This window comes from Bradyrhizobium australafricanum (genome assembly GCF_020329495.1).
Taxonomy (GTDB): Bacteria; Pseudomonadota; Alphaproteobacteria; order Rhizobiales; family Xanthobacteraceae; genus Bradyrhizobium; species Bradyrhizobium australafricanum.
The window spans coordinates 1-104,878 of record NZ_JAGKJL010000032.1 but is presented as its reverse complement, the minus strand read 5'-3'; the positions used below and the strand labels follow the sequence as shown (position 1 = coordinate 104,878).

General features: G+C 65.0%; 87 protein-coding genes and 2 pseudogenes. 44 read left to right on the top strand and 45 right to left on the bottom strand.

The window, feature by feature from the left end:
- Positions 1 to 304: pseudogene (locus tag J6525_RS26415) on the bottom strand (Fe-S cluster assembly protein SufB); the annotation flags it as partial.
- A 94-nt stretch (positions 305 to 398) separates the two neighbouring features.
- On the bottom strand, positions 399 to 1,556 hold the full coding sequence (locus J6525_RS26410; RefSeq protein WP_225646861.1) for a cysteine desulfurase family protein: 1,158 nt from the start codon (positions 1,554 to 1,556) through the stop codon (positions 399 to 401).
- 462 nt (positions 1,557 to 2,018) lie between these two features.
- Here J6525_RS26410 and J6525_RS26405 point away from each other — a divergent pair, with 462 nt between their 5' ends.
- Positions 2,019 to 2,666: an alpha/beta hydrolase gene (locus J6525_RS26405; protein ID WP_016843213.1), complete on the top strand. Its 648-nt coding sequence runs from the start codon at positions 2,019 to 2,021 to the stop codon at positions 2,664 to 2,666.
- Positions 2,667 to 2,859: 193 nt separating this feature from the next.
- Here the strand turns inward: J6525_RS26405 and J6525_RS26400 are convergent, their stop codons facing one another.
- From J6525_RS26400 to J6525_RS26390, 3 genes are all read right to left on the bottom strand, one after another.
- Positions 2,860 to 3,189 (bottom strand): DMT family transporter, encoded by a 330-nt coding sequence (locus J6525_RS26400; protein ID WP_028332217.1) that lies wholly within the window; start codon positions 3,187 to 3,189, stop codon positions 2,860 to 2,862.
- 3 nt (positions 3,190 to 3,192) lie between these two features.
- Entirely contained in the window at positions 3,193 to 3,870 is a 678-nt protein-coding gene (locus J6525_RS26395) for a glutathione S-transferase family protein (RefSeq protein ID WP_225646857.1), read from the bottom strand.
- Positions 3,871 to 3,952: 82 nt separating this feature from the next.
- Entirely contained in the window at positions 3,953 to 5,056 is a 1,104-nt protein-coding gene (locus J6525_RS26390; protein ID WP_225646856.1) for an anhydro-N-acetylmuramic acid kinase, read from the bottom strand.
- 152 nt (positions 5,057 to 5,208) lie between these two features.
- Here J6525_RS26390 and tyrS point away from each other — a divergent pair, with 152 nt between their 5' ends.
- The 5 genes from tyrS to J6525_RS26365 all read left to right on the top strand — a co-directional run bounded on the left by tyrS (position 5,209) and on the right by J6525_RS26365 (position 10,512).
- The gene (gene tyrS, locus J6525_RS26385) at positions 5,209 to 6,462 is read left to right on the top strand and encodes a tyrosine--tRNA ligase (protein ID WP_225646855.1); all 1,254 of its coding nucleotides are present in this window, start codon (positions 5,209 to 5,211) and stop codon (positions 6,460 to 6,462) included.
- Between the two features lie 56 nt (positions 6,463 to 6,518).
- Complete coding sequence (locus tag J6525_RS26380) at positions 6,519 to 7,769, top strand: MFS transporter (RefSeq protein WP_225646854.1); 1,251 nt, start codon at positions 6,519 to 6,521, stop codon at positions 7,767 to 7,769.
- Between the two features lie 799 nt (positions 7,770 to 8,568).
- Positions 8,569 to 9,375 carry a helix-turn-helix transcriptional regulator gene (locus J6525_RS26375; protein ID WP_225646853.1) on the top strand — a complete coding sequence of 269 codons (807 nt, stop codon included), beginning with the start codon at positions 8,569 to 8,571 and terminating at the stop codon, positions 9,373 to 9,375.
- Between the two features lie 146 nt (positions 9,376 to 9,521).
- Positions 9,522 to 9,929 (top strand): ester cyclase, encoded by a 408-nt coding sequence (locus J6525_RS26370; RefSeq protein WP_225646852.1) that lies wholly within the window; start codon positions 9,522 to 9,524, stop codon positions 9,927 to 9,929.
- Positions 9,930 to 9,987: 58 nt separating this feature from the next.
- Positions 9,988 to 10,512: a cupin domain-containing protein gene (locus tag J6525_RS26365; protein ID WP_225646851.1), complete on the top strand. Its 525-nt coding sequence runs from the start codon at positions 9,988 to 9,990 to the stop codon at positions 10,510 to 10,512.
- Positions 10,513 to 10,528: 16 nt separating this feature from the next.
- On the opposite strand, the gene J6525_RS26360 is transcribed toward J6525_RS26365, so the two are convergent.
- A complete protein-coding gene (locus J6525_RS26360; protein ID WP_225646850.1) occupies positions 10,529 to 14,233 on the bottom strand; it encodes a DUF3971 domain-containing protein in 3,705 nt (1,234 codons plus the stop codon).
- A 227-nt stretch (positions 14,234 to 14,460) separates the two neighbouring features.
- Here J6525_RS26360 and J6525_RS26355 point away from each other — a divergent pair, with 227 nt between their 5' ends.
- Both J6525_RS26355 and J6525_RS26350 read left to right on the top strand, forming a co-directional pair.
- On the top strand, positions 14,461 to 15,186 hold the full coding sequence (locus tag J6525_RS26355; RefSeq protein ID WP_225646849.1) for a peroxiredoxin: 726 nt from the start codon (positions 14,461 to 14,463) through the stop codon (positions 15,184 to 15,186).
- Positions 15,187 to 15,286: 100 nt separating this feature from the next.
- Positions 15,287 to 16,642, top strand: a complete 1,356-nt coding sequence (locus J6525_RS26350) for a M23 family metallopeptidase (RefSeq protein ID WP_225646848.1) — start codon at positions 15,287 to 15,289, stop codon at positions 16,640 to 16,642.
- A gap of 70 nt (positions 16,643 to 16,712) precedes the next feature.
- On the opposite strand, the gene J6525_RS26345 is transcribed toward J6525_RS26350, so the two are convergent.
- Positions 16,713 to 17,957, bottom strand: a complete 1,245-nt coding sequence (locus J6525_RS26345) for a DUF5666 domain-containing protein (protein ID WP_225646847.1) — start codon at positions 17,955 to 17,957, stop codon at positions 16,713 to 16,715.
- Positions 17,954 to 18,829 carry a DUF6502 family protein gene (locus J6525_RS26340; protein WP_225646846.1) on the bottom strand — a complete coding sequence of 292 codons (876 nt, stop codon included), beginning with the start codon at positions 18,827 to 18,829 and terminating at the stop codon, positions 17,954 to 17,956. The genes J6525_RS26345 and J6525_RS26340 overlap by 4 nt, the downstream gene beginning before the upstream one ends.
- A 175-nt stretch (positions 18,830 to 19,004) precedes the next feature.
- Between J6525_RS26340 and J6525_RS26335 the strand changes: the two genes are divergently transcribed.
- The 6 genes from J6525_RS26335 to J6525_RS26310 all read left to right on the top strand — a co-directional run bounded on the left by J6525_RS26335 (position 19,005) and on the right by J6525_RS26310 (position 25,399).
- Entirely contained in the window at positions 19,005 to 19,436 is a 432-nt protein-coding gene (locus J6525_RS26335; RefSeq protein ID WP_225646845.1) for a hypothetical protein, read from the top strand.
- Between the two features lie 293 nt (positions 19,437 to 19,729).
- Positions 19,730 to 19,942 carry a hypothetical protein gene (locus J6525_RS26330; RefSeq protein ID WP_225162541.1) on the top strand — a complete coding sequence of 71 codons (213 nt, stop codon included), beginning with the start codon at positions 19,730 to 19,732 and terminating at the stop codon, positions 19,940 to 19,942.
- Positions 19,943 to 19,959: 17 nt separating this feature from the next.
- Positions 19,960 to 21,900 (top strand): glycosyltransferase, encoded by a 1,941-nt coding sequence (locus J6525_RS26325; RefSeq protein WP_225646844.1) that lies wholly within the window; start codon positions 19,960 to 19,962, stop codon positions 21,898 to 21,900.
- A gap of 5 nt (positions 21,901 to 21,905) precedes the next feature.
- On the top strand, positions 21,906 to 22,646 hold the full coding sequence (locus J6525_RS26320; RefSeq protein WP_225646843.1) for an ABC transporter ATP-binding protein: 741 nt from the start codon (positions 21,906 to 21,908) through the stop codon (positions 22,644 to 22,646).
- On the top strand, positions 22,643 to 24,070 hold the full coding sequence (locus tag J6525_RS26315; RefSeq protein WP_225646842.1) for a glycosyltransferase family 4 protein: 1,428 nt from the start codon (positions 22,643 to 22,645) through the stop codon (positions 24,068 to 24,070). Before J6525_RS26320 ends, J6525_RS26315 begins: the two co-directional genes overlap by 4 nt.
- A gap of 6 nt (positions 24,071 to 24,076) precedes the next feature.
- On the top strand, positions 24,077 to 25,399 hold the full coding sequence (locus J6525_RS26310; protein ID WP_225646841.1) for an O-antigen ligase family protein: 1,323 nt from the start codon (positions 24,077 to 24,079) through the stop codon (positions 25,397 to 25,399).
- A gap of 221 nt (positions 25,400 to 25,620) precedes the next feature.
- Here J6525_RS26310 and J6525_RS26305 read toward each other — a convergent pair whose 3' ends face one another.
- Positions 25,621 to 26,856 carry an ABC transporter substrate-binding protein gene (locus tag J6525_RS26305; RefSeq protein ID WP_225646840.1) on the bottom strand — a complete coding sequence of 412 codons (1,236 nt, stop codon included), beginning with the start codon at positions 26,854 to 26,856 and terminating at the stop codon, positions 25,621 to 25,623.
- 160 nt (positions 26,857 to 27,016) lie between these two features.
- Here J6525_RS26305 and J6525_RS26300 point away from each other — a divergent pair, with 160 nt between their 5' ends.
- Complete coding sequence (locus J6525_RS26300) at positions 27,017 to 29,170, top strand: carbamoyltransferase C-terminal domain-containing protein (protein ID WP_225646839.1); 2,154 nt, start codon at positions 27,017 to 27,019, stop codon at positions 29,168 to 29,170.
- On the opposite strand, the gene J6525_RS26295 is transcribed toward J6525_RS26300, so the two are convergent.
- From J6525_RS26295 to J6525_RS47285, 6 genes are all read right to left on the bottom strand, one after another.
- Entirely contained in the window at positions 29,130 to 30,065 is a 936-nt protein-coding gene (locus J6525_RS26295; RefSeq protein ID WP_225646838.1) for a DMT family transporter, read from the bottom strand. The genes J6525_RS26300 and J6525_RS26295 overlap by 41 nt on opposite strands.
- A gap of 84 nt (positions 30,066 to 30,149) precedes the next feature.
- Positions 30,150 to 31,019, bottom strand: a complete 870-nt coding sequence (locus tag J6525_RS26290; RefSeq protein ID WP_225646837.1) for an NAD(P)-dependent oxidoreductase — start codon at positions 31,017 to 31,019, stop codon at positions 30,150 to 30,152.
- A gap of 3 nt (positions 31,020 to 31,022) precedes the next feature.
- Positions 31,023 to 32,154, bottom strand: a protein-coding gene (gene prfB / locus J6525_RS26285) for a peptide chain release factor 2 (protein WP_225646836.1) whose coding sequence is annotated in 2 segments (ribosomal slippage) — positions 31,023 to 32,084 and positions 32,086 to 32,154 — 1,131 coding nt in all. Because the reading frame shifts where the segments join, the coding sequence is not laid out codon by codon here.
- 106 nt (positions 32,155 to 32,260) lie between these two features.
- Positions 32,261 to 34,762 carry a penicillin-binding protein 1A gene (locus J6525_RS26280; RefSeq protein WP_225646835.1) on the bottom strand — a complete coding sequence of 834 codons (2,502 nt, stop codon included), beginning with the start codon at positions 34,760 to 34,762 and terminating at the stop codon, positions 32,261 to 32,263.
- A 237-nt stretch (positions 34,763 to 34,999) separates the two neighbouring features.
- Positions 35,000 to 36,310: an N-acetylmuramoyl-L-alanine amidase gene (locus tag J6525_RS26275; RefSeq protein WP_225646834.1), complete on the bottom strand. Its 1,311-nt coding sequence runs from the start codon at positions 36,308 to 36,310 to the stop codon at positions 35,000 to 35,002.
- A 615-nt stretch (positions 36,311 to 36,925) separates the two neighbouring features.
- Positions 36,926 to 37,672, bottom strand: a complete 747-nt coding sequence (locus tag J6525_RS47285) for a hypothetical protein (RefSeq protein WP_312009822.1) — start codon at positions 37,670 to 37,672, stop codon at positions 36,926 to 36,928.
- Between the two features lie 21 nt (positions 37,673 to 37,693).
- On the opposite strand from J6525_RS47285, the gene J6525_RS26270 reads away from it, so the two are divergent.
- Positions 37,694 to 40,219 (top strand): Rne/Rng family ribonuclease, encoded by a 2,526-nt coding sequence (locus tag J6525_RS26270; RefSeq protein WP_446471731.1) that lies wholly within the window; start codon positions 37,694 to 37,696, stop codon positions 40,217 to 40,219.
- A gap of 106 nt (positions 40,220 to 40,325) precedes the next feature.
- Positions 40,326 to 41,558 (top strand): NAD(P)/FAD-dependent oxidoreductase, encoded by a 1,233-nt coding sequence (locus tag J6525_RS26265; RefSeq protein ID WP_225646832.1) that lies wholly within the window; start codon positions 40,326 to 40,328, stop codon positions 41,556 to 41,558.
- Between the two features lie 14 nt (positions 41,559 to 41,572).
- Here the strand turns inward: J6525_RS26265 and J6525_RS26260 are convergent, their stop codons facing one another.
- Both J6525_RS26260 and J6525_RS26255 read right to left on the bottom strand, forming a co-directional pair.
- Complete coding sequence (locus J6525_RS26260; protein ID WP_057020000.1) at positions 41,573 to 42,907, bottom strand: dicarboxylate/amino acid:cation symporter; 1,335 nt, start codon at positions 42,905 to 42,907, stop codon at positions 41,573 to 41,575.
- Positions 42,908 to 43,126: 219 nt separating this feature from the next.
- The gene (locus J6525_RS26255; RefSeq protein ID WP_225646831.1) at positions 43,127 to 44,314 is read right to left on the bottom strand and encodes a pyridoxal phosphate-dependent aminotransferase; all 1,188 of its coding nucleotides are present in this window, start codon (positions 44,312 to 44,314) and stop codon (positions 43,127 to 43,129) included.
- 227 nt (positions 44,315 to 44,541) lie between these two features.
- Here J6525_RS26255 and J6525_RS26250 point away from each other — a divergent pair, with 227 nt between their 5' ends.
- From J6525_RS26250 to J6525_RS26205, 10 genes are all read left to right on the top strand, one after another.
- Positions 44,542 to 45,948, top strand: a complete 1,407-nt coding sequence (locus tag J6525_RS26250; protein ID WP_057019998.1) for a M48 family metalloprotease — start codon at positions 44,542 to 44,544, stop codon at positions 45,946 to 45,948.
- A gap of 86 nt (positions 45,949 to 46,034) precedes the next feature.
- Positions 46,035 to 46,802: a DsbA family protein gene (locus tag J6525_RS26245; protein WP_016840097.1), complete on the top strand. Its 768-nt coding sequence runs from the start codon at positions 46,035 to 46,037 to the stop codon at positions 46,800 to 46,802.
- Positions 46,803 to 47,193: 391 nt separating this feature from the next.
- The gene (locus tag J6525_RS26240) at positions 47,194 to 48,012 is read left to right on the top strand and encodes a DUF1236 domain-containing protein (protein ID WP_225646830.1); all 819 of its coding nucleotides are present in this window, start codon (positions 47,194 to 47,196) and stop codon (positions 48,010 to 48,012) included.
- A gap of 336 nt (positions 48,013 to 48,348) precedes the next feature.
- Positions 48,349 to 48,822 (top strand): type II 3-dehydroquinate dehydratase, encoded by a 474-nt coding sequence (aroQ, locus tag J6525_RS26235; protein WP_092084301.1) that lies wholly within the window; start codon positions 48,349 to 48,351, stop codon positions 48,820 to 48,822.
- 52 nt (positions 48,823 to 48,874) lie between these two features.
- Positions 48,875 to 49,372, top strand: coding sequence for an acetyl-CoA carboxylase biotin carboxyl carrier protein (gene accB / locus J6525_RS26230; protein WP_225646829.1), 498 nt, complete (start codon positions 48,875 to 48,877; stop codon positions 49,370 to 49,372).
- A gap of 24 nt (positions 49,373 to 49,396) precedes the next feature.
- The gene (accC, locus tag J6525_RS26225) at positions 49,397 to 50,755 is read left to right on the top strand and encodes an acetyl-CoA carboxylase biotin carboxylase subunit (RefSeq protein ID WP_028344933.1); all 1,359 of its coding nucleotides are present in this window, start codon (positions 49,397 to 49,399) and stop codon (positions 50,753 to 50,755) included.
- A 99-nt stretch (positions 50,756 to 50,854) separates the two neighbouring features.
- Positions 50,855 to 52,384: a sensor histidine kinase gene (locus J6525_RS26220; RefSeq protein ID WP_225646828.1), complete on the top strand. Its 1,530-nt coding sequence runs from the start codon at positions 50,855 to 50,857 to the stop codon at positions 52,382 to 52,384.
- Positions 52,381 to 52,821, top strand: coding sequence for a response regulator (locus J6525_RS26215; protein WP_092084305.1), 441 nt, complete (start codon positions 52,381 to 52,383; stop codon positions 52,819 to 52,821). Before J6525_RS26220 ends, J6525_RS26215 begins: the two co-directional genes overlap by 4 nt.
- A complete protein-coding gene (locus tag J6525_RS26210) occupies positions 52,818 to 53,909 on the top strand; it encodes a sensor histidine kinase (protein ID WP_092084307.1) in 1,092 nt (363 codons plus the stop codon). The genes J6525_RS26215 and J6525_RS26210 overlap by 4 nt, the downstream gene beginning before the upstream one ends.
- Positions 53,910 to 54,112: 203 nt before the next feature.
- Positions 54,113 to 54,748 (top strand): hypothetical protein, encoded by a 636-nt coding sequence (locus J6525_RS26205; RefSeq protein WP_225646827.1) that lies wholly within the window; start codon positions 54,113 to 54,115, stop codon positions 54,746 to 54,748.
- 25 nt (positions 54,749 to 54,773) lie between these two features.
- Here J6525_RS26205 and J6525_RS26200 read toward each other — a convergent pair whose 3' ends face one another.
- The 7 genes from J6525_RS26200 to J6525_RS26170 form a co-directional block, all read right to left on the bottom strand.
- Positions 54,774 to 55,100 (bottom strand): BA14K family protein, encoded by a 327-nt coding sequence (locus J6525_RS26200; protein WP_225646826.1) that lies wholly within the window; start codon positions 55,098 to 55,100, stop codon positions 54,774 to 54,776.
- Positions 55,101 to 55,108: 8 nt separating this feature from the next.
- Positions 55,109 to 55,417 carry a hypothetical protein gene (locus J6525_RS26195; protein ID WP_225646825.1) on the bottom strand — a complete coding sequence of 103 codons (309 nt, stop codon included), beginning with the start codon at positions 55,415 to 55,417 and terminating at the stop codon, positions 55,109 to 55,111.
- Positions 55,418 to 55,425: 8 nt separating this feature from the next.
- Positions 55,426 to 56,898, bottom strand: coding sequence for an efflux transporter outer membrane subunit (locus J6525_RS26190; RefSeq protein WP_225646824.1), 1,473 nt, complete (start codon positions 56,896 to 56,898; stop codon positions 55,426 to 55,428).
- Positions 56,899 to 60,177, bottom strand: a complete 3,279-nt coding sequence (locus tag J6525_RS26185) for an efflux RND transporter permease subunit (protein WP_225646823.1) — start codon at positions 60,175 to 60,177, stop codon at positions 56,899 to 56,901.
- A gap of 3 nt (positions 60,178 to 60,180) precedes the next feature.
- The gene (locus tag J6525_RS26180; RefSeq protein WP_092084319.1) at positions 60,181 to 63,288 is read right to left on the bottom strand and encodes an MdtB/MuxB family multidrug efflux RND transporter permease subunit; all 3,108 of its coding nucleotides are present in this window, start codon (positions 63,286 to 63,288) and stop codon (positions 60,181 to 60,183) included.
- Entirely contained in the window at positions 63,285 to 64,514 is a 1,230-nt protein-coding gene (locus tag J6525_RS26175) for an MdtA/MuxA family multidrug efflux RND transporter periplasmic adaptor subunit (RefSeq protein WP_225646822.1), read from the bottom strand. The genes J6525_RS26180 and J6525_RS26175 overlap by 4 nt, the downstream gene beginning before the upstream one ends.
- Before the next feature lie 268 nt (positions 64,515 to 64,782).
- Positions 64,783 to 66,228 (bottom strand): DASS family sodium-coupled anion symporter, encoded by a 1,446-nt coding sequence (locus tag J6525_RS26170; RefSeq protein ID WP_225162515.1) that lies wholly within the window; start codon positions 66,226 to 66,228, stop codon positions 64,783 to 64,785.
- A 223-nt stretch (positions 66,229 to 66,451) separates the two neighbouring features.
- Between J6525_RS26170 and aat the strand changes: the two genes are divergently transcribed.
- Positions 66,452 to 67,132 carry a leucyl/phenylalanyl-tRNA--protein transferase gene (gene aat, locus J6525_RS26165; protein WP_225646821.1) on the top strand — a complete coding sequence of 227 codons (681 nt, stop codon included), beginning with the start codon at positions 66,452 to 66,454 and terminating at the stop codon, positions 67,130 to 67,132.
- Between the two features lie 143 nt (positions 67,133 to 67,275).
- Here the strand turns inward: aat and J6525_RS26160 are convergent, their stop codons facing one another.
- Positions 67,276 to 68,277: a DUF2155 domain-containing protein gene (locus J6525_RS26160; protein WP_225646820.1), complete on the bottom strand. Its 1,002-nt coding sequence runs from the start codon at positions 68,275 to 68,277 to the stop codon at positions 67,276 to 67,278.
- 246 nt (positions 68,278 to 68,523) lie between these two features.
- Between J6525_RS26160 and J6525_RS26155 the strand changes: the two genes are divergently transcribed.
- From J6525_RS26155 to J6525_RS26140, 4 genes are all read left to right on the top strand, one after another.
- Positions 68,524 to 69,303: an SDR family NAD(P)-dependent oxidoreductase gene (locus tag J6525_RS26155; protein ID WP_225646819.1), complete on the top strand. Its 780-nt coding sequence runs from the start codon at positions 68,524 to 68,526 to the stop codon at positions 69,301 to 69,303.
- A gap of 111 nt (positions 69,304 to 69,414) precedes the next feature.
- Positions 69,415 to 70,356, top strand: a complete 942-nt coding sequence (lipP1, locus tag J6525_RS26150) for a LipP1 family hormone-sensitive lipase (RefSeq protein ID WP_225646818.1) — start codon at positions 69,415 to 69,417, stop codon at positions 70,354 to 70,356.
- A gap of 154 nt (positions 70,357 to 70,510) precedes the next feature.
- Positions 70,511 to 71,734, top strand: coding sequence for an SLC13 family permease (locus tag J6525_RS26145; RefSeq protein ID WP_028332265.1), 1,224 nt, complete (start codon positions 70,511 to 70,513; stop codon positions 71,732 to 71,734).
- A gap of 9 nt (positions 71,735 to 71,743) precedes the next feature.
- A complete protein-coding gene (locus J6525_RS26140; protein ID WP_225646817.1) occupies positions 71,744 to 72,283 on the top strand; it encodes a hypothetical protein in 540 nt (179 codons plus the stop codon).
- Between the two features lie 246 nt (positions 72,284 to 72,529).
- Here J6525_RS26140 and J6525_RS26135 read toward each other — a convergent pair whose 3' ends face one another.
- Positions 72,530 to 72,748, bottom strand: coding sequence for a hypothetical protein (locus J6525_RS26135; protein WP_016844520.1), 219 nt, complete (start codon positions 72,746 to 72,748; stop codon positions 72,530 to 72,532).
- Between the two features lie 122 nt (positions 72,749 to 72,870).
- Positions 72,871 to 73,809, bottom strand: coding sequence for a GlxA family transcriptional regulator (locus J6525_RS26130; protein WP_016844521.1), 939 nt, complete (start codon positions 73,807 to 73,809; stop codon positions 72,871 to 72,873).
- A gap of 173 nt (positions 73,810 to 73,982) precedes the next feature.
- Between J6525_RS26130 and J6525_RS26125 the strand changes: the two genes are divergently transcribed.
- Positions 73,983 to 74,669 (top strand): DJ-1/PfpI family protein, encoded by a 687-nt coding sequence (locus tag J6525_RS26125; protein WP_076832220.1) that lies wholly within the window; start codon positions 73,983 to 73,985, stop codon positions 74,667 to 74,669.
- A 371-nt stretch (positions 74,670 to 75,040) separates the two neighbouring features.
- Here the strand turns inward: J6525_RS26125 and J6525_RS26120 are convergent, their stop codons facing one another.
- Complete coding sequence (locus tag J6525_RS26120) at positions 75,041 to 75,451, bottom strand: NADH:ubiquinone oxidoreductase subunit NDUFA12 (protein WP_057019975.1); 411 nt, start codon at positions 75,449 to 75,451, stop codon at positions 75,041 to 75,043.
- Between the two features lie 268 nt (positions 75,452 to 75,719).
- Here J6525_RS26120 and J6525_RS26115 point away from each other — a divergent pair, with 268 nt between their 5' ends.
- Positions 75,720 to 76,274: a BA14K family protein gene (locus J6525_RS26115; protein WP_225646816.1), complete on the top strand. Its 555-nt coding sequence runs from the start codon at positions 75,720 to 75,722 to the stop codon at positions 76,272 to 76,274.
- 67 nt (positions 76,275 to 76,341) lie between these two features.
- Here the strand turns inward: J6525_RS26115 and J6525_RS26110 are convergent, their stop codons facing one another.
- Entirely contained in the window at positions 76,342 to 77,238 is an 897-nt protein-coding gene (locus tag J6525_RS26110; protein ID WP_225646815.1) for a DMT family transporter, read from the bottom strand.
- A 180-nt stretch (positions 77,239 to 77,418) separates the two neighbouring features.
- Here J6525_RS26110 and J6525_RS26105 point away from each other — a divergent pair, with 180 nt between their 5' ends.
- Together J6525_RS26105 and J6525_RS26100 are read left to right on the top strand one after the other, a co-directional pair.
- The gene (locus J6525_RS26105; RefSeq protein ID WP_028332273.1) at positions 77,419 to 77,823 is read left to right on the top strand and encodes a response regulator; all 405 of its coding nucleotides are present in this window, start codon (positions 77,419 to 77,421) and stop codon (positions 77,821 to 77,823) included.
- A 19-nt stretch (positions 77,824 to 77,842) separates the two neighbouring features.
- Positions 77,843 to 80,080 carry a CHASE3 domain-containing protein gene (locus tag J6525_RS26100; RefSeq protein WP_225646814.1) on the top strand — a complete coding sequence of 746 codons (2,238 nt, stop codon included), beginning with the start codon at positions 77,843 to 77,845 and terminating at the stop codon, positions 80,078 to 80,080.
- 213 nt (positions 80,081 to 80,293) lie between these two features.
- On the opposite strand, the gene J6525_RS26095 is transcribed toward J6525_RS26100, so the two are convergent.
- Positions 80,294 to 81,187, bottom strand: coding sequence for a DMT family transporter (locus J6525_RS26095; protein ID WP_225646813.1), 894 nt, complete (start codon positions 81,185 to 81,187; stop codon positions 80,294 to 80,296).
- An 817-nt stretch (positions 81,188 to 82,004) separates the two neighbouring features.
- Here J6525_RS26095 and J6525_RS26090 point away from each other — a divergent pair.
- Together J6525_RS26090 and J6525_RS26085 are read left to right on the top strand one after the other, a co-directional pair.
- Positions 82,005 to 85,778 (top strand): vitamin B12-dependent ribonucleotide reductase, encoded by a 3,774-nt coding sequence (locus J6525_RS26090; protein ID WP_225646812.1) that lies wholly within the window; start codon positions 82,005 to 82,007, stop codon positions 85,776 to 85,778.
- Positions 85,779 to 86,059: 281 nt separating this feature from the next.
- Positions 86,060 to 87,295, top strand: a complete 1,236-nt coding sequence (locus J6525_RS26085) for a hypothetical protein (RefSeq protein WP_225646811.1) — start codon at positions 86,060 to 86,062, stop codon at positions 87,293 to 87,295.
- Positions 87,296 to 87,427: 132 nt separating this feature from the next.
- Here the strand turns inward: J6525_RS26085 and J6525_RS26080 are convergent, their stop codons facing one another.
- Positions 87,428 to 87,772 (bottom strand): hypothetical protein, encoded by a 345-nt coding sequence (locus tag J6525_RS26080; protein WP_225646810.1) that lies wholly within the window; start codon positions 87,770 to 87,772, stop codon positions 87,428 to 87,430.
- Between the two features lie 79 nt (positions 87,773 to 87,851).
- Positions 87,852 to 88,337 (bottom strand): hypothetical protein, encoded by a 486-nt coding sequence (locus J6525_RS26075; protein WP_225646809.1) that lies wholly within the window; start codon positions 88,335 to 88,337, stop codon positions 87,852 to 87,854.
- A 168-nt stretch (positions 88,338 to 88,505) separates the two neighbouring features.
- Here J6525_RS26075 and J6525_RS26070 point away from each other — a divergent pair, with 168 nt between their 5' ends.
- Positions 88,506 to 89,354, top strand: coding sequence for an SDR family NAD(P)-dependent oxidoreductase (locus J6525_RS26070; RefSeq protein ID WP_225646808.1), 849 nt, complete (start codon positions 88,506 to 88,508; stop codon positions 89,352 to 89,354).
- 133 nt (positions 89,355 to 89,487) lie between these two features.
- Here J6525_RS26070 and J6525_RS26065 read toward each other — a convergent pair whose 3' ends face one another.
- Positions 89,488 to 89,883 carry a lysozyme inhibitor LprI family protein gene (locus tag J6525_RS26065; RefSeq protein ID WP_225646860.1) on the bottom strand — a complete coding sequence of 132 codons (396 nt, stop codon included), beginning with the start codon at positions 89,881 to 89,883 and terminating at the stop codon, positions 89,488 to 89,490.
- An 87-nt stretch (positions 89,884 to 89,970) separates the two neighbouring features.
- Positions 89,971 to 90,678 carry a L,D-transpeptidase gene (locus J6525_RS26060; RefSeq protein WP_225646859.1) on the bottom strand — a complete coding sequence of 236 codons (708 nt, stop codon included), beginning with the start codon at positions 90,676 to 90,678 and terminating at the stop codon, positions 89,971 to 89,973.
- Between the two features lie 352 nt (positions 90,679 to 91,030).
- Here J6525_RS26060 and J6525_RS26055 point away from each other — a divergent pair, with 352 nt between their 5' ends.
- The gene (locus J6525_RS26055) at positions 91,031 to 91,726 is read left to right on the top strand and encodes a hypothetical protein (protein ID WP_225646807.1); all 696 of its coding nucleotides are present in this window, start codon (positions 91,031 to 91,033) and stop codon (positions 91,724 to 91,726) included.
- Positions 91,727 to 92,009: 283 nt separating this feature from the next.
- On the top strand, positions 92,010 to 92,264 hold the full coding sequence (locus J6525_RS26050) for a hypothetical protein (protein WP_063790162.1): 255 nt from the start codon (positions 92,010 to 92,012) through the stop codon (positions 92,262 to 92,264).
- A 206-nt stretch (positions 92,265 to 92,470) separates the two neighbouring features.
- Here the strand turns inward: J6525_RS26050 and J6525_RS26045 are convergent, their stop codons facing one another.
- Positions 92,471 to 93,550 carry a metallophosphoesterase gene (locus J6525_RS26045; RefSeq protein WP_225646858.1) on the bottom strand — a complete coding sequence of 360 codons (1,080 nt, stop codon included), beginning with the start codon at positions 93,548 to 93,550 and terminating at the stop codon, positions 92,471 to 92,473.
- A 496-nt stretch (positions 93,551 to 94,046) separates the two neighbouring features.
- Here J6525_RS26045 and J6525_RS26040 point away from each other — a divergent pair, with 496 nt between their 5' ends.
- The gene (locus J6525_RS26040; protein WP_225646806.1) at positions 94,047 to 94,811 is read left to right on the top strand and encodes a hypothetical protein; all 765 of its coding nucleotides are present in this window, start codon (positions 94,047 to 94,049) and stop codon (positions 94,809 to 94,811) included.
- Between the two features lie 184 nt (positions 94,812 to 94,995).
- On the opposite strand, the gene J6525_RS26035 is transcribed toward J6525_RS26040, so the two are convergent.
- Complete coding sequence (locus J6525_RS26035) at positions 94,996 to 95,136, bottom strand: hypothetical protein (protein WP_176937047.1); 141 nt, start codon at positions 95,134 to 95,136, stop codon at positions 94,996 to 94,998.
- A gap of 85 nt (positions 95,137 to 95,221) precedes the next feature.
- On the opposite strand from J6525_RS26035, the gene J6525_RS26030 reads away from it, so the two are divergent.
- Positions 95,222 to 96,217: an LLM class flavin-dependent oxidoreductase gene (locus J6525_RS26030; RefSeq protein ID WP_225646805.1), complete on the top strand. Its 996-nt coding sequence runs from the start codon at positions 95,222 to 95,224 to the stop codon at positions 96,215 to 96,217.
- Between the two features lie 38 nt (positions 96,218 to 96,255).
- Here J6525_RS26030 and J6525_RS26025 read toward each other — a convergent pair whose 3' ends face one another.
- The gene (locus tag J6525_RS26025; RefSeq protein ID WP_225646804.1) at positions 96,256 to 97,488 is read right to left on the bottom strand and encodes a S1C family serine protease; all 1,233 of its coding nucleotides are present in this window, start codon (positions 97,486 to 97,488) and stop codon (positions 96,256 to 96,258) included.
- Positions 97,489 to 97,762: 274 nt separating this feature from the next.
- Between J6525_RS26025 and J6525_RS26020 the strand changes: the two genes are divergently transcribed.
- The gene (locus tag J6525_RS26020) at positions 97,763 to 98,113 is read left to right on the top strand and encodes a zinc ribbon domain-containing protein YjdM (protein WP_225646803.1); all 351 of its coding nucleotides are present in this window, start codon (positions 97,763 to 97,765) and stop codon (positions 98,111 to 98,113) included.
- An 11-nt stretch (positions 98,114 to 98,124) separates the two neighbouring features.
- Here the strand turns inward: J6525_RS26020 and panD are convergent, their stop codons facing one another.
- The 8 genes and pseudogenes from panD to J6525_RS25980 all read right to left on the bottom strand — a co-directional run.
- Positions 98,125 to 98,514 carry an aspartate 1-decarboxylase gene (gene panD / locus J6525_RS26015; RefSeq protein ID WP_157346549.1) on the bottom strand — a complete coding sequence of 130 codons (390 nt, stop codon included), beginning with the start codon at positions 98,512 to 98,514 and terminating at the stop codon, positions 98,125 to 98,127.
- 242 nt (positions 98,515 to 98,756) lie between these two features.
- A complete protein-coding gene (locus J6525_RS26010) occupies positions 98,757 to 99,059 on the bottom strand; it encodes a putative quinol monooxygenase (RefSeq protein WP_225646802.1) in 303 nt (100 codons plus the stop codon).
- Between the two features lie 113 nt (positions 99,060 to 99,172).
- Positions 99,173 to 100,456, bottom strand: a complete 1,284-nt coding sequence (locus J6525_RS26005; RefSeq protein WP_076832148.1) for a cystathionine gamma-synthase family protein — start codon at positions 100,454 to 100,456, stop codon at positions 99,173 to 99,175.
- 182 nt (positions 100,457 to 100,638) lie between these two features.
- Complete coding sequence (locus tag J6525_RS26000; protein WP_092086263.1) at positions 100,639 to 100,899, bottom strand: PepSY domain-containing protein; 261 nt, start codon at positions 100,897 to 100,899, stop codon at positions 100,639 to 100,641.
- A 128-nt stretch (positions 100,900 to 101,027) separates the two neighbouring features.
- Positions 101,028 to 101,765, bottom strand: coding sequence for an ROK family protein (locus tag J6525_RS25995; protein WP_225646801.1), 738 nt, complete (start codon positions 101,763 to 101,765; stop codon positions 101,028 to 101,030).
- A 228-nt stretch (positions 101,766 to 101,993) separates the two neighbouring features.
- Positions 101,994 to 102,731 (bottom strand): DUF6065 family protein, encoded by a 738-nt coding sequence (locus J6525_RS25990; RefSeq protein WP_225646800.1) that lies wholly within the window; start codon positions 102,729 to 102,731, stop codon positions 101,994 to 101,996.
- 9 nt (positions 102,732 to 102,740) lie between these two features.
- A complete protein-coding gene (locus J6525_RS25985) occupies positions 102,741 to 104,453 on the bottom strand; it encodes an outer membrane beta-barrel protein (protein WP_225646799.1) in 1,713 nt (570 codons plus the stop codon).
- Positions 104,454 to 104,621: 168 nt separating this feature from the next.
- Positions 104,622 to 104,878, bottom strand: a pseudogene (locus J6525_RS25980) (IS701 family transposase); the annotation flags it as partial.

Here is a 104,878-nt window from a genome sequence, read left to right as displayed (position 1 = left end):
CGATCGAGGACAGCGTCTTCTTCGGCTTCGGCGCCGCGTAGTAGTAGATGTCCTGGTAGTCGATCTTCGGATAGTCGACGCGCGCCCAGGTCGGCTCGGTCATGGTCAGCCAGCGGCGATACGCCTCCAGGCGCCATTCCAGCATCCAGGCCGGTTCATTCTTCTTTGCGGAGATGAAGCGGACGGTGTCTTCCGACAGCCCCTTCGGGGCCTTGTCGGACTCGATCAGCGTCTCAAACCCATATCGATACTGGTCGACGTCGATGCGCCGGACGCGCTCGACCGTCTCTTGTACAGCAGGCATTCAATCCTCCGCTCGCGGTTTCAAGGACCGCGGTGGATCTCAAGTTCCGAAAATCTCTTACGATGCTTTGATGACGAAATCCGCTTAGAACAGTTCAAGCTGTGTTTCGTCGTCCCCCCTTAACTAAGGTATCGGCGAGCTTTCGCCAAGCCTTGAGGGTCAAATCCACGTCTGTCTCCGTGGTAGACCAGCCAAGACTGAGCCGCACCGCTCCCTGGGACACCTCCGAACGGTATCCCATTGCCTCCAGCACGTGGGACGGCTGGACCTTGCCCGACGAGCAGGCGGAACCGGACGAGACCGCGATTCCCCCAAGGTCGAACCCGATGACCGCCGTCTCGGCCTTCATACCCGGCGCCGTGAACAGAACGGTATTAGATAACCGCTTGACGTCATCGGAGAACACCAGCACGTCCGGCGTCTGCCGCAGCCCGTGCTCGAGCCGGTCGCGCAATCCCCTGACGCGGGCCGCGTCGCCCTTCAGCGCCACCATCGCAGCCTTGGCGGCCGCACCGAACCCGGCGATGCCGGCGATGTTCTCGGTCCCTGCCCGCCGCCCGAGCTCCTGCCCGCCGCCGCGCAGAAACGCCTCCAGACCCTCGACGCCCTCGGCGAGCACCAGCGCGCCTGCGCCCTTCGGTCCGCCGATCTTGTGCGCCGACAGCGTCACCAGGTCGGCCTGTGTCGAGGCCAGATCGAACGGGATCTTGCCGAACGCCTGGATCGCGTCGACGTGCAGCAGCCCGCCGGCCGAATGGACGATTGCGGCGACATCAGCCACCGGCTGAATGGCACCGGTCTCGTTGTTTGCCAGCATCACCGAGACCAGAGCCGGCGGACCATCGGCCAGCAGTGGGCGCAGATGGTTGAGATCGATCACGCCGGCCCGCGTGACATGGATTGCGGAGGTCGCCTCCGTCGCAAACCGACCGCCCGCGAGCACGGACGCGTGCTCGATCGCCGACACCAGGAGCCGCTGCACCGGCGCGCCCGCAGCGCGGCGCAATCCCGGCGTCAGTGCGAGCGCATTGGCTTCGGTCCCGCCGGAGAGAAACACCACGTCCTGCGGCCGGCCGCCGACCGCCTTCGCCACGGCATTGCGGGCATCCTCAAGCAGCCGTCGCGCCCGCCGTCCCTCGCTGTGCACCGAGGACGGGTTGCCGATCAATTCCCACGTCGCAGCCATCGCCGCCTTCGCCTCCTGGCGAAGCGGCGTGGTGGCATTCCAGTCGAGATAGACGCGATCGGCCATGGAGCTATCCGCGGCAACCACCGTGGTTGCGGCCTTCACTGCGAGATAACGACAGTTGACGACCGAGACCAGATCAGACGTCACCGGCACGGGAGATTTTTCCCGCGCGGCGGGAGCCTCGTGCCGCTGCCAGACACGGCGCTCGCGATCCCCTGAGCGCGATAGCATTATGACAGACTGAAACTTCAGGTCGCCTTCGAAGCAATCCGGCCGTGTCGATCCGGATCGCCGCCGTCGCGTCGGCAACGTGCACAACGCGACGCGGATTCGCGACCGCGAAGCGGCACAATTTCCTTGATTTTTGCCCCTTGCGTCATGCTAGAAGGCCTCCAGCGTGCCGCGCGGCGGTGCCTGCGCCGATTTCATCACGAACTGCTCTGTTCGCGAACCGTCGCTGAAGATGGCTCCAACCGGTTGATTGATCGACGTCAATCAAGGGAACGCGGCAATCAAGGGAACACAATGCCTGAAGTCATTTTCACCGGCCCTGCTGGCCGCCTCGAGGGCCGCTACCACCCGGCCAAGCAGAAGAACGCGCCGATTGCGATGATCCTGCATCCGCATCCGCAGTTCCACGGCACGATGAACCACCAGATCGTCTATCAGTGCTACTACGCGTTCGCGCATCGCGGCTTCTCGGTGCTGCGCTTCAACTTCCGTGGCGTCGGCCGCAGCCAGGGCTCGTTCGATCACGGCACCGGCGAATTGTCTGACGCCGCGAGCGCGCTCGACTGGGCGCAGGCGATCAATCCGGAGGCGCGCGCCTGCTGGGTTGCGGGCTTCTCGTTCGGCGCTTGGATCGGCATGCAGCTTCTGATGCGCCGGCCGGAGGTCGAGGGATTCATCTCGATCGCGCCGCCCGCCAATCTCTACGACTTCTCGTTCCTCGCGCCCTGCCCGTCGTCGGGCCTGATCGTGCACGGCGACAAGGATGCCGTGGTGCCGCCCAAGGACGTCAACACGCTCGTCGAGAAGCTGAAGACGCAGAAGGGCATCGTGATCGACCAGCAGGTCATCCCCGGCGCCAACCACTTCTTCGACGGCAAGCTCGAGCCGCTGATGGAGACGGTGACTGGCTATCTCGACATGCGTCTCGCCAACGTGCGCTGATGCGATTTTGTAGCCCGGATGGAGCGCAGCGAAATCCGGGATCACTGCCTCAGCGGTTAGACCTGCCCCGGATTGCGCTCCGCTCCATCCGGGCTACGGATTCCACGTAGCCCGCATGAGCGAAGCGACATGCGGGTCGCGGCCGACAAGAACCCGGATATCGCTGCGCTCATCCGGGCTACGGTCCCTACTTTCATTCCGGCGCCAGCTTCAGCGCCGCAATCCCGACCAGCACCAGCGCAATCCCCGCGACCTTCATCGGGTTCAAGGCCTCGTTGAACAGCAGCACGCCCATGGCCAGCGTGCCGGCCGCGCCGATGCCGGTCCACACCGTGTAGGCGACGCCGACGCCGAGCACCTGTAGCGCGCGTCCGAGCAGGAACACGAACGCGGCGAGCAGCAGCAGCGAGACCAGCGTCCAGCCGAGCCGCGTATAGCCTTCGGCATATTTCATCGAAATCGCCCAGCCGACGTCCAGCAGGCCGGCGACGACGAGCGCGATCCAGGCAACCGAATGCGACATGGCTTACGCGGCGAGCTTCAGCATATGCGCGCGGTGGCCGACCAGGAAAGCGTGCAGCAGCGCCGGATAGTCAGGCGACACCGCACTGCGTACGCTCGGCCGCTGTGCCAGCGCGCTGCGCCAGGCGCGAAGTCTTGGCGTGTGCGTGAAAACAGCGAGATCGGTCAGCTGGTCGAACAGATCGAAATAGCGGAAGATCGGCGCGAACACCGCATCCACCAGACTGAAATTCTGGCCGGCGAAGAACGGACCGGCGCCGAGCGCAGCCTCGACGCGCGCGAATTTCGCCGCGACCGCCTGCCGCTTGCTCTCGAAGGCCGCGGCATCGGTGGCAGTCTCGAGCCCCCAGAGATCGCCGAGAATGGCCGAGCCGAACTCCATCCAGGCGCGATGCTCGGCGCGCGTCAGCGCGTTCTCTGGATGCAGCTTCGCCCCCGCCTGCGTCTCCTCGATGTACTCGCAGATCACATTGCTCTCGAACAGCGCGACCTCCTTGCCGTCGTCGCGCGTCACCACCAGCACCGGCACCTTGCCGAGCGGCGAGATCTTCAGGAACCAGTCCGGCTTGTTGGCGAGATCGATGTCGATCCGCTCGAACGGCACGCCCTTCTCACGCAGCGCGATCACCGCGCGTTGCACATAGGGGCAGAGCTTGTGGCTGATCAGTTTCAGGGCGGCCATGACGAACCTCGCGTTCAATGCAATTGCATGGAATTAAATGCAACGGCATGGAACTGTCAAGGTAGATGCATTTGCATCTAAATCACGGTCGCGCGATGATGCCCCCGGTCATCGGGATCGGCACCCCCGTTGTGGCGGGATAGCTCAGCGGCAGGCCCTTCATGCCGCGCGCGGCAAGGAAGCCGAACGCCTGCGCCTCGATCGCATCCGCCGCCCAGCCGAGCGCCTCGGCCGGCTCGACGGTCGCCGGCGCCAGTCGCTCGCGCAGCATCCGCATCATCGTGAGGTTGGAGGCGCCACCGCCGCAGATGATCCAGCTCTTCGGCCGTTTCGGCAGCAGCGGCACGACGCGGGCGATGGCCGCGGCAGTGAAGGCGGTCAGCGTCGCGGCGCCATCGGCCGGCGCCACGGCGCCGAGCTTGAGGCCGGCGAAGTCGTTGCGGTCGAGCGATTTCGGCGGCGGCAGCGCAAAGAACGGCAGCTTCAACGCCAGTGCGATCCAGGGCTCGTCCGGTTTGCCCAGCGCGGCGAACTTGCCGGCGATGTCGAACGGCTGGTGCATCTGACGGAACATGAAGTCGTCGAGCAGCGCATTGCCCGGCCCGGTGTCGCAGGCGATCAACGTGTCCGTGCCGTCGATATAGGTGATGTTGGAGACGCCGCCGATATTGACCACGACGATCGGCCCCTCGCGGTTCAGCGATTGCACCAGCGCGCGGTGGTAGACCGGCACGAACGGGGCGCCCTGCCCGCCGGCCTCGACGTCGGCGGCGCGGAAATCGTGCATCACCGGAATGTGGATCACCTTGGCGAGCGCCAGGGCATCGCCGATCTGCACCGTCAGCCTCCGCTCGGGACGATGCAGCACGGTCTGGCCATGGAACCCGACGATGTCGATATCCTGGGCGGAGATCCGGTGCTGCGCCGTGAAGCTGGCGACCGCCTCGGCATGGGCCGTGGTGACGGCCTGCTCGGCCTGCCGCAAAATCCCCGGCCGGGCGTCGCGCCGCGACAGATGGACCGCCTCCGTCAGCGCCTGGCGCAGCAGGCTGCGCTCGCCTTCGGTATAAGGCCGATAGCCCGAGGGGCCGAAGGCCTTGATCTGGCGGCCGTCGGTCTCGATCAATGCCACGTCGACCCCGTCGAGCGAGGTACCGCTCATCAGACCGAGTGCCGTTAACATCATGCTGGAAGCGCCCCAGCCGGGAACCCCCGGCTTGTCTCAAACAAGTACATCCTATAATGCCACTGCGCGTCCGCCTGCGGCAGCCTCAAGCATCAAGGTTCCGCAAATAGATGCAAGAACCGTAAAACAAGAATGATCTGGCTCGCCGACAAATGACTGCATTTAAATCGGATTTCTTGAACACTTTACAGGAACGCGGCTTCGTCCACCAGTGCTCCGATTTCGAGGGCCTCGACGCGCTTGCCGCGAAGGGCCAGGCGACCGCCTATGTCGGCTATGACTGCACCGCGCCGTCGCTGCACATCGGCAACTTCCTCACCATGATGATGCTGTACTGGCTGCAGCAGAGCGGCAACAAGCCGATCACGCTGATGGGCGGCGGCACCACGATGGTCGGCGACCCCTCCGGCAAGGACGAGACGCGCGCAATGCGCACGGTTGCGGAGATCGAAGCCAACAAGACCTCGATCCGCGGCGTGTTCGCCAAGGTGCTGCGCTACGGCAACGGGCCTTCCGACGCCATCATGCTCGACAATGCCGAGTGGCTGACCAAATTGAACTGGATCGAGATGCTGCGCGACATCGGCCGGCACTTCTCGGTCAACCGCATGCTGACCATGGACTCAGTGCGGCTCCGGCTCGAGCGCGAGCAGGAGATGAGCTTCATCGAGTTCAACTACATGGTCTGCCAGGCCTACGACTTCGTCGAGCTGTCGCGCCGCGCCGGCTGCCGGCTGCAGATGGGCGGCTCCGACCAGTGGGGCAATATCGTCAACGGCGTCGATCTCGGCCGCCGCATGGGCACGCCGCAACTGTTCGCGCTGACCACGCCGCTGCTCACCACCGCCTCCGGCGACAAGATGGGCAAGACCGCCAAGGGCGCGGTGTGGCTCAACGCCGACCAGTTCTCGCCCTACGATTTCTGGCAGTACTGGCGCAATGTCGAGGACGCCGACGTCGTCAAGTTCCTCAAGCTGTTCACCATCCTGCCGATGAGCGAGATCAGCAAGCTTGCGGCGCTGGCCGGCGGCGAGATCAACGAGGCCAAGAAGGTGCTGGCGACCGAGGCGACCGCCCTGCTCCATGGCCGCGATGCAGCGAACGAAGCCGCCGAGACCGCGCGCCGCACCTTCGAGGAAGGTGCGCTGGCCGAAACCTTGCCGACGGTGGAAATTCCGCGCGGCGAATTTGAAGCCGGCGTCGGCGTGCTGGTCGCCTTCGTCAAGGCCGAGCTCGTCGCTTCCAACGGCGAAGCGCGCCGGCAGATCAAGGGCGGCGGCCTTCGCGTCAACGACGCTGCCGTGACCGATGAGAAGATGCTGCTGACTTCGGCCAATCTCACGCCGGAAGGCGTGGTGAAACTGTCGCTCGGCAAGAAGCGCCACGTCCTGCTGAAGCCTGCATAGGCGCATTCGCATTTGTCGGTTGTCGGGAGTGCGGAAAGCGCGCTCCCATCTTTCCGATGGACCAGCAGACCACGCCTCCGAACGACACGCTTGCAACGCCGGCGAAGCAGTCCCGCGTCGCGCTGAACGTGCTCGCGCTCTGCTTCGTGCTGTCGGTGCTTGGGCGCGGCCTCAGCGACAGCTTCACCGTTTTCTTGAAACCGATCTCGGAAAATTTCGGCTGGGACCGCGCCTCTGTGGTGTCGGTCTACTCGCTGACCTGGCTCGCCAGCGGCCTGACCGCGCCACTGGTCGGACGCCTGTTCGACCGCTCGGGTCCGCGCCTGGTCTATGCGCTCGGCCTCTCGCTGCTCGGTTGCGCCTTCCTCGTCGCCTCGCGCGCGCAAGCGCTCTGGCAATTCCAGCTCAGCGTCGGCCTCTGCGTCGGTTTCGGCACCGCGCTGATCGGCAATGTGTCGAATTCGATCCTGCTCGGCCGCTGGTTCGGACCACGCCTGCCGACCGCGATGGCCGTGATGTATTCGGCGACCGGCGCCGGCCTGTTGCTGCTGTTGCCGCTGTCGCAGGTTCTGATCGACCGGATCGGCTGGCGCGAGGCCTATCAGGTGTTCGGCGTCGGCGCGCTCTGCCTGCTTGTTCCGCTGGTCTTTCTGCCGTGGCGGCTGCTCGCCGGCGGTTCGCCGCATATCGTCAGGAAGGCGGAGAGCAGCTTGGCCGACGAAGGCTGGACACTGCTCAGCGCGATGCGCCACCACGCCTTCTGGGCGCTGTTCTCCACCTTCTTCTTCACCGCGATCGCGATGTATGCGCTGACCGCGCAGATCGTCGCCTATTTGATCGATGTCGGCTTCCCGCCGCTGCAGGCGGCAACCGCCTGGGGCTTCTCCGGCGTCGCGCTGTTCGTCGGCATGCTCGGCGTGTCCACCCTCGACGGCATCATCGGCCGCCGGCCCTCGGTATTGTTCAGCTACGGCGTCTCGATCCTCGGCATCATTCTGCTCTGGCTGCTGCAGTGGTATCCGAACTACTGGCTGCTGACCGGCTTCATCATCTGCTTCGGCAGCATGATCGGCTCGCGCGGCCCGCTGATCACCGCGACCGCGCTGAAGATCTTCCGCGGCGAGCGCGTCGGCACGATCTACGGCACGATCATGATCGGCAGCGGCCTCGGCTCCGGCCTTGGCTCATGGGGCGGTGGCCTGATCCACGACTGGACCCACAGCTACAATCCACTGATCGTCTTCGCGCTGGTCAATGTGGTGCTCGGCCTGATCCCGTTCCTGGTGGTGCCGGCGCTGCGGCGGTAAGTTCGTTACCTGCGTCCGCTTGTCCCGCGAAGGCGACGCGGAATCCGGCATGAACGCATGCCGGCCTCGGGCCAACGCCTTGGGCCAGCGCCTTGGGCCAGCGCCTTGGGCCAACAGGCGGCATTCGCCAAATGAAACAGGCCGCCAACTGCAGCGGCCCAAGTCGATGGTTCCAATTCCTTGATTGCGAGAACCGGCTCGAGCGGTCTTGTAAGCCACGGAAGTCGATCCTCTGGTCCGGTACTGCTAGTCGCAGCGACGGACCCTCCGGACCGATCCGTCGTCACGCTCGATCGTGACGGTGCGGCATCCGCGATATCCGCGATCATATCCGTAGGCGCGATAAGCGGGTCGATCGTAGTCTCGGTAGTAACGGGGCTCCGGGCCCACTCTTACGCCGCCGAGCGGAGTATCAACGGCAACCTGAGCTGACGCGGGTGCAATGGAGATCGGCGTGGCCATCGCGAAGCCGGCTACCGCCAGTACACCAGCCAGTAACAGCGTTCTCATGAGAGTTCCTCCTGAGTCATTGAATTGCTCTCCAACATCCCAGATAGGGCAAGGTTCCTGCGCGAACTTCATCCGGACGGCGGGCCGCTCGGACTTAGGTGGCAGCCTCGGATGAATGCGGACAGAAACCCGCCACCGCGCGTGTTCCTGAACCAGGCAAATGCAACCGAGAAGTCGGTGGAGGGGCGAGAGCGGACTCGGCGCGGAGCAAATAACCCGGGGGGGCCGACAAGACAGATATTGTCGCATGTATCGGCTCGATCTAGGCTTCCGCCACCGAGGGGCCTCCATGGATATCAAGCGGGCATTACCCCACCCCCAACTTCGCGGCGTCTTACGCGCGTTCGAGGAGAGGCGCGTGGAGTTGGGTAGCGCGGTCCTGGCCTGGCCCGTCGCCGCACGGCCGCATCAAATCCTGATTGTCCACCTGGCCGATCCATATCGCGTCCGCATCGATGGTGGCCGGGCGAACGCTACGCCCGATACGAGCATTGTCGGTCCGCAAACCTATCGCAGAGCCCACGTTTGTCTGTCGGGCTCGATCCACGTTTTCAGCATTCTGTTTCAACCGGCCGGCCTGAACCGATTGGCCGGAATCGACATGGCGTCGTTGGTCAACCAGGACCCGGCAGCCTCCGATGTCCTCGGCAAATCCGCCACGGCCGTTGGCGACGCCGTACGCCTGGCGCCGGACTTCGATCTCCGCGTCGCCGCCGTCGAACGCTGGGTTGAGACGATGCTTGAGAAGCGCGGTCCCGACTGCGCGATTGGCGTCGCGTCACGCCGGATGATCGCCGTACGGGACCGTTCGCGGATCGGGGACCTCGTTGCAAATTCCGGCCTCAGCCCCAGTCAGTTCCAGCGCCGCTTTGCGACGCAGGTTGGAATGAAGCCCAAACTGTTTGCCCGAACGATCTGGTTCGACCGGGCGTTGATCGCCCGCCGCGATGCCCCGCACCGGACCTGGACCGACATTGCTCACGAACTCGGCTACTTCGATCAGGCCCATTTCATCCACGAATGCCGCGTTTTCGCCGGCCTGCCGCCTACCGGCCTCGTCGGCGACTGGGACAACATCTTTTTCCCCGGCGGATGACCGAAATTTACAAGCGTTCACGCGGGCTCCACGGCAACGTCTGCCCTCACCGGAGACTAGGATGACGGCGAGCATGACGCGACGCAAATTCGTGTCGTTGCTGCCAGCATCGCGGTCGGCGGTCCGAGAGAACCGGAGCGATGGGCATGTCGACAAACCTGGAGCACTTCAAGCCCATCGTCGAACGTGGCTTTTCTCAGGGCGATCTGACGGTCGCAGACGAAGTTTGCGCCGAGAAGCTGATCGAACATGAGTATCTATCGAAAACCGACCTTCCCGGCCCGCAAATCCTGAAGGCGCAGATCGAAGATGCGAGAGGCAGCATCAAGAAGCTGCGGCTCGCGATAGAGGCGATCGTGGAAGCTGGCGATACGGTATGGGCGCGCAGCAAGGCAACAGGCGTCGATCCGCGATCGGGAAAGCCAGTCGCCATCGATGTCATCGACATCTGTCGATTTTCCGGCGGTAAACTGATCGAACACTGGGGCGTGCCCGACCGATTTGCGCTTCTTCACCAGATCGGAGCGCTGCCACCTCCGCCCGGATCAACCTAGTGCTGGCGCGGGGCTGCGAACCACTGCGGCAACATTATCCCGGCACATGACTGGAGCGATGGACAGCATGGCATCACCGCGAATACTCGGCGCACATGATGGTCATCTCGCCGTTCTCGGCGGCATGAGCGCCCGGTTCATGGTCGAAGGGGCTGACGTCGGCAGGCGCTTTGCGCTCGTCGAGCATCCAATGCAGCCGCACGCTTTGGCAGCCCCCATGCACCGGCATCATCGCGAGGATGAGTACAGTTTCGTCCTTGAAGGCAGGATCGGCGCGCTGCTCGGCGAGTCCGTCGTGATCGGCAATCCGGGAGACCTGATTTTCAAGCCGCGCGAGCAGTGGCACACCTTTTGGAATGCAGGAGACACCCCTGCCCGCGTACTGGAAATCATATCGCCCGCCGGATTTGAGGCCTATTTCCGTGAGCTCGGAGCGGAGTTGATCAATGGTCCGCCCGATCCGCAGCGGCTGGCGGCGCTCTGCGCGCGCTATGCGCTCGACATGGATATGAGCAGCGTGCCCGGACTGATCCAGCGCTTCGGGGTTCGCTTTCCGGGAGCGCCACCGTCCACGCCACGCTGATTTTGCAATTGACGCCCTAATTGTTCGTCGTCGGCAGATCGTTCGGGCCGTACTGCTTGAACTCGAAGATCTTGCGCGTCAGGCCGGGGGCCAGCGCGGAGATCGGATTGACGCGCAGCACCGGCGCGCTCGGCGTTCCCACCACTTCATAGGTCACGCCGATCAGGCCTTCATTGCTGCCGGCGCCGAGGAAAATCCCGAAGAACGGGATCTGACCGAACATGTTGTTCAACCCGTACATCGGAATGAAGGTGCCGTTCATCCGCACCTGGTTGCCGATATAGTCGATGCTGCCTTCGATGGTCGCGCCGATGGTCGGTCCCTTGACCACACCATTGCGGATCGAAAGCTGGCCGCTCTGGCGGGTGAACTCGGCGCGCAGCGCGTCGAACCCGATGCCGTTCTGGGTGCTGACCGGCCCGCCGGCAACGGCGCGATCGAGCTGGGTTTCGCCCTTCACCGAGAAGCCGGTGATATTGATGAGCCCCTCCCTTGGACTCGGCTCAGGGATCGGCGGCTCCATCGCGAGCGTAAGCTGGCCGCCGACCACCTTCGAATAGGTGTCGATGAAGCGCAGGAACGCGCCGGCGTCGGCGGTCTGCAGATAAATCACCTCGCGGCCCTGCTGGCGTCCGCGCATATCGACCGTGACGGGGGTGTCGCGGCCGACCTTGCCGCTCAGCGTGAACGCCTTGAAGAACCCGTTGCGGCGCGAGACCTTGGCGTCGACGCTCCGCAGCGCTTCGCCGTTGAATCCTGCGACCGCGCCGAGTTTCAGGTCGACATCGAAATCGGTGGTCCTGGTCTTGCTCTTGGGATCGCTATCGCGGCCGGAGATCGCCGACTTCAGGAAGCCGCGGCCGTCGAACACGTCGCCGCGCATCGTGACCTTGATCACGCCGTCGGGACCGCGATCGGCCCGCAGCGAGGTCTTGTCGCCTTCCGACGGCGCGTAGGTCGGGAAGTACGCATTCATGAGATCGCCGTTCTGGTCGACCTCGAGCGCCCCCTTGATCGACGCGCCGGCGCCGTCGATCGAGATATCCTCGAACCGGGTCGATTGCCCCTTCGGCACCACGTTGAAGGTCGCCTTGCCGGCACGGCCCTGCGCCTTGACCCAGCCCGGCAGGATGTTGTCGAGCTTGAGCTGGGTCAGGTCGGCCTCGACGCCCATCTTGGTGGTGGGATTGTCGCCGCTGCCGATCTTGCCGCTCAGCTTGATCGGAATCGCGCCGGAGACCGCGGGGCCGAGATCAAGCCCGAGGCGCGCGCGGCTCGCATCGTCCAGCGTCGCCTGCAGCTTGACGTCGGCATCGCCCTCGGCTGGCTTGCGGTAGTCGAGTGAGGCTGCCTGCCCGTTGATCTTGACGTCGCCCTTGACCTGGAAGCCGGCATTGCTGGCGATCACTTTCAGCGCGTTGGCTTCGAGCTTCTGGTTCATCACCAGCTTGTCGACGGCAACGCCGGAGATGTCGGCGGTGACCGAGTAGAGCGTATCGGCCTTGGTCAGCTCGCCCTTCACGGGCATGCCGAGATTGATCGTCGCGGAGACGTTGCCCTTGCTGGCGTTGGGATCGATCGGCGGACCGGAGAGATCGCTGAGCCGGTCGGACGCGAGGATCTCGGCGGCGGCCGGCACCGGACAATCGACCCGGAACTTGACCTTGGACGGCGACGGCTTCGGCGCCATGTCCGGCACCTCGAAGGTGAAGTCCGACAGCGTGATCTTGCGGCCCGCCGGCGTGTCGGCAATGCCCTGGTTGATGGTCACGGTCGCGGTGCGGCCGGTCACCCTGGCCTTCAGATCCGCGTCATGCACCGCGGGCATCTGATCCACCGGACGCACCGTGACACCCGAGGCGACAATGTTGACCGAGAGGCCGTCATCCGGAATCGGCGGTCCCTTGCGCGACAGGTTGTGCACCGGCGAATTGACCCCGACATCGATACGCTGGAGCGTGCCGCGGTCGATCCGCTCGAGCACCCATTCGCGCACCTCGGGCACGATGATGACCGGCCACATCCGTTTCAGGGCCGAGGCCGACATCGGCGTGCCGGCGAATCCGAGCTGCAGCCGCGGCTCGCCGGAATAGTCGATACTGCCGGTTCCGGCGACGCCGATCTCGCCATTGGAGATGTCGGCCTGGGTCAGCAGCACGCGCTTCTTGTCGGTGTCGAACCGGAAGCCGATGTTGATGCGATTGAAGATCAACGGTGGTTCGTTCTTGTCGGCGCCGGCCAGCACGATGGTGCCGCCCGACAGGCCGGCCTGCCAGTCGGTGACGTTGTCGTTCGGCGGCTCGAGATGGCCGAGCAGCGTGATGCGGTTGGCGCCCGAGACGACCTTGATCGGCGCCAGCAGCACGCGCCGCCCCGAATCCCATTCGACGCTCATCTCGGCCGCATCGATCGGCATCGGATAGTCGGGCGTGTCGGTGTCGATGATGTTGCCGGCACCGACATTGATCTTGCCGCGGAAGTAGGTCGGCAGGCCGTCGCGGCCGAGTTCGCCCTTCATCTCGCCCGACAGCGGCAGGTCGGCGGTGTAGGTCAGATCCTTGGTCCGGAGCGCGAGCAGGATGTTCCGGGTGGAAACCTTGTCGGCCTTGATGTCGACCGAGCGCACGCCGTTCTGCTGTGGTCCGACCAGCACGCGCACCGACCAAGGCTTTGCGCCCTCCTCGCCGAAGCTGAGCGCGACGCCGCCGCCGCTCGGGCGCCGCAGGCTGAGGCTGATGTTCTCGAAGCTCCATTTGTTGCCGCGCTGCTGATCGTCGACGACGAGATTGCCGTTCTTCAGGCCGATCTCGTTGAGGTTCTGCCCGTCGAGGCCGGTCATGCTGAGGCTGTCGAGCCAGTCGAGACCGGCGAGCAGCCCGCTCTGGGCCGAATCGGATGCGCCCGCGGAGGGCTCGGCGGCAGCTGGCGGCGAGGCAACGGGCGGCGGCGGTGCTGCGGGTGTCGGCCGCGGGAATGTCGGCGGCATCCCCGCCTCCCGCTTGGAGGCAACGCCGGTGGCCAGCGGTTTTGCGGTGTCACCGGCGGACACGGTGACATTGCCGTCGGGTGTGATGCGCACCGACAGCTCCGCATCGACCAGATTGAGGCTCTCCGCCCGCAACTGGCCCATCAAGAGCGCGGTTCCCGACAGGCGCACCTCGGCCTTGGGCGCGCTCGCAACCACCGCATGGTCCCGATCGCGGACGATGATGTCGCGGATGCGCACCGCGATCCTGACGCGGCCGGCGCGCTCGATCTGCGTTCCGCCGACCTCGACCGTGTTGCCGTGGCCGATATTCTCCTCGATCGCCGCGGCAAGCCACGGCGTCGCCATGTCGAGATTGATCGGGCCGGCGCCGAGCCGCCACCACAGCCCGCCGAAGCAGGTCGCGAACATCGCGACCAGCACCACAAGGACCAGTCCGATGCGACGAATCCAGCGCTCGCCGTTCAGCCAACGCTGCATGCCGGAGCAGAAATCGGTGAAGCGATGCAGGTTGGTGTGGGAACGCGCCAGCAATTGCCGCGCACGGTTGCCCGCCGCCTCATCCTGCTCGTCCCACGCGGCGTCGTCCTCCCATTGCGAGAGGTCAGCCCCGGCGCGCGGATTTGGACCCTGCGGCGACGTGTTCCTTGCCATTGCTTCTCGGTGCTGACGGCGAAGCTGATCGCCGCCATCGGGGCGCCCGTCGATTCGTATCGAGCGCTCCTGTGCCGGCATCGCCGCCTATCCTCGCCTAATCGTGTTACTCGCCGATGGCCCCCAGAGCGGACCAAACCAACCAATCAAAAGCCAATTCAGCAAGCGGACGGGTCACGCGTCGAATTCCTTGTCACCATACTCCGTGGCCATCAAACTTGCCCAGCGGCCGGTGCGAATCCGGCCGCCGCCAATAAGACCGCAATACCCCAATGGTTGAGCTTCGGAAAGCGACGAAAGGAAGGCGTATGTCCAAGAAAACGCGCAAGAAATCCTCCAACACAACCGGGAAGCTGGTCGCAACAAAGGTTGCGCGCGCCGCAAGCGCAAGCACTGGGAAGTCCGCGACGAAAACCCGCACAGCGGTTGCGAAGAAGGCAGCGGCCAAGAAAACAACTAAGAAAACGACCAAGGCGACCGCAGCGGGTGTTCGAAGCAAAGCCTCGCACAAGGCGGCATCGAAACCGTTAAAGCGAGAGCCGACCGCAACCGTGACCAACTCGTCCGCCGTCACACTTGCCGAGGGCGCCACGGCGCCTGGCTTCAACCTGCCGCGCGACGGCGGGGGCAGCGTTTCGCTGAAGGATTTTGCCGGCAAGAAACTGGTGCTGTTCTTCTACCCCCGCGCCGACACCCCCGGCTGCACCAGGGAGGCGATCGATTTCACCCGGCTCAAAAGCGAGTTCGTAGCGGCAGGGACCGAAGTGGTCGGCATTTCCGCCGACACGGTTAAGGCGCAGGAGTCATTTCGAAACAAACACCAGCTGTCGGTGCCGCTGGTCTCGGACCCAGCCCACCAGATGCTGGAGGCATATGGCGCCTGGGGCGAAAAATCCATGTATGGCAGGACCTTCATGGGAATTATTCGCACGACGGTTCTGGTCGATTCCAGTGGAAGAATCGCCCGGATCTGGCGCCATGTGAAGGTCGACGGCCACGCCGAAGCGGTATTGGAGGCGGCCCGGGCGCTCTGACGGGACGGGTTCCGTTTCCTGAAAATTAACCATGACGGGCTCAAATCGGCCCCGCAAATTAGCCGTACGGAGCTTGGTCCGACCGGCCGCGGGAGTACCGATGTCGAGCCGGTCCGGTCACCACAAACACCATCATCCGCAGGACCATGGCCGGACGCCGGCGCGCCGTCCGGCAGCCCATCACCCCGCACCTGCTGCCGCGGCGGTGGCGGCCTCCGGCGAGGGCTATACGCTGGTCCATGCCGGCAAGCAGGTCCGGTTCGGGCCGGTGGTGTTCTGGATCATCGTCGGCACCGTGGTTCTGCTCGGCATGTGGTCGGCGGCGACCGCGACCTATTTCGCGTTCCGCGACGACGTGCTGACCCGGCTGATCGCGCGCCAGGCCGAGATGCAATACGCCTATGAGGACCGCATCTCGGAGCTGCGCGCCAAGGTCGACCGCACCACCAGCCGCCAGCTGCTCGACCAGGAGCAGTTCGACCAGAAGCTCGACCAGATCATGAAGCGGCAGTCGACGCTGGAGTCGCGCGCCACCGCGCTCGGCGCGATGCCTGACGTCACCAGCACCGGATCGATCAAGCCGCAGGGCCGCGCCGAGGCGGCGCCGTCCTCAGGCGCGCTGAAACCCTCGCCGATCAGCGACACCGTGATCTTCGTGGCGCCGCCGGATCGCGAGGCACGGCTGGAATCGCGCGCGCCACTGATCGCCAAGACGCAGCCGAACCAGTTCGCCAAGGCCCAGGGCGTCGACAACGTGCTGGTCCGCCTGCAAACCTCGCTTGACCAGGTCGAGCGGCGCCAGGTTGCCGCGCTCGCCTCGGTCGAGGACAGCATCGATTCCAAGGTGCGCCGGATGCGCGGCGTGATCTCCGATCTCGGCCTCAACATGGCGCAGCTCGAGGCGGCGACGCCGCGCTCCGGCATGGGCGGGCCCTTTGTCCCTGTGAAACTCTCTGCCGACGCCGGCGCGTTCGAACGCCAGCTCTATCGCATCAACATCAACCGGGCACAGATGCAGCGACTGAACCAGACGCTGGCGCTGGTGCCTTACCGCAAGCCCGTGGTCGGTGAAGTCGAATTCACCAGCGGCTTCGGCGTGCGCTCCGACCCCTTCCTCGGCCGGCCGGCAATGCACACCGGCCTCGACTTCCGCGCCGCGCAAGGCGATCCAGTGCGTGTCACCGCCAACGGCAAGGTGGTGTCGGCGGGCTGGGCCGGCGGCTATGGCCGCATGGTCGAGGTCGATCACGGCAACGGGCTCGCCACCCGCTACGGCCATCTCTCCGAGATCGGCGTCAAGGTCGGTGAATACGTCAAGATCGGCCAGGTGATCGGCGCCGTCGGCTCGACCGGCCGCTCCACCGGTCCGCATCTGCACTATGAAACCCGCATCGACGGCGAAGCTGTCGATCCGCAGAAATTCCTCCGCGCCGGCGTCCGGCTCAGCGCGGGCTAGCTCAATCTCACGACGATCGATCTGAATATCGGCGCAAGCGGTCTCGCTTGCGCCGACCTTGTTTGTGGTTTCAGCGGCGGCCGCCGCCGCCCATGCCACCGGGCGGTCCGCCACCGCCGAATCCGCCGCCGGGCCCGAACGGACCACCACCGCCGCCAGGACCGAACGGTCCGCCGGGCGGGCCGAAGCCACCGGGACCGGGGCCGGTCGGTCCACCACTCAGCGGATCAGGCGCAGGCCCGCCGCCTGGCGGGCTGCCGCCCGGCATGCCGGACGGCGCCCCACCGGGGCCGCCACCTGGACCGCCGCCGCCTGGCGCGCCGCGGCCGCCCGGTCCCGATCCATGACCCGGCCCGGATCCGCCGCCGCCGGGGCCACGGCCCGGCGTGCCCGGGCTCTTCACCGACGAGCCCGGGAACTTGCCGACCGACTGCACCGATTCGACGCGCAGCTCGCGCGGGCCCGACAGCTGCGCGTTGACGACAACGCGCGTATCGGCCGCCGGCGAAAACCGCGAATGATCGCGCGCGACAAAGCCGGAGCCGAGCTGCAGGTCGTTGCCGACCCGCCGCACATAGGCCTCGATCAGCAGCCGGTTCGCGCCGGCGAGATCGGAGAAGTCGTCGGCCCGGCTGCGCGACACCTGCATCACGCCCTGCACGACGTGTCCCTCGGCCTGCACGCGCTGACCGGCCAGCGCCGCATCGACGCCGGCGAGCTTAAGCTCGCCGATCCGCAAGACGCCGGCACGGTCGCGCTCGAGCGGCCCTGCGACACGGGCGGCGGCGTCGTGGCGCTCCTGCACCAGACTTGCGACGACGACGCCGTCGGTGCGACGCAGCCCGAACACGGCGACATGCGCGCCCACCTTCAGCCAGCTCTCGCGCCCGGTCCAGGCGACCGTCTGGCCGAGCACCGTCAGCCCGCCCGGCTTCATTTGCTCGATCGGCCCGGTCACCTCGCTGGTCACATCGATGCGTTTGGTCGACAGCGTGCCGCCGGCGTCGCGCTGCGCCACCACACGCGCGAGCTGTCCGATCCGCAGCGCCTTGGCGCTCGCCGCCTCGCCGTCGATTCGGACCGGCACGTCGGGTGCGTAGGCGACGCGCTCGCCATTGACATAGATCGAGCCGAACCGCTGGATCACCCCGACGATGCCGGTGCCACCGATGCCCTGATCGGAACCGGTGATGCCGGTGCCGCCGATGCCCTGATCGTTGCCGCGCTTCTTGACCTGCGCGCCCGCGAGCGACGTTCCGGCAAGCCAGAAGCCGACAAGCAGCGCGCGGCGCGAAATGACCGGCGGGCGCTTCACGCTGCACCGCCTTCGTCGGCATCGTCATCGACCGGACCATCCGGCCCCTCGCGGTAGATGTAGATGCCGAAATTCCAGCGATAGTCGCCGCCCTTGTCTTTTGCGAGCGCGCGGTTGGCCTCGCGGTTGGCGACCTTGAGCGCCTCCATCGCCAGCTCGCGCGAGCGGCCCTCGAGCCGTTTCGCCAGCTTCGCCGACAGGCCGTCGTAATGCACCGCGCGTTCGAGGAAGCGCGGCGCGGCCGACGACACGTTCATCTCGGCGGCCGCCACGTGATCATGCAGGTTGCGGCCGAGATAGTGCCATTTGCGGTCGTCGTCGCCATGCGGCACGAAGGCCTCCTCGACCAGCATGATCTCGTCGTCGTCATTGATGGTGACGAGCTTGCGGTCGAGCCATTCGTCCAGCACGGCGCGCGGCCGCACATCCTTGGTGATCGATTCGACCAGCGTCTCGAACGACGGCGCGCCTCCGTCCGCGGTGCGCGGCAACGGCAGCGGATCGCCCTTGGCATCGGTGAACTCGGGCGCGGCCAGCCAGCGCGCGATGATCGCGCTGGTGCGCGACAGCGTCGCCGGCACCGCATTGACCGGCGTGCCGGCGCCGCGCAGTCGCGCCACCTCCTTGCGGTGGATGCCGGTCAGCAGGCTGACGCGGCTGTCGGTCTGCTCCTTGCCCTCGAGCGCGAAGTCGTGCTCGGCGACGTTGACATAGAGCTCGCGCAGCAGCTGGGTCAGCGCCGGAAACGTCATGCCGCCGCGGATGCAAAGCCGCACCAGCGGGCGCAGCATCCGCGCCAGCGGCGCATGCAGCTTCGCTGCGGCGATCGGCGCGGACGATCCCACCTTCGACTTCGGGGCCTTGGCATTCATGCCTAACTTTTAGCCGTCCGCGCCGTGGGACACAATCCCACCGCTCTTGCCCACCTCATTTGACGTGTGACATTTTCCCACTTATGGGAAACAAAATCATCTCCGGACAAGGTTCGCGCGCTCGCCAGCGGGTGTCACGGAGTCCGGCACTGCCGCCATCGCCACGGACCGCTCCATGACGTCTGCCCGATTCGACCTTGCGATCGCGGAAGCCTGCCGGATCGCCCAGGTTCCCTTTGAGGAGTTCGTGTCGACGGTGATGGCGGGCGGCTATCCCTGCCTGCCGGGCGTTGCGCCCGGATCGCCGCGCCGCTTCGACGAAACCGACCTGCTCGCGCTCTACATCTACGGCCGCCTGCTCGCCTTCGGCTTCGGCGGCCTGCGCGCCGGCGAATATGCCTGCCGCGCGCATGCGGGCCTCCGTGCCGAGCCACGCGCGCAATCGATCTCGATTGCGCTGACCTCCGACGGCGGCAAGCGCGTCGTGATCGAGCAGGATTTGCAGCGCCTGGCAGCGGCAATGCTGCCCGAGCGGATTCATTTCGACATCGCCGCGATCAGGCGCCAGTTGCAGCCGGTCGAACGCAGCACCGCCGAGCCGGCCTGACGCTTCGCTAGAGCACGCATCTGACGATGCGTTCCGACCTCTCCCCGCACGCGGGGCGAGGTGAAGCGGCGGCTGTTGCTCGACCCACAAGTAGGCTCATGGCGCTTTAGAAACGCCCGCATTCGCTCGCCCGCGCCGTCGCGGCGCGATCGCACCGTCATGCGTTCCGCCGCCGTCCGCAAAAAGTTGTCCACCGCCATACGTGGGACATAATCCCACATTTTAGTCCGCCGCCATTGACGTGTGAAATTTTCCCACGTATCCAGAATTCATCCAAAAGGGAATCCGACCCAATGTCTCTTCGTTCGGCCCGCGAAACCTGTTCGTTTCACGAACCCGGTCGGTTCGCCGCCACCGCACTCCGTTTCACGCCGCAGGCGCCATTCTGTTTCACGCCGCAGGTGCCTTGCGGCCCGATCGAGCCGGTGTTTCCGGCGCTGCTGCGCTCGCTGGTGTTCGCCGCCGCGCTGGCGCTGCCGTTCATCGTCGCCCTGTTCGTCGCATGATCCGGATCGAGCCGCCCATGATCGTCGTCAACGAGCCGGCCCGGCGTCCGTCGGTGCTCCACATCTTCAAGGTCTACTATCCCGACCTGTTCGGCGGCACGCTGACGGTGATCCGCGATATCTGCGCCGGACTGAAGGACACGTTCAACGCCGCCGTACTGGTCTGCTCGCGCTCCGGCGGCGAGCAAAAGATCGTGGTCAACGACGTTGCGGTCGAGCGCGTGCACTCGTTCGGCGACGTGCTGTCGCTGCCGGCCGCGCCGACCTATCCGTGGCGGCTGTGGCGCCGCATCGCCGAGCACGACCTGCTGGCGCTGCACGCCCCGTTCCCGCTCGCCGACCTCGTCTTCGCATTCGGGTTCGGCCGCACCCGCCCGCTGGTCGTGCACTGGCACGCCGACATCGTCTCGCACGCGGCCTTGCGCTTCCTCGTCGAGCCGATGATGCGGCGAACGCTGCGCCGGGCCGCCGCGATCATCGTCTCCGATCCGGTGCTGATCGAAACCACGCCGCTGCTGCAGGAATTTTCCGACAAGTGCCACGCCGTTCCGTTCGGCGTCGATGTCGCGAAATATGACCGGCCGGCCGCACAGGCCGACGACGTCAATGCCCGCGGCCGTCTCGTGCTCGCCTGCGGACGGCTGGTGCCCTACAAGGGTTTTGACGTGCTGGTGCGCGCCGCCCATGCCCGCAATTTCGAGGTCTGGATCGTCGGCGAGGGCCGCGAGCGCGACCACCTCGAGCAGCTGATCCGCGACTACGGCTTGCAGGACCGCGTCCGCCTGCTCGGCTCGGTGTCCGAGAGCGAGCGCGTCAAGCTGATGCGCATCGCCGACGTGTTCGTGATGCCGTCGGTGACCAATGCGGAGACCTTCGGGCTGGCGCAGCTCGAGGCGATGGCCGCAAGCCGGCCCGTCGTCAACACCGCGCTCGACACCGGCGTTCCGCATGTCGCCCGCGACGGCCTCGAGGCCATCACGGTGCCGCCCGGCGATCCCGCCGCGCTCGCCGACGCCATTGAAACGCTGATCAACGATCCCGAGCGGCGCCGCCGCATGGGTCAGGCCGCGCGCCATCGCGCGCTGACGAAATACTCAACCGCAGCCTTCAAGGAGGGAGTCGAGACGGTGTATCGCAAGGTCGTTACCGAGGAGGCCGCCGCAAGGGACGCGGGGTCGTCAGCCCCAGCCCCGCGTCCCCGAACGGCAGGTTTCGTCGGCGCGATCCAGATCGCGGCAACACTGGCCTGGTCCGACGTGCGCCATCGCTACGTCCGCTCCCTCCTTGGACCCTTCTGGATGTCGATCCAGATGGCGATCATGGTGGCCGTGCTCGGCTCGGTCATCGGCCATCTTTCCAACGTCAGCGCGGTGGCGCGGCTGCCGATGCTGGCGGCGAGCCTCACCGCCTGGACCTTCCTCAACAGCGTGGTGCTCGACGCCACCACCGCGCTGCAGGGCTCGGCCAGCCTGATCAAGGATCGCGCGCTGCCGCCGGTGATCTTCCTGCTGCAATGTACCTTCCGGCAGGCGCTGTTCGCCGCCCATAACGCGGTCGTGCCGCTGCTCCTGTGGCTCGTGCTGACGCCGCGCGATGTCGGCGGCGCCATCGCCGCCCTCCCCGGCCTCGCCCTGTTCGTGATCTGCACGCTGGGCCTGAGCCTCGTGCTCGGCGCGCTGGCGACGCGTTACCGCGACATCAAGCCGATCATCGAGTCCTCGCTGACGCTGGCCTTCCTGGCCTCGCCGATCATCTGGACATCCGAGATGATCGATCGCGGCTCGACCGTGATGCGGCTCAATCCGCTGACGCATCTGTTCGCGATCTGGCGCGACCCGCTGGCGACCGGTCATGTCGCAACGGCAAGCGTGATCTACGTGCTGGCGTGCCTGGCCGCGCTCGCGGTCGCCGCCATCGTCACCATCAGGCATCTGCGCAAAGCGGCATTCTGGATCTAGAGCATATGGCAAGCATCCACCTCCGCGACGTCTGCCTCGATTATCCGCTGTACGGCGCCTACGACTTCTCGCTGAAGCGCCGCCTGCTCGGCCGCCTGTTCCGCCAGACCAGCGAGATGCGGACCATCCGCGCGGTCGACAGCATCTCGATCGAGGCGAACGCCGGCGCACGCATCGGCCTCGCCGGCCCGAACGGCTCCGGCAAGTCCACCCTGCTGCGGCTGATCGCCGGCGTGTTCCCGGCGACCAGCGGCCGCGTCGAGATATCAGGCAATATCGTGCCGCTGCTCGGCCTTGGCGCCGGCGTCAATCTCGATTTCGTCGCCGCCGACAATATCAGCCTGCTGCTGCGGATCTCGGGACACAGGCCGACGCCGGCGATCCTGGACGAGATCTGGGCGTTCACCGAACTGGAGCAGCGCATGCAGCGGCTGCCGCTGCGCATGTTCTCGTCGGGCATGCTGATGCGCGTGCTGTTCGCGACCGCGACCGCGTTTCCCGCCGATATCCTGCTGCTGGACGAGTGGCTCAGTGTGGTCGACGAGAATTTCTCGGCCAAGGCCGAGCAGCGGCTGCGCAAGATGGTCGAGACCGCGGCGATCGTGATCATCGCCTCGCACGACTACGCCCTGCTGCGCCGGACCTGCAACAGCATCATCAATCTCGATCACGGCCGCATCGCCAGCACCGTCGCGCTGGATGCGCCCGCCCCGCATCACCTCGAGCTCAGAGAAATCAGCGCATGACAAAGATCCTGGTCGTCAGCGAGGCGCTTGGCGAGCCCAACCACAAGCGCGGCATCTTCCATTTCACCCGTGAATTGATCCGCTCGCTGGCCGGCGACGGACATGCCCTGACCCTCGTCGTGGAGACCACGCGCCGGTACCGGAAGCTGCGCCGCAGGCAGCAGCGGACGCGCCTGCTGCCCGGGGACTCACGGCTGATCGAGCTGCTCGCGCTCTATCGTTACCTCGATGAAACCGACATGAACTCGCCGATCATGCGCGGCGGCCTGCGCCGCACCGTCGACTGGTTCAAGCACAAGCTCGACGCGGCGACCTCGCTAGAATTCATCATCGCCTTCCTGCGCTCGATTCGTCTGCTGCCGACCAGCGTCAAGCTGATCGAGAACCGGACCGAAGGCCTCGAATACATTCCGACCGATTTGCGCCATCTCGAATTGTTCGGCGATTTCCTGCTCGAGCCCGGCTTCTACAGCTATCAGGACACGTCGGCCCTGACCCGGTTGCCGCCGCCGCGGGTCGATGCGCGCGACTACGACGTCATTCTCGTCGACACCCCGACCCGGGTTGCGATCAAGCGCCGCCCGGGCGCAAAGGTGATTTGCGTCGTGCACGACCTGTTGCCGATCACCGATCTCAAGCTGGATGACATCGCAACACGCCTGTTCCTGTCGCGCCTTTTCACCAGCGTGAATCAGGCTGACGAGCTCGCTTTCGTCTCGAACTACAGCATGAACCGCTTCCGCGCCCTGCTCCCGCAATATGCGCACATTCCGGCGCGGGTAGTCTATCCGCGGACCCGTTTCGACGTCGCGGAAGCGCCGCTTGCGCCGGTGCCACCCGCCGTCCCGGCACGGCCGAGCTTCGTCGTCATCGTCTCGAACGAGCCCCGCAAGAACCTCGCGGCCGTCATCCGCGCCTTCCGCAAGCTGCCGGAGGCCGATCTCGTCGTGATCGGCTATGCCGGCGGCGCCAACCAGGCGCGCAACCTGCCGAAGAACGTCCGCTTCTCCGGCTATGTCGACGAGCACGAGAAGGCGGCACTGATCGCGGACGCGCATGGCCTGATCATGCCGAGCCTCGCCGAAGGCTTTGGCGTCCCGATCATCGAGGCATTCGCGGCCAACACTCCTGTGCTGTGCTCCGATATTGCCGTGTTCCGCGAGGTCGCGGGCGAGCTTGCCGACTATTTCGATCCGTTCTCGACCGACTCGATCTGCGCCTCGGTGCGACGCGTGCTGGCGCAGCAGGAGCAATGGCGCGACCGGATCCGTGCGCGGCGGGCCGAGCTGGCCGAGCGGTTCGGCCACCACACCCAGGCGCGCGACCTGCTGTCGCATCGGGCTGCTCCGGACGTCGCGGCCGCCGCCGCGGCGCTCACCGCCGCGATGGCGACCTTCAACGGTGCAACCGCGCACGGCGTGTAACCGGTCATGAGCACCGATTCCGACGCCATTGGTCTCGCAATCGAATCGCCAGCACGATGGCGCGATCGCGTCCGCGCCTGGTCCGGCTCAGTCCCCTATGTTCGCGCCACCGATACCCTGATCGCCCTGGCCGCGGCGTCGCTACCCTGGTCGACCACGGCACTCGCCGTCTTCATGCTGCTGTGGCTTGTCGCCGTGATCCCGACCATCGACTGGGAGCAGTTCATTCTCGACCTCGCGCAACCGGCCTTTGCCTTGCCGATCGCGCTGGTCGCACTCGCGGTGATCGGCCTAGCGTGGTCGGAGACGAGTTGGGCCGAACGGCTGCAAGGCATCAAGCCGCTCAGCAAGCTGCTGCTGCTGCCGTTCCTGCTCGGCTATTTCCAGCGCTCGCAGCGCGGGCTCTGGGTGTTCTTGGCCTTCCTGGTGTCGTGCACGGCGCTGATGATCCTGTCCTGGATCGTGCTGGCGCTGCCGGAACTCAAGCTCGCGCACACCGCATCCGACGGCGTGCCGGTCAAGAACTACCTCGACCAGAGCCAGGAGTTCGCGCTCTGCGCGTTCGCGCTGGCGCTGCCGGCATTGACGGCGCTGCGGGCCCGGCAATGGCGCTTCGCGGCCGGCGCCATCGCGCTGATGCTGCTGTTCGTCGCCAACATGCTCTACGTCGTCTCGGCGCGGACCGCGCTGGTCTACATGCCGGTGCTGTTGATCCTGTTCGCCTCGCTGCATCTGTCGCGGCGCGCCACGCGGCTGCTGTTCGCCGGCGTCGCGGTCACCAGCCTTGCGGTCTGGACCACGTCCCCCTACCTCCGCCAACGCATCGCCGACGTCGGCATCGAGTATCGCGCCCACGACACCTCGGGCATCGCCTCGACCGCGCAGCGCCTGACCTATTGGCGGAAGTCGGTGAAGTTCATCGCCGGCGCACCGTGGCTCGGCCACGGCAGCGGCTCGATCAGGCGCATGTTCACGCAGGATGCCGTCGGACAAGCCGGCCTTGAGGCCGAGGTGATCAACAACCCGCACAATCAGACCCTCAATGTCGGGGTCCAGTGGGGGCTGATCGGCATCCTGCTGCTCTACGCGCTATGGATCAGCCACGTCAGGCTGTTCGCCGGCCGCGATCTCGCGAGCTGGATCGGACTCGCCGTGGTCGTGCAGAACATCACCAGCTCGCTGCTCAACTCGCATCTGTCCGACTTTCACGAGGGCTGGATGTACGTGATCGGCGTCGGCGTCGCCGGCGGCATGGCGCTCCGCGCCCGCCGGCCGGAAAGGATTTTGGCGGACAATGCCGCGGCAGGCGGGTTGAAGCGGCTTGTATAATCCGGAGCTGCATCTGCTCGCGCCGTGTGTGACTCACCGGTGGCGCAACAAATTCAGCGTCGTCCCGGCGTAGGCCGGGACCCATTACCACCGAAGGCGATTGTTGCGCGACGCTAGGGCCACAGCTTCCTCACCAACCCAATCCTGTGGTTATGGGTCCCGGCCTACGCCGGGACGACGGTGGTGTTTGCCGAGCGAGCATCGGCTTCATCACTCCCCCCCTACCGCGACGCTTCGTGCCCGACCTCGCCGGTGATGACGTCACCGAACAGCTCCCACGCATCGCCGTTGAAGTGCATCAGCTGCATCTGCTCGATCGGGAAGTAATCGTCGGGAGAGGTGTTGACCATGACGCCCGGCAGCATCAGGTCGGAGTGGAAGTTCTTCAGGTTGGCGGCCTGCTTCATCACGTTCTCGCGCGTGAGATTGTCGCCGCATTGCTTCAGCACCTGCATCATCGCCTCGGCCTGGACATAGCCATAGAGGTTGTTGGCATTGGCCTTGTCGCCGTCGGGGTAATATTTGTCCATGAAGGCACGCCAGCTTTGCACCGCCGGATCCTTGTCCCAGGTCGGATCGGTCGGGTCCTTCAGATAGGCGGTCGAGATGATGCCCTTGGAGAACTCGAGTCCGGCCGGTTTCAGCACCGAGGCGACCGAGGTCGCGGTGTTGGCGAGGAAGAATTTCGGCTTCCAGCCGAGCTCGCCCACTTTCCGGATCGCCTGCGCCGAGCCCTTCGGCGCCGCCCAGGAGAAGAAGATGTCGGCGCCGGAATCGTGCAGCGCGACGATCTGCGAATCGATCGAGGGATCGGAGACCTCGTACGACTTGTCGGCGATGATCATGCCGACCTTGTCGCCGAGCCCGTCCTTCAGGCCCTTGAACTGATCCTTGCCGGCATCGTCATTCTGCCAGAACACCGCGATCTTGCTGTCAGGGAATTTGTCGCGAATGTACTTTGCGTAGATGCGGCCCTCGCTCTGGTAGTTGGGCTGAAAGCCCATCGTCCAAGGGAAGTTTTTGGGGTCGCCGAATTTGGTGCCGCCGGAGGCGACGAACAATTGCGGCACCTTCTTGGCATTCATGTATTTCATGATTGCCGAATTGGACGGCGTGCCGAGCGGCTGGAAGATCAGCAGCACCTCGTCGCTCTCGACCAGCTTGCGCGCCTGCTCGATCGCCTTCGGAGGCGAATAGGCGTCGTCGTAGCTGATGAAGTTGATCTTGCGGCCGTTGATGCCACCCTGCTCGTTGGTCATCCTGAAGAACGCGGCCTCGGTCTTGCCGATCACCCCATAGGACGACGCCGGGCCGCTGTATGGCATGATGTTGCCGATCTTGATTTCGCCATCACTCGCGCCGGGATCGTATTTCTTCTGCGCGGTGGCCGAGGTCGCGATCAGTGCGGCACTTGCGAACGCCGCGATTGCGCCAATATATCCGAAATGAGCCGGCATCGTTTTCTCCCGATTTTTGTCGTTGGTTTTGGCGGCAAGTCTCGCAAGAGACGCATGTGCTGGCAAGCGCTGGGTTTTTCCGTTGGGCGAAACGGCATTGTTGCCTGGCGCTATTTATGATTGAAGGTCGATCTGGGGATCACGAGTCGAGGCGTTCTGATTGCGTAAACCGGACATCCGTACCGGTCCGCGGCATCCGCATCTTGCGGCCGCGGGCTATGAGATCACGCGCCGCCTCAGCGAGGCTGCGCTGGCGAAGCGTGGCCTGCACAAGGCCAATGGCGCGTTCGCGCAGCGCACGATCGCCTCGATCCGCGAAAAGCTGCAGCGCGGCGAGACCGTCTATATCGCAGGCCTCGCCTGCCCCGGCACGCACAATACCGGCGTCGCGCTGGTCGAGATCACCCAGAAGGACGGACCGCGCCTGATCGTCAACAACGAGGAAGAGCGCTTCTCCGGTAACAAGCACACCAACGAGTTCCCGCAACACGCGCTCGACGACATGCGCAAGGTGTTGCAGCGGATGGGCCGCGACATCGGCGATATCGCCGCCTTCGTCACGACATGGGACTATCCGGCGCTGCTGGCGATGCTGATCCGCACCTCGCTCGAGGAAGCGCCGGCCAGCCTCAAACTGCTGCGCGCCCCGATCGCACCGGCAATCAATCTGCGCCAGCTCGATCAGGTGCGGCGGCTGTCGCGCCGGCTCGGCAGGATGTACGGGCTCGACAAGCAATTGCCGCTGATCTGCATGCCGCATCACGACAATCACGCCTGGTACTCGTTCACGGCCTCGCCGTTCGCCGATACGCGCGAGCGTGTTGCGATCGCGGTGCTCGACGGCACCGGCGACGTTGGCTCGATCTCGCTCTATGTCGCCGAGAACGGCCAGATGAAGCAGCTCTATTGCAATGAAAGCCTGTTTGACTCGCTCGGCGCTTTCTACACCGTGATCTCGTCGAGCCAGGGCGGCTGGACCTGGCTTTCCAGCGAGGGCCGCTACATGGGCGCCGCCGCCTGGGGCGACATGAACCGCGCCACCAATCCGTATTATCAGCGCTTGAAGGCGGTGCTGCAGCTCGGGCCCAATGGCAGCGTGCAGCTCAATCGCGCGATGGGCAATTGGTACGCCGATCCCGCCGACAATCCCTATCATCAGCCGCTGATCGATATTCTCGGCCCGCCGCTGCGCCCGGACCAGCTCTGGAATCCCGACGCCGTGCTGCGCGTCGAGGACATCAATCACCGCCCCGACACCAAGGACCGCGTCGACAAGGCGGCCGCGACGCAACTGGTGTTCGAGGACGCGATGATCCATGTCATCGACCATCTCCTGCGCACCACCGGCACCGACCGCCTGGTGCTGACCGGGGGGGTCGCGCTGAACGCGCTCGGCAACATGCGTCTGCTCGAGCATTTCGACGAGGCGTGGTTTGAACGGGCGCAGCAGCGCAAAACGCGGCTCCATATGTGGGTGCCACCGGTGCCCGGCGATCCCGGCGTGCCGATCGGCGCGGCCTGGCTGTTCGCGCATATGGCGGGCGCGCCGCGCGGCGCGCCGCTGTCGCACGCATTCTATTGCGGCCTGCCGCCCTCGAACGCCGACATCACCGCGGCGCTGCATGCCGACGACATCGCCTCGACCGAGATCGGCAATGTGGCGACGTCAGAAGGGCGCGATGCGGTTGCCGACCTGATGGCATCCATGGTCGCGCAAGGCGGCGTGATCGCGATCTATCAGGGCGCCGCCGAAACCGGCCCGCGCGCGCTCGGCCATCGCTCGATCCTCGCCAATCCCTGCGATCCCGAGGTGCGCGAGCGGCTCAACGAGCGCGTCAAGTATCGCGAGGCGATCCGGCCGCTGGCGCCGATGGCGACGCTGCAAGCTGCGCGCGATTATTTCGAGCTGGAAGACGGCGCCTCCGGCGCTGACTACAACGCCTATAACTACATGGTGCTGACCGCGCATTCGAAGCCCGAGGCGCGCGCGAAAATTCCGGCGGTGGTGCATGCCGACGGCACCGGCCGCATCCAGATCGTGCGCGAGACGGACGATCCCCTCACGCATGCCTATCTGAAGGCGCTCGGCCGCCATATCGGCGTCGAGATGTCGGTCAACACCTCGTTCAACGTCGCAGGTCCGATCGCGCAGACGCCGGCGCAGGCGATGGACACGCTGCGACGCTCCAAGGGGCTCGATGCCGTGGTGCTGGTCGCCGACGACGGCACCGCCTACGCCGCCTGGCACGGCGGCGAGCGCGACAGCGGACGCTTCAGCGGATGGTATGCGGCGTGGAAGCAGGCGCGCGGCTGAACCAGGCCAGCACACGGCCATCGATCAAGAGCAGCGCGCTCGCGATCACCAGCGCGCCGATCACCTCGCGCGGCGCGATCGGCTCGCCGAGCACGAGATATCCGAGCAGCATCGCGGTGACCGGAATCAGCAGCGTCACCAGCATCACATTGGTTGCGCCGGAGCGCTGCAGGATCTGAAAGAACACGATATAGGCCAACGCCGTCGAAAGCGCCGCGAGGCCGAGCACGGCGAGCCACGTCGACGGATGCGGCATCGGCAACGACCACGGCCGATCGACGACGGCGGCGATGGGCGCCATCAGCACCGCCGAGGCCATCATCTGGAACGTCGCGGTGCCCAAGGGCGGCACGCGCTGCGGCAGCCGCCGCCCGACCAGCGCCGCGATCCCGTAGCTGAAGGCGCCCGCGAGGCACAGCAGGATGCCGATGCCCTGCCGGCTCTCGAAGCCGAGCGCATCGCCATGCAGGATCGCAACCCCGTTCAGCCCGACCACCACGCCCGCCATGCGGCGCGCCTGCAGCCGCTCCTCGCCGGCCGCCGCCATCACGACCACCGCGAACAGCGGCGTCGTCGCGTTGAGGATCGAGGCCAGCCCGCTCGGAATATAGGTCTGCCCGAACACGATCAGCGCGAACGGCAGCACATTGTTGAACAGCCCCATCGCAACGAACGGCGCCCAGCCGGACAGGCCGCGCGGGAATTCGATTCCGGCGGTCCGCAGCAGCGGCAGCAGGATGATCGTGCCGAGCACGACGCGCAGCAGCACCAGGGTCAGCGGCGGCAATTCGCGCAGGATCACGCCGTTGAAGAAGAACGAGCCGCCCCACAGCACCGACAGCAGGACGAGCAGCCCCCAGTCGCGACGATCGATCCGGTTGTCGGCGGAAGGCATGTCGGGCACTCACCTGCAGTCGGACAGGTGACTAGCGCGGTGCCACAAATATTCCCACCCGATTTCCGAGAATGGCGGCCCCGCCTATTTCGGCCGCGACACGATCTCGATCATCTGGCCCTCGTCGGCGTCGGGCGCATGGGCCTTCGCCTTGTCGTAGGCGGCGAGCGCGGCGCGGCTCACGGGCACGCCGGGCAGCAAGGTCTCGGCGAGCCGCACGGCGTAGTCGGCATCCTTGTGGCGCAGCGCCGCGGTGAAGGAGGCGCCGGAGAAATTGCGGTCGATCATCCGCTTGCTGTGGCGGATCACCTGCGGGCTTGCCACCGCGCCGGTCGCCAGCGCCTCGGCCACCAATTGCATGTCGAGGCCCGCCTGCTCGGCGATCGCCACGCCCTCGGCGAGGCTCGCGATCTGCACCGCGCCGATCAGGTTGTTGATCAGCTTGAACACGGTGCCGGTGCCGACCGGGCCGAAATGCCGGATCGTGCTGCCGATCGGCGCGAGATAAGGCTGCGCGCGTTCGAGATCGGCCGGATCAGCGCCCACCAGCAGCGTCAGCTTGCCGGCGGCCGCCGCCTCCGGCAGGCCGGTGACCGGACAATCGATGTAGATCAGGCCGCGGCTGTTGAGTTCGCGCGCCATCTCGAGCGTGTGCCGGTACGAGACCGTGGAGCATTCGATCGCGAGTGTGCCGGCTTTCATGTTGGCGGCGGCGCCGTCCTTGGTCAGCCAGACCGCGCGCGAGGCCTCGTCGTCGGCGACCATGGTCACGACAGCATCGGCGTCGATCGCGGCATCCTCCGGCGAGGTCGCCCACAGCGCGCCGCGGGCGATCAGGTCCGCGGCCTTGGCCTTGCTCCGGTTCCACACCGCGACCGTGAAGCCGGCATCGAGGTAACGGCCGGCCATGCCATGGCCCATGCGTCCCAATCCGATGAAAGCGACGCGCGGCATGGGCTAATCCACATCCTCGACGGAGCCGGGCCCGGTGCCGAAGGCACGCTGCGCCAAGGTCGCCGCCATGAATTCATCGAGGTCGCCATCGAGCACCCCCGACGTGTCGGAGGTCTGCACACCGGTGCGCAGGTCCTTCACCATCTGATAGGGCTGCAACACGTAGGAGCGGATCTGGTGACCCCAGCCGATGTCGGTCTTGGCGGCCTGATCGGCGGCGGCCTGCTCCTCGCGCTTCTTCAGCTCGATCTCGTAGAGCCGCGCGCGCAGCATGTCCCAGGCCTGCGCCCGGTTCTTGTGCTGGGAGCGGCCGGCCTGGCAGACCACCGCGATGCCGGTCGGGATGTGCGTCAGGCGCACCGCCGACTCGGTCTTGTTGACGTGCTGACCGCCGGCGCCGCCCGACCGCATGGTGTCGGTGCGGACATCGGACTCCTTGATCTCGATCTTGATGCTGTCGTCGATCACGGGGAAAATCTGCACCGACGAGAACGAGGTGTGCCGCCGCGCGTTGGAATCGAACGGCGAGATGCGCACCAGGCGATGCACGCCGGCCTCGGTCTTCAACCAGCCATAGGCGTTGTGGCCGCTGATCTGGATGGTGGCGGACTTGATGCCGGCCTCTTCGCCCTGGGACTCTTCGAGGAACTCGATCTTGAAGCCGTGCTTCTCCGCCCAGCGCGTGTACATGCGCAGCAGCATCTGCGCCCAGTCCTGGCTCTCGGTGCCGCCGGCGCCGGCATGGACTTCGAGATAGGAATCGAACTTGTCGGCCTCGCCCGAAAGCAGCGCCTCCAGCTCGCGCCGGGCGACGTCCTTCTTGAGGTCCTTGAGCGCCTTCTCGGCCTCAGTGACGACGCCCTCATCGTTCTCGGCCTCGCCGAGTTCGATCATGCCGATATTGTCCTCGAGCTCGCGCTCGACCTTGCCGATGCCTGAGAGCGCGTCCTCCAGTGAGGTACGCTCCTGCATCAGCCGCTGGGCCTTCTGGGGATCGTTCCAGAGATTGGGGTCTTCTGCGAGCTTGTTCAGCTCAGCGAGGCGTGCCGTCGATTGTTCGACGTCAAAGATGCCTCCTCAGCAGCCCGACTGACTGCTTGATCTCTTCAACAAGGCGTTCGATTTCCGCGCGCATGGTCTTTCAGGTGTTGGCTAAAAAGGTTCCGGGGGATGTAGCGAGCGGCGCGGCAAAGCGCAATCGGCTTGGCCGCACTATCCCGGCGATTTGGCCGGAAAGGCCGCTAGTAAAGCCCCCCGGTTCCCGGACGCATGAAGAAACCGCCATCGGGCTGCGCGCCATTCTGCGACGGCTGCGGGCCAGGCGCTGGGCCGCGCCCGTCGGCATCGGCGACGCCGATGACCGAATAGTTCTCCGGCGGCGCGGTGCCCGGCTTGAAGGCTTCGAGGATGGTGTTGCCGCCGTCACCGGGACCGGCGCGCATGCCGGTCTTGGCGTCGACGCGGATCAGCTTGATGCCGGCCGGAACCTTGAACGGCGTCGGCGGCTTGTCGGCGAGCGCAAGCTTGAGGAAGTCGCGGGCGATTGGCGCGGCGACGTGGCCGCCGGTGGCGGCGCGGCCGAGATTGCGCGGCTTGTCGTAGCCCATGTAGACGCCGACTGCGAGGTCCGGCGAGAAGCCGACGAACCAGACGTCCTTCTCGTCGTTGGTGGTGCCGGTCTTGCCGGCGATCGGCTTGCCGACCTCCTTCACGACGGTTGCGGTGCCGCGCTGGACCACGCCTTCCATCATCTCGGTGATCTGGTAGGCGGTCATCGGATCGAGCACCTGTTCGCGGCGGTCGACCAGCTGCGGCTCCGGCTGGCTCTTCCAGCCGCCGGGCGCGTCGCAGCCGCGGCATTCGCGGGTGTCGTGCTTGAAGATGGTATGGCCGTAGCGATCCTGGATGCGATCGATCAGCGTCGGCTTCACCCGGCGGCCGCCATTGGCGAACATCGAATAGGCCGTGACCATGCGCATCACGGTCGTTTCGCCGGCACCCAGCGCATACGACAGATAGTTCGGCAATTCGTCATAGACGCCGAAGCGCTTGGCGTATTCGCCGACCAGCGGCATGCCGATGTCCTGCGCGAGCCGCACCGTCACGGTGTTGAGCGAGCGCTGCAACGCGTTGCGCAGCGTGGTCGGGCCGTAATACTTGCCGGTCGAATAGTTCTCCGGACGCCAGACGCCGGCGCCCTGCCCCTGATCGATCTCGATCGGCGCGTCGATCACCGTGGTCGACGGCGTATAGCCGTTGTCGAGCGCCGACGAGTACACGATCGGCTTGAACGACGAACCCGGTTGCCGGTAGGCCTGCGTCGCGCGGTTGAACTGGCTCTGGTCGAACGAGAAGCCGCCGACCATCGCGAGCACGCGGCCGGTCCATGGATCCATCGCCACCATAGCGCCGGACACTTCAGGCAATTGCCGCAGGCGATACTGGCCTTCGACCGCATTGCCGTCCTTGGTCACCAGCGGATCGGCGTAGATCACGTCGCCGGGCTGCAGCACCTGCGAAACGACGGTCGGCGGCTTGCCCTTGGTCTTGGCCCAGCGCACGCCGTCCATCGTGATGATGCCGGTCTGCCGCTCCTTGCTGACCGCGCCGCCGAGCTCGCGACCCGGCTGGAAGCCGATCCGCGCCGACTGATCGCTGGTCTCGAGCACGACAGCCATCCGCCACGGCGAGATGTCGGACAGCGACTTCACGTCGGCGAGCTTGACGCCCCAGTCACCGGAAATATCGAGCTTGTGCAGCGCCCCGCGCCAACCCTGCGCCTCGTCGTAATTGACGAGACCAGCGACCATGGTCTTGCGCGCCATCACCTGGATCTTGGGATCGAGCGTGGTGCGCACCGACAGGCCACCCTCGTAGAGCTTCTTTTCGCCGTAGCGCTCGAAGATGTCGCGGCGGACCTCCTCGGCGAAATATTCGCCGGCGAAGATGTGCGCGCCGTTCGAGCGGCTGGTGACGTTGAGCGGGTCCTTGCGCGCCTTGTCGGCGTCGGCCTGCTTGATCCAGCCGTTCTCCAGCAGACGATCGATCACATAGTTGCGGCGCTCGATCGCGCGGTCACGGTTGCGCACCGGATGCAGCGCCGCCGGCGCTTTCGGCAGCGCAGCGAGATAGGACGCCTCCGCGATCGTCAGCTCGTTGACCGACTTGTCGAAATAGACCAGCGACGCCGCCGCGATGCCGTAGGCACCGAGGCCGAGATAGATTTCGTTCAGATAGAGCTCGAGGATGCGGTCCTTGGAATAGGCGCGCTCGATGCGCATCGCCAGCAAGGCTTCCTTGATCTTGCGGCTGAACGAGACCTCGTTGGTGAGCAGGAAGTTCTTCGCGACCTGCTGGGTGATGGTCGAGGCACCCTGCGGGCGGCGGTTCGAGCCGTAGTTCTGCGCATAAAGCATCGCAGCGCGCGCCATGCCCTGATAGTCGATGCCGCCGTGCTCGTAGAAGTTCTTGTCTTCGGCAGCGAGGAAGGCGTTGATCACGAGTTTCGGCACCGCCTGGATCGGCAGATAGAGCCGGCGCTCCTTGGAGTATTCGCCAAGCAGCGCGCCGTCGGCGGCATGCACGCGGGTCATCACCGGCGGCTCATAGTCCTGCAGCTGCGAGTAGTCGGGCAGATCCTTGGAGAAATGCCAGATGGCGCCAGCGACGGCGGCGACACCGACCAGGAACACCACGGTTCCGGCGGCGAACAAGAAACCCATAAACCGCACGAGCAGGCGCATTATCGACGTTCCGTTCCTACCCTCCGGCGCTCAGTCGTCAGAAGCGCCTGTCCAAAAGTGCGAAAGCCTCACACAACGAAGCTTTGGCCCAGCGAGCCACCTTGCGCACGCGAGTATACAAGAGCCGCCGGACAATATGGTCGATTCTGCGGACCTGCGGTCCATTGTCTATACCGTCGCGGCTGTGGCCAAACTAGGGCTTCGGCGCAACGGCCCCGGCTTTTCAGCGGGCCAATTTCACTTTGCCGACCCGGCAGTTGCCAGCCGTTTGGCGAAGAACGTGTCGATCGCCTGGACCATCGAGCCGACCGCCTTGTTCCGCCAGCTCTCCGAGACCAGGTGCTCGAGGTCTCCCTTGTTGGAGACATAGCCGATCTCGACCAGCACGGACGGCACGTCGGGCGCCTTCAGCACCCGGAAGCCGGCCGATTTGAGCGGGTGCTTGTGCATCCGCACCGTGGTCTTCATCTCGTCCATCAGAAGACGGGCGAAGCGGTTGGAAAACGTCTTGGTTTCACGCTGCGCGAGGTCGATCAGGATGTCGGCGACCTCGGTCGGCTCGTCGGTCAGGTTCACGCCGGCAATGGCGTCGGCCTTGTTTTCCGCCTCCGCCAGCCGTTCGGCCTCGGCGTCGGAGGCCTTGTCCGACACCGTGTAGATCGTGGCGCCCTGGGCATCGCCCTCGCGGCGCGGCAGGGCGTCGGCGTGGATCGAGACGAACAGCGCCGCGGACTGGGAGCGCGCGATCTTCACCCGGTCGTTGAGTGGGATGAAGGTGTCGTCGGACCGCGTCATGACCACCCGATACTTGCCCGACTTCTCGATCCGGTCGCGCAGGGCAAGGCCAAAGCCGAGCACCAGGTTCTTCTCGGTCTGGTCGCCGGATTGCGTGCCGTTGTCGATGCCGCCGTGACCGGGATCGATCACGATCAGCGGGCGCGCGTCGGTGACCGCAACCGGCGGCAGCGCCGCCGAGGTGACGGCCGGAATGGTCGCCGTGGTGGATTCGGACATCGCCGGTTTCGACTCGGGCCGGCTCGCGGGCGCCAGCGACTGCACGAAGCTGGTGCGGTCGACCTCCTCGAAGTCCAGCACCAGCCGCGGTGGCTGGCCGTTGGCGGCGTCGAGCACGTAGGAATTGGCGATCTTCACCGGTCCGGTCAGGTCGAACACGATCCGCGAGCCGCCGGGCATCACGAGGCCATAGCGGAACGCCTTCACCAGGCCCCGCCCCGCCGAGCCGGTGCCGGCCGCGAGCTGGAAATCGACCTGCGGGATATCGACCACGACGCGGTAGGGGTCGGCCAGCAGGAAGGCGCGAAACTCGATCTTGCGGTCGAGGTCGAGGATGAATCGGGTCTGCTTGGCGTCGCCGGCGAGCCTGGCGCCGGATGCGACCGGGAAATTCGGGGAGCTCGCGGCCGGCGCAGGCGGGCTGTTCTGCGGGCCCTCAGCGGCGCTCGGGGCGCCGGCAATGGCAAACACTGATGTTGCGGCGCAAAATAGCCCGCATCCCAGAAAAACAAGGTGTTTTGCGCGGTTCGCCACCCGATTCGTAGCCTCCCAGCTGCTTCTTACCGCATTAGAACCACACGGTTAATCGCCCCCTAATGACGCTCCGGCGAAAAGAACCGAGTGTTGCGGCGGCGTGACGCTTCCCTTGCACGCGGCGGTCAATCCACGTATGTACGAGGTGCTGACGGCTAGTACTCCCGGTTGTGTCGCGTTCAGCCTCCCGGTGCAGCGGTGGAACCTTCCTGATCGAAGATCCCGCCGTGTTTTTCCGGTCCCTCCCCAGCCAGCGCCGCGCGCGGCTGACACGGAGTGGCGGATTCAAGCCCGAGCGGCGTCCGGTCCCAGGCACACTCCCTCGCCAGAGGGACGGTTTGAGACAAGGCATAACCGATTATCCGGTCCCTTGGGGCCTCGATATGCGATGGCCGGCAGGCGCTTCGGCGCCAGACGGGGCTTTCAGCAAAAGATACGGCGGTATTTTTCGCCGCCAACATGTTTAGACGGGCCGACGCTTAATGCGCCAGACTGCATTGCCGACCAGGATCCCCCGAATGATCGCGCTGACGCGAGGTGAAAACTTCGCCCGTCGCATCATCCCGGTGAGTTCCCGTCCGGCGCTGCGCCGCGAGACGCGTTTCGGCCTTCCCCTCACCCCCGAATCAGGTGGACCGTCGCGTCACCGGGCGGCGCAGTTTGCGCGCGCCATGATCCGCGCCCGCCGCCGTCAAGAGCTCCAAAATGCCCAACAAGATGTTGATCGATGCCACCCACCCGGAAGAGACCCGGGTCGTCGTGGTCCGTGGCAATCGCGTCGAAGAGTTTGATTTCGAGACCGTCCAGCGCAAACAGCTGCGCGGCAACATTTATCTCGCCAAGGTTACGCGCGTAGAGCCGTCGCTGCAGGCCGCCTTCATCGAGTATGGCGGCAACCGGCATGGCTTCCTGGCCTTCAGCGAAATCCATCCCGACTATTACCAGATCCCGGTCGCCGACCGTCAGGCGCTGATCGAGGCCGACGAGCGCGCCCATCGCGAGGCCGAGGAAGAGCACGAGAACCGCGGCCATCGCCGCCGGTCGCGCCATCGCAATGCCCGTCGCCGCGGCCATGGCGAGCGCGTCCAGAGCGAGGTGATCGAGGGCGCGAACGACACCCAGGCGCTGCCCACCATCGAGGCCCACGAACATCCCGTCGATGCCGAGCATCACGAACATGATGCCGGACACCACGATCACGGCGTGGTCGCCCACGAAGGCCACGAGCATGAGGCGCACGATCATGCGCATCACGAGGACCATGAGTATCACCATGATCATGGTCAGGATGAGCATGACCACGACGATCATGGCCACCACGATCATGGTCACGACGACCATCACGACCACGATCATGCCCATGATCACGACCACGCCCCCGAGGTGAGCGAGGCGGCGGTTGCCGACGCCCCGTCCGACCCCGTCGTTGCTGTGGTCGAAGCCTCCGCCGCGTCGGCCGCGCCCGAGACCGTCGAGACGGTCGAGGTCAATCATGAGCCCGAGCGCGCCCATGAGGAGCAGATCGAGGAAAACGCCGCGCATGCCGACGATGCGCCGCGCGTGGCTTCCGACGAGGTTCACGCCGCCGCCGATGAACAGGCGGTCGCCGAATATGGCGCGCTCGCCGAGGTGGTCGCGCCCGAGACCGGGCCGGGCGACGAGGCCGGCGAAGATGACGAAGAGGATGACGGCGAGGAAGGCGAGGAAGAGGACGTCGTCGAGTCGGTCGGCGGCGACGACGTGCTCGAGGAGGTTCCGGAGCGCCCGTTCCGTCCGCGCCGCCAGTACAAGATCCAGGAAGTGATCAAGCGCCGGCAGGTGATGTTGGTGCAGGTCGTCAAGGAAGAGCGCGGCAACAAGGGCGCCGCGCTGACCACCTATCTGTCGCTCGCCGGCCGCTACGCCGTGCTGATGCCCAACACCGCGCGCGGCGGCGGCATCAGCCGCAAGATCACCTCCGCCCAGGACCGTTCGCGGCTGAAGGAAGTGGTGCAGGATCTCGACGTGCCCGAGGGCATGGGGATCATCCTGCGCACCGCCGGCGCCTCCCGCAGCAAGCCGGAGATCAAGCGCGACTTCGAATATCTGATCCGGATGTGGGAAACGGTGCGCGACCTGACGCTGAAGTCGCAGGCGCCGACGCTGGTCTACGAGGAAGGCTCGCTGATCAAGCGCTCGCTGCGCGACCTCTACAACAAGGAGATCGACGAGATCCAGGTGGCGGGCGAAGCCGGCTACCGTGAAGCGCGCGACTTCATGAAGATGCTGATGCCGGCCAATGTGCGCGCGGTAAAGCAATATCGCGACGGCCAGCCGCTGTTCTCGCGCATGGGCGTCGAAAGCCAGCTCGACGCGATGTTCTCGCCGACCGTGCAGTTGCGCTCCGGCGGCTACATCGTGATCAACCAGACCGAGGCGCTGGTCTCGATCGACGTCAACTCCGGACGGGCGACGCGCGAGCACCATATCGAGGACACTGCGCTCAAGACCAATCTGGAAGCGGCGGAAGAAGTCGCGCGCCAATTGCGCCTGCGTGACCTCGCCGGCCTGATCGTCATCGACTTCATCGACATGGACGAGAAGCGTAATAACCGCGCGGTCGAGCGCAAGCTGTCCGACTGCCTGCGCCAGGACCGTGCGCGGATCCAGGTCGGCCGCATCTCGCATTTCGGCCTCTTGGAAATGTCGCGCCAGCGCATCCGCGCCAGCGTGCTCGAAAGCTCGACGGAGCCCTGCCCGCAATGCGGCGGAAGCGGTCACGTCCGCTCGGTCTCGTCGGTGGCGCTGCAGCTCTTGCGCGGCATCGAGGAAATCCTGATGAAGGGCGCGACCCACAACCTGGTGGTCCGCACCCGCACCGACGTCGCGCTCTACGTGCTCAATCACAAGCGCGGCCATCTGCGCGATCTCGAAGACTCCTTCCGGGTTTCGCTGTCGATCGTCGCGGATGCCACGGTGCACGGCCAGCAGTCCTACATCATCGACCGCGGCGAGCAGGTGCATACGCTCGAAGCCGCCAAGGCGCTGCTCGCTGCGCAGGCTGCCGCTGCGCCGGCCCAGGCCGAAGAGGCCGATGATGAGGAAGAACTGTTCGAATACGAGGCCGAGATCGAGACCGACGAGACCGAGGGTCTCGCCGACGAGCGGGCGGCCGGTGATGAATCGGGCTCTGCCGAGGGCGAAGGCGACGGTCAGCGCCGCAAGCGGCGCCGCCGGCGCCGCGGCCGCGGCGGCAGCGAGGCGCGTGAAGGCGCCCAGCAGCCGCGCGAGGACGGCGATCTCATGCATGTCCTGCCCGAAGGCACCGAGGCGGTTGCCGCCGCCGATGCCGAAGGCGATGAGGACGAAGGTGACGAGCAGCAGGGCGCTGCCCGCGACGACCAGGCCGGCAATGGCGATCGCCGTCCGCGGCGCCGCGGACGGCGTGGCGGCCGCCGCCGGCGCGGCGGTGGCGGACCGGATGACGGTCTCGCCGGATCGATCTCCGATGAGTTGAGCCCGGCGGCGACGTCGGAGGCCTCCGACGCAGTCGCCGATTTCGATAGTCATGACGCGGAGCCGGCTCCCTCGCTGGCGCAGCCCGAACTGGTGGCCGAGCCGCCGGAGTGGCAGCCGACCGAGGTCGCCCCCGTCGAGCCGGTCGCGGCACCCGAGCCCGAAACCGCCGCGGCGTCTGCCGCCGAGGACACTGCCGAAGGCGACCGCGCCCAGCGTCGCCGCTCGACGGTGCGCGAAAAGGTCAACTTCGCATCGAGCCCGCAGCCCGAGGCATCAGCGGCGCTGGTTCAAAGCCCCGCGGAGGAAGCCCCTGAGCCGGCCGCGGCTACTCCAGAGCCGGCACCGGCCGCTGCGGCCGAGGCTCCGGCCCGCAAGGGCTGGTGGTCGCGCCGCTTCGGCGGCGGCAACTAGCACCACCTGCAAGTCAAAACGCCCGGTTCACGCCGGGCGTTTTTATTGAACAGGCAATCCGTTCGTCGGACGCCGGCGTAACGGAGCCTGACGGAGACGGATCCCAATGCAAAGCGCGATCGTTCTTGGCGGCGGCATGGTGGGCGTCAGCACGGCGCTGCATCTGCAGCGTCGCGGCTGGTCGGTGACGCTCGTCGACCGCAAGGAGCCGGGCCGCGAAACCAGCTACGGCAATGCCGGCATCATCCAGAGCGAAGCGGTGCGGCCCTACCCGATGCCGCGCGATCCCGCCATCCTCGCCCGGATCGCGATGGGGCGCACCAACGATGTGCGCTATCGCCTGGCGTCGCTGCCGCAGCACGCCGGCCCGCTGCTGCGCTATTGGTGGAACTCGACGCCCGAGCGGCACCGCGAAGCCACCATCGCCTGGGCGCGCCTGATCGCCTACGCCACCGCGGAGCACGACACGCTGATCCGCGACGCCCATGCCGACAATCTGATCCGCCGCGCCGGCTATCGCCTGCTGCATCGCGACCCGGCCGCGCTGGAGCAGGCCATTGCAATCGCCGAGGAGAACCAGCGCGACTTCGGCGTGACGTTTCGCGTGCTTGATGGCCGCGAGCTCGCCAAGGCGGAACCGTTGCTGCGCGACGACCTGCCCGGCGCCATTCACTGGCTTGGGCCCTGGACCGTGTCGGACCCCGGCGGACTTGTGTCCGCCTATGCCGGACTGTTCGAGCGTCTCGGCGGCACGCTGCTGCGCGGCGATGCGCAGACGCTGACGCAGACGACGTCCGGCTGGTCGGTCGACACCAGTGGCGGCCGGATCGATGCCGCCCACGTCGTGGTCACGCTCGGCCCGTGGTCACCGCAATTGCTGCGCAAGTTCGGCTACCGGATCCCGCTGGTGCGCAAGCGCGGCTACCACATGCACTACCAGGGCGGCCGCTCGCTCGACCTGCCGCTGGTCGACACCGCGAACGGCTACGCGATGGCGCCGATGGCCAAGGGCATCCGCATCACCACTGGCGCGGAGCTGACCAGTCCCGACGCACCGGCGACGCCGATCCAGCTCGGCTACGCCGAAGCGGCCGCGCGCGAGCTAATCGAGATCGGCAGCCGCGTCGAGCCCGAGCCGTGGTTCGGTACCCGCCCCTGCACGACCGACATGCTGCCTGTGCTCGGGCTGGTGCCGCGGCATCGCGGTCTGTGGGTGAATTTCGGCCACGGCCATCAGGGCTTCACGCTCGGCCCCGCGACCGCGCGCGTGCTGGCCGAAACGATGAACGGCGAGGCATCCGCGGTGGACACCTCGCCGTATCGGCTGGACCGGTTCTGAGACGTCGAACAGACTTAGTCGGTCGTCAACGCGGTCTCCATGTCGGTCGGGTCGACCTGCTTGGCGAGATTGGCATTGAGCTTGTCGCGATCGAGCTCGCCCTCCCACCAGGCGACGATCACGCAGGCCACGCCGTTGCCGCACAGATTTGTCAGCGCGCGGCACTCGCTCATGAACTTGTCGATGCCGAGCACGATCGCCATGCCCGGCACCAGCCGCGGATCGACCACCGCGAGCGTCGCCGCCAAGGTGATGAAGCCGGCGCCGGTGATGCCGGAGGCGCCCTTCGAGGTCAGCATCGCCACGATCAGGATGGTGATCTGCTGGCTGAAGGTGAGATCGAAGCCCAGCGCCTGCGCGATGAACAGGGTCGCCAGCGTCATGTAGATGTTGGTGCCGTCGAGGTTGAACGAATAGCCCGTGGGCACCACGAGGCCGACCACCGATTTCGAGCAGCCGAGACGTTCGAGCTTCTCCATCAATGACGGCAGCGCGCTCTCGGAGGACGAGGTGCCGAGCACGATCAGGAGCTCGTCCTTGATGTAGGCCAGGAACTTGAAGATCGAGAACCCCGCGATCCGCGCGATGATGCCGAGCACCACGAACACGAACAGCGCGGCGGTCAGATAGAACGTCGCGATCAGCCCCATCAGGTTGAGGATCGCGCCGGTGCCGAACTTGCCGATGGTGAAGGCCATCGCGCCGAACGCGCCGATCGGCGCCGCCCGCATCACGATCGAGATGACGCCGAACACCGCATGCGCGGCGTCGTCGATGAACGAGCGGATGGTGTGGCCGCGCTCGCCGAGGCCCATGATCGCGAAACCGAACAGCACCGAGAACAGCAGCACCTGCAGGATCTCGCCCTGCGCGAATGCGCCGACCACGGTATCCGGAATGATGTGCAGCACAAAGTCGACGCTCTTCTGCGCTTCCGCCTGCTTGGCATAGCCGGCGACCGCCTGCGCGTTCGCCGCCGCATTGCCGAAGCCGGCGCCGGGCCTGACCAGATTGCCGACGAGCAATCCGATCACCAGCGCGAAGGTCGAGACGACCTCGAAATACACCAGCGCCTTGACGCCGATGCGGCCGACCTTCTTGGCATCTTGTATATGGGCGATGCCCGACACCACGGTGCAGAAGATGATCGGCGCGATCACCATCTTGATCAGCTTGATGAAGCCGTCGCCGAGCGCCTTGATCCACTCGTTGGTGGCAAGGCCCGGCCACAACCAGCCGACCAATGCGCCGAGCACGATCGCGATCAGGACCTGGACATAGAGAACTTTATACCACGGCTTGCTGCCGGCGCTCGCCGGCGCAGCCGTGACAACGGTTGCCGTTGCCATGTGTCACTCCCCCTCAGAAATGGCGGAAACAGCCAAGATCAACTTGGCGGTTCAAGTCAAATGGAACTGTGTGGGCCCTGCCGCTTATCCGCGATGATCCGCCCGCCACAGTGCCGGCGAAACCACGGCACTGCGCTGCGAAACCGATCCGAAAGGCAAAGCGAACGCCGGAAGGCTCTTGATGGCTCTTGGAGTTTGAAGGCTCCTGGAGTTCGCGGGCTATTTAAGCCAATGCGCGATCCGTGCAACTGCTTCCTGCATCTCCGCGGCCGAGCGTGCATAGGAAAACCGGATGAAGGCGCGGCCGTGGATCGGATCGAAATCGACGCCGGGGGTCGCCGCGACATGCGCCTTCTCGAGCATCTCGTTGGCGAAGGCGAAGCTGTCGGAGGTGAAGTCGGAAACGTCGGCGTAGAGGTAGAACGCGCCGTCAGCGGGGAGGAATTTGGTCAGGCCGGCCTTCGGCAGCCCATCGATCAGGATGCGGCGGTTCTCCTGATAGCCGCGCTTGATCGCCTCCATCTCCTCGCGGCCTTCGAACGCCGCTTCGGCCGCGATCTGCGACAGGGTCGGCACCGAGATCGACAGGTTCTGCTGCAGCCGCTCGATCGGCCGCACCAGCACGTCGGGCACCACCATCCAGCCGACACGCCAGCCGGTCATGCAGAAGTACTTCGAGAACGAGTTGATCACGAGCGCGTTCGGCGACAGTTCGGCGGCCGTCACCGCAGGGAACGCGTAGTCGAGCCCGTGATAGATCTCGTCGGAGATGAAGCGGATGCCGGCGCTGTCGGCGGCTGCCATCAGGGTCGACAGCGCCTCGCGCGACATCATGGTGCCGGTCGGGTTGGCGGGGCTGCCGACCAGCACGCCCTTCAGCGGCGCCTTGCGATGGGCGGCGAGCAGCGCCTCGCCGGTCAGGGCATGGCGGGTGTCGCCGGAGGTTTCGATCAGCACCGGCTCGCAGCCCAGCGCGGTCAGGATATGCCGGTACGGCGGATAGCCCGGCACGGTCACCGCGACCCGGTCGCCCGGCTCGAACATCGCAAGAAACGCCAGGATGAATCCACTCGACGAGCCGGTCGTGACGATGATGCGCTCAGCGTCAACCGCGCAACCATACGTGTCGCTGTAGTGCCGGGCGATGCGCGCGCGCAGCGAGGGAATGCCGAGTGCCGAGGTGTAGTCGATCCGCCCGTCCGCAAGCGCGGCCTGCGCGGCCGCGATCGCCGGCTTCGGCGCGCCTGCGGCAGGCTGCCCCACCTCCATATGGATGACATGGCCGCCGGCGGCCTCGATTCGCGCGGCCGCCGCCATCACATCCATCACCATGAACGGCGGAACATCGCTCCGTCCGGACGCTGTCAACAGGCTGCCTACACGGTCTCTCGGTGTCGCTTCACGCATGGATTTCTGCTATTGCACGGCCGCTGCCGAATTCGGGTTCCCGTTACCGGCTGCCGCCCCAGACTGGCCGCATTCGGTGGCTCCTTATAACGCTTTCAGGCCAAGTGAATACCCGGTTCGCGTGAAGAAGAACTGCAAAAACAACAGACTGCGCCACGCGCCAAATCCGGTCGGGCCCGGCCCCCGGACTCGCGCCGGCGCGGCCAGTCATCGCCGATAGATCGCCCATGCTGTTCCGCCTCGCGCTTCGCACCAGGACCTTCAAGCTCACCGCGCTCATGACTGCGGTTGCGCTCGCGGTCGGCCCCGTGGTCCCTGCGCGAGCCCAGCAAAAAGGCCCGCCGGTGCTGCGCGACACCGAGTCCGAGCAGCTGTTGCGCGAATACACAAGGCCGATCCTGCGCGCCGCCGGTCTGGAGAAGCAGAACATCCAGATCGTGATCATCAACGACGGCTCGTTCAACGCCTTCGTCGCCGACGGCCGGCGCATCTTCGTCAATTACGGCGCGCTGCTGCAATCGGAGACGCCGAACCAGATCATCGGCGTGCTGGCGCACGAGACCGGCCACCTCGCCGGCGGCCATCTCGCCAAGATGCGCGAGCAGCTGGCGCAGGCCCAGACCCAGATGATCATCGCGATGCTGCTCGGCGTCGGCGCGCTGGCCGCGGGTGCGGGCGGCCGCGGTGGCGGCAACGGTCTCTCCAGCGCAGGCGCCGCGGCGATCTCGGCCCCGCAAGCGGTCATTCAGCGCACGCTATTGTCCTATCAGCGCCAGCAGGAAGAAAACGCCGACCGCGCCGGCGTCAAGTTCCTGAATGCGACCGGACAATCCGCCAAGGGCATGTACGAGACGTTCAAGCGCTTCACCGACGAGAGCCTGTTCGCCTCGCGCGGGGCCGACCCTTATCTGCAGTCGCATCCGATGCCGGTCGATCGCGTCTCCGCGCTGCAGGAACTGGCGCGCTCCAGCCCCTATTGGGACAAGAAGGACGATCCGGCGCTGCAACTGCGCCACGACATGATGCGCGCCAAGATCTCGGGCTTCATGGAGCGGCAGGACACGGTCTACCGCCGCTATCCGCTGTCCAACACCAGCCTGCCGGCGCGCTATGCACGCGCGATCACGACCTATCTGCACGGCGATCTGCGCTCGGCGATCGCGCAGATCGACGGCTTGATCCAGGTGCAGCCCAACAATCCCTATTTCCATGAATTGCGCGGCCAGGCGCTGCTCGAAGGCGGCCGGCCGGCCGAAGCCATCGCGCCGCTGCGCCGCGCAGTGCAGCTCTCCAGCAATTCGCCCTTGATCGAGATGCTGCTCGGCCAGGCGCTGGTCGCCTCGGACAACAAGGCCTACACCGACGAGGCGATCAACATGCTGCGCGCCGCGGTGGCGCGCGAGCCCGAGGCGCCGCTCGGCTATACCCAGCTCGCGATGGCCTATGGCCGCAAGGGCGACTATGCCCAGGCCGACCTCGCGTCGGCGCAGGCCGCCTATCTCCGCGGCGACACCAAGACCGCCCGCGACCTTGCGTCACGCGCCAAGACGCGGTTCGCGATCGGCACGCCCGGCTGGGTCAAAGCTGACGACATTGTGAGCGCCAAGCCCATGCCGGGTCAGAAAAACAACTAGAAATAAACCGCAGTTCCATACAACGATCACCGAAACCGGCTCACGGCCCCGCCGTATTTTGAGCCACCGCGAACAAGGATTTTGTCATGCCAGCGCTTCGTTTTCTTGCCCCTGCCCTGCTCGCGCTCGGCGTTTGCGCCGCGCCGCTTCCGGCGTCCGCGCAGAGCTTCACCGACACCCAGCGCGGCGACATCGAGACCATCGTGCGCAACTATCTGATCGCGCACCCGGAGGTGCTCGAGGAGGCGATGAACGAGCTGAGCAAGCGGCAGGCCGCCGCCGAAGCCGAGAAGCATGAGCAGAGCGTCGCCAAGAATGCCGACACCATCTTCAATTCGCCGCGCGGCGTCATGCTCGGCAACAAGGACGGCGACGTCACCTTCGTCGAGTTCTTCGATTACAATTGCGGCTACTGCAAGCGCGCGATGTCCGACATGCTCGATTTGATGAAGGCGGATCCGAAGCTGAAGGTCGTGCTGAAGGAATTCCCGGTGCTGAGCCAGGGCTCGGTCGAGGCCGCGCAGGTCGCGGTCGCCGTGCGCATGCAGGATCCGACCGGCAAGAAGTATCTCGATTTCCACCAGAAGCTGCTCGGCGGCCGTGGCGCCGCCGACAAGGCGCGCGCGCTAGCGGTCGCCAAGGAGGTCGGTCTCGACATGGCGAAACTCGAGAAGGATATGGCGAGCCCCGAGGTGAAGGCGACCATCGAGGAGAACTTCCGCCTCGCCGAATCCATGGGCATGAACGGCACACCGAGCTACGTGATCGGCAAGCAGGTCGTGATCGGCGCCGTCGGCGTCGACAACCTCAAGGAAAAGATCGGCATCGCCCGCTGCGGCAAGGCGACCTGCTGATCGCCGCTCCGACAGCGCTCATCGCGTACAAAATCCGGCTGCGATGCAGCCGGATTTTTTGTTGCCGCCACCGAACCGATTCCGCGCGGGTCGCAACCAAGGGCCGTCACCAACGACGCAAGTCGCGCGAAGCCGAAAATATAGCGCGACCTAATCTCGAGATCGAAGAGCATTTCGGCGGCTTCAATTTCGGCGGCGGCAACGGCCAGCTCGATCATGCGGGCGCGGAGTTCGACTGGGCCCGCGGTTGAAGCAGCCGCGCATTCATCTCGCGCGTTCATCGCGCATTCACCTCAAGAACAAACCGCAAGGAACCGCAAATCAACAGGAACATCGCACATGCTCTCCCGTTGTCGGCGCGGGCAATGCTGAAAAACGAGGAGGAATTACGATGTCTAACCGCTTTCTGATTTCGGTCGCGGCGGCGGCTTTGATCGCCGGCACCGGTTTCGCGAACGCACAGGGCGCCGGCGGCGCCAACAAGGAAACCGGGGCCGGTGGTGGTGCGACCACGCAGCAGTCTGCACCGTCCGGTGGCGCGTCATCGGGCACCATGCAGCATGACAAGAGCGGCATGAAGGGTTCCGAGCATTCGACGACCGGTGAGTCGAGCACCAAGGGAGCTGAGTCCGACAAGTCCGGCACGGCCACCAAGGGCGCGCAGGACAGTACCCAAAAGTCGAAGGGCATGAGCTCGGAGAACGAAGCGACCAAGGGCTCCAAGGAGGGCTCGAAGGACATGAAGGCCGAGGGTCGCGACAAGACCGGCAACATGAAAGCCGAGGAGCGTGACAAGAGCGGCAAGATGAACGCCGAGAGCCGCGACAAGAGCGGTGCCGGTGCCACGACCAACCAGAACGCTCAGACCAAGAGCCCGGCCGACCCCAACCGCGCGCAGACCAACGACACGAGCCGCACGCAGACGACGACCGGCAACGCGGCGACGTCGGCCACCGCGGCTCCGCCGGCCGAGAAGCGCACCCAGATCACGACCGCGATCAAGTCGGAGCACGTGACCGAAGCCACTAACGTGAACTTCAATGTGGCGGTCGGCACCCGCGTTCCGGCTGACGTTCACTTCTACCCGGTGCCGGAGCGGGTCGTGACGATCTACCCGCAGTGGCGCGGCTATCAGTTCATCCTGGTCAAGGGCCGCTACGTGATCGTGCAGCCTGAGACCCATGAGATCGTCTACATCATCGAGGGCTAAACCGGCCTCGGTGCGAGGGTGCCCAAACGGGCCCTCGCCTTCATCTCGACCCCGCCCCCTTCGGGGCGGGGTCTTGCTTTCGGCCGCACCCCGCATCACGCAGTGGATGGCGGGCCGGAGCGCCCGCCGAAGGCGGCTTCCGCAAGATTTGGTTAATCAGCATTTTCCGCAGGTTAGGACAGTCATCTAACAGGTCGGAGGAAGTTGTTGAAGACGTTCTGATTTCACCTAAAGACTTCCCCTTCGGCCGGTTGTTACCTATAACCCGGCCCACTCCACCCCTTGTCGGACCCCCTTCGGAACCTTTGGCTGGAACCCTTGGCAGGAAACTCTGGAATGGCTGCTGCCGGAACGATCTATGTGCTGAACGGCCCGAACCTCAATCTGCTGGGGACGCGCGAGCCGGAGACCTACGGCCATGCCACCCTCGCCGATGTCGAGAAGCTGTGCGCGGACACCGCACGCCAGTTCGGGCTGACCGCCGACTGCCGGCAGTCCAACCGCGAGGGTGAACTGATCGACTTCATCCATGAGGCCCACGCCAAGAAGGCGGTCGGCATCATCATCAACGCCGGTGGCTACTCTCATACCTCGATCGCGCTGCATGACGCGCTGGTCGCGGTCAAGATCCCCGCGGTCGAAGTTCACGTCAGCAACATCCACGCCCGCGAAAGCTTCCGGCACCACTCGTTCACTGCTAAAGCCGCCTTCGCGTCACTTTGCGGCTTCGGCATCGACGGCTACCGGCTTGCGATCATCGGCCTCGCCACCAGGATCGGCGTCAAGATCGACGCCAAGCCAAAGACTTAATCGTCAATCCTGACGTTCCCCGTCACCAGACAGAGATTTTGGATCACAGAGCATGGCGCGCCAGCCAGACGACAAATCAGCCGCAAAAAAGAACGACTCCAAGAGCGACGACAGCGCCCTCATTCGCGAGCTCGCGCTGCTGCTCGCCGAAACCAATCTGACCGAGATCGAGATCGAGCGTGCCGGCCTGCGTGTCCGTGTCGCGCGCAACATCAGCATCGCGGCCTCTGTGCCCGCGGCCTCCGTGGCGGGCGTTGCCGCACCGGCCGCCTTGGCCGTCCCGGTGGCTGCGGCTGCGACCGATCTCGCCAAGCACCCGGGCGCCGTGCCGTCGCCGATGGTCGGCACCGCCTATTGGGCGCCCGAGCCGGGCGCCAAGCCGTTCATTGAAATCGGCACCAAGGTCTCCGCCGGCCAGACGCTTCTGATCATCGAGGCGATGAAGACGATGAACCAGATCCCGTCGCCGCGCGCGGGCACCGTGACGCAGATTCTCGTCGAGGACGGCCAGCCGGTCGAATTCGGCGAGCCGCTCGTCATCATTGAATAGCTTCCGTCAACACCAGGCGCTGCGATGTTCGACAAGATCCTCATAGCCAATCGCGGCGAGATCGCGCTTCGCGTGCTGCGCGCCTGCAAGGAGCTCGGCATCTCGACCGTCGCGGTGCATTCCACCGCCGACGCCGACGCCATGCATGTGCGGCTCGCCGACGAGAGCGTGTGCATCGGCCCGCCGCCGTCGAAAGATTCCTATCTCAACGTGCCGGCGCTGCTCGCGGCCTGCGAGATCACCGGCGCCGACGCCGTGCATCCCGGCTACGGCTTCCTATCCGAGAACGCGCGCTTCGCCGAGATCCTCGCCGACCACAATCTGGGCTTCATCGGACCGAAGGCCGAGCACATCCGCCTGATGGGCGACAAGATCGAAGCCAAGAAGACCGCCAAGCGCCTCGGCATTCCCGTGGTGCCCGGCTCGGACGGCGCGGTGACCTCGGAGGCCGACGCGCTCGCGATCGGCAGAGACATCGGATTCCCGGTGCTGGTCAAGGCGGCGGCCGGCGGCGGCGGCCGCGGCATGAAGGTCGCCCACACCGAGGCCGACCTCGCGCTGGCGCTCTCGACCGCGGCCAACGAGGCCAAGTCGGCATTCGGCGACGCCTCGGTCTACCTGGAAAAATACCTGCAGAAGCCGCGCCACATCGAGATCCAGATTCTCGGCGACGGCCGCGGCGGCGCCATCCATCTCGGCGAGCGCGACTGCTCGCTGCAGCGCCGTCACCAGAAGGTCTGGGAGGAAGGCCCCTCGCCCGTGCTCGCGGCGGCGGCGCGCGCCAGGATCGGCGAGACCTGCGCCAAGGCGATGCGGGACATGAAATATCTCGGCGTCGGCACCATCGAATTCCTCTACGAGGACGGCGAGTTCTATTTCATCGAAATGAACACGCGCATCCAGGTCGAGCATCCCGTCACCGAAAGCATCACCGATATCGATCTGGTGCTGGAGCAGATCCGGATCGCCGCCGGCGGCGATCTTCCGGCCAAGCAGGACGACATCGCGATCATCGGCCACGCCATCGAGTGCCGCATCAATGCGGAGAACCCGCAGACCTTCCGTCCCTCGCCCGGACGGATCACGCAATTCCATCCGCCTGGCGGCCTCGGCGTGCGGATCGATTCCGCCGTCTATCAGGGCTATGTGATCCCGCCCTATTACGACTCGCTGGTCGGCAAGCTGATCGTGCACGGCAAGACCCGCGGCGAATGCCTGATGCGGCTGCGCCGGGCGCTGGACGAGATGGTGGTCGACGGGATCGAGACGACGCTGCCGCTGTTCCGCGCGCTGGTGCGCGAACCCGACATCATCGAGGGCGACTACCACATTCACTGGCTGGAGCAGTACCTCGCCGGTCAGCCATCCGACGCCGCAAAATAGTTCGGAACTCCGTGGAACCCAGCCCTTCCTCAAACGTACTATAGGGTTATTGGCTTTCCACGGGGACGCGTTGAATCCCACTCCCATAGCGAGATCGTCGTGACGGTCGTTTCACGACGCCGGTCGACGTTACAGATCCTCCTGCTGTCGGCGGGATTTTTCGTGCTGGTCGCGGTCAGCGTGGCGTCCGTCCTGCTGGTCAACAAGGCGCGCGAGGACAACGCCTGGGTGATTCACACCGTCGAGACCGACAGCCAGATTGCCAACCTGCTGCTCGACGTCAGGCGCGCCGAAAGCGCGGCCAGGGCGTATCTGCTGACATCAGCACCACAATACCTGTCCGAGTACCAGTCCGCGGCAGCCGGAGTCCCGGCCGCGCTCAACCATCTCCAGATGATGACCGTCGACAATCCGGCGCAGGTCGCCAATGCCGCGAAGCTCAAAGCCGCCGTCGAGCAACGGCTGGCCGAGTTCGCGCTCAGCATCGAGCGCGTCAAGAACAACGACACGGCGACCAGCATCGACGTCCTGCGCAAGACCACATCGACCGATGCGGTGGAAGCGATCGTCCGGATCGCCCGCGACATCCGCACCGAGGAGGATCGTCTGCTGGCGCTGCGCACCGCGACGGCGGACAAGACCCAGGTGCTCGCCTCCTCCGTCACGATCGCCGGCTCCTGCATGGTGCTGGCGCTCGCCGCTCTCTCGGTAGTACTGCTGCGGCGATCGTCGCGGGCGCGCGATGAGGCCGAGGCCAGGCTGCGCGACAGCAACGTCAATCTCGAAACCATCGTCGACGAGCGCACCTCCGACCTTCGCGAGGCCAACGAGGAAATCCAGCGCTTCGCCTATATCGTCAGCCACGATCTGCGCTCGCCGTTGGTCAACATCATGGGGTTCACCAGCGAGCTCGAGGAACTGCGCGGCGACATCTTCAAGCGCATCGCCACGCTCAATCGCGCCGCCTCGCTGGCGCCGGCGATGCCGGAAGACGCCACCGATGTGGCCGAGCCCGAGCTTGAAGGCTCCGACAAGCAGCTATCCGACGATTTCAACGAATCGCTCGGTTTCATCAAATCGTCGATCGCCAAGATGGATCGCCTGATCAGTGCGATCCTCAATCTCACCCGCGAGGGCCGCCGCGAGTTCAAGCCCGAACGCATCGATCTGGGCGAGCTGATCGACGGCATCGTCAAGACGATGGCTCACCAGGCCGTCGAGGCCAACGCGACCGTCGAGGTCGGCGCGCTGCCAAATATCGTCAGCGACCGCCTCGCGCTGGAGCAGATCTTTTCCAATCTGGTCGACAACGCACTCAAGTACCTCAGGAACGGCGTTCCCGGCGAGATTTCGATCGAGGGCCGCACCAAGCTCGGCTTCGCGATCTTCGAGGTCACCGACAACGGCCGCGGCATCGATCCGAAGGACCATCAGCGCATCTTCGATTTGTTCCGTCGCGCCGGAACCCAGGACAAACCCGGTCAGGGCATCGGGCTTGCCCATGTCCGCGCACTTGTGCGCAGACTGGGCGGCACCATGTCGGTAGCATCGGAACTTCACAACGGCAGCACCTTCACGATCACGCTGCCTATCAATTGGTCAGGCAAGAACCGGGACAAAGTGACATGAGTGATCCAGTCACCATCATCATGATCGAGGACGACGAGGGCCATGCCCGCCTGATTGAGCGGAATATCCGGCGCTCGGGTGTCAACAATGAGATCATCCCGTTCACCAACGGTACAGAGGCGGTCAACTACCTGTTCGGCAAGGATGGCAGCGCCGTCGAGCGCAAGGGCCAGGCCCTGCTGATCCTGCTCGATCTCAATCTGCCCGATATGACCGGCATCGATATTCTGAGGCGGGTCAAGGAGAACAAATATCTCAAGTCGACGCCGGTGGTCGTGCTGACCACGACCGACGACTCCCAGGAGATCAAGCGTTGCTACGAGCTGGGTTGCAACGTCTACATCACCAAGCCGGTGAACTACGAAAGCTTCGCCAACGCCATTCGTCAGCTTGGCCTGTTCTTTTCCGTGATTCAGGTGCCGCCGGCTTCCGTATGACCAGCGCAACGCCGACACTGCTCTACATCGACGACGACGCGGCGCTGGCGCGCCTCGTCGAACGCGGGCTGACGCGCGCGGGCTACAAGGTCGTGCACGCCGCTAGCGGCCAGGAAGGCCTCGACCGGCTCGCCCAGGGCGGCATCGACGTCGTCGCGCTCGATCAGTACATGCCCGGCCTCGATGGGCTGGAGACCCTGGAGCAGATCCTCAAGATACCGGACGCTCCGCCGGTGGTGTTCGTCACCGCGTCGCAGGATTCGGCGATCGCCGTCACCGCGCTGAAGGCCGGCGCGGCGGACTATCTGGTCAAGGACGTCAGGGGCGAGTTCATCCCCCTGCTCCAGGTCGCGGTGAACGGCGCGATCCGGCAGGCCGCGCTTCAGAAGGCACGCGACGAGGCCGAGGCCGAGGTGCACGCCTCGCGCGACCGCTATGCCGCGCTCGCCGCAGAGCGTGAGGTTCTGCTCCGCGAGGTCAACCATCGCGTCGGCAATTCGCTGCAGATCATTGCCTCGCTGCTGCATCTGCAGGCCAACTCCGCGACCCAGCAGGATGTGAAGGCCGCGCTCACCAACGCGATGGGGCGCGTCGCGGCCGTCGCACAGGTGCACCGCCGCCTCTACACCTCGCACGACTTCAAGACGGTGATGCTCAACCAGTATCTCGAGGCGCTGCTCGAGGATCTCCGGCGATCGGCTGAAGGCAACAAGATGTCGCGGCTGACCTTGAAGGCAGACCCGATCGAGATCGATCCCGACCGCGCGGTCGCGATCGGCATCATCGTCAACGAGCTGGTGATGAACGCCGTGAAATACGCCTATCCCGACGGCGCCGGCCCGATCCATGTCGAGCTGAAGCCGCAAGGCGACGATCTGCAGCTCGCGATCAGCGACGACGGGGTCGGCTTTTCCGACAAGGCCGATCCGCGCGGCACCGGCATGGGCCAGCGGATCGTCAGCGCGATGGCAGCCAAGCTCGATGCCAGCGTCGAGCGCGACCCCGGCCACAAAGGCACCCGCTTCGTGGTGCGGTTCGCCCGCGTCAGCCCGGCGCTCGACAAATCGACAAGCGCCGCCGCCAGCTAATGTCGCCAATTTCGGCAAATTCGATTGACTTGTCCGGTTCGCTTTAACGACTGCGTCATGCTGTTGATGAATCGCGGCGCGCCAGGCCTGACCGGTTAAGGAAGTTCTGGGCGTCCCTTGCGATGCTTGTGCCAACTGCTTGGCAGGAGCGGCACGCGATGTTCGGGCGCAGGCCAGTTTTTGGAAAGAAGCAAGAGACGACCTTGGGCGAGTTCAAGGAGACCGTGCGTCCGGCGCCGGGCGCCGACGGCGCGACGCCTGCTTTTCACAAGCAGCAGTGGGATCACCCATTGATCGGGTCGATGCTGCGCGATGCAGGCTTCGCGCCTGATGACGAAGCCAGCATCGTGCCGACGGCAGACAATCGCCTTGCCGTTTTCGCTGCGGCCAACAAGCGATTGCAAGACCGCACCGAGACCTTCAACCGCGACATGACGGCGCGGCACGGCCACTGCCACGCAGTGCCGTTCCTGGTCATCGACCAGAAGATCTGGGATGGACCGCATGGCGCATTCCTCTACGCGCAGATGGGGCTGATCGGCTACGACGAGTGGAACGTGATCATGCTGGCAGGCGACCCGCAGACCACGGCGTCATGCGGCCTGGCAGGCCATCCCGGCTTCCTTCCATCCGTGACGCAAGTCATGACCGAGCATGTGATCGCGTGGAAGGCGCGGCACAACGCCCTGCTCGAGACGTTCGGGATCACCGCGACCGGTGGCCGGGATATCCCGCATGAACAATACGAGATGGAAAAGGACACCCTGCGCAACGAAATCATCGACAAGGCCGGCTGGATGAAGCCGCGCATCATCGACGAGCTCTTGCGCAAGGCCTAGAGGCATCAAGCCTCGGCGAAGCGCCTCACTCGCGCCCGCCGCGGTGCCGGCGTGTGCGCTGCGGACGGCAGTCCTGACACGGTGCGCCAAACACGACCTGCGATGGATAGGGCTGCGCGGAATGCCACGGCGTCGAGCCGAACAGGCCGGCCGCACCGAACCCCGCGCTGAAGGGATCGGCCGCGAAATTGCCGGGGAAATAGCCGTTACTGCGAAAATCCCGGTCGTCGTCCCTGCCGTCGAAATACGCGCCGCCGGTGCTGCCGTAGCGCAGCGGCCGCTGCTGGGCCGACGCCGCGGCTACGCTGAGCGCGATGGCGGCGCAGGCGATCAGTCCTCTCATGGCAATCATGCAAACCCTCATTGCGGAAGGGTGCCCCAGTCGCCCTTCCAGGCGATCAGGCGTCCCTTGCCGAATTGCAGATAGAGCCCGTCGCTGCGCCTCGACAGCACGCTGCCCCTGACATTGGGCAGCGCGACGAACAATTCATTGCCCGGCGTGCCGCGCACGTAATTCAGGGGAACGCCGAGCGACCGGCTGGCCTGGTCGGCGCTCATGCCGAAGCCGAGCGGAACGCTGTTCGGTGGCCGCTGCTGCGCGCGGGACGCGCCGGTCGATGCGCCGAGCGCGATGACGAGGGCAACGAGGAGTGTCGCGAAACGCTGCATGGCCGACCTCATGGCACTGCCGCCGCCAGCGTACCGGCGGGCGTCCAGCCGCCGCCGAGCGCCTGGAACAGGCTGCTCGCCGCGAGCAGCTTGTTGAGCCGGACCGTAACCAGATTGTTCTCGGCGGTGAACAGCGTCTGCTGCGCCTGCAGCACCGTGATCAGGTTGACCGTACCGCCGCGCAGCTGCGTCTCGGCGACCTCGAACGCCTTGCGCGAGGCGGCGACGACGTCGGACTGCAGGCGCTCCTGCAACGTGTACTTCTGCAACGCGATCAACGCCTTCTCGACATCGGCGAAGGCCGACAGCACCGCCTTGCGATAGGCCTGCAGGTTTTGCAGCTGCTGGCCCTTGGCGAGCTTGAGCTGGCTCTCCAGCAGGAAGCCGTCGAACAGCGGCTGGGTCAGCCCGGCGGCGAGCGTGTAGTACCAGGCGCCCGGCGCAAACAGCGAGGCGAGCGCCGCGCTCTGGAAGCCGGTGGTGCCGGTCAGCTGGATCTGCGGAAAGAACGCCGCGCGCGCCGCGTCGACGCTGAAATTGGACGACGCCAGCTGCGCCTCGGCCTCGCGGACGTCAGGCCGCTGGTAGAGCAATTCCGACGGCAGTCCCGGCGTGACGCGCGGCACCGCGATCTGCGTGGTGGACCCGCCGCGCACCTTGAAATCGGCCGGCGCGCGCGCCACCAGCACGGCGAGCGCCGCGGTGTTCTGCCCGACCGTTACCTCGAGCGGCGGGATCGCCGCGCGCTGCGTGGCGACCAGCGCCTCCTGCTGCGACAGATCGAGCTGCGAAGCGGTGCCGCCCGCAAATTGCGACTTGATCAGCGCAAGGATGCGCTCGGCCGCCGCGAGGTTGCGGCGGGTGACCTTGATCTGGTCTTGCGCCGCCAGCAGCTGGAAATAGGTGTTGGCGACCGTCGCCATCGTGGTCAGCGCGACCACCTCGCGATTGTAGCGCGCGACGGTCGCGCTCTCCTCCGAGGCCGACAGCGTCGCGCGGTTCTTGCCCCAGAAATCGACGATGTAGCTTGCGCTCAGCCCGAGGCTGTACTGCGAGAAGGTACCGCTGGTGCCGAGCGACGAACTGGACCCTGTTGCCACACGCTGACGCTCGGCATTCGCCGATCCGGAGATGGATGGCAGCAGCGCGGCGCCGGACACGCCGACCTGGGCGTCGGCCTGCACGATCTGGGCGATCGCCACCGCGATGTCGAGATTGTAGAGCTGCGCGGACTCCATCAGCCCGGTCAGCTCGGGCGAGCGGAAGCCGCGCCACCAGGCAAGCGCCGGAACAGCCGCGTCGGCATCGCCTTTGGCCGCAGTCTTGTAGCTCGCCGGCACTTCGAGGCTGAGCTCCGGCTTCTCCGCCCCGGGAATACAGCCGGACAGACCGAGGCTGAGGCCGCCGAACGCCGCCACGCGCAGAAACCGGATCGGCTTGCGCATCAACTGAAGATTTCGCAACGCTGTACCTGTCGGCATTTACTCGCCCGGTTGAAGTGAGGAGCCCGGCGTCCGCATCGCGCCGCCGCGGCGCGCGCGCTGGGCCCACAGGCGGAACCGGTCGAGATAGAGGTAGATAACCGGCGTCGTGTAGAGCGTGAGGACCTGGCTCAGGATCAGGCCACCGACGATGGCGATGCCGAGCGGCTGCCGCAGCTCGCCGCCGTCGCCCATGCCGATCGCCAGCGGTACCGCCCCGAGCAGCGCGGCCATCGTCATGATGGGGCGGAAGCGCAGCAGGCAGGCCTCCCGGATCGCCTCGAGCGGCTCCAGCCCGCGCCTGCGTTCCGCCTCCAGCGCAAAGTCGATCATCATGATGGCGTTCTTCTTCACAATGCCGATCAGCAGGATGACGCCGATCAGCGCCATGATACTGAACTCGGTCTTGAATGCCATCAGCGCCAGCAAAGCGCCCACACCCGCCGAGGGCAATGTGGACAAGATGGTCAGCGGATGGACGTAGCTCTCATAGAGCACGCCCAGCACGATGTAGATCGCTACCAGCGCCGCCAGGATCAGGAACGGCTGGTTGCTCAGCGAGTCCTGGAACGCCTTGGCGGTACCCTGGAAGGTGCCGCGGATCGTGGCCGGGACGCCGATCCGGTTCATGGTCGCCTCGATGCTGCCGACCGCCGTGCTCAGCGACACATTCGGCGGCAGGTTGAACGAGATGGTGTTGGCGACCAGCAGGCCCTGGTGATTGACCGCAAGCGGCGTCGCGCCCTGCTTGAACGCAGCAACTTCCGACAGCGGGATCATGGTCTCGCTGCTGGTGGAGACGGCCGATCCGGTCGAGGCCACCCCCTTCCCGGTCGAACCGATCGAATTGGTGGCCTGGTTGCGCGCGGCCTGGGCGTTGGCCGCACTTGCCGCACTCGAGCTGCCTGGGGCGACGACCGTGCCCGCCACCGCGTTGGTCGATTGCGAGCCGCCGACCGAACCGCCGGACGTGCTGACATAGACGTCCTTCAGCGTCTCCGGATTCTGCCAGTAGCGCGGCGCGACCTCCATGATGACGTGATACTGGTTGCGCGCGACATAGATCGTCGACACCTGCCGCTGGCCGAAGGCGTCGTAGAGGGTGTTGTCGATCTGGCTCACCGTGATGCCGAGCCGGGCCGCGGCGTCGCGGTCGATCACGAGATCGGATTCCAGGCCCTTGTTCTGCTGGTCGCTGTTGACGTCGGCGAGATCAGGATCGCGCTGCAGGGCCGCCGCGATCTTCGGCGTCCATTCATTGAGCTCCTCCAGCGTCGATCCCTGCAGCGTGTACTGATACTGCGCGTTCGAGGCCCTGCCCCCGACCCGGATGTCCTGCACCGCCTGCAGGAACAGGCTCGCGCCCGGCACCACCGACATCTCGCGGCGCAGCCGCGCGATCACGCCGTCGGCGCCGATCTTGCGCTCATCGAGCGGACGCAGCGAAACGAACACGAAGCCGGAATTGGTCTGCCCGCCGCCGGTGAAGCCGACCGCCGTCTCCACCGCCGGATCGCGCTTGATGATACCGACGAACTGCGCGAGCTTCTGCTGCATCAGCTGGAACGACACGCTCTGGTCGGCCTGGATCGAGCCGACCAGCCGGCCGGTGTCCTGCTGCGGGAAGAAGCCTTTCGGGATCACGTCGTAGAGATAGAAGTTGAGGCCGAACACCGCCGCCAGGATCAGCATCACCGACAGAGGATGCGCCAGCGCCGCGGTCAGCGTTCTGCGGTAGAAGTTCAGCATCGCCTCGAAGAACCGCTCGCTCGCCCAATAGAGCCGGCCATGGCCGCCGGCGTCCGGCTTGAGCAGCACGGCGCACATCATCGGCGTGGTCGCCAGCGAGACCGCGAGCGAGATCAGGATCGAGATCGAGATCACCATCGCGAACTCGCGGAACAGCCGCCCGACGATGCCGGCCATCAGCAGGATCGGGATGAACACCGCGATCAGCGAGATGCTCATCGACAGCACGGTGAAGCCGACCTCGTTGGCGCCCTTCAGCGCCGCCTCGAGCGGGCTCAGGCCGTCCTCGATGTAACGGGTGACGTTCTCCAGCACCACGATGGCGTCGTCGACCACGAAGCCGGTCGCGACCGTCAGCGCCATCAGGGAGAGATTGTCGAGGCTGTAGCCGAACAGGTACATCGCCCCGAAGGTCGCGACCAGCGACACCGAGACCGCCACCACCGGAACGAAGGTGGCGCGCGCATTGCGCAGGAACGCGAACACAACGATGATGACCAGCAGCACCGCCAGAACCAGGGTTCGTTCGACGTCCCGGAGCGAGGTGCGGATGGTGGTCGAGCGGTCGACCGCAAAGCCGATGTCGATCGCCGGCGAGACCGATGCCTGCAGCTGCGGCATCAGCCCCTTCACGAGGTCGACGGTACTGATGATGTTGGCGTTCGGCTGCCGGTAGAGGATGATCAGCACCGCCGGCTTGCCGTTGGCGAGCCCGGCATTGCGCAAATTCTCCACGCCGTCGGCCACCTCGCCGACGTCGGAGAGATGAACCGGCGCGCCGTTGCGGTAGGCCACGATCAGCGACTTGTAGTCGTCGGCCTTGTTGGCCTGGTCGTTGGCATAGACCTGGTAGCGCTGGTCGCCGACGTCGATGCCGCCCTTGGGGCTGTGGGCGTTGGCGCTCGACAGCGCCGCGCGGACGTCTTCCAGCCCGATGCCGTATTTGTAGAGCGCCTGCGGGATCAGATCGACGCGCACGGCCGGCAGCGAGCTGCCGCCGACCACGACCTCGCCGATGCCCTCGACCTGCGACAGCTTCTGCGCCAGCACCGTGGAGGCGGCATCGTAGAGGTCGCCGCGCGTCAGCGTATCCGACGTCAGCGTCAGGATCAGGATCGGCGCGTCGGCCGGGTTGACCTTGCGGTAGGTCGGATTGCTGCGCAAGCTGGTCGGCAGGTCGGCCCGCGCCGCATTGATCGCGGCCTGCACGTCGCGCGCCGCGCCGTTGATGTCGCGGTTCAGCCCGAACTGCAGCGTGATGCGGGTCGCGCCCACCGAGCTCGACGACGTCATCTCGGTGACGTCGGCGATCTGGCCGAGATGTCGCTCGAGGGGACTTGCGACCGTGGTCGCGACATCCTGCGGGCTGGCGCCGGGCAGCGTCGCCTGCACCGAGATGGTCGGGAAATCCACCTGCGGCAGCGGCGACACCGGCAGCTTGAAGAACGCGACAATGCCGGCCGCCGCGAGCCCGAACGTCAACAGCGTCGTTGCCACCGGCCTACGGATGAAGGGCGTTGACGGATCCATGGCTCAACGCGACCCGCTCGCCTCGCCGATCTCGTCCGCCCGCCCGGCAAATCGCAGCGCGAGGCGATCGAACCAGAGGTAGATCACCGGTGTCGTGAACAGGGTCAGCAGCTGGCTCACCAGGAGGCCGCCGACGATCGAAATGCCGAGCGGATTCCGCAGCTCGGACCCCGCGCCGCTGCCGAGCATCAGCGGCAGCGCGCCGAGCACAGCTGCCATCGTCGTCATGATGATCGGCCGGAACCGCAGCAGGCAGGCCTGATAGATCGCCTCCCGCGGCGGCTTGCCCTCGTTGCGCTCGGCATCGAGCGCGAAGTCGATCATCATGATCGCATTCTTCTTCACGATGCCGATTAGGAGGATGATGCCGATGATTGCGATGATGGTGAGATCCTGTCCGGCCATCATCAGCGCCAGCAGCGCGCCGATGCCCGCGGAAGGCAGTGTCGAGAGGATCGTCAAAGGATGGATGAAGCTCTCATAGAGCACGCCGAGCACGATATAGACCGTGATGATCGCGGCCAGGATCAGAAACAGCTGGTTGGACAGCGAGGACTGGAACGCCAGCGCCGCGCCCTGGAAGCTCGTGATCATGCCGAGCGGCTGGTTGATGTCAGCCTGGGCCTGCTTGATCGCCGTCACCGCCCCGCCGAGCGAGGCGCCGGGCGCGAGATTGAACGAGACGGTCGCCGACGGGAACTGGCCGAGATGCGAGATCTGCAGCGGCGCGGTCTCCACCCGCATCTTGGCCATGACCGACAGCGGCACCGGCGTCGAGCCCACCGATGACGGCAGATAGATCGACGACAGCGAGTCCAGCGACGTCTGCAGCGACGGATCGGCTTCCAGGATCACGCGGTACTGGTTCGAATTGGTGAAGACGGTCGAGACGATGCGCTGGCCGTAGGAATCGTACAGCGCGTTGTCGATCGTCGCCGGCGTGATGCCGAACCGCGCGGCCTGGTCGCGGTCGATGTCGACGAACACCGAAAGCCCCTGCGCCGAGATATCGCTGGTGACGTCGCTGAGCTCGGGCAATTCCCGGAGCTTGTCGACCAGCTTCGGCGTCCATTCCGCAAGCTCGTTCGGATCGGCATCCTGCAGGATGAACTGGTACTGCGTCCGGCTCACCGTGCCTTCGATGGTGAGGTCCTGCACCGGCTGCATGTAGAGCGTGATCCCGGTCAGCGCCGCCGTGCTCGCCTTGATCCGGTCCATGATCGTCGAGACATTGGCCTTGCGCTGCTCATGCGGCTTCAGATTGATCAGGATGCGGCCGCTGTTCAGCGTGGTGTTGGTGCCGTCGACGCCGATGAACGATGACAGGCTCTGCACGTCCGGATCCTTCAGGATCGCGCTGGCGAGCCGCTGCTGCCGCTCGGCCATCGCCGCATAGGACACCGATTGCGGCGCCTCGGAGATCGCCTGGATCACGCCGGTGTCCTGCACCGGAAAGAAGCCCTTGGGAATGACGACATAGAGCAGGGCCGTGAGACCAAAGGTGGCGAGCGCGATCAGCAGCACAAAGGTCTGCCGATCCAGCACCCAGTTGAGCATCCGGGCGTAGATCGCGATTACGGCATCGAAGCCTTCGCGGCTCAGCCGCTGGAAGGTGTTTTCCCGCGCCATGGCCTCCGGCTTCAGCAGCTTCGCACAGGCCATCGGCACCAGGGTCAGCGACACCACGGCCGAGATCAGGATCGTGACCGACAGCGTGATGGCGAATTCGCGGAACAGGCGGCCGACGACGTCGCCCATGAACAGCAGCGGGATCAGCACCGCGATCAGCGATACCGTCAGCGAGATGATGGTGAAGCCGATCTGCTCCGACCCTCGCAGCGCCGCCTCGAGCGGCGACTCGCCCTCCTCGATGTAGCGCGAGATGTTCTCGATCACGACGATCGCGTCGTCGACCACGAAGCCGGTCGCGATCGTCAGCGCCATCAGCGACAGATTGTTCAGGCTGAAGCCGAACAGGTACATCGCGCCGAGCGTGCCGACCAGCGAGAGCGGCACAGACAGGCTCGGGATCAGCGTGGCGCGGGTCGAGCGCAGGAACACGAAAATGACAAGCACGACCAGGATCACGGCAAGCGACAGCTCATATTCGACGTCGCGCACCGAGGCCCGGATCGTGACGGTGCGGTCGGTCAGGATGTTGACGTCGATCGCGGCCGGCAGCGTCGCCTGCAGCTGCGGCAGCAGGTCCTTGATGCCCTGCACCACCGAGATCACGTTGGCGCCGGGCTGGCGCTGGATGTTGAGGATGATCGCCGGCGTCTCGTTCATCCAGGCGCCGAGCTTGTCGTTCTGCGCGCCGTCGACGACGTTGCCGACGTCGCTGAGGCGGACCGGCGAGCCGTTCTTGTAGGCGATGATCAGCGAGCGGTAGTCGCTGGCATTGCGGATCTGGTCGTTGGCATTGATGGTGTAGGCGCGCATCGCGCCGTCGAAGTTGCCCTTCGGCGTGTTGACGTTGGCGTTGCCGAGCGTGGTGCGGAGATCGTCGATGTTGAGGCCATAGGCCGCGAGCTTGCGGATATCGGCCTGGATGCGCACCGCGGGCCGCTGGCCGCCGCTGATGCTGACGAGGCCGACGCCGGGCAGCTGCGAGATCTTCTGCGCCAGCCGCGTATCGACGAAATCCTGCACCTGGGTCAGCGGCATGGTCTTCGAGGTCAGGCCGAGGGTCAGGATCGGTGCATCGGCCGGATTGACCTTGGCGTAGATCGGCGGCGCCGGCAGGTCCGACGGCAACAGATTGCCCGCGGCATTGATCGCGGCCTGCACCTCCTGCTCGGCGACGTCGAGCGAGATCGACAGGCCGAACTGCAGCGTGATCACGGACGAGCCCGCCGAGCTTACCGAGCTCATCTGGGTCAGATTCGGCATCTGGCCGAACTGCACCTCGAGCGGCGCCGTCACCGACGAGGTCATCACGTCGGGGCTGGCGCCGGGATAGAAGGTCTGCACCTGGATGGTCGGATAGTCGACCTCCGGCAGCGCCGCGACCGGGAGAAATCTGAACGCCAGCATGCCCGACAGCATGATGGCGATCATCATCAGGGTCGTCGCTACCGGCCGCAGGATGAATGGCCGCGACGGGTTCATTTCTTCTGCCCGTCCTCGGACCGCTTGTGGTGGCCGCCTCCGGGATCCGCGCCGTCCTTACTATCTCCCTTGCCGTCTCCCTTCGCGGCCCCGTTCGCCGCCCCCTTGGCCGCAGCGGCAGGGTTCGCGGCGTCAGTGGCGGAGCGCACGACCACCTTCGCACCCTCGCGCAGCTTGTCGGCGCCGTCGATCACGATGCGATCGCCGGCCACGAGCCCGGACAGCACCTCGACCCGGTCGCCGTCGGTGACGCCGAGCTTGACCGGCCGAACCGAGACCGTGCTGTCGGCGTTGACGAGATAGACGAAGGTGCCGGGGACACCGCGCTGGATACCGGCGGTCGACATCGTCGTCGCATCCTTGTGGGTATCGAGCAGCAGGCGCACGTTGACGAACTGGTTCGGATAGAGCGTGCGCTTGTCGTTCTCGAACTGCGCGCGCAGCTTGATGGTGCCGGTGGTCGCATCGATCTGGCTGTCGAAGGTCTGCAACGATCCCTCGGCGAGCTTGTTGGCGCCGCTGCGGTCATAGGCCGCCGTCGGCAGCACCGCGCCCTCCCTCAACCGCTTCGAGACCGCCTGCAGATTGTCCTCCGGCAGCGTGAACAGCACGCTGATCGGCTCGAGCTGCGTGATCACAACGAGGCCGTTGGTATCGCCGGGCGTCACATAGTTGCCGAGATCGACCTGGCGCAGTCCGACGCGCCCGTTGATCGGCGACACGATGTGACAATATTGCAAATTCACCTCGGCCGACTTCACCGAGGCGCGATCGGCCTCCACCGTGCCCTGATACTGCGCGACCAGCGCGACCTGGGTGTCGAGCGTCTGATGCGGCACGGCGTTCTGCGCGGCGAGGTTCTGGTAGCGGGTGAGATCGACCTGGGCGCCCTTCAGCTGCGCCTCGTCGCGGGCGAGCTGTCCCTTGGCCTGCGCCAGCGTCGCCTCATAGGGGCGAGAATCGATCTCGGCGATCAGGTCGCCCTTCTTGACCTCATCGCCCTCCTTGAAATCGATCTTCATCAGATAGCCGCTGATCTGGCTCCTGATCGTCACCGTCGCGAGCGACGTCACGGTGCCGAGCGCATTCAGGCTGACGCCGATATCGCCCTTGCCGATCGTCTCCGGTACGATCGACATCGGCCCGGCGTTGCGCCCGCCACCGGCCTGCGGCGGCGCGGCCTGCTGCCGCGTCCACCAGACGATGCCGGCCAGCACCGCCAGCACGAGACATCCCGTCAGAAACCCCCGCCAACGCGATCCTCGCCTGGTTCGCTCGGGCGCCACAATCGACGGGTCTTTGATCTGCTGGTCCATAACCTGCCCACGAAGAAACACGAATGAGCTCGCGCGGCTCTATGTGTCCCCTGAACTCCGCGCGCGCCACATCCGACGAAGCATTTTGAAGGCTTCTGCCGGACAAAGCGCGTTAAGAATTGTAAAGGATAGCGGCTCTTCCCGGTCGGCCGCTGTTTCTCGCTGGATTGTGGCTATTTTACCCGATCATTTGTAACCAGGGCAACACGATCAGCAACAATCCGGCAAAGTAGATCAGGCCGAAGATCAGCCCGAATTTCCAGAAGTCGCCTTTGCCGATATAGCCGCTGCCGTAATACATCGGCGCCGGTCCCGTGGCATAGGGCGAGATCACGCCCATCAGGCCCAGCGAATACACGCAGAGCAGCATCAGGGTCTGCACCGACAGGCCGGGAATGCTGGAGCCGACGGCGAGCACCACCGGCAGCACCGCGGCGGTATGCGAGGTGATGCTCGAGAAGAAATAGTGGATCCAGAAGAAGAAGGTGACGAGCAGGATCATCCCGACCATCGGCGACGTGCCGGAAAGCGGCTTGGCATAACCCTCGGCCACCCATTTGATGAAGCCGATCTCGTTGAGGCCGGACGACAGCGTGAGCAGCGAGGTGAAATAGAAAAATACCTCCCACGCACTCTTCTCCGCGACGATGTCCTCGAACGCGATCACGCCGGTCAGCAGCATCAGCGAGATCACGACGAACACGACCGTGGTCGCGTTGATGAAATTCGAGCCGAGCAGCGGCACGCTGATGTTGGGGTTGGAGCCGCAGATCCACAGGAACATCGCGAGCACCACCAGCACCGCCATGATCCATTCGTGCCGCGACGGCGGCCCCATCTTGGCGAGCTCGCCCTCGCTCCAGGTCACGATCTCCGGGCTCTCCTTGATCTCGGGCCGGCAGACCAGATAGCTGAGCAGCGGCACCAGCAGCAGCAGGAGGATCCCGAGCGGCGCGAAGCCGATGAACCATTGCGACCAGCCGACCTCGATGTTGACGAGCTTCTTGGCGATCGAGAGCGCGGCGGCGTTCGGCGCCAGCGCGGTCAGGAACAGCGAGCTGGTGACGGCCGTGGTCGCGAACGCGGTCCACATCACGAAGGTGCCGATCTTGCCCGCGGTCGGGCCGGGCTCGGAGCCGTAGATGCGCGGGATATTGCTGACGATCGGATAGATGGTGCCGCCCGAGCGCGCGGTGTTGGACGGCGTCGCCGGCGCCAGCACCAGATCGGAGAACGCCACCGCATAGCCGAGCCCGATGGTGCGGCGGCCGAGGCCGCGCACCAAGAGCAGCGCCAGCCGGCGGCCGAGCCCGCTCTTGCGATAGCCGATCGAGAACACGAAGGCGCCGACGATCAGCCACACCGTGCTCTCGGAAAAGCCGCCGAGCATCCAGCGCAGCGATTTGTTCGGGTCGTGCTCGACATAGCCGCCGATGCCGGCGACCGTCAGGCCGATCAGACCGACCGCGCCGACCGGCATCGATTCGAGGATCAGCCCGGTGATCACGGCGGCGAACACCGCGAAATAGTGCCACTGGTTGGCGTTCAGCCCCGAAGGCACCGGGACCAGATAGATCACCAGCCAGACCAGCAGCGGCGCAAACGTCCGCCATGACCATTTCATGCAGCGTCCCCCTCACCTGTGTCGATTGTCGGGCGCGCAAGCCACCGTGTCCCGGCAGCGCCGCCATGTTTTTGTTGCAATCTAGCACGACCGCGCAGTCCGTCTCGGGAAACTGCTGCGGAACGGCGCGGCTTGTGGAGGAACCGGCGCGTTTCGTCAACACGTAGCGTCCCGGTGGCAGCCCCCATCGCAAGACCGCCCGCGCTTTGCTATCCTTGGCGCTATGACGTCACGCGACTCCGCCTCCTCCGAGATCACGCCCGAGGTGCTGCTGCGCGCCTATGCCTGCGGCATCTTCCCGATGGCGGAGAGTGCCGACGATCCGACCCTGTTCTGGGTCGAGCCGGAATTGCGCGGCGTGATTCCGTTCGACGGCTTCCGCGTCGCTTCCCGCCTGGCGCGCACCGTGCGCTCGGATGTCTTCACCGTCACCGTCGATACCGCGTTCAAGGCCGTGATCGCCGGTTGCGCGGCGCCGCAGCCCGGCCGCGACGACACCTGGATCAACAGGCGCATCCGCGATCTCTATGTCGGGCTGTACGCGTCGGGCCATTGCCACAGCGTCGAGGTCTGGCAGGACGACAATCTGGTCGGCGGGCTCTACGGCGTCAGCCTCGGCCGCGCCTTCTTCGGCGAAAGCATGTTTCACACCACGCGCGATGCATCGAAGGTCGCGCTGGTGCATCTGGTGGCGCGGCTGATCGCGGGCGGGTTCGAACTGCTCGACACGCAATATGTGACGGAGCACCTGAGGACGTTCGGCGCGATCGAGATCTCGCGCCGCCGCTATCGCACGCTGCTCGACAAGGCGATCACGGGCGCGCCGGCGGATTTCCGCAAGCTCGACGCCACCCAGCCGGTCAAAGGTGCCGATGCGCTGGCAATCATCGCCGAGCGCAATTGATCTAGCAGTGCATGTAGCCCGGATGCAGCCAACGGGTCGCGCGAACGCGCGCCCGATGACAGGCTCCGCGCAATCCGGGAAAGTCTCTCCGCGGAGAGAAACCCGGATTTCGCTTTCGCTCCATCCGGGCTACGCCGTGCTTGCTAGTTCCCAAACAATCCGCCGAACAACCCGCCCGGCCGCTGCTGTTGCTGGGGCGGCGGAGGCGGCTGCTGCTGGTATTGCGGCAGCGGCTGCGGCGGCGGGCGCGGCGCGGCCTGCTTCGGCGGCGCGCGCTTCTGGGCCGGCGGCGGCGGAGGCGTCGGCGCCTTCGGCGGATCGGGCGCGGCGGTCACGATGGTCTGATCCGGCCCTTTGCAGTCGGTCAGCCAGATGTCGTAGATCGGATGCTCGACGCCGTGCAGGCCGGGACTCGCCGCGAACATCCAGCCCGAGAAGATCCGCTTCACCTCGCCCTGCAGCGTGATCTCGTCGACCTCGACAAAGGCGTCGGTGTTGGCGGCTTCCGTCGACGGCCTCGTGTAACAGGCATCGGTCTTCACCCGCAGCGCGCCGAACTGCACGGTCTCGCCGATATCCTCGTCGAAATTGATGATGCGCCCGGTGATCTTGTCGAGACCGGAGAAGCTCGCCTTCTTGTTGGTGATCTTGGTCGACGGCGGCTCCTGCACGACCTCGTCGCCCGGCTGCAACGTGGCAGGCGTCTGCGGCGGGGTGCCCTGGGGCGTCCCCTTGGGACGCTGCCCCGGCGGCAGCGGGTTGGCACCGGGCGGCGTATTGGCAACGGCGGGACCGCCGGGTTGCGGCGGCTGCACGGCGACACCGGGCTGGGTGCCCTGCGGAGCCACCGTCGAGCCGGGCGGCGGCGCCAGCGGCTGCGACTGCACGCTGCCGGGCGGCGGCACCGCCTGGCCTGGCGGCAGCGCCCGCGGCTGTGTCGGCAGCAGACGGCCGCGCGGTAATTCCGGCACTTCCTCGTCGTCGTCGCTGGGAGGAGCCGGCTGACCACGCGGGATCGAGCCGGGCGGACGCGGCGCGGGATCGGAGAAAATCGTTCCGATCTGCGCGCGCGCGGGCGGCGCAAGCGAGATGGTTGAGGCGGCAACCAGGGCCGCAAAGCCAGTCAGGGCAACGGTTCGAAGCATCTCGCGCGGCTTTAAAGGGCGAATCGGGCTCGCGACAGTCTACCTTGATATCGGCCGCTCGCAGGCCACCGGTTAACACGCCGAATACGGCGGGGAAAGGGCACCCGGCCACCTCTCCCCGGTCGACTGGGCAGCCTCTGGTCACTCCTGGGAACACGTGTGATAGTCCTCACGCTGAAGGCACGCGGCCACGCGTGAAAACCAGGAAAATCCGGATCGAACCGGACCAGCCAGAGGAAACCCACCATGCCCGATCGCATCAGGCTCGACGGCCGGGTCGCCGTCGTCACCGGGGCTGCCGGCGTCATCGGAACCGCCTCGCTCCAACTGCTCGCCGAACGGGGTGCGCGGATTGTCGCAGTCGACCGCAAGGGCGCCGATCTCAAAGCCGCCATCAAGGACCTGCCCGCCTCGGCCGAGGCCCTTGCAATCGAAGCCGACGTCACCGACGAGGACGAGGTCAAGGACTATGTCCGCGCCGCAGTCGACCGCTTCGGCACCATCGATGCCTTCTACAACAACGCCGGCGTCGAGGGCGACATCAGGCCGATCCCCGAATATTCGCTGGAGAGCTTTCGCCGGGTGCTCGACGTCAATGTCGTCGGCGTCTTCCTCGGCATGAAGCATGTGCTGCCTGTCATGCTGAAGCAGAACAAGGGCAGCATCATCAACACCGCCTCGATCGCCGGCCTCGTGGGATCGCCGATGATCGCGGTCTACAGCGCGAGCAAGCACGCGGTGATCGGGCTGACCAAGAGCGCGGCCTGGGAATGCACCGGCACCGGCGTGCGGGTCAATTGCGTCTGCCCCGGTATGATCGAGAGCCGGATGCTGAGCACGATCCTGCAGGGCCGCTCCGGCGGCAACGCGCCGCCGCCGATCGAGAAGATCGTCGACCGCATCCCGGCGCGCCGGCTCGGTCTCGCAAGCGAGGTCGCCTCCGTCGTCGCTTTCCTTGCCTCCGACGAGGCGAGCTACGTCTCCGGCTCCGCCTACACCGTCGACGGCGGCCGCACCGCCGCCTGACACAACCGTCATTCCGGGATGGTGCGCAAGCACCAGACCCGGAATCTCGAGATTCCGGGTTCGATGCTTCGCATCGCCCCGGAATGACATCACCAAAAGAAGGTCCTCCCAATGCCCGTCGCTCTCGATCCCGATGCCGCTGCCGTCTACAAGGCGTTCCAGGAGGCCGGCCGTCCCGCCTATGAGACGCTGACCGCGCCGGAAGCGCGCGACTATTATCGAGCCGCCCGCGTCGTCTCCAATCCCGAGCCGCCCGCGCTGCAATCGAGCAAGCCGCTCGCGATCCCGGCGCCGCACGGCACGATCCCTGCCCGCATCTACACGCCGAACACGCTGCGCAAGAAAGACGGGCTCGCGCCCTGCCTGGTGTTCTTCCACGGCGGCGGCTGGGTGATCGGCGATCTCGATACCCATGAGGTGGTTTGCCAGAAGCTTGCCCATGAGGGCGAGCTGATCGTGATCTCGATCGATTATCGCCTCGCGCCCGAGCATCGTTTCCCTGCCGCGGTCGATGACGCCGTCACCGCTACCCGATGGGTCGCCGCCAATGCCGGGGATCTCGGCATCGACGCCGCGCGCCTGATCGTCGGCGGCGACAGCGCCGGCGGCAACCTCGCGGCCGTGGTCGCCCTCACCGCCCGCGACGGCGGGCCGAAGCTCGCGGCCCAGCTGCTGATCTATCCCGCGACCGATTTCTCGCGGAAGCATCCCTCACACCGCGAGCCAGAGACCAGCATCCTCCTGACGCACTCGGTGATCGGCTGGTTCGCCAACCATTATCTCGGCGACGCCGACAACAACGACTGGCGTGCCTCGCCGGCGCGCGCGAAGGACTTTGCCGGATTGCCGCCGGCCTATGTGCTGACCGCCGGCGCCGATCCGCTCCGCGACGAAGGCGACGAGTATGCGAAATTCCTCAAGGACGCCGGCGTGCCGGTGACCTACCGGCATTTCCCCGGCCAGTTCCACGGCTTCTTCACCATGGGCAAGCTGCTCAATCAGGCCAATATCGCGGTGACCGAGATCAGCGCCTGGCTGAAGACGCTGGGCTAAGCAATCGGATCGGCGGCGACGTGCCTGGCGTCATTCCCCGATCGGGGCTCGCGAGCCCGTTGCGGCGTTAGCGCGCCTTGAAGTTCCCCACGCCGCGCGATAGTGCCGCCGTCAGCGCTTCACGCCGCCGGGCACTCCAGCCATCGAGATCGTCTTGCTCACGCCACTCCTCGTCTACGGTATCCCGCTCGATTTCATCCTGTTCGCGCTGACGCTGCTCGGCGTCGCGATCTTCCATCACCACACGCTCGCGGTGGCGCTGACGGGCCTTGCCGCGATCGTCGCCTACAAGCTGCTGTTCGCGGGCTTTGCGAAATTCGGCGCGGGCCTGCCCGGTCTTGCGCATCACATGGAGCATGAGTGGGTCACGCTCGCCAACCTGTTCCTGCTCCTGATGGGCTTTGCGCTGCTGTCGCGCCATTTCGAGGAGAGCCGCATTCCCGACGAGATGCCGGCGCTGCTGCCCGATGACTGGAAGGGCGGACTGATCCTGCTGGTCATCGTGTTCGTGCTGTCGGGCTTCCTCGACAATATCGCGGCCGCGCTGATCGGCGGCACCGTGGCCCGCCACGTGTTCCGAGGCCGCGTCCATATCGGCTATCTCGCGGCCATCGTCGCCGCATCGAATGCCGGCGGCGCCGGCAGCGTCGTCGGCGACACCACGACGACGATGATGTGGATCGACGGCATCAGCCCGCTCACGGTCGTGGAGGCATATGTCGCAGCCATCGTCGCGATGCTGGTGTTTGCGGTGCCGGCCTCCCTGCAACAGCACCGCTTTTCCCCGATCGTGAAGGATGCACCGTCCGGCCTCAGAATCGACTGGGCGCGGGTTGCGATCGTGGCCGTGATCCTGCTCGCCGCGCTGACGGCCAATGTGACGGCCAACCTGAAGTTCCCCGCGCTGCTCGATACGCTGCCCGTGCTCGGGCTCGCGGTCTGGGCCGCGATCCTGGTCACCTCGGTGCTGCGGCGGCCGGACTGGTCGGTGATGCCCGAGACGCTGAAGGGCACCGTCTTCCTGCTCGCGCTGGTGACGGCGGCCTCGATGATGCCGGTCGAAAAATTGCCTGCCGCATCGTGGCAGACCGCGCTCGGGCTCGGCTTCGTCTCGGCGGTGTTCGACAATATTCCCCTGACCGCGCTGGCGCTGAAGCAAGGCGGCTATGACTGGGGCTTCCTCGCCTACGCGGTCGGCTTTGGCGGGTCGATGGTCTGGTTCGGCTCGTCGGCGGGCGTTGCGGTGTCCAACATGTACCCGGAAGCCAAATCGGTGGTCCGCTGGATCACCCAGGGCTGGCCGATCATGGCGGCCTATGTCGTCGGCTTCTTCGTGATGCTCGCCCTGCTTGGCTGGCACCCCGACGCGCCACATTGACGCAACACAATGCTGCAGTGCACAATTGCGCTTGCCTCAAAACTGTGGAAAATCGAGACAATTCCGTTGACATTGCTAAACTCCATTCGCCGTAACAAGTTATGGAGAGTTCGCATGAGTGTTAGTGCAGAAGTCCTCGCCCGCGCTCCGTCGGAGCAGATGGAGGACGAAATCAACACGGTGACTTCGCATCGACCACGCAGCAACATCCGGCCCCTCTCGCCGATGCCGGACTACGTCGAGCATCGCAACGGCGTCAACGAGGTGGGCAAGCTGTCGGCCGAGGCGGTCGTGCGCGAATATGAAGCGGCGGTGAAAGAGATCGAGGCCCTTGGATCGGAACTGCAACTGGCCGCCAAGAACTGCGAGGTCATGGTCGCAGGCGTTCATGACATGATCGCGGAGATCAAGGAGTTCGCTGCCGGTTACCGCGATCAGGGCAAGCGTTTCTTCCTGCAGATCGAAGCCGTCTCGTTGATGACCGCGGAGGTCAGGGATACCTGCGAAGCACTCAAGAAGAAGATCGCAACCGATACATTGGGCCAGTGATTTTTCGGTTGAAGCCCGTTTCCCGATCAGAGCATCCGTGGATCTCTGCGATCGTGGGCTGATCCTGTATTGGTGAATGACTGCGCTATTCCGGCGCGGCGGAACCGTTAGTTCTATTCAAGACCAAGTCGCTCAAGACTAAGTCGTTCAACATCTTGCCCCGCTTCGGCGGGGCTTTTTTGTTGCGAGGCGAGTGATCTCAGCACGGGTCGCGTGCTCGAACGGGCCGGACCTTTGTCCATGACCTCAGCGCGCGTCAGCGGCACGCCCGGTCATGTCCGTCGCCGGAGGCAAATCGGATATCGCGGACCAGCGGTCGCTGAAATCCTTGGCCGGGAGCGAGTCCGTGCCGGCGACGGCAATGCCGTCGGTCCGGGGCGCGTGCGACTTGATGGTCGCGGCGGTCGCGGTGACAGCCAGCAGGGCGACAGCCACGAACCCGGTAATCGTTCGATGCTTTGTCATTAGAACCTCCTCGGGTCCCCAATGCCCACTTAACGTGGGTCACGGGAACCCTCGCCAGGTTCATCACTGCAAAGACGAGATGGATCGAGTGAAATCGGACAACGAGCTTGTCCCAAACGCGCCTACCCTGCCCGCGCCGCACGCCGCAACGATTGCGGCGGCTGGCCGAAGGCGCGGATGAAGGCGCGGCGCATCCGCTCGGGATCGCGGAAGCCGGTGATCTCGGCGACGCGCTCGATCGCCTCGCCCGACGATTGCACGCGCTGCCGCGCGACTTCGATCCTGAGCCGCTCGACCGCTTTCGATGGCGTCGTGCCGGTCTCCGCGATGAAGGCGCGGGTGAAATGCCGCGAACTCATCCCGGCCTTGTCGGCGAGGTCCTCGACCGTCAGCGGCGCATCGAGATGCTCGCGTGCCCAGGCGAGCAGCGGCCCGAACCGGCCGTTCGGCGTCTTCAATTCCAGCAGCGAGGAAAACTGCGACTGCCCGCCGCTGCGCCGATGATACAGCACGAGTTGCCGCGCGGTGTTCTGCGCGACCTCGTCGCCATAGTCCTCGGTGATCATCGCGAGCGCGAGGTCGATGCCGGCGGTGATGCCGGCCGAGCTCCAGATATTGCCGTCACGCACGAAGATCTGGTCCGGCTCGAGCTTGATCTTCGGATAGGTCTTCACGAAATGCGGCGTGCGCTGCCAATGCGTGGTGGCGCGGCGGCCGTCGAGCAGGCCCGCCTCGGCCAGCACATAGGCGCCCGAGCAGACGCTGGCGACGCGAATGCCACGGCCGGCCATCCGCCGCACGAATGACAGCGTGGCTGGACAAGTCGCCGGCGTGCGCACGCCGTTGCCGCCCGCAATGATCAGCGTGGTGATCGCCGTCGCTGGCTTGAGGCCGCGCGCGAGCATCTCGACACCGGACGAAGAGCGCACCGGTCCTGCCTTCACCGCAAGCGTCCTGATCGCCGGCGCGTTGTTGGCGAAGCGCGCCGCGATCTCGAAGGCCGCGATCGGCCCGGCCGCGTCGAGCAGCTGGAAGTCGGGAAAGATCAGGATGCCGATCATCGCCAAATCCTCGCAGGTGACGTTACTTTCTTGGCGATCCTCTCTCAGGAGCCTTGCGTCTCTCGGGAGCCTTGCTTCAGGAGACCTGCGTCCGAAAATGAGGGAAATACGCCATTTTGGACGAGAGGCCATCATGACATCGTGGTTCCGTCAAGCGCTATTTGGAGCCCCCGATGACCGAACCCCTGCAGATTGGATTGCTCGTCTTCCCGAAGGTGACCCAGCTCGACCTGACCGGTCCGCTGCAGGTGTTCTCCTCGGTCCCCGGCGCCAAGGTCCATTTGATCTGGAAACGCATCGAACCCGTTCCGACTGATTCCGTCATGGTCCTGACGCCGACCACGACCTTTGCCGATTGCCCGCAGCTCGACGTGATCTGCGTGCCCGGCGGCTTCGGCACCGACGACATGGTCGGCGACGAGGAGATGCTGGCCTTCCTGCGCAAGCAGGCCGAGGGTGCGAAATACGTCACGTCGGTCTGCACGGGATCGCTGGTGCTCGGCGCGGCCGGCCTGCTCAAGGGCTATCGCGCCACCACGCATTGGAGCTCGATTGATTTCCTGTCGGGCTTCGGGGCCATTCCGACCAGGACGCGCGTCTGCGTCGACCGCAATCGCTTCACCGGCGGCGGCGTCACCGCGGGCATCGACTTCGCGCTGACGCTGGTGTCGGAGCTCGTCGACCGCAAGACCGCGGAAGCGATCCAGCTCAGGCTCGAATACAACCCGGCCCCGCCGTTCAACGCGGGCTCGCCGGATACCGCACCGGCCGAGATTCTCGCTTTCATGAAAGAGCGGATCGCGCCGTCGCAGGCGCGCCGCGCCGACTTGATGGGCCGTGCCGCGGCACGGCTGTCCTGACCTGATCGTCGCAAAGAAAAAGGCCGCCCGGTTTCCCGAGCGGCCCTTCCTGTCTCACGGTAGCCTCACATTTGCGGGCGATTTCAGGACGTCTGTACCGGGGGCCTATCTCCCGGCCGCATCCAACTCGGAGGCCGCTGCATATCGGGACAGTCGCGATCTGGAGCCCGATCCGACGCGATGGTTTCCCATCTCCGTAAGATGGCCCTATTGAGCCGCGAACCCGCGCCCGGCGCAAGCGGGCAGCATCGGCTGCAGCCGATCTGTCCCCGCTGTTACCGTTGTTCACAGGCGCGCTTGCGCTGCCGGGCGCGTGTGCGATGCACGCGCGTCGTTACGCACGTGCAGGTCAGAACAACAATGCGTGAAAGTCAGCTTCCCGGCGTCCAGGCGTGATAGTCGCCGGTCGCCTTGGGGCGGCGGCCGCTCGCCAGCGTCGAGCCGGACGGGCGGTAAGCCTGTGCGGTGCCGGTCAGGTTCGGCAGATGCGGCTTCTCCCATTCGCGCGCCTGGTAGCTCTCCTCGGTCGGCGGCACATCGACGGTGTGATGCAGCCAGCCGTGCCAGCCGGCCGGAATGCGGGAGGCTTCGGCGTAACCGTTGTAGACCACCCATCGGCGCTCAAAATGCAGCGTCGGATCGATCTCACCGCCCTTGGTGCGGTAATAGCGGTTGCCCTGCTCGTCCTCGCCGACCAGTTCGCCGAATCGCGAGGTCCACAATTGCGTGCCAAAGGTCTGGCCATTCCACCAGGTGAAGAATTTCAGCAGGAATTGTTTCATGCGTGGCCGGTCGTCGGTTCGAGGCTATGCGGCTCTGATGCCACCTCATTCCCCAAATGTCCAGCCGCCGCCAAGGTAGCCCCGCACCCCTCGGACAGCTCCCGGTTTATGCTCCCATTTGGCGACCAAATGACGCGCTCACGAGGAGTTTTGTTCAGCTGCCATACATGAGCCGCCGGCTACGCGAAGATGACCCACAATCAATGTGGAGCACGGGAACGTCCGACCACAGAGATGGTTAGACATTCACCGTTTGATGGAGTCCAAAATGATCAATATGAAGGTTCTGAGCACCGCCGCGGCTCTGGCGCTTGCGCTGCCGCTGGCTGTGGCGCCGACCGTTTCGTTCGCCCAGTCTGCCGCACAGATGGGCGCGATGGGCGGCGGCGGTGGCCACGTTGGTGGCGGTGGTGGTGGTGGCTTTGGCGGCGGCGGCCGCGGAGGCGGAGGTGCCATGGGCGGCGGTGGCGGCGGCTGGCACGGCGGCGGTGGCGGCGGTCACTGGGCCGGTGGTGGCGGCGGCGGTTGGCGCGGCGGTGGCGGCTGGCACGGCGGTTACCATCGTGGCGGCGGATTCTGGCCCGGCGCGGTGGCCGGTGCGGTCGTCGGCGGCGCCCTCGCTTCGGGCGCGTATTACGGCTCCGGCTATGGCTACGGCCCCGGCTATTATGACGACAGCTACGGCTATTACGATGAACCGTCTGTTGCCGTGGAGGTGCCGAGTGGCGGCGGCGCCAGCTACTGCGCGCAGCGCTACAGGTCCTACGATCCGGCCTCGGGCACCTATCTCGGCTATGACGGCCGGCGGCATCCCTGCCCGTAATGAAGGCCTGAATTCTTGATTGCAAAAGGGCGGCGCCAGCGCCGCCCTTTTTTCATGTACGCAAGTCTTATGTGCGCAAGGCGACCGCGACGGCCGCGAACGTCACCACGAGCGCTGCGATATCGCTCGCGCTGAGCGGCTCGCGCAGCATCGCCGCTGCCGCGAGCACGCCGACGACGGGGACCAGCAGCGTGCCGATCGACGCGGTCGCCGCCGGCAATCGCTCGAGCGCAGCAAACCAGCAGACATAGCAAAGGCAGAACTGGATCAGCGTCATGTAGATCATCGACGCCCAGCCGAACTGCGACAGCGCGGCGAGCTGCGGCTGCTCGATCATGATGCCGATGATCGCGATCGGCACGCAGCCGATCGCAAGCTGCCAGGCCGCGAGCGACAGCGGCGGCATCGCGAGCTTGAACGATTTGGTCAGCACCGTGCCAAGCCCGACGCAGAGCGCGCCGGCGAGCGCGAACAGAATCCCCGGCAGCTTGCCAAGGCTTGCGTCGATGCCGCCGCCGCCGATCAGCGCCGCGATCCCGGCGAGCGCCACCGCAAGTGCAAGCGCGCGCGGCAGCGACACGCGCTCGCCGAGCACCGGCCAGGCCACCAGCGCGACCCACACCGGAATCGATATGCCGAGCACGGCCGCCTCGCTGGCCCGCAGCCAGATCAGCGCGAGGCCCATGGACGCGACCCAGCCGCCGATCGACAGCGTCGACACCAGAGCGAGCCGCAACCACATGCCGTCAGGCACGCGCAGCGTCTGTCCCCACACCAGCGCGACCAGGCCGAGCGCAACCGCGCCGACCACGCCGCACAGCCCGCGCGAGGACAGCGGCGGCCACTCCGTGAGCAGGAACTTCATGATCGGGAAGTTGAGTCCCCAGCCGATCGAGGCGACCACCAGGAATGCGAGGCCAAGCGGTGACAGCGGGGCGCGGCCGGCGACGGGAACTGCGGTCATGGACCTGTCGTAAAGGGGATGGACAAATACAGGTGATGTGTCACGGCTAGCTGGAAATCCGCTTGTCAGCAAACAGCATATGCATTCTATGATACAGACTTTCCGTCTAGGTTCCGCCTTAATTGACGAACAGGCCAAGCGAGTCGCCGGCACGCGAGGCCGTTAGAAAGAGGATGCATCGTGCCGAGCGTTCTCGTGGTTGATGACGACCCGATGGTGTGCGTTGCCATCGAGGTGTGTCTGCAACGCCAGGGCTTCGAGGTCACCGTCGCCGATGGCGGTGAAGCCGGCATGCGCGCGCTGGAGCAGGCCACCTTCGACGTCATGCTGGTCGACGTCTTCATGCCGCATATGCGCGGTTTCGAGGCGATCCGCGTCTTCCACGAGCGCGCCCCCGAGATTCCCGTCATCGCGATGTCGGGCTATGCCTTCGCCAATGCCGACCGCGCGCCGGACTTCCTGCGGATGACGATCGAGCTCGGCGCGTCCGCCTGCCTGCGCAAGCCGTTCACCCCGCAGGCGCTGATTGCCGCCGTTAACGAATGTCTTGCGAAGTATGCACCTTCCGCTCGTCTTTCGAAATAATTGCTCGTACTAATCGTCGATGGCTTCCCAGCGTCTCATTCTCGGCAGCGGCCTTGCGATCCTCCTCGTCATCAGCGCGGCGTCGATCGGATTGGACGTCAAGTCGCGCAAAGAGATTGATTCGGCAGATCGCACGCTCGGGATCCTCAAGCGGATTTCCGACACCCGGCCGTTGCCGCGGGGTGTCGAAAGCGCGGCGCGCGCATTCGCGTTGACAGGCGACGCCTCCTTCGCCGACGAATTCCGTGAGCAGAGCGCCGCCCTCACTTCGGCTTTCGACAGCCTGATGGCGGCGGTGAAGACGGCGCCCGAGGAGGCGCAGCTGCTCGCGGGCGCCAAGACTCAGGTCGACCGCGGCATTGCGCTCGGCGCCGAGCTGATCAGATTGCGCAGCGCGGGCGACACGGCCGGCGCCGCGGCGCTGATGTCCGCAGGCGAGAGCCGCGCGCTGATGGACAAGGTCGGCGCGGCGCTCGAGCGACTCGTCACCGAAGAGCGCCGCGTGCTCGGGCTTCGCACCGGACAATCGAAGACCTACGGACGCCTGCTGCTGGCGATCGACCTCGCCGGCGTGGCGATGATCCTGCTGCTCGCGATCGCGCTGACGCTGACGGCGCGGCGCGCCAGCCGCGAACTGCAGGGCGCGCTCAGCGCGACCAAGGCGACCAATTTGTCGCTCGAGGGCAAGGTCGCCGATCGCACCAAGGATCTCGGCGCCGCGCTCGAGGAGCTCCGCCGTTCCACGTCGGTGATGGAAACCACCTTCCGCACCATGGCGGAGGCGGTGCTGGTGATCGATAGCGCCGGCACCGTGCTGCTGTCGAACCCGGCCGCCGAGAAGATGCTGCGCTACAAGCCGGGCATGACGGTCCGGCAGCTGCGCGCCATGAGCAACGTGTTCCAGTCCGACGGCGTCACGCCGATGCAGGCCGACGACATGCCGTCGGCCAGGACGCTGCGCGGCGAGGAATTCGACGGGCTGGAATTCGTCGCCAAGCCGGTGCGCGGCGCGCCGGAGATCCACCTCGTGGTGTCGGGCCGGCCGCTGCGCGACAGCGACGACACCATCACCGGCGCGGCGCTGATCTATCACGACATCACCGCCTCGCGCGAAACCGAGCACAAGCTGCAGCAGGCGCAGAAGCTCGACGCCATCGGCAAGCTGACCGGCGGCGTCGCGCACGACTTCAACAACATGCTGACGGTCATCACCGGCACCACCGAGACGCTGGTCGACAGCCTGCGCGCCCAGCCGCAGCTCGCGAAAACCGCCGAGCTGATCGACCGCGCCGCCGAGCGCTGCCGCGAGCTGATCCAGCATTTGCTCGCCTTCGCGCGCCGCCAGCCGCTGGAGCCGCGCACCGTCGACATCAACGGCACCGTGGTCGACATCGCCAAGCTGCTCCGGCCGACGCTCGGCGAGCAGATCGAGATCAATTCGGTGCTGGCGCCCGATGTCGCCAGCGTCCATATCGATCCGTCGCAGCTTGCCAACTCGCTGCTCAACATGGCGATCAACGCCCGCGACGCGATGCCGAACGGCGGCAAGCTGCTGTTCGAGACCAGCAACATCGTGCTCGACGACGCCTATGCGGCTGTCAATCCCGACATCACGCCGGGCCGCTACGTGCTGCTCGCGGTCAGCGACACCGGCACCGGCATGTCGCACGCGGTGCAGGACAAGGTGTTCGAGCCGTTCTTCACCACCAAGGAAGTCGGCAAGGGCTCCGGCCTCGGCATGAGCATGGTCTACGGCTTCGTCAAGCAGTCCGGCGGACATATCAAGATCTACAGCGAGGAAGGCCACGGCACCACGATCAAGCTCTATCTGCCCCCTGCCCGCGGCCAGGTCGAGGTCGAGGCGCCCCCGCCGGAGCCGGTGCGGCGCGGCAGCGAAGTCATCCTGGTGGTGGAAGACGACCAGCTGGTGCGCAACTACGTCGTCACGCAGCTAGGCGCGCTCGGCTACAAGACCATCGCCGTGCCCGACGCCCGCGCCGCGCTGGCGCTGATCGACAAGGGCGAGAAGTTCGACCTCCTGTTCACCGACGTGATCATGCCCGGCGGCATGAACGGCCGCCAGCTCGCCGACGAGGTGCAGAAACGCCGCCCCGGCATCAAGGTGCTCTACACCTCGGGCTACACCGAGAACGCGATCGTGCATCACGGCCGCCTCGACGAGGGCGTGCTGCTGCTGGCCAAACCCTACCGCAAGGCGCAGCTCGCCAGCATGCTGCAGCAGGCGCTCGGCGAGTGATGTGAGCTAGACCAGCGCGATGGATGAGGTCGGGTAGCAACCACAACGGCGCTTTGCTCCCTCGCCCCGCTCTTGCGGGGAGAGGGTTGGGGTGAGGGGCCGTCTCCGCGTATTCGCTGCTAGCTGCGTCTGCGGAGACTCCCCCTCACCCGGAACGCATCTGGCGATGCGATCCGACCTCTCCCCGCAAGCGGGGCGAGGTGGAGTCCATCGCTACCTCGTCGCCAGCGCGACGCCGGCGAGCGTGAACAGCAGCGCGACGATCTGGCTTGGCCCCAGCGGCTCGTGCAGCGCGACCGCGGAGGCCACCACGCCGATGACAGGCACCGCCATGGTGCCGATCGCCGCGACCGAGGCCGGCAGGCGGGCGAGCGCGGCAAACCACGCGACATAGGCGACGCAGAACTGGATCAGCGTCGAATAGACCAAGAGCCACCAGCCGACCGTCGTGATGCGGTCGACATGCGTGGTCTCGATCAGGAGGCCGACGATCGCGATCGGCACGCAGCCGAGGCCGATCTGCCAGGCCGCGGCCGGGATCGGCGGCATCACCAGCGGATATTTCTTCGCCAGCACGGTGCCGAGCGCAAAGCCGAAGGCGCCGCCGAGCGCCATGATGATGCCCGGCAGCTTCTCCTTGCTTGCGGTGATGCCGCTGCCGCCCATGATCGCGGCGAGGCCTGCAAAGGCCATCACCAGCGCGATGGTCCGCGGCAGCGTCGGCCGTTCGCCGAGCACCGGCCAGGCCAGCAGCGAGGCCCATACCGGCATGGTGTAGGCGATCAGCGCGGCCTCGCTCGCCGGCAGCCAGAGCAGCGCCAGCCCCATCAGCACCATCCAGCCGGTGACGTTGAGCGCCGCGTAGAGCACGAGCCGCGGCCACAGCCGTTTCTCGACATGCAGGCTCTGGGCGCGGATCAGCGCCAGCGCCGCCAGCAGCACGGCGCCGATCACCCCGGTGGTGCCGCGCAAGGTCAGCGGCGGCAGCTCGCCGAGCAGGAACTTGGTGGACGGCCAGTTGAACCCCCAGCCCACCGAGGTGATGGCGAGGAACATCAGGCCGGCGGGCGCAAGGCGCGGCCGCGCTTGAGGCTTCTGGACTGTCATGGAACCCGGCGAGGGTGTGAAAAGGATGTGAGTCGGCCTCACCTTGCCCGCGATTTTGTCGCCCGACCATCACGGCTCTGACATGCCTGATCCGTACTTTGCCCGTAGGCCTACGTGAGTCCCCAAAATTCAATCCGGGACCGCGAATAAAAACTTCGCCTGTGAACAGCGGGGCGAAGCTCCGATCCACAGGCGATAGGAATATTTTTGGCTTGGGAATCCCTGAGGACTCACCGATAGTTGGCTCGATCACAGGCGCGGCACCGACCCCTGTTATCCCCCTCTTTCCACCATATTTAGTGTTTGATTCAGAAACTCGTACTAGTCCTTGACGGGCGTGACGGACATGGCCTAGCTTTCAACCTGTTCGGCGCGAGTGTGTTTGGGTCCCCGCCGGTCGCTCCCACAAGGGTTCCAAAATGACCACTCCGCCAGGCCTTCGGGCCGCGGGTGAAGGGCTTCTCTGCCCTGATTTTGGGCCGCCGTCGGAGCGACAGAACGGGCCGCGAAGGACCCGGAAACAGAGGCCGCAACTGGCCCGGAAGAAGCGTACGCGTGACGTGTCGCGTGAAGCGTTTTGGGGCGTTGAATGCATGACCCGGAGCACCCGACCAGTCGGGCGCCGCGCCGGGACGATGCCGCCGCAGGACCGGTCATACCGGTGCCCAGCGGATGAGAGAAAACAGGCCGGATCCACCGGCTGAGCTGCGGATGACGGGAGGCGTGCTGACGCGTGTTCCGAAGTCCGCGAACAGACAACATTCCGGCACCTGCGGGGAAACGTGGGGCCGGGCAGAAGAAGAGACGGGGCTCGACCATGCGAATCGAACGACGCAACACCACCAGCGGACAATCTCCCTATGCCGGGATCAATTTCCGCCTGACCACATCAGAGATCCGCAATCCGGACGGCTCGGTCGTGTTCCGCGCCGAGAACGTGGAGGTTCCGGAGTTCTGGTCGCAGGTCGCCTCCGACGTACTGGCGCAGAAGTATTTCCGTAAAGCGGGCGTTGCCGCGCGCCTGAAGAAGGTCGAGGAAGAGACCGTGCCGTCCTGGCTGTGGCGTTCGGTGCCGGACACCGAGGCGCTTGGCCTCCTGCCGGAGAACGAGCGCATCGTCGGCGAGACCTCGGCCAAGCAGGTGTTCGATCGCCTCGCCGGCTGCTGGACCTATTGGGGCTGGAAGGGCGGCTACTTCTCCACGGAAGAAGACGCCCTCGCCTTCTTCGACGAGCTCCGCTTCCAGCTCGCAAAACAGATGGTCGCGCCGAACTCGCCGCAATGGTTCAACACCGGGCTGCACTGGGCCTACGGCGTCGATGGCCCCGGCCAGGGCCACTATTACGTCGACTGGAAGACCGGCAAGCTCACCAAGTCGAAGTCGGCCTATGAGCATCCGCAGCCGCATGCCTGCTTCATCCAGGGCGTCGGCGACGACCTCGTCAACGAGGGTGGCATCATGGACCTCTGGGTCCGCGAGGCGCGCCTGTTCAAATATGGCTCCGGCACCGGCTCCAACTTCTCGAGCCTGCGCGGCGAAGGCGAAAAGCTGTCCGGCGGCGGCCGCTCAAGCGGCCTGATGAGCTTCCTCAAGATCGGCGACCGCGCCGCGGGCGCGATCAAGTCGGGCGGCACCACCCGCCGCGCCGCCAAGATGGTCGTGGTCGATGCCGATCACCCCGATATCGAGACCTATATCGACTGGAAGGTGAAGGAGGAGCAGAAGGTTGCAGCGCTCGTCACCGGCTCCAAGATCAACCAGAAGCACCTCAAGGCCGTGATGAAGGCCTGCGTCAACTGCGAAGGCTCTGGCGACGACTGCTTCGATCCGGAGAAGAACCCGGCCCTGCGCCGCGAGATCAAGCTCGCGCGCCGCGCGCTGGTGCCGGACAACTACATCAAGCGCGTCATCCAGTTCGCCAAGCAGGGCTACAAGGACATCTCGTTCGACACCTACGACACCGACTGGGATTCCGAGGCCTACCTCACCGTCTCCGGCCAGAACTCCAACAATTCGGTGTCGCTGAAGGACGATTTTCTGCGCGCGGTGGAAACCGACGGCGACTGGAATCTCGTCGGCCGCACCACGAAGAAGGTGACGAAGACGCTGAAGGCCCGCGACCTCTGGGAGAAGATCGGCTACGCCGCCTGGGCGAGCGCCGATCCCGGCCTGCACTTCAACACCACGATGAACGACTGGCACACCTGCAAGGCGTCCGGCGACATCCGCGCGTCCAATCCGTGCTCGGAATACATGTTCCTGGACGACACGGCGTGCAACCTCGCCTCGGCCAACCTGCTGACGTTCTACAGCACCACCACCAAGCGGTTCGACATCGAGTCCTACGAGCACCTCTGCCGGCTCTGGACCATCGTGCTCGAAATCTCGGTCATGATGGCCCAGTTCCCGTCGAAGGCGATCGCCGAACTCTCCTACGAATTCCGCACGCTCGGCCTCGGCTTTGCAAACATCGGCGGCCTGCTCATGACCATGGGCTTGCCCTATGACTCGAAGGAAGGCCGCTCGCTGTGCGGCGCGTTGACCGCTGTGATGACCGGCATCTCCTACAAGACCTCGGCCGAGATGGCGGCCGAGCTCGGCACCTTCCCGGGCTACAAGAAGAACGCCGCGCACATGCTGCGCGTGATCCGCAACCACCGCCGCGCCGCCCACGGCAACGCCGCCGGTTACGAGGCGCTGTCGGTCAACCCGGTGCCGCTCGATCACGCCTCCTGCCCGCAGGAGGACATCGTCACCCACGCCAGGCTGGCCTGGGATGACGCGCTGGCGCTCGGCGAGGTCAACGGCTATCGCAACGCCCAGACCACGGTGGTGGCGCCGACCGGCACCATCGGCCTCGTGATGGATTGCGACACCACCGGCATCGAGCCCGACTTCGCGCTGGTGAAGTTCAAGAAGCTCGCCGGCGGCGGCTACTTCAAGATCATCAACCAGGCGGTGCCCTCGGCGCTGCGCGCGCTCGGCTATCGCGAGAGCGAGATCGCGGAGATCGAGGCCTACGCCGTCGGCCACGGCTCGCTGTCGAATGCGCCGGGGATCAACGCCTCCACCCTCAAGGCAAAAGGCTTCACCGATGAAGCCATTGCCAAGGTGGAAAAGGCACTGCCGACCGCGTTCGACATCAAGTTCGCCTTCAACAAGTGGACCTTCGGCGAAGACTTCATCCGCGACCAGCTCGGCATCGGCGCGGAAGCGATCGCAGCCCCCGGCTTCGACCTGCTCTCGGCGGTCGGCTTCAGCAAGCGCGAGATCGAGGCCGCCAACGTGCACATCTGCGGCGCGATGACGGTGGAGGGAGCTCCGCACCTCAAGCCAACCGATTACGCGGTGTTCGACTGCGCCAATCCCTGCGGCAAGATCGGCAAGCGCTATCTCTCGGTCGAGAGCCACATCCGGATGATGGCGGCATCGCAGCCGTTCATCTCGGGCGCGATCTCCAAGACCATCAACATGCCGAACGACGCCACGGTGGAGGACTGCAAGTCCGCCTACCTGTTGTCGTGGAAGCTGGCGCTGAAGGCCAACGCGCTGTACCGCGACGGCTCGAAGCTGTCGCAGCCGCTGAACTCGCAGCTCATCGCCGACGATGAGGACGAGGACGATGCGGTGGAAGCGCTCTACGAGAAGCCGATGGCCGCGCGTGCCGCCCAGGTCTCGGAGAAGATCGTCGAGAAGCTGGTCGAGCGCATCGTCGTGATGCGCGAGCGCGAGAAGATGCCGGACCGACGCAAGGGCTACACCCAGAAGGCGGTTGTCGGCGGCCACAAGGTGTACCTGCGCACCGGCGAATATGACGACGGCCGGCTCGGCGAGATCTTCATCGACATGCACAAGGAAGGCGCGGCGCTGCGCTCCTTCATCAACAATTTTGCGATCGCAGTATCTCTGGGTCTGCAATACGGCGTGCCGCTGGAAGAGTATGTCGACGCCTTCACCTTCACCCGCTTCGAGCCCGCGGGTCCGGTGCAGGGCAACGACTCGATCAAATACGCGACCTCGATCCTCGACTATGTCTTCCGCGAGCTCGCGGTGAGCTACATGGCGCGCTTCGACCTCGCCCATGTCGATCCGAACGAGAGTGGCTTCGACGCGCTCGGCAAGGGCGTCGAGGAAGGCAAGGAGCCGGATGAGGCCCCGGCCCAGCACCAGGCCACCAAGTATCTGTCGAAGGGGCTGACCCGGTCGCGCACCGACAACCTCGTCGTCATGCGCGGCGGTTCGGCCGCGGTAAGCCAGGGCGCCGACAACGCGCCCGCCGGTAACCGCGTCACCGCGCTCGCCTCCCACGGCGCAACCGCGCGCGGCGCCTCCGACACCGTCGAAGGCGCGGTCGCCCTGAAGCAGGAGGTCAGCCACGACCTCTCGCCGACCGAGAAGCTCGAGGCCCTGAACTGGAGCAAGCCCGGCACCGCCGCAGCCGCCGCGCCGTCCAAGGCCGAGCGCCGCGCCGAAGCCAAGGCCAAGGGCTATGAGGGCGAGATGTGCTCGGAGTGCGGCAACTTCACGCTGGTGCGGAACGGGACCTGCATGAAGTGCGATACTTGCGGATCCACGACAGGGTGTTCGTAAAAAACTAGACGGCAACGATTGGATAGGCGCCGCCGAAGAAATGTCCCTACGGCCCCCATCAGGCGCGGTAAGCTTGTCTCAAGTGTTGTGACGAACCACAAAGGCGTGACGCCTGGCCCAGATCGGGGGCTTGGATCCGCCAGAAAGTCAGAGATTTCGCGGCGGGCTTAGGCTTCGTCGCGAAATCTCTAGAACGAACGAACCGTGAATCTCGTATCGAAGACGATGGACGAATGCCCAACTTCAAGCCGTCGCCGATCAACGCTAGTTGACAGGGCCACATGCGAAATCAGTACCACGGCGCGGATGATTACCTTTTCACCGGCACGAGTATGTTCGACGTCGTGCGCTCGCGAGGGCAGATGGCCGAGGAAGCTCCCTCCCGCATGAACGACGACCGGCTCCTCAGTACACCAACTGATGACCTAGTCGCAGATATTGTCCACCAACAAGAATTGAGTATTCCTGTCCTCGATCGAGACAGTGCATGGATGGATTCCTCTGAAGGGCAGATCGCCGTCAACGACTATTGGGCGCGTGGCGTTAGGCCTGGCTACACGATTAAAGGCACTATCATCCAGTTGTCGGTCCCCTTTTCCGGCGACGCGTCATTCTTCCGAATCCAACCAACAACGTTCAATTCTATGCCGCCTCGCGGTCAAGTCGGCCAAGACGCGGTTGTGATCAGATACTCGGCAGTTGAACTCAACGCCGATCAGGCAAGAACAACGCTCAACACCGCAATTGACGACATAGAAAAGCATCTCGTGTGGCTTCGGCAATCAGCCGAGCCTTTCAACGAACGGCTAAAGACCGTCGTTCGCGCAGCGATTGAGGCTCGTAAAGCGAAGGTGCTGCGGGATCGCAATTCCGTGGCCGCAATCGGGTTCAACCTCAAGCCAAGAACTGACGCGCCGAAAACCTATGTTGCGCCCGTCAAGCGCAAGCAGATCGCCGTTCAGGCGTCCAAAGCTGTTGCACCGTTCAAGCCGGAACCGGAACTTGACGAAGATGCCTATGAGCAGATTCTAAAAATCATCGACGGTATGGCGCATGTCATGGAGCGCAGCCCGACGGCATTTGAAACGATGGGTGAGGAAGCTCTACGCCAACACTTCCTCGTCCAGCTCAATGGTCAGTTCGAGGGCGCCGCATCTGGCGAGACCTTCAACTTCAATGGTAAGACCGACATCCTCATTCGAGTCCAGGACCGCAACATCTTCATCGGCGAGTGCAAGTTCTGGGGTGGCGAGAAGGCCTTCGTCGACACTATAACCCAACTTCTCAATTATCTGAGCTGGCGTGACACCAAGGCCGCGGTCATCATCTTTAATCGCAATGTAGACTTCTCCGGTATGCTTAAAGCAATGGAGGACGCGATCAGCAAGCACCCCAACCTCAAACGCGGGCCTCAGAAGGAAAGCGAGACGCGGTATCGCTGCATTTTCGCAAACCCAACCGATACCAACCGAGAAGTTATTGCCACAGTGATGGCATTCAACGTGCCGAAACCCTGATGAAGTCTCTTTCAGGGCGCGCGGTCCGACCGCCGATCAGCAAGCCTTGGGCGGATTAGCCTAAGCATAATCCGCCATTTCCCTACGATCCGATCGGCGGGTTATGCCTGCCCTACTCGCTATCAAGAGCGCTCACAAATAGGGATTAGTGGTGTTTCGCGGGGAGTAGAGCCTGATCACATCCTCGATTCCCGCTTGCAGACTGCGAAGCTGATCCGCGTCCGGACCACCGCGGGCATCGCGGAAGTCAATTTGGTGAGGGTATCCTTTCGCACCTCTTACAACGAATGTGATGTCGGGATAGCCCAGCCCACGTTCCTCCCGAGCGATTTCATTGAAATGGGTCTGGTATGGAAAATTGCCCATCGATTTGCCGGGATGAATTCGCCCGAAGAATTCGGCGTAAGTGGGAAACTCCCCTGCAACCGCGCAGCGGAATAATTCAGCGCGAATTCTGGTCTTCAGTTCAAGGTCCATAAGATCTCTCAAATTTGAGATACCGCAGGCGTAGGGCAGAATAGCCGGCGGCGTAATCTGCCATTCACCGTCGGACGAATTACGCTTCGCTGACGCGCCGTACCCGCTGGTTCTCCTTCGAATATTGCCAGAGCGCTCGATCCAAGGTTCGAAGGTCGACACCAGCGGCTGCGGCGATACGGCGGCACGCGGCCAAATAGGTCAAGTAGAACCTGACCGAACTGAAGCTGCGTTCGACCCCCAGCGAAAAAAGAGCCCGGAAATCTAGAATTGTGTAACGCTTCGGATCGACGGCCGTCATGATTGCAGAAGCCACGGGGACATCCACTCCGGCGAGCCCTCTCAGGACAGAAATGGCACTTCGCTCACTACGCGCAATCAGCGCAAGCCGTAGTGCATCTTCAATCTCTTCAGGAGCGTTCTGCTCCAGCCTCGATCGCCCTCGCCCTCTTGTCTTCCACTCGAAGATGGTCCGAAGTTCAGCAAGCGTAGCCCGGATGAGCGAAGCGACATCCGGGGCCGACATGCAGGTCGCAAGATCAATCCCGCATATCGCTTCGCTCATGCGGGCTACTTGCTTCGCTCGGCCCGCCCTGCGCGCTGCATCCAGATCGCCCTGGCGCAGACGCAGACGTCCGGCCCGCTTCTCAATCGCTCGAAAGTGCGGTCATATGCGCTCCGGAGACACTTGGCGTTGGGGGCAAGGGTCTCGGCTTGCGGGGGGAGAATGCACGTGAAGGAACTCGCTGGAAAGACCGCGTTCGTGACCGGTGCAGCATCAGGCATCGGACTGGGAATCGCAACCGCCTTGGCCCAGGCGGGGGCGAAGGTCATGCTTTGCGATATCGAGGAAGCGGCCCTGTCCGCGGCGCTCGAGCAACTGAGGCGCACCAACGTCGATGTCGACGGCGTGAAAGCGGACATTTCACTCAAAACCGAACTCATGGCGGCCGCCGAAGCCACGACTGCCCGCTACGGCAAGGTGCACATCCTCGTCAACAACGCGGGCGTTGGTGGCGGTGGGCCCTATGGCACCTGGACCGACGCGTCGTGGGATTGGACTCTGGGCGTCAACCTGATGGCGACCATTTGGGGAATCGAGATTTTCGGGCCGTTGATAGAGCAGCATGGCGAAGGTGGACACATTGTCTCCACAGCCTCGATCGCCGGTCTTATTTCAGGGGCGAGCAACGCATACAATGTTTCAAAATACGGCGTTGTCGCGCTGTCCGAGGGACTGCGGCTTGAACTCGCACCCCGCGGGATCGGCGTATCGGTGCTGTGTCCCGGGTTCATCCGCACGCAAATCGTGAACTCGAGGCGCAACCTTCCCGAGCGCTTCGAGGGGGCGGTCCGTACCTTGCCGACGTCGGGCCCAATTGCCGAGCAGATCAATCTGATCCGCCAACGCGTCTCTGAGGGCATCGATCCCAACTATGTCGGTGAACTCGTCCGCGAAGGCATCGAAAACGACTGGCCCTATATCTTCACCGACCTCGAATTCGAGCCGATTGTCGACGCCCGCTTCGCCGCAATCAAGCAAGGCTTTGACCGGATCCGCGGGCGCACCCCGAAGCGATGAGCGCGCAGCAAGCGTAGGGCGGATGAGCCAATGGGCCGCGCGAATGCGCGCCCGATGACAGGCTCCGCGACATCCGGGACCAGCATCACAAGACGTTACCACCCGATCCCGCATGTCGCTTCGCTCATGCGGGCTACCGGCTGGCACGCTTTTCAAGAAGCAGCGTGCGGTCGGCGATGTCCTTCAATTCGAACGCCTGAGAGTCGAGGAATGCGACGGAGCCGTTGTTGGGGTCCGCGGCGAGGCGATGGGTTTCGCTGAGATGATGCTTCAGCCAGGCCCGCTGCTCCCTGAGCAATTGCGCGTGCGCCTCGCCCTTCGAACTGGCGAGAAGGGCTTGATAGGCGGTGTTGAGCCTCGTGTCCCACCTATCGATTTCGGTCTTGCCGCAATCGAGTATCTTCGTCGACACCCCTTCGGCCTTGTCCATGCACGCATCATACTCGACGCTTTGCTGCGCGCGGACCGATAAGGTCCCGAGCACGAGCATCGCCGCAACAATGACTGGCCTCCGCGAAAGCATCACCACGTCCAAATCACCCCGCCTGCGTCTTTCGACAACCATCGCCGCACAAAGGCGTCTCTGGCAGCGCCTGGGGCCGACGGCCGACGCAATTTACGCCGGCAGCACGATCACCTTCGTTTTGAGGGGCGTTCGCGAATAGAGGTCGATCATGTCCTGACTGAGGAGGCCGGTACAGCCGCTCGTAATACCGTTCCCGATCGTTTCGGGGGCGCTGGTGCTATAGATCGTGTAAAGCGTGTACACCCCATTTTGGTAGAGGTAGAGCACGCGCGCGCCAAGTGGATTGTCGAGACCCCCAGCCATGCCGCGAGCATATTTGCCCGCCTCCGGCTGGCGCGCGATCATCTCCTTGGGCGGCGTCCAGGTCGGCCATTCGGCTTTGCGCCCGACATAAGCCTCCCCGCTCCACCGGAACCCATCGCGGCCGACATTGGCGCCATAGCGGGTCGCGTTTCCTTCGCCTTCGATGCGGTAGACATAGTATTTGCTCGGATCGACGATGATCGTACCGGGCGCCTCATCGCTGTGGTACTTCACGGTCTTGCGAAAATATTTCGGATCGACCTTACTGACGTCGACCGCGGGGATCGGGAATTTCTCGTCGGGCACGGGCCCGTAGACCTTCTCCGCCTCGGCCAGGCTCATGTAGTCGGACGCACAACCGGCCAGGCTCAGTGCGGCGAGACCAGCAGCAGAACCGACCAGAAACGCCCGGCGGTTGAGAAGCCGCGACCGAGGCCCAGGCAGAGCGCCCTCGCCCATAGCACCAGCGTCGGCAATTCCACGGTCCATGCTCATGATTTCTGATTTTCCCTTGTCCCGTTGCGCGGCCGAAGCAGACTTTGGCATACAGTAGAAGGGAAAAGAAAAGTTCTTCGTCATTGTCTGAGGTTGACCAACAGATGGTCTTGTGAATCCTTCCGAGAACAATGCGAGAACTTCGGCGGATTACGCTTCCGCCTTCGCTCAATGAGCTAAAAGTCGGCGGGTCACGCCTTCGGCTAATCCGCCCTACGCGATGGCAACAACTGATTGATCACGTTTTCATGCGATTGATCTGCGGCGCTTTGTCGGACCAAATTAGTATGGAATCACCGCCCCGCCACCCTGCCGCATTCCATGCGGAAAATGAATCGAAGGTGAAAACCCAATGAGACGCGTTGTCCAGGCTTCGCTCGGACTCCTCGCATGGAGCATTCTCCAAACCTCGCCCGCATCCGGCCAGCTCAAGGGCAACGCCGACAACATTTGTCGGAACGGATATTTCCCGCGCGAGAGCACCGACTACAGGCTGGCGAAGATCAAAGGCGCAGCCGGCGACAGGATCTATTTCCGCGGCGACGGCAACGAGCGTTGCCCCGACGACCAAGCCTGTCGTCTGAAAACTTATGTCGTTCGCAACGATGAAGTCATTGTTTCCCGGACGTCAGGCAAGTTCGCATGCAGTTGGTTTCAACCTCGCAAGGGCACTGAGACGGTCGGCTGGATCGAGATCGAAAGGCTTGCGTGGCAGGAGGACATACGAGGACCGGCAGAACGGGATTGGCTCGGCGAATGGCGTGCCTACGACAACGTCATTCGCATCTCGAAATCGAAAGAGGCAGGTCAGCTGGCCATCAAGGGCGAGGCCATTTGGGGTTCGGGCAGCCGCACCCATTCCGGCGAGCTTGATTACGAAGCAAAACCTTCAGACGATAAGATGAAATTCGGTGACGGGACGGACGAACTCGACTGTCAGGTCACGATGCAGCTCGTCGGCAAGTTACTGGTTGTCGGCGACAACCTCCATTGCGGCGGGACAAACGTCTCATTTTCAGGTGTCTACCAAAAGAGACCGACGCGATGAGCATCTCGCGGCTCGTAGGGCGGATTAGCGCAGCGTAATCCGCCCTTCGTCGCGGTAACGCCGAGCGGCGGGTTACGAGGAGTCTATCATCGGACACGCGCTCCGCGCGATCCGTTGGCGAACCCACCCTATTCGTTACGTGCTTGTTCGTTTCGCTCAGGCCGCCTTCGCTGCACCTCGATCGCGAAGAGATTGGTGTGAAGCTGGCAAGATCATTGCCGCTGTCAGACCGAGATCGGCGGGACGAAATCGACCCGTTGCGGACGTAGATGGGTCGGCCATAATGTCTTCTTTTCAAGGCAATTCGGTCGGAGGCGAGATGGTCGATCCGTGGCCCGCAGATGCAAAGTTTCAAATGGGTGACTATGCCGCCAAGAAGGGGCGAGCATCATGGCGCGGTCGAATCGTTGGTTGGTATCGTACGGATTTGACCAGGCTCGGATATGCGATCGAGAGCTACTTCGAGCCCGGCTCGGTGCAGATTTACCCGGAGACGGCGATCGACGCATGGCAGCCGCCGGCCTTGGAACGTGAGTGACCGATTCTCACCCTCCTGCGACCTTCGGAACGTTTGCTCGTGCACAAATCGGAAGCCTCGTAGCCCGGATGAGCGAAGCGATATCCGGGACCGGCATCGCCATACGCACGACCGACCCCGCATGTCGCTTCGCTCATGCGGGCTACCGCTGCCGCCCTGGCCGAGAAACAGACCGGACACCGCGCATCGCATGCGCAACAAATCGATCAGACGCCTTCAGCCACACGCAACGTGATCCGCGTCAATTCAGAGGGGCGGCCGAGCCGCAAGGCAAAGCCCGGCCAGAGCGCGGTACCGTTGTTGACGTAGAGCGTCATCCCGTCGACGTCGTAGCGGCCGGAGACGAAGCCGGCATTGGCGCGCGCGGAGAGCTGCAGGGCGACGCCGAGCCGCGCTGCCTTTCGTGCGTCGCTCGGCTGGTGGTCGAGCAGGACGACGGGCGCGCCTTTCGGGGCGCCGTCGAGAACCGCGGCAAGGTCGCGGATCGAATGCCCCCGGTGGCGCGAGGCGCGGTCGGTGATCCCTGCGATCACGAGCTTGCCGGCGCCGCGCTCGAGCACGATGTGCCGGTTCTCGAGCGAGCGCAGGCCGAGCGCTTCGTAGTGCGCCATCCAGCCGTCATAGCCGAAGATATATTCGTGATTGCCCGAGATCACGTAGACGCCATCGGCTGCCATCAGGTCGCGCAGCGGCGCGATGTCGCCCCGCCGCGCGTCGATGGTGCCGTCGATCAGATCGCCGGTGATCGCGATCAGGTCCGCGCCGAGCTTGTTCGATCGCTCGACCACGGCGCGCGCCCATGGCGCAGGAAACAGCCGGCTGATGTGCAGATCGGTCAGTTGCAGGATGGTGTAGCCGTCGAACTGCCGCGGAAGTCCCCTTATGCCGACCTCGACATCCCTGAGCGGCGGAATGCGCATCGCCTGATGGACGCCGATCGCGGCGGCGGCGGCCGCGAGCGCTGCAAGTGCGTAGCGGACGCCGTCGGGCGCGCCGACGAAGCCGCCGTGGATCAGCGCTGTGACCAGCAGCCCGGCATCGAGCGCCAGTTGCAGCAGCGCCAGTAGCATGATCGCGCCGAACGCCCAGTTGAACAGGACGACCACCGGACGCGGAAACTCCGGCGAGAATTCCGATCCCGACGACAGCCTGTTCCAGCGGTGAAACTGCAAGGCGACCAGCACCAGCAACGCGGCGACGATCTTTGCCGGCAGCGGCCAGTCGAGCGGCCAGATGAAGCGGGCCAGGATCAGCAGGCTGGTCAGGCCGAAGATGAGCTGGGGAATAGGTCTCGCTCCGGATCGGATCGGTTAAGACTGTGCGGGTCGGCGCCCAGCGAAGGTAGGGTGGATCGGCCGCGCGCGTAAGCCGCCATCATCAGCACATTTTCGGCAAGTCGCGCGTCGCCGAAACGCCCTGCGCTTTTGTCCCGGTAGCCCGGATGAGCCAACGGGTCGCGCGAACGCGCGCCCGATGACAGGCTCCACGACATCCGGGATCCGCCTCGCAAGAACACATCACCGGCCCCCGCATATCGCTTCGCTCATGCGGGCTACTGCGCGCGTTGCTGTGGAGCGCAAGCCGGAGGCCGCGTTGACACCTCGGCGGAGGTCCCCTGGCACCTTCCCCATCAGCATATCGGCCCCTCCCGAAAAAGGAACTTGAACGTCGCTCATTTTTATGCCAATTATTGAACAATGTTCATTTTTGTCGGAGCCGGCGATGCAAACGACCTTCCGGATGGACGGATTGACCAGGTTCGAACGGCCCGTGAAACCGTGGATGAAAGTCGCCCCGACGATCGTCACGATCGGCATCATCGCAGCATTCGCGGTGCACGGGCGCATCGCGCAGCCGGCCGGCTACAACGATTTCGCCGACCACTCGGCCGTCTTGGGCATCCCCCACGCAGGCGATGTCTTGTCGAACATCGGCTTCGCCCTGGTCGCGATCTGGGGCTGGCTGGCGCTGCGCCCTCACCGCAACAGCGATCGGCTGCGCGCCGGCTGGCCGGGCTACCGCCTGTTCCTGATCGGACTGTTCCTGACCGCATTCGGGTCCGCCTTCTTTCACCTTGCCCCCGGCAATGGCCGGCTGACCTGGGACATGCTGCCGATCGCACTTGCCGGCGCCGGCCTGCTGGTCGGCGTCCGCGGCGACACCCGGCCGGAATCGAAAACGAACATCGAAGCGATCGTGCTCGGGCTTTACGCCGCCGCCAGCGTCGCGTGGTGGGTCGCCACCGACCGGCATGGTGCGGGCGACCTGCGACCGTATCTGCTGCTGCAGGTCCTCCCGCTCGTCCTGATCCCGCTGTGGCAATCGATCTATCGCGCGCCGCGCGCCGACCGCATCGCATTCGCCGCCGCGATGATGTTGTACGTTGTGGCCAAGATCGCCGAAGTGCTCGACCACCAGATCGCGAACACGCTTCAGTTCGTCAGCGGACACACCTTGAAGCATCTGCTCGCGACTTCAGCCACGGCCGCAATCGTCTGGGGACTGACGCGTCGGTTCTCCGATAGCGGTAGTCGAGCGTGCGAATGAGGACTGTAGGATGGGTAGAGCGAAGCGAAACCCATCAGGCTGCAAGCCGAGTGGCGAGATGATGGGTTTCGCTGCGCTCTACCCATCCTACGCTACGCTGCTGACCGCAGAAGCCATTGTGCAGCAATGGGCTGCCTGCACTATTTCGGAATAATGGAAAAATACCACCGATTTGCCCGACGCGTCAAGTCGTACTTCCGAGTGCCGGCTGCAACCTGCTCCTTTGCATGGGGTTGTTTTCGATATTTTGGATGGGCAGCCCTGCTTCGTCGATCGCATCAGGCGGATTGACCGGCATGGCGACCGCATCCATATGCATCTGCATGAACCGGCTGTTCCCCGCCGTTTCGCATCCACCTGGACACAGCCAAATACCATCGGCTCCCCGTCCCTAACGCTCCGGAGTCGCCGTGGCCGCCCTCTCCATTCTCGATCTCGTCCGCGTCACCGAGGAAACCGACGCGCGCGGCGCGCTCTACAACGCGCGCGATGTCGCCGTGCATGCGGAGGCGCTCGGCTATCGCCGCATCTGGGTGGCGGAGCATCACAACATGGCGGGCATCGCCAGCGCCGCGACGTCGGTCGTGATCGGGCACATCGCGGCAGGAACCAAGACCATCCGGGTCGGCGCCGGCGGCATCATGCTGCCCAACCACGCGCCCTATGTCATTGCCGAGCAGTTCGGCACGCTGGCGCGGCTGTTTCCGGATCGCATCGACCTTGGCCTCGGCCGCGCCCCGGGCACCGACCAGCTCACGCTGCGCGCGCTGCGCCGCACGCCGGAATCCGCCGAGAACTTTCCGCAGGACGTGCTCGAGGTGCAGGCCTTCCTCGCCGCTGCCGGTCCCAACCAGCGCATCCAGGCGGTGCCGGCCGCGGGCACCGACGTGCCGCTGTGGATTCTCGGCTCGAGCAATTTCGGCGCGATGCTGGCCGGCGAGCTCGGCCTGCCCTACGCCTTCGCCTCGCACTTTGCCCCCGAGCTGCTGATCCAGGCGCTGCAGATCTATCGCGCCCGCTTCAAGCCGTCGGAGCAGCTCGACCGCCCCTACACCATGGTCGGCGTCAACATCATTGCCGCCGACACCGACGAGGAGGCGCGGCGGCTCGCGACCACGCAGCAGATGTCGTTCACCAACATCTTCCGCGGCGCGCGCGGCCTCAGCCAACCGCCGATCGGCGACATCGAGAGCTACTGGTCGCCGTCGGAGAAGGTGCAGGCGATGCGGATGCTCGCGCGCTCCATCATCGGCTCGCCCGCGACGGTGCGCGCCGGCATCGACGCGCTGGTCGCGGAGACCGGCGCCGACGAGCTGATGATCGTGTCCGACGTCTATGATCACCAGAAGCGGCTGCGATCGTTCGAGCTGATCGCCAAGGCCGGCGGGATCACACCGCAGACGTAGCCTGCAGGATGGGTAGTGGCCTACGCACTAACGCAGCCTCACTTCGGCGCGCCGGCGGGCGCCTGCGACTGTGCGAGCTGTCCGAGCGTCACGCTCAGTGAATTCGGCGCATTGTCCCGCAGCATCGAAAGCTTGACCGAACTGCCCGGCGCGCCCGCATAGACCTTCTTGGTCAGCTCGTTGGCGCTCTTGATCGGCTCGTCATTGACCGAGGTGATCACGTCGCCCCGCCTCAATCCGGCCTTCGCTGCCGGGCCGCCGGTCTGCACGCCGACCACGACCGCGCCGTGCAGATTGTTCGCACCGAGGCTTTCGGCAATGCCGGGGGTGATCGATTGAATCTGGGCGCCCATCCAGCCGCGCGTGACCGAGCCCTTGTCCTTCAGCTGCGGGATCACCGTCTTCACGGTATCGGCGGGTATCGCAAACGCGACACCGACCGAGCCGCCGGAGGGCGAGAAGATCAGGCTGTTCACGCCGATCACCTCGCCATGCGTGTTGAAGCTCGGCCCGCCGGAATCGCCGCGGTTGATCCGCGCGTCGATCTGGACGAAATCTTCCGAAGATCCAGTCTCCAGATCGCGCGCACGCGCCGAGACGATCCCCGCGGTGACGGTGTTTCCGAGGCCGAATGAATTGCCGGCCGCGAGCACCCAATCGCCGGTGCGCGGCGCTTGATCCGCGAGCTTGACATAGCTGAAGTCGGTCCGCCCATCGACCTTGAGCAGGGCCAGGTCGCTGACCGGATCCTTGCCCAGCACCTTCGCCTTGTAGACCTTGTTGTCGCTGGTGCGGACATCGGCGCGGTCGCTGCCGCCGAGGACGTGATTGTTCGTCACCGCATAGCCGTCCGCCGAGATGAAGAAGCCCGAACCGATCGAGGTCATCTCACCCAGCTTCGGCAGATTGCCCGGTCCGCGCCCGCCGGGATTCGGAACGGCCCTCCCCGGCGTGTCCTGATCGGGCGAGCCGTCCGGCCCGAGAGAACCGCCGGGTGAGTCGCCGGGAGACGAGTCGTCGTCATCCGCCGCAGCCGCCACCTTGGCGTTGACGCCAATCACAGCCGGCCCGACCTTCTCCGCAAGGTCGGCGAACTCGCCGGGACCACCATTGCCATGATCCGCGCGCGAATTCGCCGGCTGTGCGTGGGCAAGACTTGCGGTTACAAGACTTGCGGTTACAAGGCTCGCGCCCACCAGCAACGCCGACGTGAAGGCGGCGGTAACGAGCGACGTGCGAAGGCAGACGAAGGCCGGATTTCTCTGATTCATCTTCCGCGTCCATGTTTGGGATCAGCCGATTGCCCCTGGATGAATTGCCGGCCCGGACGCGACGATCAGTGAACCGTTCCCCGCGAGCACAGGGGCGCAATGCCGAGCGACGAACGGCAACGGATAGGGGCGCGGACCGTTCCACCGGCATCCGCGGGTGGACGAGTGGCTCGTCACCTTTGCGCCGCTTTGCGCATCAAATCGCCGGGTTTTTGCTTGCTTTGGCCGCCTGTGCCTCTACGGTGCGCCCGCAACGACGGAGACGATCTCGACTATGGACGCCGCAATGAACTGCCCGAAATGCAATTCCGAGCATGCCTATCAGGACGGCGTTCTCTGGGTTTGCCCGGAATGTGCCCATGAGTGGAGCAGCGATGCGGCCGCGGCCGCCGAGACCGCCCAGCAAGCGGGCGTGCGCGATGCGCATGGCAACCCGCTGACGGACGGCGACAGCGTCATCGTGATCAAGGACCTCAAGGTCAAGGGCTCGTCGTCGGTGGTCAAGGGCGGCACCAAGGTCAGGAACATCCGCCTCACCGAGGGCAGCGACGGACACAACATCGCCTGCAAGATCGACGGCATTGGCCCGATGAATCTGAAATCGGAGTTCGTCAAGAAGGCCTAGCGTAGCCCAGCTTACGCATCCGCCAAGGCTTTCGCCGGTGAGGCGGCAGCCTTCGCGATGTGCCGGTTCTTGTCGTCGACCAGCACGACCCGCGGATGAAATTTGCGCGCCTCGTCGGCGTCGAAGCTGGCATAGGCGACGATGATGACCTTGTCGCCGGCCATGGCAAGCCGTGCGGCCGCGCCGTTGAGGCCGATGGTGCCCGATCCCGCCGGCGCCTCGATCACGTAGGTCGAGAACCGCGCGCCGGTGTCGATGTTATAGATGTCAACACGTTCATTGATGAGGAAACCGGCGGCCTCGATCAAATTGCGGTCGATCGAAATCGACCCCTCATAATGCAAGTCCGCTTCGGTGACGTGCGCGCGATGAATCTTGCCTTTCATCAAAGTCACTTGCATCGAGACCATCCCGTATCGTTGCGTCGGAATTTTCCGGGCCGCCAATAACGGCGCGCCGCCTCCGCGTCAACGTTGTCCGCTCTCGCGCTCGCTTCGAGCGCAGTTCCGCCGCGATGGGTTTGCCCTGAAATCGCCGACCGCGCCGGTCTGCAATGCTCCGCGCCGCCCAAATCGAAGAATGAACGCGCTGCGGCGGAGCCTTTCCGGAGCAAGCTATTATTTGTGACCCGGTGGCGAACGCCCTACTCCTCCTTGCTCGCAATCTCGTTCGCCAAGACCACTATTACCTCGCCGTCGAGGATCGGCTTCGCGACCTCAAAGAAGCGCGCCACAGCCGGCGAATTGTTGTGCCGGTCCATCGCCGCCTGATCCAGGTATCGCTCATACGTCGAAAATATCCGCGGACTGTCGACATCCTGCGAGACGTAGTAGCCGACGGTGGACGGCTCGTTGGCGCGGACATGCTCGACGACGTCGAGCAACGCCTGACGCATCGCCGCCTCATGGCCCTTCTTCGCGCGGATGATCGCCGTGATTGCCAGCATGCACTCTCTCCGGAGGTTTGGTAGCCCGTAGGACGGGTTTCGTGGAGTTTATCATCGGGCCGCGCGACGCGCGGCCCCGTTGGCTCGACCCATCCTACACGCTTTTGACTGGCTCACACCCGGCTCAACGCCTGCGCGATGTCGGCCACCAGGTCGGACGGATGCTCGATCCCGATCGAGAGCCGGATCGTCGAATCCAGCACGCCGATCCGTTTGCGGATGTCGGCCGGCACGCCGGAATGCGTCATGGTGGCCGGCAGGCTCGCGAGCGACTCGGTGCCGCCGAGGCTGACTGCGAGCTTGAAGATCTGCAGCGAGTTGAGGAATTTCTCCGCCGCCTGCTGCCCGCCGACGATATCGAACGAGAAGGTCGAACCGGCGCCGCTGCTTTGGCTCGCGAACACGCGCCCCGCAGGCGACGCCGGATCGTGATGGCCGAGATAATGCACCTGCGCCACCTTGGGATGGTCGCGCAGATAGTCGGCGACGATCCGCGCGTTGCGGTCGGCCTTTTCCATGCGCAGACTGAGCGTTTCCAGCGAACGGCTGATCATCCAGCAGGAATGCGGATCGAGCTGGGTGCCGATCGCGCCGCGCAGCGCCTTGATGTCCTTCATCAGCTTCTTCGAGCCGAGCGCCGCGCCAGCGATCAGGTCGGAATGGCCGCCGACATATTTCGTCAGCGAGTACAGCGAGAGATCGGCGCCGTGCTCGATCGGCCGCTGAAACACCGGCCCGAGCAGCGTGTTGTCGCAAGCGATGATCGGCGTATGGCCCTGTGCCTTGCCGATCGCGTCGGCGATGCGCCGCGTCAGCGCGATATCGACCAGGCCGTTGGTCGGATTGGCCGGCGTCTCGATGAAGATCATCGCGACACGGCCCTTCTTCATCGCCTCGTCGGCAGCAGCGCGGATGACACTCTCGTCGAGGCCGTCAGCAAAGCCCACGGCGTGAATCGAGAAACCAGCCAGCGTCCTGGTGAACAGCGTCTCGGTGCCGCCATAGAGCGGCTGCGAATGCAGGATCACGTCGCCGGGCCGCGCGAAGGCCAGCACCGTGGTCGAGATCGCCGACATGCCGGAGGAGAACAGCGCGCAGCTCTCGGTGCGCTCATAAATCGCAAGCCGGTCCTCGACGATCTCGCTGTTCGGATGATTGAAGCGCGAATAGACCAGCCCCGCCCCCATGCCTTCTGGAGGCTCGCGCCGGCCCGCGACAAAGTCGAAAAAGTCCTTGCCGTCCTCGGCGGTGCGGAACACGAAGGTCGAGGTCAGGAACACGGGCGGCTTGACGGCGCCCTCCGACAGCTGCGGATCGTAGCCGTAGTTCAGCATCTGGGTTTCCGGATGCAGCAGGTGATTGCCGATATGGGTTTTGGACGGAAACGGTTTTGTCATGGCCGGTCTCCTGTTCACGGGCCGCCGCGCTGGCGGCGATTCCCGGAATGATGGGACCAGCATACCCCAGCTTTATGCCATTCAGCCAAAGCACGGCATCAGACAGTTCTGGATAACGAACGGCCGGCGTGCGCCCTGCTCCGCCGGCCGTTCCGAATGTCACGCAGTGGTGAAGACGCGGGCTACCAGCCGCGATCCACGTTGCGCACCTCGCCGGTCCGCGCGTCGACATCGACCTTCATCCAGCGGCCGAGGCGGTCACGCCCCTCGACCTCCCACTCGTCGCCGAGGAACTGGGTATTGGACACCGTCACGATGCCGAGACCGGTCGCGACATCGAGCGCGGCCTCCATCGAGATCTGGCTACCGGAATCGTAGGCCATCGCCGGCGTCGCTGCGCCGATCGCCAGGGCCGCGATCGCGGGAATAATGAAACTTCGCATGGCTCACTCCTCATGGAACAGGATGTTATGCCGCATAAAACAAGCGGCGCACCCATCAGTTCCGACAACAGGAGTGCGAAGCAGCGCGAAACTTCGGCAGTTGCGGCAATTTGGTGGCGGTTCCGGCTTCATCGAGCCGCGCCGTTCGCCTTGCGCGCTCGCTTCTTCCACATTCGAAATCCGCCCTCGAACGCGTTGGCGTTGTCGCCGAACCTCACCTTGGGCGGCGGGTTGTCGACCTTGTCGGCATTGCCGCCGCCGAGCACGATATACTCGGGCTCCAGCGCGGCGGACAGTCGCGCGATGACGTCGTCGACGCTCTTGCGCCATTTCTTCCGGCCGCGCCGCTCGAGACCCGCGGCGCCGACATAATCCTCGAACGTCGCGCCCTTGCGGTATGGCAAATGACCAAGCTCCATCGGCTCGTAAACACCGTCCACGATCATCGCGGAGCCGAGGCCGGTGCCGAGGCCGAGAAACAGCATCCGCCCGCCCTGATAGCTGCCGATCGCCTGCATCAGCGCATCGTTGACGACCCTGGTCGGGCGGCCGAACGCCCGGTGAAAATCGAAGCCGGCCCAGCCGCGGCCGAGATTGTGCGGCTCGGTCAGCGGACGGTTGTGAACGACGGGTCCGGGATAACCGACCGAGATCACATCATAGGACCAGTCCTTGGTGAGCAGCTTGACCTGCCGCACCATCTCGGTCGCGGACAGAGTTGGACCCGAGTCGAATTCGCGCTTGATGCGCTCCTTGTCGGTCATGACCTTCACATGCGTGCCGCCGACGTCGATCACGAGCACCGTGCGCCGCGACGCGGGCCTGTTCGCTTTCTTGCTGGTCTTGTTGCCTGCCTTCTTGGCCATCAATCCGCTCTCCTATGCGCGCCGAGTGGAGCAGAGAAACGCATCGCGCACCACAGCGACGTTCTGCATCTGACTCCAATTTGTTCGCCAAGAACGAATCGGAATCGAACAAGTCAGGAGAGTCCAAACATTAAGAAGTCGTGTACATCATCAACGGCGCGTAGCGATTGCGCTGCGGGGCGATGTGGGGCCGTGCGCTGTCCGCACAAATTCGGCCCGTCGGCCGGACTAATCCTTTGACACGAAATCCTTCAAGCGAAGCCGGCTCCGGTGATCCGCATGCGTTTCCTCGCCCGAGGGATTGAGGCCCCGAAAATAGGTCTTTTGCCACCGCTGCTGCGTTGCCCCCGATCCCGGGTCCTGCAAGTCGGTATTGAAGGCGTTGCGGCCTTCGGACCACAGTCTGTGCTCGCGCTCGATGTCGGGCGCTTTCGATAATGGCAACGCCTCCGGCTCGATCCGCTCAAGACTGCCACGCTCAATCGGAAAAAGATGGCAATAGGGCTCCCCCCGCTCAAATCGTATCTTTGTGTTTGAACGCGTGAATCGCCAGTTCATCGTGAAGGTGTACGGTGACCAATCCGTCTCGATGACCCCGCTCAACGGCGCAATGGCGTCTTTCGGCCTGTTGATGGGTCCGGTGACAAAAAGGTCGAAACCAGGATCGGTGCGGAACAGGCACGGGACGTGGAAGGTCAATACACCATGTCCGAAGTGGCTCACAGCCGGCGCGTCGGTGCCGAGATCAGCCTTGACCCGAATGGTCTCCTTATGATTGAGCCCGTCCCAACGAGCCGAGAAGCCTGACGGACAGAGCAGTTCCCAGCCATGGGCGTTTGCAATGTTGAGTGGCAGGCAGCGGTACGCATAGCGCTGGTCGGAAGCATCCATCCAATCGCGCTCGGGCGATGCAGGCCGGATGTGAACCGCATGGCCGTCCATCGTATAGGCAATGAGCTTTGGCATCACCCAGCCTTATCGCGAGAACCAGCTGCTGCCGCTGCTTGGCGGACCAGTCAACTTATAGCTCAACCCTACGCGAACAATGTTTTCAGTCAATTTCGCCGAGTGGTCCCAGGCGTACGCGCTGAGCCCACCGATGTTCTGCGGTGCCGGGGCCGTCCGATCACCGAGATCGACATAGAGATATTCGAACTTCGCGCTCCAAGGGCCGCTCACGACGGCCTCCCAGCCGACGCCCGCCGTCCAGCCCGGCTTCACACGGGAGTCGGAGCCCGCAAATCGAAAGCCACTGAAGCCGGGAAAATCTGTTGCCGTCGAAAATGCATAATCCGCATAGGCGAGGCCCGCGGTCACGTACAGCATGTTCGATTGATTGGCCAGGAATCCCAGACGCCCACGGACCGTGCCGAGGTAATTCGAGCGAAAACTGTTTTCCCAGGTGGTTGATACGCCGGCCGCGAGCGGAAACGGCCCGCGCAGCTGGGACGATTGCAGATCTGTGTAGTTGATGTCGGTCTCTAGTCCGATTACCGTCTTGTCATACTGCACGTTGCAGGAAAGGCCGCCGCCGGCAGTCAGCCCGCCCGCGTTCCGGGTACTGATCGAGCCCGCCTGCTGAGCGGCGATTTCGGGAAGGACGCCGTTACGTTGCGCGAAATCGATGATGGCGCCATTTGGATCGGAAGAGAATTGCGCCTTGGCTGAACCATACCCCGCATTCACGCCGACACTGCAGCCAGTCCAGCTGAACGGGGCGACTGGCGGCGGCGCCTTGACCGGCATATAAGCGGCCAACGCCGAGTTCGTCTCGTCGAAGCGCATCCGGAAATGCGCTTTCGCCTCCCAGGCATCGATCCCGGGTGTGAAGAATGACAAATAGCCGCCCGATAGCCACAGTTCGGCTTGCGATCCAAGTTGGGCGCGAACGCCGCCACGCAGCTGTCCATGCCAGCGCGTGAGCCCAATGTCGGTGCCGTCGATCGTGGTAACGGTATCGACAAGCTGTTGCGTGTCGTATCGCAACGTTGCCTGGACGAACGGCTGCAGTAGGAAACGCTGGTCGACCACAAAATCTCGATTGACCTCCACAGAACCTTCGACGTGGCCCCAGCTGTAGGCCTGGCCGGGGATGGGAAATCCCTGGCCGCTTGTAACGCCCCCGACGTCGTCATGAGCATGAAAAAACGTGAACCGGGGCACGACGCGCGCCCATGGCGTATCGACAATCTGGGTCAGGCTCGCCGATAGAAACACGCGGTCGACAGGCATATTGGCACCATGGCCGAAAACGTCGAAGGCACGATCAAGCCGTGCGTAACCGAGCCAGGCATCAAACAGTGTCGTTGGGCTGACGAGCCATCCCAGGTAGGGTCCGCCGCCGATTCCCGACTGGTAAATCGATGCATTCAGTCCGTCGTAGGTGACTTTGGTGCTTTCAGGATTGAACGCAAAGCCGGCAACGAGATCCGGGCTGACACGGTAGTCGAGCCCGTATGTGAGTTCAGACAGCGTGCCGTACGACGTGAGTCCGACGATGCGGTCGGTGAAATTGACCTGGCGCGGTGTTACCCAAGCATGCCAACCGTGGCCGATCGACGCATAGGAAGGATTGGTGGCGATGCTTGCGTACTGGTTGAACCCCGCAAGGATCGCGTCCGAGATGAAGTAGCTGCGCGCAAAGTCCGTCCCCAACGCGCGTGCGAGGTTCGCATGCGGCACCGGCATTGGCGATGGCGGCGGAGGTGGCCCCGGCGGCCCTGGTGGCGGTGGCGGCGGCGGTGGTGATATCGAACAGACCTGGTCACGGAACGCATTGACATCGTTTGATATGGATTTTTCGCCGATCAGAGGTCCTAGCACTACTTTGGCAGATTGTGTTTTCGCCGCTGTTTTTCACGGATCTGCTTTCGGCAATATGGGCACTGCTGAGACGGCGGCCGAAGGATGAGATCGACGATGGCGTGACGTACGGCTGGCATGGTTGGCTGAGGCGGAGGCCCGTTGATTCTTTTTTTTCCGCCCCGCGTATGCGAGGCGACGATGTTGCAGGAAGGCGTAGGCAATCATTGTCATCAAGGCGTGGCGATGAAGACCTTGCCATGATCGCCCTTCGAAGTGATCAAGTCCAAGTTCCTCCTTCAACTGCTGAT

Excerpts from the sequence above, each read along its gene's own strand:
- J6525_RS26330 (WP_225162541.1), top strand. The coding sequence starts at position 19,730 with ATGTCTCTTCGTTCGGCCCGCGAAACCTGTTCGTTTCACGAACCCGGT.
- J6525_RS26200 (WP_225646826.1), bottom strand. The coding sequence starts at position 55,100 with ATGATTGCCATGAGAGGACTGATCGCCTGCGCCGCCATCGCGCTCAGC.
- J6525_RS26365 (WP_225646851.1), top strand. The coding sequence starts at position 9,988 with ATGGACAGCATGGCATCACCGCGAATACTCGGCGCACATGATGGTCAT.
- J6525_RS26010 (WP_225646802.1), bottom strand. The coding sequence starts at position 99,059 with ATGCTGGCAATCACGGCGATCATCCGCGCGAAGAAGGGCCATGAGGCG.
- J6525_RS26095 (WP_225646813.1), bottom strand. The coding sequence starts at position 81,187 with ATGACAGTCCAGAAGCCTCAAGCGCGGCCGCGCCTTGCGCCCGCCGGC.
- J6525_RS26060 (WP_225646859.1), bottom strand. The coding sequence starts at position 90,678 with ATGAGCATGGACCGTGGAATTGCCGACGCTGGTGCTATGGGCGAGGGC.
- J6525_RS47285 (WP_312009822.1), bottom strand. The coding sequence starts at position 37,672 with ATGGGCATGATCGTGGTCGTGATGGTCGTCGTGACCATGATCGTGGTG.
- lipP1 (WP_225646818.1), top strand. The coding sequence starts at position 69,415 with ATGCCCGTCGCTCTCGATCCCGATGCCGCTGCCGTCTACAAGGCGTTC.
- J6525_RS26005 (WP_076832148.1), bottom strand. The coding sequence starts at position 100,456 with ATGACAAAACCGTTTCCGTCCAAAACCCATATCGGCAATCACCTGCTG.
- J6525_RS26080 (WP_225646810.1), bottom strand. The coding sequence starts at position 87,772 with ATGGACCTTGAACTGAAGACCAGAATTCGCGCTGAATTATTCCGCTGC.
- J6525_RS26250 (WP_057019998.1), top strand. The coding sequence starts at position 44,542 with ATGCTGTTCCGCCTCGCGCTTCGCACCAGGACCTTCAAGCTCACCGCG.
- J6525_RS26125 (WP_076832220.1), top strand. The coding sequence starts at position 73,983 with ATGACCGAACCCCTGCAGATTGGATTGCTCGTCTTCCCGAAGGTGACC.
- J6525_RS26305 (WP_225646840.1), bottom strand. The coding sequence starts at position 26,856 with ATGCCGGCTCATTTCGGATATATTGGCGCAATCGCGGCGTTCGCAAGT.
- J6525_RS26390 (WP_225646856.1), bottom strand. The coding sequence starts at position 5,056 with ATGATGTTAACGGCACTCGGTCTGATGAGCGGTACCTCGCTCGACGGG.
- J6525_RS26110 (WP_225646815.1), bottom strand. The coding sequence starts at position 77,238 with ATGACCGCAGTTCCCGTCGCCGGCCGCGCCCCGCTGTCACCGCTTGGC.
- J6525_RS26215 (WP_092084305.1), top strand. The coding sequence starts at position 52,381 with ATGAGTGATCCAGTCACCATCATCATGATCGAGGACGACGAGGGCCAT.
- J6525_RS26310 (WP_225646841.1), top strand. The coding sequence starts at position 24,077 with ATGAGCACCGATTCCGACGCCATTGGTCTCGCAATCGAATCGCCAGCA.
- J6525_RS26405 (WP_016843213.1), top strand. The coding sequence starts at position 2,019 with ATGCCTGAAGTCATTTTCACCGGCCCTGCTGGCCGCCTCGAGGGCCGC.
- J6525_RS26075 (WP_225646809.1), bottom strand. The coding sequence starts at position 88,337 with ATGAGCGAAGCGATATGCGGGATTGATCTTGCGACCTGCATGTCGGCC.
- tyrS (WP_225646855.1), top strand. The coding sequence starts at position 5,209 with ATGACTGCATTTAAATCGGATTTCTTGAACACTTTACAGGAACGCGGC.
- J6525_RS26240 (WP_225646830.1), top strand. The coding sequence starts at position 47,194 with ATGTCTAACCGCTTTCTGATTTCGGTCGCGGCGGCGGCTTTGATCGCC.
- J6525_RS26120 (WP_057019975.1), bottom strand. The coding sequence starts at position 75,451 with ATGAAACAATTCCTGCTGAAATTCTTCACCTGGTGGAATGGCCAGACC.
- J6525_RS26090 (WP_225646812.1), top strand. The coding sequence starts at position 82,005 with ATGCGAATCGAACGACGCAACACCACCAGCGGACAATCTCCCTATGCC.
- J6525_RS26375 (WP_225646853.1), top strand. The coding sequence starts at position 8,569 with ATGGATATCAAGCGGGCATTACCCCACCCCCAACTTCGCGGCGTCTTA.
- J6525_RS26290 (WP_225646837.1), bottom strand. The coding sequence starts at position 31,019 with ATGCCGCGCGTCGCTTTCATCGGATTGGGACGCATGGGCCATGGCATG.
- J6525_RS26260 (WP_057020000.1), bottom strand. The coding sequence starts at position 42,907 with ATGGCAACGGCAACCGTTGTCACGGCTGCGCCGGCGAGCGCCGGCAGC.
- J6525_RS26190 (WP_225646824.1), bottom strand. The coding sequence starts at position 56,898 with ATGCCGACAGGTACAGCGTTGCGAAATCTTCAGTTGATGCGCAAGCCG.
- J6525_RS26335 (WP_225646845.1), top strand. The coding sequence starts at position 19,005 with ATGACGTCTGCCCGATTCGACCTTGCGATCGCGGAAGCCTGCCGGATC.
- aat (WP_225646821.1), top strand. The coding sequence starts at position 66,452 with ATGACGTCACGCGACTCCGCCTCCTCCGAGATCACGCCCGAGGTGCTG.
- J6525_RS26180 (WP_092084319.1), bottom strand. The coding sequence starts at position 63,288 with ATGAACCCGTCGCGGCCATTCATCCTGCGGCCGGTAGCGACGACCCTG.
- J6525_RS25990 (WP_225646800.1), bottom strand. The coding sequence starts at position 102,731 with ATGCCAAAGCTCATTGCCTATACGATGGACGGCCATGCGGTTCACATC.
- J6525_RS25995 (WP_225646801.1), bottom strand. The coding sequence starts at position 101,765 with ATGGCCAAGAAGGCAGGCAACAAGACCAGCAAGAAAGCGAACAGGCCC.
- J6525_RS26325 (WP_225646844.1), top strand. The coding sequence starts at position 19,960 with ATGATCGTCGTCAACGAGCCGGCCCGGCGTCCGTCGGTGCTCCACATC.
- J6525_RS26400 (WP_028332217.1), bottom strand. The coding sequence starts at position 3,189 with ATGTCGCATTCGGTTGCCTGGATCGCGCTCGTCGTCGCCGGCCTGCTG.
- J6525_RS26395 (WP_225646857.1), bottom strand. The coding sequence starts at position 3,870 with ATGGCCGCCCTGAAACTGATCAGCCACAAGCTCTGCCCCTATGTGCAA.
- J6525_RS26295 (WP_225646838.1), bottom strand. The coding sequence starts at position 30,065 with ATGCCTTCCGCCGACAACCGGATCGATCGTCGCGACTGGGGGCTGCTC.
- J6525_RS26020 (WP_225646803.1), top strand. The coding sequence starts at position 97,763 with ATGGACGCCGCAATGAACTGCCCGAAATGCAATTCCGAGCATGCCTAT.
- J6525_RS26360 (WP_225646850.1), bottom strand. The coding sequence starts at position 14,233 with ATGCCGGCACAGGAGCGCTCGATACGAATCGACGGGCGCCCCGATGGC.
- J6525_RS26370 (WP_225646852.1), top strand. The coding sequence starts at position 9,522 with ATGTCGACAAACCTGGAGCACTTCAAGCCCATCGTCGAACGTGGCTTT.
- J6525_RS26280 (WP_225646835.1), bottom strand. The coding sequence starts at position 34,762 with ATGCGCCTGCTCGTGCGGTTTATGGGTTTCTTGTTCGCCGCCGGAACC.
- J6525_RS26025 (WP_225646804.1), bottom strand. The coding sequence starts at position 97,488 with ATGAATCAGAGAAATCCGGCCTTCGTCTGCCTTCGCACGTCGCTCGTT.
- J6525_RS26315 (WP_225646842.1), top strand. The coding sequence starts at position 22,643 with ATGACAAAGATCCTGGTCGTCAGCGAGGCGCTTGGCGAGCCCAACCAC.
- J6525_RS26135 (WP_016844520.1), bottom strand. The coding sequence starts at position 72,748 with ATGACAAAGCATCGAACGATTACCGGGTTCGTGGCTGTCGCCCTGCTG.
- J6525_RS26185 (WP_225646823.1), bottom strand. The coding sequence starts at position 60,177 with ATGGATCCGTCAACGCCCTTCATCCGTAGGCCGGTGGCAACGACGCTG.
- J6525_RS26255 (WP_225646831.1), bottom strand. The coding sequence starts at position 44,314 with ATGCGTGAAGCGACACCGAGAGACCGTGTAGGCAGCCTGTTGACAGCG.
- J6525_RS26160 (WP_225646820.1), bottom strand. The coding sequence starts at position 68,277 with ATGCTTCGAACCGTTGCCCTGACTGGCTTTGCGGCCCTGGTTGCCGCC.
- accB (WP_225646829.1), top strand. The coding sequence starts at position 48,875 with ATGGCGCGCCAGCCAGACGACAAATCAGCCGCAAAAAAGAACGACTCC.
- J6525_RS26055 (WP_225646807.1), top strand. The coding sequence starts at position 91,031 with ATGAGACGCGTTGTCCAGGCTTCGCTCGGACTCCTCGCATGGAGCATT.
- J6525_RS26380 (WP_225646854.1), top strand. The coding sequence starts at position 6,519 with ATGGACCAGCAGACCACGCCTCCGAACGACACGCTTGCAACGCCGGCG.
- J6525_RS26130 (WP_016844521.1), bottom strand. The coding sequence starts at position 73,809 with ATGATCGGCATCCTGATCTTTCCCGACTTCCAGCTGCTCGACGCGGCC.
- J6525_RS26210 (WP_092084307.1), top strand. The coding sequence starts at position 52,818 with ATGACCAGCGCAACGCCGACACTGCTCTACATCGACGACGACGCGGCG.
- J6525_RS26100 (WP_225646814.1), top strand. The coding sequence starts at position 77,843 with ATGGCTTCCCAGCGTCTCATTCTCGGCAGCGGCCTTGCGATCCTCCTC.
- J6525_RS26245 (WP_016840097.1), top strand. The coding sequence starts at position 46,035 with ATGCCAGCGCTTCGTTTTCTTGCCCCTGCCCTGCTCGCGCTCGGCGTT.
- J6525_RS26050 (WP_063790162.1), top strand. The coding sequence starts at position 92,010 with ATGTCTTCTTTTCAAGGCAATTCGGTCGGAGGCGAGATGGTCGATCCG.
- aroQ (WP_092084301.1), top strand. The coding sequence starts at position 48,349 with ATGGCTGCTGCCGGAACGATCTATGTGCTGAACGGCCCGAACCTCAAT.
- J6525_RS26035 (WP_176937047.1), bottom strand. The coding sequence starts at position 95,136 with ATGCAGATGCATATGGATGCGGTCGCCATGCCGGTCAATCCGCCTGAT.
- J6525_RS26410 (WP_225646861.1), bottom strand. The coding sequence starts at position 1,556 with ATGGCCGATCGCGTCTATCTCGACTGGAATGCCACCACGCCGCTTCGC.
- J6525_RS26040 (WP_225646806.1), top strand. The coding sequence starts at position 94,047 with ATGAAAGTCGCCCCGACGATCGTCACGATCGGCATCATCGCAGCATTC.
- J6525_RS26155 (WP_225646819.1), top strand. The coding sequence starts at position 68,524 with ATGCCCGATCGCATCAGGCTCGACGGCCGGGTCGCCGTCGTCACCGGG.
- J6525_RS26350 (WP_225646848.1), top strand. The coding sequence starts at position 15,287 with ATGTCGAGCCGGTCCGGTCACCACAAACACCATCATCCGCAGGACCAT.
- J6525_RS26355 (WP_225646849.1), top strand. The coding sequence starts at position 14,461 with ATGTCCAAGAAAACGCGCAAGAAATCCTCCAACACAACCGGGAAGCTG.
- J6525_RS26115 (WP_225646816.1), top strand. The coding sequence starts at position 75,720 with ATGATCAATATGAAGGTTCTGAGCACCGCCGCGGCTCTGGCGCTTGCG.
- J6525_RS26085 (WP_225646811.1), top strand. The coding sequence starts at position 86,060 with ATGCGAAATCAGTACCACGGCGCGGATGATTACCTTTTCACCGGCACG.
- J6525_RS26320 (WP_225646843.1), top strand. The coding sequence starts at position 21,906 with ATGGCAAGCATCCACCTCCGCGACGTCTGCCTCGATTATCCGCTGTAC.
- J6525_RS26170 (WP_225162515.1), bottom strand. The coding sequence starts at position 66,228 with ATGAAATGGTCATGGCGGACGTTTGCGCCGCTGCTGGTCTGGCTGGTG.
- J6525_RS26340 (WP_225646846.1), bottom strand. The coding sequence starts at position 18,829 with ATGAATGCCAAGGCCCCGAAGTCGAAGGTGGGATCGTCCGCGCCGATC.
- J6525_RS26000 (WP_092086263.1), bottom strand. The coding sequence starts at position 100,899 with ATGCGAAGTTTCATTATTCCCGCGATCGCGGCCCTGGCGATCGGCGCA.
- J6525_RS26265 (WP_225646832.1), top strand. The coding sequence starts at position 40,326 with ATGCAAAGCGCGATCGTTCTTGGCGGCGGCATGGTGGGCGTCAGCACG.
- accC (WP_028344933.1), top strand. The coding sequence starts at position 49,397 with ATGTTCGACAAGATCCTCATAGCCAATCGCGGCGAGATCGCGCTTCGC.
- J6525_RS25985 (WP_225646799.1), bottom strand. The coding sequence starts at position 104,453 with ATGCCGGTGCCGCATGCGAACCTCGCACGCGCGTTGGGGACGGACTTT.
- J6525_RS26140 (WP_225646817.1), top strand. The coding sequence starts at position 71,744 with ATGCTGCAGTGCACAATTGCGCTTGCCTCAAAACTGTGGAAAATCGAG.
- panD (WP_157346549.1), bottom strand. The coding sequence starts at position 98,514 with ATGCAAGTGACTTTGATGAAAGGCAAGATTCATCGCGCGCACGTCACC.
- J6525_RS26195 (WP_225646825.1), bottom strand. The coding sequence starts at position 55,417 with ATGCAGCGTTTCGCGACACTCCTCGTTGCCCTCGTCATCGCGCTCGGC.